This is a genomic window from Filimonas zeae (genome assembly GCF_014641615.1).
In the GTDB taxonomy this organism is placed as follows: Bacteria; Bacteroidota; Bacteroidia; order Chitinophagales; family Chitinophagaceae; genus Filimonas; species Filimonas zeae.
Genome location: NZ_BMIB01000004.1, coordinates 1 through 115,343, shown reverse-complemented (window position 1 = coordinate 115,343; position 115,343 = coordinate 1). Strand labels below are relative to the sequence as shown.

The window sequence follows — 115,343 nt, the reverse complement described above, 5'->3', positions numbered from 1 at the left end:
GGGATTACAGTTCTATAGTATACAAACCTTCTTTTGCAGATAATATAACACTGAAGCCGGATGTGGCTAAACCGGAGGTGTGGGCTATGCACGGCCGTGGTGCGCAGATTACGGAAGACAGTGTGGATATTAACGGAACAAAGCGCCCGGTTACTTTTGAAACCGGCGTGCCAGACCTGGGTGCTTACGAATTTACCCCTGCTACCACACCAGTAGCGCTTACGGCAATACCTGTTGTGCCGGAACCTAATAAGGTGCAGACTTTTATGCTGGGTACTGATACCGTTACCCAGATTACGTGGGGAAGTATAGTACCAACGGCTGTTGAAGGTAAACGCTACTCTGGCGTAAGCCCCGAAGGTTTACAGCCTAACCAGCCGTTTATGTACTTCTATACCAACTTTACTTATACGGGTACAGCACCTAAAGACTTTGGGGTAAAACAGTTTTATGTAAACTCCTGGAGAGGATTGATTCCTAAAGAAAATATGATTAAGCTGGGTAAGTCTAATACTTCATCCGGATGGGATATTTCGTCCAGAAGCCGCCTGGATACAGTAGCTAATTCTATTGCTGATATTGGTATTGGCCTGCTGGCTAAATTTACCGGCCTTACAGATGGTAAAGAAGCGCCAACCAACCCGGTGGTAATTGGTTTCCGCGACAGCAGCAACCGGGGTACCATGTTCTGGGTGCCTTATGCTAATACCCAATCGTTTTATAGTAACAACGATCAGGATATGATGCTTTACCTGGGTGCAGGTGAAAAAGAAGCTCATGTAACCATACGGGTGAATGGAACATCGTGGATGAAGCGTTATACTGTTCCGGCATTTGGTGCCATAACTACAGATGCCATTCCTAAGTCCGGCCTTTTTGATGCAAGGTTGCTGAAAGAAGGATGGAGCGAGAGAGGTATCAGTATTCAGAGCGATGTGCCTGTTGCAGCTTACGCTCATATTTATAATAGATTTATATCAGGAGCCACCATGCTTATGCCGGTGGGTACTTATGGGTATGAATATTATGCGCTTACCGGAAGACAAACCAATAATACTACCGGCCTTAACTACTCTGTTGCAAGTGTGGTAGCTGCGTACGACAGCACGGTGGTAGAAATTACTCCTTCTGTTAAAACGCAGGGTAACCGCCCGGCTGGTGTACCGTTTACGGTGATTTTGATGAAGGGAGAAACTTATCAGTTAATGGGTGCCATAGATAATATTGTAGGGGAAGCTTATGATTTAACCGGTACTAAATTCCGTTCAGTTAAAAATGAAAATGGTAAATGCTGGCCCATTGCCGTATTCTCCGGAAGCAGCCTTACCGGTTTTGATTGTAGCTTAACCGGCAATGGTGGTACAGGCGATAACCTGTTTCAGCAAAACTTCCCTTACCAGGCGTGGGGTAAACGATATCTTACTGCACCGCTTTCGCATCACAACGATGCAAAAACACCGCAGATAAGCTTATATAGAGTTTCTGTAAAAGATCCTGCTGCCGTGGTACTGGTAAATGGTAACCCGCTTACCAATCTGGTAAACAATAGCTATTACGAATTTGCCAGCAATACGGCTGATTATATTACCTCAGACAAACCGGTAATGGTGGCTCAGTTTGAAATATCTGCTATGGTACCACATTGCGGAAACACCGAAGACATAGGTGATCCTGAAATGTTCTTCCTCAGCTCTATTGAGCAGGGGGTTAAAGAAACACAGCTTTACAGAAATACTTCTGCAAGAATTGATGTGCAATATCTGACTATGGTAGTGCCTACCAAAGGGCTTCAGTCGCTGATGATTGATGGCGTACATTCATGGGATTATGATTACCCGCATCCTAACATGCCAGGCTATTCAGTGGTAGTGGTAAGATGGGTGGCTGAGCGCAAGCAGGCATTTGTAAAATGCGATAGCGCTTTCACCGGTGTAACGTATGGTATGGGGCAATTTGAGAGTTATGGCTACAACGCCGGTACCAATGTATTTAACCTGAATACACGGGTGGTTTTAAATAACACGCATACGCAGGGAGGAAACGGTAACGATTACACCTGTGCCGGTACACCGTTTAACCTGAGTCTTTTTACAACGGTTCAGCCTACTGCTATTGATTGGGAACTCAGCAAAGTGCCACATATAACACCTGCCGGGGATGTACATGTGAATAGTCCGAAAGCAGCAGATACGATGGTGATAAATGGAGTTACTTATTACAAATATGTATTAGAGCAGGAAGTGAGTGTTGATACGGTAGGTGAGTTTTATATATCTGCATTTATTACACACCCTGATATTGATGCCTGCGACTCCAGACAGGAAACCCGTTTCCCGGTAACCGTAGTGGGAGCTCCGGTGGTAAATTTTGTAAGTGTTGGTTCGTGCGCGGGCAGTGAAGTACAGTTTGCCGGAAGCGCTGAGCTGGAAAGCGGAGCAGCTGTTACCGGATGGACGTGGGACTTTAATGATGCAGGTGCCGGATCGCACGAAAAAGATACCGTACATACCTATAAGCAGGCAGGCGACTATAACGTGCAACTGAGTGTGGTATATGCCAACGGTTGTATTGGCGATACCGTAAAAGTGGTAAACATTAAAGCACCGTTACCTGCACCGGTGGTTAAAAAAGGCGTGATTACTGCATTTACTGTACAGTTTACCTGGGATGCTGTTGCTGGTGCCACAGGGTATGAAATTAGTATGGATAACGGTGTTACCTGGGTTACACCTTCTACAGGTAACGAGGGGCTTTCTCATACGGTAACCGGCCTGCAGCTGGCACAAACAGTAACTATTAAAGTACGTGTGCTGGGTAGTTGTATGCCTGCAGAGTCTGCACCGCTGTCTGCTACTACCATGGTGCAGGAGGTGTTTATTCCTAACTCTTTCTCACCTGATAACAACGGGCCTGCTGAAAACGAATATTTCAGAATATATGGCAACAGCATTAAGCAACTGCGTCTGCTGATATTCAATCAGTGGGGTGAAAAAGTATTTGAATCGAACAACCAGATGAATGGATGGGATGGCCGCTACAAAGGCAAGCCGCAACCATCGGGCGTATACATTTATGTGGCAGATGTGTTAATGGAAAATGGCACACGTGAAACAAAAAAAGGTACGATTAACCTGATAAGGTAAATGAAGAGTATTGTTTATATAGTATCGCTGATATCAGCAATAAGTGTTTGTATCCCACTTTCAGCACAGGAGCCTACCAATATGGGTACTGACTTCTGGGTGGGGTACGGGCATCATAGTGACTTTGAAACGCCACCTCCGCCTGTTGATCCGGCAGCAAAAAACGAAGATAATCTTGTGCTGTATTTCAGCGCGGAGGGGCAGGCGGCAGATGTAACGGTAACCATTAACAAACTGGGATGGACAAGAACTTACCATGTAGAAGCAAACACAGTAAAGGTATCTGATCCTATGCCTAATGGCAGAGATGCCAGTATGCTGGATTGCCGTTTGTGGCGCGATGCGGGGCTGGGAGGAAGTGAGGGGTTGTTTCCTAAACACGGTATACATATCCATAGTACTGCGCCCATTGTAGCTTATGCACATATTATAGCACCAGGCTCGTCAGGTGCTGCTATGCTAATGCCGGTAGATACCTGGGGGTATAGTTATATGTCCCTGAACTCTAACCAGATGAGTGGCCGTCCGCTGAATTATTCATGGGCCTATGTAATTGCCAGCCACGATAATACCAGGGTTGAAATTATACCCACGGTACCTACACATGGAGGCATGGAGGCAGGCAAACCTTTTTATATCACCTTAAATGAAGGCGAAATTTATCAGGTATTGGCTAAAAAAATAGGTTTGCCCGCTAACGATCGTGCTGAAATGTCGGGCTCCCGCTTTAAGTCTGTTGACAACGGCAGTGGCCAATGTTATCCTATTGCAGTTTTTTCAGGTTCCAGTGCCACTACAGGTAATATGACCTGTGGTAATGGTTTTCTTGAAGCAGATATGCAGCAGGTATTTCCTACCCATGCATGGGGGAAAAGGTATCTTACGGCACCCACCTCCAGAGAAGATAACCCTACTGTAATGGCAGCTAACTCCTATAAAGTACTGGTGGGCGATCCGGCCACCCAGGTTAAGGTGAATGGGAATGTGCTGACTGGCATGAAAACTAATTTTTATTATTTCGAAAGCAAGCTACCTGCACTTATTGAAGCGGATAAGCCTATAATGGTGGCGCAGTTTCTTCCTGGTGGCAGCGGAACCTCTTCATGTAATGGAAGTAATCCCAATTCAGACCCGGATATGATATATTTAAGCCCGGTAGATCAGGGTATTAACCGCATAGGCTTTTACAGAAACAATCAGGCTAAAATACTTACTCACTATCTTACATTGCTGGTGCCTAATAAAGGAACCGGCTTATCTTCATTAAGGATAGACGGAAAGCCACTGGCAGGTTTATCAGCAACAGAATTATATACGTATGTGCATCCACGCATGGCAGACTATACAGTGGTAGTAAGGCGCTGGTCAGGATTTTTTCCTCCACCGGCAGATCCGCCCGGTCAGTGTCTGGTATATTCTGATTCTGCTTTTACAGCGGTTACTTATGGTTTGGGAAATGCAGAAAGTTACGCTTATAACGCAGGAACGCACATTTACAATCTGGATGCCAGAAGTTCTATCCGTAACACGCTAAGTGCTTCTACACAGCCCAACGCCTTTACGTGTGTAAATGCACCGGTGTCTATTTTTGCACTGGTAGCTTACAAACCCACAAAAATTATCTGGAAAACCAGTGCGCTTGCTGCTGCGTTGTCGCCTGCGGCAGATGTAACTGATAATGCACCCGTACCGGACGGAACGGTAGAAATAAACGGAGGTGTTTATTACAAATACTCATTGCCTGGCACGTACCGGTTTAGTGCAGCAGACACTTTTTATCTGCCTGTGGTGCTGGAAAGTCCGGAAGTAGAAAAGTGCGATCATTCAGAGGAACTGAAGCTGCGTATTATAGTAAAAGCCCAACCGCAGGCAGATTACTCTTTCACGCGCAGCTCTGACTGTGCGTTGGATACTGTTTATTTTACAGGAACCGATAAGAGTATAGATGGGTATACGCTACAGGCATGGAACTGGAACTTTCCGGATAGCAAAACAGCTACCGGCAAAGAAGTTAAACAGGTACTTGCCGCAGGGGCAGAGCAGGCGGTAGCGCTTTCTGCTGTAACGGTAGAAGGCTGTGTGGCAGATACTATAAAAAAGATAGTAGTATATGCACCGCCTAAAGCAGATTTTACCGCAAGTCCGGCAGCTATTTGTGAAAAAGGAACTTATACTTACACCGGTACTGCTACGTATGAAGGCACAGGTGGGTTACAATGGATATGGGTAACGGGCAACGGCAACACACAAACTACTACAGTCAATACCACTAAGCCGGAAACATATACAAAAGGCGGGGAGTACAAGGTAAAGCTGGTAGTAAAACGCGGTGCCCTTTGTGCAAGTGATACTATTATTAAAACGATAGTGGTTTACGGAGCTCCTGCTATAGATATTGTATATCCAGAAGGTTGCCTGCCTAAAGATGGGAGGGTAGTGTTTACCAATAATAGCACAGCCTCCAACGGGCAAACCATTACGGCCCATGCATGGGATTTTGGTGATGCCGATGCCACCCTGCCGGATAATCCCAATACGGCTACTGTTGCAAGCCCATCGCATATTTATAAAAAGTACGACAAGTATACCATACGCTATCAAGCAACCAGCTCTAACGGCTGTACGGCTGATACCGTTATTAAGGCAGAGTTCAATCTGGCTCCACTGTTTTCCTACAATAGTCTGGATGCTGTGTGTGCCAATGCGGCTGCGGTTACTATAGCTAAAGCTACTGTTACCAACGGTGTTGCAGGTACAGGCATCTATAAAGGGCCGGGCGCCAGCACAGATGGTATGTTTACACCATCTGTTGCCGGCGCAGGTATACATACTTTGTGGTATGTGTTCAATGCAAAATCGGGCTGTATAGATTCTGTAAAACAAACTATTGAAGTGTACCCCACACCGCAGGCTGCGTTTACTTTTAATAACAACGCCTGCGTGGGCGATGCTACTACTTTTACATCGGGCGCTACTATTACCGGTACGGATGCAATTACAAAATGGAGCTGGAGTTTTGGTGATGCCACGAAAGCGGAAAAAACAACGGCTGCTGCATTTGGGCATACGTATGCAGCGTATGGTAATTACACCGCATCGCTTACTGCAACCAGCAGTCATAACTGTGTAAGCCAGCCGGCTACACAACAGGTAGTAATACAACCTTTACCGGTAGCAGGTTTTCTTACACCGGACACTATATGTATGCCGGGTGGTGCTGCTGTGTTTACGAATAAAAGTACTATCCCTTCTAACGGAACACTTTCCTATAGATGGGATTTTGGCGACGAAACCGGGACTTCAACCGCTGTAAACCCCTCTCATGTGTATGCTGCTGCGGGCAGCTATAACGTGCAGCTTACTGCTGCATCTGATTATGGCTGCCGCAATGCAGTTTCCCAAACGGCAAACCGTTTTTCCGGCCGGCCTGTAGCTGCGTTTACTGTTGCGCCTGCTGAAATTTGTCAGGGAGGCAATGTTACATTTACCGATGCCAGCACTGCTTCAGGCAGCACTGTAGCTGCATGGAGCTGGAACCTGGGCAATGGTAGTACCTCTGTAGCAAAAGCGCCCACTGCTACTTATACCACTGCCGGTAAAGCAACGGCAACACTGGTAGTGAAAAATGCGCAGGGTTGTATTTCATACCCGGCTACCGGTACGGTAACTGTGCACCAGCAGCCTGTTATTGATGCAGGTGTTTCCTTTATGGTAAAAGATGGCGATCAGGTGCAGTTTACTGCCAGCGCTAATTCCGGCAACTATCAGTTTCAATGGCTACCGGTTACAGGGCTAAGTAATGCAACAGTTTTACAGCCGTTACTGAAAGTGAAAGAAGATATGTTGTATACGCTTACTGCTACGGGCGAATTTGGTTGTACGGCAAGCGATACCATGTCAGTAAAACTGCTGAGAGATATAGTGCCCCCGAATGCTTTTACACCCAATGGTGATGGTATACATGATGTATGGGAAATTCCTTATCTGAATGCCTATACCGGTGCGGTAGTAACTGTATACAACCGGTATGGACAAAACGTATACCGCAGCACTGGGTATAGTAAACCATGGGATGGTAAAATGAACGGAAAGGATGTGCCTTCCGGAACGTATTATTATGTAATTAATCTGGGTGCAGGTATAGGAACCCTGACAGGGCCGGTAACCATCATCCGATAATTAATATATTTCAAAAACTACTGTAATGAGAAAAAAGTACAAAGTATGCATGTCGCTGTTACTGGTGCTGGGAGCTTCAAAGCTGCAGGCACAGGTAGATCCGCATTTTTCGCAATACTACATTTACCCATCCTGGTTAAACCCGGCACTTACGGGTGCTTTTGATGGCAGTTATCGTGTTTCGGGCATTTACAGAAGCCAGTGGGGCAATGTAGCTAAACCCTTTGCTACCAGCGGACTTTCAGCAGAGTTTACCACAGACAAAAACATCAATGCCGGTGTAAGTGTGTTAAGGCAAACTGCGGGTGATGGTGGTTATTCGTATACAACAGCCTATGGTAACGTTGCTTATACGGGTGTTAAGTTTGGTAAAGAGGGCTTTCATCGCTTACATCTGGGTTTACAGGCGGGCTTGATACAGCGCCGTTTTGACCGCAACAAAATGACCTTTGGCTCGCAGTGGAACCCTATTACCGGTTTTTCGGGTAATACTGCTTCTGGTGAAACCTTCAGCCGCACTTCTGCAGCAGCTTTTGATGCAGGTGCAGGTGTTATGTACTTTGATGCTACCCCCGGAAAGAAGGCTAACTTCTATGGTGGCTTTTCTGTATCACACCTATCGCAGCCGGATGATAAATTCAGCGCTTCGGGTAAAGAGAAGTTTCCGCTTCGCTACACCGTACACGCGGGTATACGTATTATGATGTCTGATGTATTTTCACTTACCCCCAATGCCCTGTATCTGAAACAGCGTACCTCGGAAGAAAAAATGCTGGGTGCCTACGGCCAGTACAGTGTAAGTGGTGAAACCAGTGTTATGGCAGGCGCCAACTACCGGTTTAAAGATGCCATTTCTCCCTATATTGGTTTTACACACAAGCAATGGGTGCTGGGGGCCAGCTATGATATTAACAACTCTGATCTGAGTAAACTGGCAGGTACTTCTAATAGCTTTGAAATATCCTTATCTGTGGTGGGTATCCGTTCAGCCAAAACGCCACAGGTAGAGTTTGTGTGTCCGCGGCTGTAAGTATTGTTTTCTTTAAACCTTCATCCTTCATCATACCTAACTGTATGAATAAAAAATATATTATTGCAGGCTTGTTCAGCCTCACTGCTACGCTGGGTAACGCACAGTTTGTGTACGATTACCTGAAAGCGGGCGACAACTATTTTGCAAAGGCAGATTATTCTTCTGCTGCTGATTACTATGAGAAATACCTGAATAAAGACAAAGGCGATAAGGCATTGCAAAAAGGCTTCGACCCTTATAAGCCTCAGTTGTCTGCTGCTAAAAAAGATGCCTCGGTAAGCAGCCGTGAAAAAGCACAGTGGCAGCTGGCAGAAAGTTACCGCTTGCTCAATTATCCTGGCAAGGCAGAGGAAGCGTATAAAAAGTTACTGGATAATAATAAAGCAAAATTCCCGCTGGCCACGTTTCATCTGGCACAGCAGTTAAGGGCATTGGGTAAGTATGATGAAGCGGAAGCAGCTTTTACTGCTTTTTTAAGTGCTTATTCCACCCAGGACGAAAACAAAAAAGCAGCTGAGCGGGAAGTGCTGAATCTGCAGTTTATAAAAAAAGAACTGAATAAGCCCGAAGCACAGTATTATACCGTTAAGCAGGCTTCAGGAGTATTAAGCAGTGATGGGGCTAATTATGCACCTGTATGGCTGGATGCCTCTACACTTTTGTTTACCAGTACCAGACCGGAAAGCAATGATGGCCACCATACCAATCGTTTGTACCTGGCAAAGGTGAAAGAAGAAGCTATCAGTATTGCGTCTGTGCCGGAATTGAAAGGCACAGAGCAGGGAGCTGCTGCTGTTACCCCCGATGGTAACACACTGTACATTACCCGCTGGAAAGCAACCGGTGTTAAAAATGCAGCACTGTATACCAGTACCAAACAGGGAGAAACCTGGAGCCAGCCGGTTCTGCTGTCTGCCGCTGTTAATAAAGAAGGTTACAGCGCGCAACAACCTTTTGTTACAAAGGATGGTCGTTACCTGCTGTTTTCCAGCAACCAGCCTGGTGGCGAAGGTGGCTTTGATATCTGGTATGCACCCATAGGGGCAGATGGTAAGCCAGGGCAACCTGTTAATGCCGGTAAACAAATTAATACCGCTGCTGATGAACATGCGCCCTATTATAATGAAGCGGCACATACACTGGTGTTTGCCTCTAATGGCAGAGTAGGCATGGGCGGCTTTGATTTATTTACCAGCAAAGGTGCGCCGGGAAGCTTTGAAACGCCTGAAAACATGGGCTATCCTGTAAACTCTGTTAAAGATGATATTTATTTTACCGCCAAAGCAGTAGATTCCGATTGGATGGGAGAGGCCCTGGTAAGTTCTGACCGGTCTGCCGCCTGCTGCCTGGAGTTGCTTGCTGTAACCAGAAAGCTGCCACCACCGCCGGTAGTAAAAGCACCGGAGCCGGTAAAAGAACCGGTGGTAACACCGCAACCTCCGGTAGCGGAAATTGCAGATTCTGGTGTACTGGAGAATGTGCTGTATGCGTATGACAAAGCAGAACTGCTGGATGGTTCAGAAGCTTCTTTAAACAGACTGGTAGCCATGTTACAGGCGAATACTAATATGGTAATTGAAATAGGTGGCCATACCGACGGTAAGGGCCGTGAGGCGTATAACCAGCGCTTATCACTGGCACGTGCACAAAGTTGCGTTAACTATATTATTGGCAAGGGCATCAGTGCTGACAGAATCATAGCCAAAGGCTATGGTGCCAGCAAGCCGGTAGCGCCTAACACCAACCCCGATGGCAGCGATAATCCGGAAGGCAGACAGCTGAACAGAAGAACAGAATTTAAAATACTGAAACGATAGCCGATCGGTGACATACAAACAATAACGGGACTTCTTGCAGGTCCCGTTGTTGTTTGTAAAAAAGCTGTTTTGCTTTTCTATAAGTTTGGTGGAAGAGTATAAATAACTGTTGTGACCAGCATAAAACTTATTGCGGGGCCAATACATTTTATGAATCTGGTAAACACCTGTTCTGCGGATGCAATACAACTTGTTCCCTCGTAAAACAGCTGTTTATCTGTTGCCAACAACTGTATGCGCTCTTTCTACAGCTATTTTCCTGCCCGCGACACTTGTTTTGCCGTCTCCGGCAACTGCTTGCATTTGTGCAGCAGATTGAATGTCCCACCAGATAGTTATAATCAGATCTGTAGAAACTGTATGAATGCAAACAGGCGTCTCAAAAAGAAATGAGACGCCTGTTTGCTATTCAGTTTTACTATTATTATCCCATGTTATGGAACACTTTGCTCACATCATCATCCTGCTCCAGGCGCTCAATCAGTTTACTGATGTCTTCAGCCTGTGCATCGGTAACAGGAACAGTAGTGGAAGGTATCCATTCCAGTTCCGCGCTGATAGTGGCAATACCTTTGTCTTCCAGTGCTTTTTGCAGGTTACCAAAGTCGGTATAAGCGCTGCGTAATACCAGAATGTTTTCTCCGTTTTCACCGGTGCCTTCACCCAGTTCTTCCAGACCAAAATCAATCAGTTCCAGTTCCAGGTCGTCAGCGCTAACACCAGCGGGGTTCAGCTTAAATACGCCCATTTTTTTAAACTGAAAGCTTACACTGCCGCTGTTACCTAAACTGCCGCCGCCTTTGTTAAAAATGGCTTTTACGTTGGCTACGGTTCTTACGTGGTTGTCGGTAGCGGTTTCTACCAGCAGTGCTACACCGTGAGGAGCATATCCTTCATACAGAATTTCCTCATAGTTTTCCATTTCCTTACCCTGCGCCCTTTTTATAGCCGCTTCTACACGGTCTTTAGGCATGTTTACGCTTTTGGCGTTTTGAAAACAGCGGCGTAAGGCAGGGTTAGTGGTAGGATCAGGGCCGCCGGATTTTACGGCAATGGCAATTTCCTTCCCTATGCGGGTAAATTGTTTGGCCATACGGTCCCAACGGGCAAACATGGTGGCTTTACGAACTTCAAATATGCGACCCATATACTCTTGTAAATTATTTGACTTATAATGCCCAACAGTGTGTTGAGTGTGCGCAAAATTACTATTTAACCGGCAAGCCCGCAAATGAATGCGTAAGTGTACCTTTTTTAAACAAAAAGGGGCTGACCTGTGGCCGCCCCTTTCAAACTATTCTAATATGCAACGGTTTTAATCATTGTCAGTTTTTTCTCCTCTCAGCGTTTTTTGTACTATGCTGTTCTTTTTACTGTAACCGAAGTATACAATAAAACCAAGCGCCAGCCAGCCAATCAAACGCAGCCAGTTGGTCCAGCCCAGGCCAAAAATCATAGCGCCACACACAATAATACCTAAAATAGGAACCAGTGGTACCAGTGGTGTTTTAAACTCACGCTTCAGTTCCGGATTGGTTTTGCGTAATACAATTACCGCGGCACATACCAGCATAAAGGCGAACAGGGTACCAATACTACTCATATCACCCACTACATCACCCGGTACAAACGCAGCAAAAAGTCCTACCAGTATCAGTACAAAAAGGCTGGCTTTGTGTGGTGTTTTGTATTTGGGGTGAATGGCGCTGAAGGTTTTAGGCAGTAAGCCGTCTTTACTCATAGAGTAAAACACGCGCGACTGACCCAGTAACATTACCAGAATTACAGAAGAAAAACCTGCCAGAATAGCAATGGTTACGAGTTGGCCTAACCAGCCATAGCCCTGCATATAAGTGTTGATAGCGTAAGCTACAGAAGCTTCTTTACCGGTAGTTCTGAAATCATCGGTAGAAGCTACGCCGGTAAGTACGTGTGCAAAAAGAATATACAATATGGTACAAACAGCCAGAGAGCCTAATATGCCTATTGGCATATCGCGCTTGGGGTTTTTAGCTTCCTGGGCAGCGGTACTAACCGCATCAAACCCGATAAAGGCAAAAAAGACGACCCCTGCGGCCCCCAGTATACCCATTATGCCACCAAAGTTGTGAGAAATGCCCTGGTGATCGGTATAGGTGCCTGTTGGTGGAATATAAGGTGTGTGATTGGCAGGGTTAATAAACTGCCAGCCAATAATAATTATGAGTACTACAATGGCAACCTTGGTTACTACAATAATGCCGTTTACCAGTGCAGATTCCTGCGTGCCTTTTATCAGCAGCAGCGTTAAGGCAGATACAATAAACAGGGCGGGCAGGTTAATTAAACCATGCACACCATCTATGTTATGTTCAAAGGGCGAGTGGCACCATTCGTACGGTATGGCCTTCCAGTGCAGCACATTTACCAGTAAGTTATTCAGGTATTCGCTCCAGGCAATGCCTACCGTGGCAGCACCTACCGCGTATTCCAGTATCAGATCCCAGCCAATAATCCAGGCAATCAACTCGCCCATAGTGGCGTAGCTATACGTATAAGCACTACCCGCAATAGGTATAGAAGATGATAATTCTGCATAACACAAACCTGCCAGCGCACATCCAATGGCGGCAACCACAAATCCTAACGTAACAGAAGGCCCTGCATTTTGTGCGGCCGCGGCGGCGGTTCTTACAAACAAACCAGCACCAATAATAGCCCCGATACCCAGTGCAACCAGGGAGCCGGCACTAAGGGTACGTTTCAGTCCCTTTTCCGATTCCGCTGCCTGCCCCAATAGCACCTGGAGCGATTTCTTAGCAAATAAACTCATAACAGTGTGTAGATTTTTAGCTGAACGATTTGGAAAAATAAGGCATTATCATTTTTCCCTCCAAAACTTTCTACAGGATGTGGGTATTTTTCCCCCGTTCCAACGGCCGCTGCGTAAGGCTTTTTGCCATTTAATGCTATATTGCGCAACTATAAAGGGCCTGCATGACGAAAAAAAACAGACTTACCGCATTCATTATCATAGCTATGGCGCTGGGTATGGGTGTAGGTTATATTATACACACAAATGTTTCCCCAGCGGGAATTGCGGCGTTCTCAAAAGATATTAAGTTATTAACTACTATATTTTTAAGGCTGGTGCAAATGGTAATTGCACCGCTGGTATTTACCACGCTGGTGGTAGGTATTGCCAAACTGGGCGATTTAAAAACAGTAGGCAGGGTAGGTGGCAAAGCCATGTTATGGTTTATTTCTGCCTCGCTGGTTTCACTGCTATTAGGCCTGCTGCTGGTAAACATTACCCAGCCGGGCAGTTTAATTGAATTGTCTGTTGCTGATACCAGTGCTGCCAGTGATCTGGTAGGTACGGCTAAGAAATTTTCACTGGAAGATTTTGTAAAGCATGTGTTCCCCAAAAGCGTGTTTGAGGCAATGGCTGCCAATGAAATATTACATATAGTTGTATTCGCCATTTTCTTTGGGCTGGCAGCAGCAGCTATGGGTGAGTTTGCCAAACCCGTGGTACATGCTATGGATGTGGCGGCGCACATTATATTAAAAATGGTAGGCTATGTAATGTACTTTGCGCCCATAGGGGTGTTTGGTGCATTGGCAGCAGTGGTGGCTGAGAGAGGGTTTGAAGTGTTTAAGTTTTACGGTGGCTATATGCTGGCTTTTCTGATTGGTATAGCTGCTTTATGGATAGTACTGGTGGGGGTAGGTTTTCTGATACTGGGTAGCAAGCGGATGATAAGCCTGTTTAAGCATATAGGTAATCCTTTGCTTATCGCCTTCAGCACTACCAGCAGCGAAGCAGTGTTCCCCCGCCTTACAGAAGAGCTGGAACGCTTTGGCTGTAAAAATAAAATAGTATCGTTTATTCTGCCGTTGGGCTACTCGTTTAACCTGGATGGCAGTATGATGTATATGACGTTTGCGAGTATTGCCATTGCCCAGGCGTACCATATTCCGTTGGATTTGGGTACGCAGCTTACAATGCTGCTGGTGTTAATGCTTACCAGCAAAGGTATTGCCGGTGTACCGCGGGCCTCACTGGTAGTGGTAACCGCTACCTGCACCATGTTTAATATACCGCCTGAAGGTATAGCGCTGATTTTGCCGATTGACCATTTCTGTGATATGTTCCGCACTGCTACCAACGTACTGGGTAATACCCTGGCAACCACGGTAGTAAGCAAGTGGGAGGGAGAACTGGCCCCGGAACCAAATAGCCTTTAAAAAAAACAAAAATTGTATGGAAAAAGGAATGATTCAGCAGTTTATTGAGTGGATAATTCATAACGGTGGATTGTATGTAATGCTGCTGGTTATTTTTGCGGAAACAGGATTATTGCTCGGCTTTTTTTTGCCGGGCGACAGCTTATTATTTGCGGCAGGTTTGTACATGGAAGAGCTGGCTACTGAGTTTTTTGGCCTGCACTATGTGTTTATTATTCTTATGGTAATTATTGCCTCTGTAATAGGTAATATGGTAGGCTACTGGTTTGGCTACAAAACCGGCCCTATGCTGTTTGAAAGAAAAGACACCTTTCTGTTCAAGAAAAAACACATGTATAAGGCTAAGGATTTTTATGAAAGGTATGGTAAGGGTACTATTTTCCTGGCCAAGTTTCTGCCCATCATACGCACGTTTGCCCCCATTATTGGCGGTGTGGTAAAAATGGACAAAAGCACTTTCTTCCTGTATAATGTTTTAGGCAGTGTATGCTGGGTAACTTCTATGATGCTGGGCGGGCATTTTCTGCAGGGCTGGGTAGCTGATAAATTCGGCTTCAGCTTAAAAGATCATATCGAAGGCATTACGCTGGTAATTGTACTGGTTACCACCCTGCCGGTGTTATTTAAAATTGTATTTGGTAAAAAGTCGCCTGTTGGTACTTCTGCTACCGGACAGGAACAGAACTAAAACATATAACGGTTGCTTGTTTAATTTCACCTTCAGATGTCGAAAAAATACACCCTTTCCAGCCTGGTGGTATGGGTAGCTGCGCTGGGCTACTTTGTAGATATTTTTGATCTGCTACTGTTTGGCATGATACGAACCTCCAGTTTAAAAGATATTGGCATTACTGCCAAAGAAGATATTGAACGCATGGGGCTGATGCTGGATAACTGGCAGATGATAGGTATGCTGGTTGGTGGTATTTTCTGGGGCATACTGGGGGATAAAAAAGGTCGCTTATCAGTACTCTTTGGCTCTATACTTACCTACTCGCTTGCCAATATTGCCAATGGTTTTGTTACCGATGTAAGTGTGTACGCACTGCTGCGTTTTGCCGCGGGCTTTGGCCTGGCGGGTGAATTGGGGGCGGGCGTAACACTGGTAAACGAACTGCTGGATAAAGAAAAGCGCGGCTTAGGTACTGCCTTTGTAGCAGGCACCGGTATACTGGGGGCGGTTGTAGGCGGCTTTGTGGTAAAATGGGTAGGCGACTGGCGCATCTGCTATTTTATAGGTGGCGGTATGGGTGTAGTGTTGCTGTTAATGCGTGTAGGCATTATGGAGTCGGGCATGTTTGAGCACATGAAAAACAGCCACGCGCAAAAGGGTGGTTTCCGGCTCATATTTACCAATAAGCAGCGCTTAATGAAATATCTGGGAGTGGTATTTGTAGCCGTTCCCCTCTGGTATGTGGTGCAGTTGTACGCCAAGTATTCGCCCGAACTGGCAGATTCTATGGGGTTACAGTTTTCGGAAGCGGAAAGAAAAACGGTGCCGGTAAATGCTATTATGCTTACTTACCTGGGCCTTACCTTTGGCGATTTTGCCTGTGGCTTATTATCGCAATACCTGCGTAGCCGTAAAAAAGCTATCTGGATTTTTATGGTTACTTCCATAGCAGGCATTGTAGCCTTTTACCTGCTGGCACCACGTGGACATATATGGTTTTACGGACTTATTTTAATACTGGGCTTTGCTGTAGGCTATTGGGCAGTGTTTATGAGCGTGGCCGCAGAAAGCTTTGGCACCAATATACGCAGCACCGTTACCAATACAGCACCTAACTTTGTGCGGGGTACGGTGGTGGTGATTAACCTGGCCTACGAATTTTTAAAGTACCGGCTGCATTATAGCTCTATGTGGGCCAATATAACGGTGGGCATTGTGGTTTTTGCAGTAGCTATATGGGCGCTCACCCGTTTGGAAGAAACTTTTGGTAAAGATCTGAATTATATAGAAGAATAGATGAAAGTACTGGTTATCCGCTTTTCCTCCATAGGAGACATTGTTTTAACTACACCGGTAATGCGTTGCCTGAAGCAGCAGTTGCCGGACGTTACGGTACATTATCTTACTAAAAAATCGTTCAGGGGGCTGGTGGAAACCAATCCCTATGTAGATAAGGTGCATGTGCTGGGTGATGATTGGGAAGCGATGATTGCAGAACTACAGGCAGAACAGTTTGATCTGGTGGTAGACCTGCATAAAAACCTGCGTACCCTGCGCGTAAAGCGTGCCTTACGTAAAGTAAAAAACGTTTCTTTTCCCAAACTGAATATTGAAAAGTGGCTGTTTACTTCCTTCCTTAAAATAAACAGGTTACCCAAAGAACATATAGTAGACAGATATCTGGCCACTGTAGCGCATCTGGGTGTAAAGAATGATGGCCGTGGCCTGGATTACTTTATACCCAAACAGGATGAAGTAGATGCCGGTGATTTGCCTATGAGCCACCAGGCTGGTTATGTAGGTGTGGTAATTGGCGCTGCCCTGAATACCAAAAAACTACCTGTAGAAAAGCTAAAGGAACTGTGCCGGTTAACAAACCGCCCCATTGTGTTATTGGGTGGCCCGGAAGACAGGGAAGAGGGCGAAGAAATTGCATCTGTTGATCGTGTGAAAATTTACAACGCCTGTGGTAAGTTTAAACTGAATGAAAGCGCCTGCCTGGTAAGAAATGCCCGAATAGTAGTAACCCACGATACCGGGCTTATGCACATAGCAGCAGCCTTTAAAAAGCCGGTTATTTCTATCTGGGGTAACACCGTGCCCGACTTTGGTATGACGCCTTATTACGGCGATGCTAAAGTATCCTCCACCTTATTTGAAGTAGAAGGCCTTTCCTGCCGCCCCTGTAGTAAAATAGGATACAAAAAATGCCCCAGGGGGCATTTTAAATGTATGAATCTGCAGCATATACGGGATATAGCAGCGGCTGCGGAAAAAGGCTCCTGAGTGGCCAGTAAAAGTGCCAGGGAGGGCATTAGCTTCAAGCATTTTAATATACCCACGTTATATAGCAACGACCTGTAAACGATATTTTATTTACTGAACGGTGCCTACTGATTTTATGCGTGCAAACTTCAGCGCCGCCAGATCTTTAGAGGCTACATAACTGACCATGTAAAAGGTATCGCAGTTGGAGTTGAAGTAAACGTTAGCCTCTGGTACCACACTACGTATGCCATGCGAATAGTTGGTAAACCAGGTACTTTTGTTACGGAAATCTACCCGTCCACCGGTGCCTATAATAAAATCGTCAGCAGTAGATACAGTGTAAGTGCTGTCTGCTTTTACGTTAAGCTCAAAGCCATTGCTAACAGCTTCCCATTTGCTTTCGCCTGTAGGCTTCATTTCACCTGCCAGCTTCCATTTGCCCAGATAAGTAGACGGAAGGCCCGTTGCGGGGCACGTAGTCATTTCGTTTTCAGGCGCATTGGCTTCTTTTATACAGGAGGTAGTTAGAATGGCAACAGCAAGCACAAGAAAAGTAAGTGCCTTTTTCATGGATGAATCGTTTGGTAGTATGAAAACCGCCATAGGGTTTTCGTTGCGCGCATGCCCAAAATTGTTGTTGCAGCAACCGGTGCTAAAGAAACCCTACATATTTAATAACAAAGGCTGCGCAGAGGCAGCCTTTGTTATCAGAAATAAGAATATCATTTACAGCGTTTTCAGCACATCATTCATGCTTCTAACCGCATCAGCACTTTTGTTAAACAGTGCCTGCTCTTCTGCATTCAGTTGATAATCCACTATTTTTTCCCAGCCGGTTTTGCCAATAATTACCGGTACGCCCAGGCATATATCTGTTTGGCCATAAGCTCCTTCCAGCGATACGCAGCTGGCTATCAGTTTTTTCTCATCACGTACAATGCTTTGTACTACCGAAGCGGCTGCTGCGCCGGGTGCGTACCACGCAGAAGTGCCTATCAGTTTGGTTAAAGTAGCGCCGCCTACCATGGTGTCTGCTACAATCTGCTGTTGTGCTTCTGCACTTAACAGGCTGGTTACCGGTATACTGTTCCAGGTGGCGTAGCGGATAAGCGGTATCATGGTAGTATCGCCGTGGCCACCAATTACAATAGCGTTAAGGTCGGCAGGGCTGGCCCCGAGGTGTTTGCTTAGCTGGTATTTAAACCGCGCACTGTCTAACGCGCCACCCATGCCTATAATGCGGTTTTTGGGTAATCCTGTAGCCTGAAGGGCCAGATACGTCATGGTATCCATAGGGTTACTTACTACTATAATAATAGCTTCGGGAGAGTATTGTAAAATGTTTTCTGCTACGCCTTTTACTATCCCTGCATTTACGCCTATCAGTTCTTCCCGCGTCATGCCGGGTTTACGGGGTAAACCGGAAGTAATTACCACCACATCAGAGCCGGCGGTTTTTGAATAATCGTTGGTGCTGCCGGTAATGCGGGTATCAAAGCCTAGCAGTGCAGCCGTTTGAGATATATCCTGCGCCTTTCCTTCTGCAATTCCTTCTTTAATATCCAGCAATGCCAGTTCTTCACATAATGCCTTTCTGGCTATATTATCGGCCGTAGTAGCGCCTACGGCACCGGCTCCAACAACTGTTACTTTCATAGTATTACCCGTTTATAGTGTTAAGGTTAATAAATGTATGTATTTATAAAGTTAGGGGGAAACATCTGTTTCCCCCTGTAGTCCTTTGCGTGTTATTGTTTTTTGCGACTGGCTTTTTTATTATCGCCCTGGCGCTTATTAATAGCTTTAGCCAGCTTTTCGGCACCCGCACCGTTACGAAAAATATCTACCAACTGATGTTTGGCATTGTAAACGGCTATAAAAGGCGTTTGGGTAACCTGGTAAAAGCTGGGCAGATAATATTCTGTGTCGCGGCCTAAACGTACGTTATCCAAACCTTCCAGTTGGTATTTATGCGCAAAACCTCCGATATCCTGGGGTGAGTGGTAGCTTACCATTACAAAAAAGGCATTTTTCAGTTCATTCATGTGTTTTACAATGTCTTCCGCCTCCAGCTGGCAATGGCCGCATTCCGGGCTGAAGTACACAATTACCACCGGGCGGCCTGCGGGTATCTTACTATCTGTAAACCAGGTGCTATCACTCTGTAATATCTGAAAAGTAGGCAGGGTGGGGCGTTTCCGGTAGGGGGCGCTGCTGTCGCTCTGCTGTGCCTGAACAAAATTTCCAACGCCTGTCATCAGTAAAAAAGCCAGTATCAGTTTTCGCATCTCAACATATTTTATTCAAATATCGGATATCTGTTTTCTCAGAAAAATGCGTGTTGATGGTTTTTGCCCTGTAATCCCTACTTTTGCCAGGTTTTCCGGCAACGGAAATTAAAAAATTACAAAATCTTTTTATGGCAACTACATCAGATATCAGCCGCGGTATGATATTAAAACTGGACGGCAGTTTATACTCAGTGGTAGAATTCGGTGAAAACAAAACGGCCCGTGCAGCAGCCAAGGTATGGGCTAAATTAAAAGGTGTGGATAACAGCCGCTCTATCGAAAAAACCTGGAACAGTGGTGAAACCATTTTTCCGGTACGTGTAGAGAAAAAAGCGTATCAGTACCTGTATAAAGATGAGTCTGGTTTTAACCTGATGGACAACGAAACTTTTGAGCAGATTATATTGGCCGATGGAATGATTGATGCTCCTCAGTTTCTGAAAGATGGTTCTGAAGTGTTTGTATTTATCAATACTGAAAGCGAACAGCCGATTGGTGCAGAACTGGCCGAGAAAATTGTATTGCAGGTTACTTATTGCGAGCCGGGTTTAAGAGGCGATACCGCTACCCGCGCACTGAAGCCTGCTACCGTTGAAACAGGTGCCACTGTTAACGTGCCACTGTTTGTAAACGAAGGCGAACTAATCCGTATTAACACCAAAACCGGTGAGTACGTAGAAAGAGTAAAAGAGTAATTAGTTACCGGATTGAAATCCCGCGGGGAACGCGGGATTTTGCTTTTGCGGGTATAGGAAAAAAGCTGATTTTAAGTGAAAAATGGCTATTTTGCCTCCCCTTTAGCTAAAAACTGGAATATAACAAAGAACCCCCAAAAAAGAGCATATGGACTTCAAACAGATTCAGGAGCTGATAAAAATCATTAACAAGAGCAATATCGGCGAACTGAGCATAGAGGAAAAAGATTTCAAAATTACTATTAAACAGAAGGAAGACCAGGTACAGACTGTGTACGCTGCGCCATCCGCTCCTGTATATACTGCTGCTGCATTGCCAGCGGTTGCCCCTGCTGCTGTTTTACCGGCTGCCAGCGGTGCTGCTGCTGAAGCAACTGCGCCTAAAGCGGCAGATAACCTGGTTACCATCAAAAGTCCAATGATTGGTACCTTCTACCGCCGTGCTTCTCCTGATAAGCCTTTATTTGTAGAGGTAGGAGACGAAATTGCACCAGGTAAAACTGTGTGCATTATCGAGGCCATGAAACTGTTTAACGAAATTGAAGCTGAAATCAGCGGTAAAGTGGTAAAAGTGCTTGTAGATGATGCAAGCCCGGTTGAATTTGACCAGCCTTTATTCCTTGTAGAACCAGCTTAATAAGTCATATTAAGTCATCGGTTTCCCGGTCATAACTATGAACGGGTTGCCGATGGCTTCTTTTTTTTGACTACTAAAAGAAGTTCTGACTAAACTACTAAAGTAAATGTTTAAAAAAGTTCTCATAGCCAATCGCGGAGAAATTGCATTACGCGTTATCCGTACGTGCCGTGAAATGGGCATCAAAACCGTGGCTGTTTACTCTACTGCCGATAAAGACAGCCTGCACGTGAAGTTTGCAGATGAAGCAGTTTGTATAGGTCGTCCTCAGAGCAGTGAATCCTACCTGAATATCCCTCATATTATGGCTGCTGCAGAAATTACCAATGCAGACGCTATACACCCCGGTTACGGGTTTCTGGCCGAGAATGCCAAGTTTGCCCAGATCTGTGGCGGACATGGTATTAAATTCATAGGCCCCACCCCCGAAATGATTAACAAAATGGGGGACAAGATTACCGCTAAAGAAACCATGATTAAAGCAGGGGTACCTGTAATTCCGGGCAGCGACGGTTTGTTGCAGAGCGTGGATGAAGCAAGGCACCTGGCTAAAAACGTGGTAGGTTACCCGGTAATTCTGAAAGCTACCGCCGGTGGTGGTGGTAAAGGTATGCGTGTGGTTTGGGAAGAATCTGAACTGGAAAAAGCATACAACACTGCCAAAGCAGAAGCAGCAGCAGCGTTTAAGAACGATGGCATTTACATGGAGAAATTCGTGGAAGAGCCCCGTCACATCGAAATTCAGGTTGCGGGCGACAGATATGGCAGAGTATGCCATCTGAGCGAGCGTGACTGTTCTATACAGCGCCGCCACCAGAAACTGGTAGAAGAATCACCTTCTCCTTTCATGACGCCCGAACTGCGCCAGAAAATGGGTGAGGCTGCTATTAAAGCAGCAGCAGCCATTAACTATGAAAGCGTAGGTACCATTGAATTCCTGGTAGATAAGCACCGCAACTTCTACTTCATGGAAATGAACACCCGTATTCAGGTAGAACATTGCGTTACCGAAGAGGTAATCAACTTCGATCTGATTAAAGAGCAACTGAAGATTGCTATGGGTGAGGAAATTTCAGGTAAAAACTATGAGCCTCAGATGCACGCCATTGAGTGCCGTATTAACGCCGAAGACCCGTATAACGATTTCCGTCCTTCACCCGGTAAAATTACCGTATTACACACGCCAGGTGGCCATGGTGTAAGGGTAGACAGCCACGTGTATGCAGGCTATGTAATTCCTCCTTACTACGATTCTATGATTGGTAAGCTGATTACTGTAGCACGCACCCGTGATGAGGCTATCAGCACCATGTACCGCGCATTAAGTGAGTATGTAATTGAAGGCGTAAAAACTACTATTCCTTTTCACCTGCAACTGATGCAGAACGAAGATTTCAGAAACGGTAACTTCAATACCAAGTTCCTGGAAACCTTCCAGATGAAATAGTGGTAACTCCTGTTTATTGAATAAATGATTTTCATACACAAAGGCTGTAACTCTGGTTATAGCCTTTTGTTTTTACGGACATGAAACTATTGTTCTCTAAGATGGCTCAGGGCAACTGGTAGAACGGTATCAATGTCGGAGTTTGGAAGGTAGTAAAACAAAGCGCCTGCATACCTGAATACGCAGACGCTTTGTGAATAGAGGTAGAGATTTTGTGTAGTGTTTAATTCTGGGTTGGTGCTCCGCCACCATTACCACCCTGTCCACCAGGACGGCCACCACCGCCACCGCGGCCACCACGTCCGCCACCAGGGCCCATACGGCCTCTGTTACGCTCCTGAAATGCTTCCAGCTTAGCAGCTTCCTCATCCGTTAACACACCTTTCAGCTTCTTCTTCTGCTCTTCCTGTAATGCTTTCAGTTTTGCTTCTTTAGCGGCCTGATCCAGCGACTGATCCATGAAAATCTCCCTTTGCTTAGGGCGAAACTCATCCTGAACAGCAAGCACCTTCTCAATTTTTTCATCACTTAACTGAACGCTGTCTTTCAGTAACTGCTTTTGTCTTTCCTTCATTCTGGCCATTCTGTCGCCATCCTGAGCGTTGCTCTGAAAAGCGGTAGCAAGTGATAATACCACTGCTACACCGGCAATGAACTTCTTCATATGTTTAGATTTTATAGAGGCGCAGTTTACTTGTTACTGCTGTTTAAAAATACCGATTTTCTTTATCTACCATCTTCTTCGTATATCACATTCGGCGAACCGGTTTTCTTTAGAGGTATAACAAAAAAGCCGTTCCACAGGGTAGTGGAACGGCTTTTTGTATTGTAAAACCGGTTGTTACGTAATTAGCGCAACAGTAACATTTCTCTGTATTTTGGTAAAGTCCAGTCTTCATCACTTACCAGGTGTTCTAATTTGTCTACATGGTAACGGATTTCATCGAAGAACGTAGCTTTTACCTCTGCTTCGTAAGCAATGGCTTTTTCACGTGTATCGGTAAGGTTGTTTACCTTTTTACGTGCTTCTACCATTTCATTTACTTTGGTGTAGATGATATTGATACGATCGGAGATTTCTTTCAGCATAGTCAGCTGGCTGGCATAAGCACTCTCAGGTAAGCCGGTAGCTTTGATAGCGCTGATGTTGTTGGCCAGTGTAGTCTGATAGTTGATAGCCGCAGGCAGGATGTGGTTAATAGCCAGATCACCCATAATACGACCTTCGATCTGTACTTTCTTAATGTAGTTTTCCAGCTCAATCTCATGACGGGCTTCCAGCTCGGTGTGCGTTAAAACGCCGCAAGCTTCGTATAAATGCTTCGCTTTGTCGGTAACCATTGCGTCCAGTGCCAGCGGAGTGGTTTTAACGTTGGCCAGGCCACGTCCTTCCGCTTCTTTAGCCCACTCTTCGCTATAACCATCACCTTCAAACAGTACTTTTTTGCTTTCAACAATGTACTTCTGAATAACGTGCATAATAGCAATTTCCTTCTTGTCGCCTTTCTCAATCAAAGCATCCACATCTTTCTTGAATGTTTTGAGGGTTTGCGCCATGATGGTGTTCAGAACAGTCATCGCATTAGCACAGTTGGCGTTAGAACCTACCGCACGGAACTCAAACTTGTTACCGGTAAACGCGAACGGTGAAGTTCTGTTACGGTCGGTATTGTCCAGCAGCAGTTCAGGAATGCTTCTGTGCAGATCCAGTTTCAGGATAGCTTCGTCTTGCTCGTCGAATTTATCACCTACTCTGGTTTCAATATCGCTCAGTACTTTAGCCAGGTATTGACCGGCAAATACAGAAATGATAGCAGGAGGCGCTTCGTTGGCACCCAGGCGGTGATCGTTACCTGCAGAAGCAATAGAAGCTCTCAACAGATCAGCATAATCATGTACAGCCTTAATGGTGTTCACAAAGAAAGTAAGGAACATCAGGTTGGTCTTAGGCGTTTTACCTGGAGCCAGCAGGTTAACGCCGGTATCGGTAGCTAAAGACCAGTTGTTGTGCTTACCGCTACCGTTGATGCCTGCAAATGGCTTCTCGTGTAACAGTACGCGCAGTCTGTGACGTTTGGCAACGCGGCTCATAATGTCCATTAACAAAACGTTATGGTCCACCGCAATGTTTACTTCTTCAAATATAGGCGCACACTCAAACTGAGCAGGTGCCACCTCGTTGTGACGGGTTCTTAAAGGAATACCCAGTTTGTAAGATTCTTCTTCAAAGTCGCGCATGAAAGCATACACTCTTTCAGGAATAGAACCGAAGTAGTGATCTTCCAGTTGCTGACCTTTGGCAGGAGAGGCACCAAACACCGTACGGCCACACTGAACCAGGTCAGGGCGGGCGTTAGCCAGTGCTTCGTCAATTACAAAGTACTCTTGTTCCCAACCCAGTGTAGGAGTTACTTTGGTAACGTTTTTATCAAAATAGTTACAAACGTCTACAGCTGCTTTGTTAATGGATTCCAGTGCTTTCAGCAAAGGACCTTTGTAATCCAGCAGTTCGCCGGTATAAGAAACGAAAATGGTAGGTACACATAAAGTTTTGCCTAAACCAATTTCCATAATAAATGCAGGAGAAGAAGGGTCCCATGCAGTATAACCACGTGCTTCAAAAGTAGCACGGATACCACCGTTAGGGAAAGAAGAAGCATCAGGCTCCTGCTGAATCAGCGCAGCGCCGTCAAACTCTTCAATTGCAGTTCCGTCACCTTTCAGGGTAAAGAAAGAATCGTGCTTTTCAGCAGTAGTACCTGTTAAAGGTTGAAACCAGTGTGTGTAGTGTGTTACGCCTTTGCTTTGAGCCCAGGCTCTTATGCCATTAGCAATCTGGTTGGCAACAGTACGGTCAATTTTTTTACTTCCTTTAATGCTTGCTTGTAAGCTTTTATAAGCTTCATCGCTTAAATATTCGCGGGCGGTTTTAAGGGTAAAAACGTTCTCGCCAAAGATGGCAGTTACTTTGGTTGTACTGGCTACAGCAACCTCTTTTGCACCGGTGAGGTCATTGATCGCCTGAAATCGTAATGACATAAGTGTTTAAATTTTTTCTGTTGACAAAACAAAGACAATTTGGAACAAATAACAATATCCTTCTGTAAAAATGCGAAAAAAAAGCCGCGTTTATTCAAAAATGTTGATTTTTTTATCCGTATTAACGTTAGTTTCAATCGTTTCTTTAGAAATTATTGAAACATATGAAATATTTTAATGAGAAATTCGAATCTGGATACCGGTAAGCGGTGAACAGGCATACAGCCGCCGGCAGGTTTCTCCATGTATAGTCCATGTTAAGTCCATGTCAGGTCCGTGTCTAACCCGCCGCTCCTTCACAAATGCTACGTAGTTCCTTGCACCCATCTCCCGGGATGATACTGGGTGAATGCATGAATAGCTGTTGATTTTCTAACGCTTTAGCCGGTTATATCCCCAGGTTGCACCCGGCTGGCTGCCCGCTTTTGGCTATTAAAACGTAGGTTTGCGCCTGCAAAACGGGCATATGTTTGAATCACAGGAAATAGCAGCAGGTCAGCAGGTAATTGTTGTAACAGGGGCCGCCGGGTTCATCGGCAGCTGTATGGTACAGTATCTTAACAGCAAAGGGTTTGAAAACCTGATATTGGTAGATGATTTTGGCGAGGAAAAGAAACGCTCCAACTGGGAAGGCAAAACCTTCCTCCGCACAGTGGAGCGCCAGTCGTTCTTCAACTGGCTCGAAACTGCCCGGCCGCAACTACAGTTTGTGTTCCACCTCGGCGCCCGCACCGATACCACCGAGTTTAACTATGCTATTCATGAAGAACTGAATGTGCAGTACTCCATAGATATGTGGAAATACTGCACCCTGCATCAGGTGCCGCTGGTATATGCCTCTTCCGCTGCTACCTATGGCGGAGGCGAACTGGGCTACGATGATTCGCATGAAGTAGTAAATCAATTACAGCCGTTAAACCCCTACGGTGTAAGTAAAAATGAATTTGACAAATGGGCCTTACAGCAAACAGAACAGCCGCCGTTCTGGGCGGGCCTGAAATTCTTTAACGTATACGGCCCCAATGAATATCATAAAGCGCGCATGGCCAGCGTAATCTTCCACTCCTTCAACCAGATTCAGCAGAACGGTGTGGTAAAACTGTTCCGCAGTCACCGCGAAGGCATTAAAGATGGCGAGCAACTGCGCGATTTTGTATATGTAAAAGATGTGGTAAAGGTGATGTACTGGCTGATGGAGCAAAGTGCGCAGCCTGATACAAAGGCCAGCAACGGACTCTACAATCTGGGTACCGGCCAGGCCCGTTCTTTTATAGATCTGGTAAAATCTACCTACGCAGGCTTAGATAAAGAACCGCATATTGAGTTTATAGATATGCCCGAAGATATCCGCGATAAATATCAATACTTCACCGAAGCTAACATGAAGAAGCTGCAGGACGCTGGTTATAACGAACCGTTCTATTCGCTGGAAGCAGGTGTGGATGATTACGTACGCAACTATCTGAAAGCGGGTAAGATTTGGTAAATTTGATCTCTTCGTATAACAACCAAAACCATGAGCAACAAAATAGCCATCATTGGCGGGGGGAACCTGGGAACTGCTATTGCAGAAGGATTAATCAGCAGTGGTTATATACAGCCACAGCATATCATCGTTACCAAAAGAAATACTGCCACGCTGAAGCCGCTGGAAGAAAAAGGCGTGCTGGTGAGCAATAACAATACAGAAGCGGTGCGGTATGCCGATTGGCTTATACTGGCCGTAAAACCTTTTCAGGTAAAAGAAATTCTGGAGCAGTTACAGCCTGATCTGGACCCCAAACGTCATGTACTCATCAGTGTTATCACCGGTATATGGGTAAAAGACATGCAGGAGGTAGTAGGAGAGGAGTTTACGCTGTTCCGCGCTATGCCTAATACCGCTATCGCCATCCGTGAAAGTATTACCTGTATTTCCCGTCACAAAGCTTCTGCTGCGCAGGAGCAGTTTGTAAAGGGCTTGTTTGATCAGCTGGGTAAAACGGTGCTGATTGAAGAAAAGCTGATGGATGCCGCTACGGTACTGGGTGCCTGTGGTACTGCCTACGCCATGCGTTATATCCGCGCCAATATTCAGGGCGGTATTGAAATTGGTTTTGACGCAGCCACAGCCTCGCTGATTGCTGCCCAAACCGTAAAAGGCGCGGCGGAACTGCTGCTGACCAAACATACCCATCCGGAGCAGGAAATAGATAAAGTTACCACACCTAAAGGCTGTACTATTGCCGGGTTAAACGAAATGGAGCATCAGGGTTTCAGCTCTTCTTTAATAAAGGGCGTAGTTACCAGCTACAAAAAAATTGTCAACGATATGTAATTGCGGTACCTCTCCGTTTTTAACACCCCTTTTTTTTCAAACCGGAAAATTAGGTTAACTTTGCATGACCTTCACTAATTACAGGTCATCCAATCTGCTTTTAAGGCATTAGAGAGAGTATAATATAACAACCATTATATATGGCAAAGTACATTTTTGTGACTGGTGGTGTAACCAGTAGTCTGGGTAAGGGTATTATTGCGGCCTCACTGGCCAAACTGTTACAGGCACGTGGGTTTAGCGTAACTATTCAAAAACTGGACCCCTACATTAACGTAGACCCCGGTACATTAAATCCTTACGAACACGGTGAGTGTTATGTAACGGAAGATGGTGCTGAAACGGACCTTGACCTGGGCCACTACGAGCGTTTCCTGAACATTTTCACTACCCAGTCTAACAACGTTACTACCGGCCGTATATATCAGCATGTAATTAACAGAGAGCGTGAAGGTGCTTTTCTGGGTAAAACCGTTCAGGTTATTCCGCATATTACCGATGAAATCAAGCGCAGAATGCTGCTGCTGGGTAAAGATGGTAAATATGATATTGTAATTACCGAGATAGGTGGTACTGTAGGTGATATTGAAAGCTTACCGTTTATTGAAGCGGTACGTCAGTTACAGTGGGAGCTGCCTGAAGAAGATGTAGCCGTAATACACCTTACACTGGTGCCTTACCTGAAAGCAGCAAAAGAGCTGAAAACCAAGCCTACACAGCACAGTGTTAAAATGCTGAGCGAAACAGGTGTACATCCTGATGTAATTGTATGCCGTACAGAAGAGCCGCTGGGCAACGATATTAAACGTAAAATAGCGCTGTTCTGTAACGTTAAACCAGAAGCAGTTATCGAAGCAATGGACGCACCTACTATTTATGAGGTGCCATTGGAAATGCTGCGTGAAAAGCTGGATCTGATTTGTCTGAAGAAATTTCAGCTGACTAACTATAAAGAGCCCGTACTGGACAAATGGAAAGGCTTCCTGGATAAACTGAAATATCCTAAATCCAAAGTAACCATCGGTTTAATTGGTAAGTACATTGAGTTACAGGATGCCTATAAGTCTATCCTCGAAAGCTTTGTACACGCCGGTGCTATGAACGAAACCAAGGTGCAGATTGTAAATGTGCACAGTGAATATATCTCTCAGGAAAACGTAGCTGAAAAGTTACAGGGCCTTGACGGCTTACTGGTAGCCCCCGGTTTTGGTATGCGTGGTATTGATGGTAAAATTGTTGCCATTCAGTATGCACGTGAAAACGGCCTGCCTTTCTTCGGTATCTGTTTAGGTATGCAGATGGCAGTAGTAGAATACGGCCGTAACGTACTGGGACTGGCCACAGCGCACTCTACCGAGATGGATGCTAATACTGTTGACCCGGTAATTAACATGATGGAAGAGCAGAAGCAGATTACCATGATGGGTGGTACCATGCGTTTAGGCGCTTACCCTTGCGATATCAAAGCCGGTACATTGGCAGAGAAAATCTATGGCAGCCTTAGCATCAGCGAGCGTCACCGTCACCGTTACGAGTTCAACAACAAATACCTGGATGCGTATGAAGCCAGCGGTATGAAGGCGAGCGGCCGCAACCCCGAAACCGGTCTGGTGGAAATTATGGAAGTGCCATCACACCCATTCTTTATTGGCGTACAATACCACCCCGAACTGAAGAGCACCGTAGAAAACCCGGCGCCACTGTTCGTAAGCTTTGTAGGAGCAGCCAAGCAATACAACGAGAAAAAGAGCAGCATGAAGAACCCTGTGTTACAGGGCGAAATTATATAAGCAGTACGCCGGTGCAGGCCGGTAACTGTTTTACCACAGCACGAAATACACATTACAGGTGTGTATTTCGTGTTTTTTTATGTCATTCCTGTAAATTGGCGTTTTAATTACTCTTATCAACATGAAACAAGTACGTAAACTAGCTGCTTTGACCTGTCTGCTTTTATCGCTGCAGGCAACCGCACAGCATTGGACTGCCGATGGTAAAGGTTATTACGAAGCGGAAGACAATGGAATTGTGTTGTATACGCTGCCCGCTTTTTCCAGTAAGGTAGTGATAGAAAAAGCAAAGCTTACCCCTGCCGGCAGCACTGCTCCGTTAAAAGTGAGAAACTTCAGTTTTTCAGAAGATGGTAAAAAAGCACTCATCTATACCAATACACAAAGAGTATGGCGCCAGGATACCCGCGGCGATTACTGGGTGCTCGATCTCAATACCGGCAGTTTACGTCAGCTGGGTAAAGGAAAGCCGGTTTCTTCTTTAATGTTTGCCAAATTCTCACCCGATGGTAATAAAGTAGCGTATGTAAGTGAGCATAACGTATATGTGGAAGATGTAAAAAACGGCGCTATCAAAGCTCTTACCACAGACGGTACCGACCGTATGATTAACGGTACGTTCGATTGGGTATATGAAGAAGAGTTTGACTGCCGCGATGGTTTCCGCTGGAGCCCCGATAGCAAACACATTGCTTACTGGCAGATAGATGCCCGCCAGATCAGAAACTATCTGATGCTGAATACCACCGATTCTATTTATTCCTTCAACGTACCGGTAGAATATCCCAAAGTAGGTGAAGCGCCTTCTCCCTGCAAAGTGGGTGTAGTGGATATTACCACAGCTAAAACTACCTGGATGCAGGTGCCCGGCGATAGCCGCCAGCACTACATTCCCCGTATGGAATGGGCTAACAACACTACCGAGCTGATATTGCAGCAACTGAACAGAAAACAGAACGAAAGCAAAATATTCCTGTGTAACAGCACTACCGGTGCCGCCCGTGCTATCTACTCCGAAACGGACAAAGCATGGATAGATATTAAAGCACGCTGGGCAGATGATCCTACCGGCTGGGAATGGCTGAACAATGGTAAAAACTTTTTATGGGTGTCTGAGAAAGACGGCTACCGCCACATTTACCTGGTAAGCCGCGATGGCAAATCAGAGAAACTGGTTACCAGCGGTAAATATGACATCATTACTATACAGGCCATTGACGATAAAACAGGTAACATCTACTTCATGGCTTCTCCTGACAATGCCACCCAAAAGTACCTGTACCGTGTAAATATATCCGGTGGCGAAGCAACGCTGTTATCACCCGCCACACAAAAAGGCACCCATGGTTACGAAGTATCGCCCAGCGGTGCTTATGCCATGCACTCTTTTTCTTCTGCTAACAGCCTGCCTATGCAGGAATGGGTAAGCCTTCCAGCGCACACCGCCCTGCCCGGTACAGAAAAACATGCCAGCCGCCGCCCCGGTACTCCGGTATATCCTGTTGAGTTTTTTCAGGTAACTACCGAAGAAGGTGTAACACTGGATGGCTGGATGGTGAAGCCCGCCAACTTTGATGCGACTAAAAAATACCCCGTACTGTTTAACGTATATACCGAACCAGCCTCCCAAACCGTGAAGGACAGCTATGGTACCGGCAGCACCCGTTTGTACAGTGGTGATATTGCAGCAGATGGTTATATACAGATTAGTCTGGATGGCCGCGGCACCCCTGCACCTAAAGGAGCAGCCTGGCGTAAAGCTATTTATCGCAACATTGGTCAGGTAAACATCCGCGATCAGGCACTGGCAACCAAAAAGATACTTGAGTGGCCATATGTAGATAGCAGCCGCGTGGCTGTATGGGGCTGGAGTGGTGGTGGTTCTACTACGCTGAACCTGCTGTTTCAATACCCCGATATTTATAAAGTAGGTATTTCCATTGCCCCGGTAGCCAACCAGCTTACCTACGACAATATTTATCAGGAACGCTACATGGGTATTCCGCAGGAAAACCGGGAAGACTTTATAAACGGCTCACCCGTTACCCATGCTAAGGACCTCCGCGGCAAACTGCTGCTGATACACGGCACCGGTGATGATAACGTGCACTATCAGAATACTGAAATGCTTATTAATGAACTGGTTAAACACAACAAAGTGTTTCAGTTGATGAGCTACCCCAACAGAACGCACGCTATTTCTGAAGGCGAAGGCACCAGCCAGCACCTGAAAAGCACGTTTACTGAGTTTTTACGCAGAAACTGCCCCGGTGGTGGCCGTTGATAAGGCGTAATAGTTAAATTATACAGCTTTTTACGAACGCCGTCCCAAAAGGGGCGGCGTTCTACGTTGCAAACCCTACCTTTGCCGCTCAATTTTTATAGTCATATATGAAGACGGATAAGAATACGGTCATTGGGTTTGTATTATTGGGTATTCTGTTTTTTGGTTTTTTCTGGTACACGAACAAACAACAGAAGCTGATTGCAGAACAGCAGCAGCGGGAGAAAGATTCTACTGCCCTGGTGGAGAAATCCAAAATCCCTGCTATTGATACTGCGTTAGCCAGAGCACAGGCAGCCGCACAGGATTCTGCCGCAAGAGCAAACAAAGCAGGTACCTTTTTAGGTGCTGCTAACGGTACTGAACAACTGACAGTGGTGGAGAACCAGGTAATGAAAATTACTTTCTCTAATAAAGGTGGTTCCGTTAAGCAGGTACAACTGAAAAATTACGCTTCTTACGATAAAAAGCCCGTGGTATTAAATGGTGGTGCTAACGATGAGTTAACCTACCCCATCAACACAGCGCCCGGACAAATTGCAGATGTAACGGACTTATATTTTACCCCCTCTCAGGTAGTAAAAAATGCAGATGGCAGCCAAACCATCAGCTTTACCCTGGCGGCTAACGGCCAGTCTGTTACCCATGCCTATTTGGTAAAGGCTAACGATTACATGATTGACTGGAACGTGGGGTTTGTGGGTGCAGACAAACTGCTTACCAACAATACCATGGGTATCCGCTGGTATGTTTCTCCTGAAAGACATGAAGGCTCACTGGAATATGAAAGACAACAGAGCAATGTATGTTTTTCTGAGGATAACAGCTTCGACTATATGTCTGCCAAAAACGAAAGAACTTTTGAAAAGCCTGTTCAATGGGTAGGTGCAGTTCAGCAGTTCTTCAACACAACCCTGGTAGCTAAAAACGGCTTTGCCAGTGGTGGTTCTGTTAAGTGGAACCGTAAAACAGATTCCTCTGCCGTGTTGGGTAACGTAGTGGCAACCTTCCAGTACAAAGGTACGCCGGCAGCTAATTTCAATGCGCCTTTCCAACTGTTCTTCGGACCTAACGAATACAAGGTGCTGAAAAATGAAGCGCCTGAAATGGATAAGATTGTGAACCTGGGCCGCGACGTATATTCTTTTGTACGTCCTATTAACAAGTTCATCATCATGCCGGTGTTTAACTTCTTCGCCAGCCTGGTAAGCAATTACGGTTGGGTAATTCTGTTCCTGACGCTGTTTATCCGTCTCGTTACTTCACCTTTAACGTACACCAGCTACCTCAGCGGTGCTAAAATGAAAGTACTGCGTCCTGAGCTGGATGAACTGAAGAAGAAACTGAACGGCGATCAGCAGGCTTTTGCCATGGAGCAGATGAAACTGTTCAGAGAAGCAGGTGTAAACCCAGTAGGTGGTTGTATTCCCGCGCTGTTACAGATTCCGATCTTCTTTGCATTGTATAGCTTCTTTAACTCTAACATCGCACTGCGTGGGCAAGGGTTTTTGTGGAGTGATGACTTATCCGCTTATGACACTATCGTTCATTTCCCTTTCAATATCTGGGGCCTGGGCGATCACCTGAGCTTGTTTACCATTACAGCGGTATTAACCAGCTTCCTTATTTCTATTTACAATATGAGCATGACACCTACGCAGGATAACCCTGCCATGAAGTACATGCCTTACATATTCCCTTTCATCCTGTTCTTCGTGTTTAACAAACTGCCTTCGGCACTGACCTGGTACTACACAGTATCTAACCTCATTACCCTGGCAATGCAGTTTGTAATTCAGCATTACATTATAGACCATGCGAAAATTCTGGCTAAAATGGATGCCAACCGTAAGAAGCCTAAAACACAGAGCAAGTGGCAGGAAAAGTATTCTGCGGTAATGGAGCAGCAGAAAAAAATACAGGATATGAAAAATAAGAACCAGAAGAAATAAATAAAAAGGCCCTTCAGCAATGAAGGGCTTTTTTATGTAGCAAGGGGAGAGGGAGCAGCTAAACTATCGGAGCTGCCCGCATTTGCCAATACCTAATTATGAGTATTTTTGGTGCCATAGGTATGCGCACCCTTTATACTGCCACCATATTACTACTGCTTTTGCTACAGGTGTTTACCCTGCGTGCACAAAACTCTGTTCCGCAATCTAACGCGGTGTTTTATGTATGGGAAGATACCAGCCGTACCTTTCAGCCTGCGGACGTGTTGCTCCAATACTGGCAAGGGGCTTTCCGGCAAATGGATAATCTGTTTCTGAACCCCGGTTTTACCGGTTCCGTATTCTGGATTGCAGTTGCTGCTGATACGCTGAATGAAGAGGAAGTATTACTGGTAAATAACGCTGCCATCAATTATCTGGAATGGTATCGGGTAACACCGAAGGGCAGCATTGATTCCCTCGCGTTTACCGGCGATGGTTACGTGTTTCATCAACGCCCCATATTATATAACTATTCTGCGCTGCCGTTACAACCTCGTGCTCCATTATACCTGCTGAAGATTGATAAGCATTTTGAATCGCTACAGGCACCTTTGCAACTGGTAACCCGCAGCCAGCTGGCAGCCACCATTGCGCAGGAATCGCTGGTGAATGGTTTGTTGTCGGGCGTTGCGCTGCTGATGGTGCTGTTTGGATGTTTTCTTTTTGTAACCACTAAAGATCAGCTGTATATCTGGTACGCCCTGTATGTATTTTGCCTTTCTATGTGGATATGGTCTGACAAAGGGCTGGGCTTTCAGTACCTATGGCCATCATCGTCTTATTTTCCCAGCCGGTCCCGCCCGTTTTTTCTGGGTGCCACCATGTTGGTGTCCATACAGTTTCTGCAATTGTTTATAGGGCAGGGAAAGGATAGCTGGTGTTACCGCCCCATGAAAGTGGTGCAGGTTTGTTGTATACTGATGCTGGTGCTGGTGTTATGGCCATTTGATTATACCCGCGCAGGAGCGTTTATGCTGGTGTTCCTTCGGTTTATCACTTTATTGTCGGTGGTATACTCCGTACTATATTTTGCCAGTCTGATAGAGAAAATACGCAAGGGCAGCAGGCTGGCCAAAGTATATTTTCTGGCTACCATAGTGCTGTTTGCTTTTTCATTTGCTGAGAGCCTTTCCCATTTTGGCCACCCCCTGTTTACACCTTTTCCGGGCCGTTATGGTATGTTTACCGGTGTGGTACTGGAAGCGATGATTATAATGTTTGGTATGGCTGAACGTTTTAACCGTTACCGCAGAGAGCGGGAGGACCTGCTGGCAGAGAAAAGTGAAGAACAAAAACGCCTTACCGATACCATTGTTTCTGTACAGGAGAATGAACGGAAAGCAGTGGCCGATCAGTTGCATGATGAAGTAGGTTCCCTGCTGTCGCTGGCCTCCCTGAATCTGGATGCTGCCCGCGAAAAGCAGGGCTGGGAAAGTATGGCCAAAATGGAGCAGGCCGGTGAAGTATTGCAGATGGTAAGTCACTCCATCCGTAGCATCAGTCACCAGCTATCCCCCCTGGCTATAGAGCAATACGGGTTTCGCCGTGCGGTAGAAAACCTCGTGGGCATGGCCAATCAGTCCGGCAAAATTCAGGTAGAGCTGGTGCTGATAGGGTTTGAACAGAACAGCAATATATCCGTCAACTTCAGAAACACCTTATACCGTTTAGTGCAGGAATTGCTGCAGAACATACTTAAACATGCGAAGGCGGTTCATGTACTGGTGCAACTGATTGAGCACGAAGATAGTATTGGCATTATGGTAGAAGATGATGGTGCCGGCATGAAGCCAGACAGTAACGGTACGTTTTTTTTACGCAGTGTACAGAGTAAAGTGGATTACCTGGAAGGGCAGATGGTAATAGAGTCTGCCGAAGGCCGGGGAACCATGGTGAACATAGAAATACCTTATACCCTTACCAAACCAACAGATAACTATGCCTTACCGCCTGATTATAGCCGATGACCATCAGTTACTGATAGATGGACTCTCCGCTGTATTAAATACCAATACAGAGTGGGAGTTGCTGCCTGCGGTAAACAATGGACGGGAACTGTTGTATGTACTGGAACGCGAACAGGTAGATCTGGTACTACTGGATTTGAACATGCCACAGCTGGATGGCGTAAAGGCCCTTTCTATTATTAAGCGCAACTATCCTAAAATAAAGGTGCTGGTACTTACCAACTACGGCCAGCCACAACTACAGGCCGAAATACGCAAAGCCGGTGCAGAAGGGTATCTGCTAAAAAATTCCCCCGCTGCCTTGCTGCGTGAAGTAATTCAACTGATTTTAGAAGGTGGTATGCATTATTCAGAGGCAGAGGAAACACCTGCGGAAGAAAACACCTGGTTTCTGGACGATTTTATGAAGCGTTACCAGCTTACACGCCGGGAGGTGGAGATTATTAAGATGATAGGTCAGGAGTTAACCAGTAAAGAGATTAGTGATCGTTTATATATAAGTGAATTCACCGTTTCTACCCACCGGAAGAACATTCTGCGCAAGCTAAACCTGAAAAACACAGCCGGAGTGGTGAATTTTGCCCGTGAGAACAGCCTTATCTGAGAAATTATTTTTCTTTCAATAATAATTGGATGTCGTAATAACTTTGCTTACAAGGTGTTGGTATACATGTTGTTGTGTGTTTGTTTGGCACATTTGCGATAATAAAAGTGGTCTAAACATGGTTTGCACTACCCTTTTTCTCCTTCTACATTTGTACTGTGATAATAAGGTAATCACAAGGTTATTCTGAAACGTTTGTTCGCCAGTGGTAACATCAAAAATTAAATTATGAAAGGTTTAAATGTTCGTTCCGCTGTTGCAAAATTCTCTTTTACCGCTTTAGTTATTGCTGTAATGGCAGTTAGCGCTCAGGCCGCTGAGAAAAATGAAAAAAAGGAAACACTGGTTTCTGCTAAACAGGTTTCTGTACAATACGCAGGTTACAACGACAACAGTGTTGTTTTCCGCGTAAAATTCGACAACCCTACTGCACAGAAGTTCAGCCTCATTATCAAAAACGATGCGGGTGATGTACTGTTCCAGGGCCGTTACAACGACTCTACTTTCAACAAGGCCATCCACATTCTGAAAGAAGAGTCAGAAATGAACCCCACTTTTATCATTCGTGTTGGTAATCAGAAGATTGAACAAACTTTCTCTGTAACCAGCAACACCGATGTGGTACAAGACGTGGTGGTTACCAAACAATAATAAGGTTAGGTTAGTATAGTGTTTTTAAGTGCAAAGAAGCTGCAGAATATTCATTCTGCAGCTTCTTTGCTTTAGACAGGTGATAGCGGGATGTGTCATTTTTGCATTGCGCGCCCATATAAGGCAGTTTGTGGCATTGCGGGGCTTATAATAGTTGAAAACCTGTATAAATGCCCTTTTATAGGTAGCTGTAAAGTAGTTTGTATACTACCGGTTCAGTACAGGTTCATACATAAAGCGTTCAAACCGGGCAGCGGTAAATTGTCAACCCGTCAAATTGGCGTTTTTATATTACTGGTACTTTGTTTGAACAAATGAACCAAAAAGTATTTGAATATGCAAAAAGGACAAATTCGTGTTCAGACGGAGAATATTTTCCCGATCATTAAAAAGTTCCTTTACAGCGACCATGAAATTTTTCTGCGTGAATTGGTGAGTAACGCCATTGATGCTACCCAGAAACTGAAAACCCTGTCTTCCATTGGTGAGGCTAAAGGTGATTTAAACGACCTGCGCATTGATGTGGTGTTGAATGTGGAAGAGAAAACCCTGAGCATTATTGATAAAGGGGTAGGTATGACTGCCGAAGAGGTAGACAAATATCTGAACCAACTGGCTTTTTCTGGTGCAGAAGAATTTTTAAGCAAGTACAAAGACGCTAATATTATAGGTCACTTTGGTTTAGGTTTCTACAGTGCCTTTATGGTGAGCGACAAGGTGGAAGTATTTACCAAAAGCTTCCGCGAAGGTGCTACCGGTGTATACTGGAGCTGTGATGGCAGCCCTGAGTTTGAACTGAACGAGATTGAAAAAGAAGAGCGTGGTACACGCATTGTATTACATATTAACGAAGACAGCGCTGAATTTTTAGACGGTTACCGTATCCGCGGTATTCTGGAGAAATTCTGCCGTTTCCTGCCCGTGCCTATTTTCTTCTCCGAAGAAGGAGTAAAAGAAGAGGAAAAGGATAAAGAACTGGAAGAAAAGCCTATCAACAATCCCAATCCAATCTGGGTAAGAAAGCCTTCTGAGTTAACTACAGAGGACTACCAGAATTTTTATAAAGAGCTGTATCCTATGGGCGAAACTCCGCTGTTCTGGATACACCTGAACGTAGATTTTCCGTTCAACCTTACTGGTATTCTGTATTTTCCTAAAATTAAACAGAGCTACGAAATACAGAAGGATAAAATTCAGCTGTACAGCAACCAGGTATTTGTAACCGATGAGGTAAAAGATATTGTACCTGAGTTTCTGATGCTGCTGCATGGTGTAATTGACAGCCCGGATATTCCGCTGAACGTAAGCCGCAGCTACCTGCAGGGCGATCCGAACGTGAAGAAGATTAACGCGCACATTACCAAAAAGGTGGCTGACAAGCTGGACGAAATGTTCCGCAATGAAAGAAACTCTTTTGAAGAGAAGTGGGACAGCCTGGGCCTGTTTGTGAAGTACGGTATGATGACCGACGACAAATTCCTGGACAAAGGCAATAAGTTTCTGTTACTGCAGGATACTGCTGACAAGAAATTTTATACGCTGGAAGAATATAAAACCGCAGTAGAAGCTGTCCAGAAAAACAAAGACGGTAAAACCGTAATTATTTATACTACCGATCCGGTACAGCAGGATGGTTATATTAAAGCTGCACAAGGGAAAGACTATAAGGTAGTTAAACTGGAAACACTGATTGATAATGCTTTTATCAACCAGATGGAAATGAAATGGGACAGCGTGCACTTTGTGCGTGTAGACTCTGATATTGCCGATAACCTGGTAGATGTACAGGAGCACAGCAACAGTGTTCTGTCTGGCGAAGAGGAAGAAAAGCTTAAAGGCTTATTCGGCTTCCAGGTACCTGACCTGACTTTAAAAGTAGAAGTAAAAGGTCTGAGTGCTGACTCCGCGCCGGTAATAGCTACCCGCCCGGAATTCATGCGCCGCATGAAAGACATGGCCGGCATGGGCGGCGGTGGTATGAGCGCCTTTTATGCCAATATGCCGGATGAGGTAACCCTTACTGTAAACGGTAACCACAAAGTATATCAGACTTTATTAAAAGAAGTAGATACACAAAAGCAGGAAAATCAGATCCGTAACCTGGCAGATCTCGCCTTACTTTCTCAGGGATTACTGAAAGGTGCAAGCCTTACAGAATTCATTAACAGAAGTGTGGCTTTGTTGAGCTAGTTCGTATTATGACGATATAAGAAGAAGAGGGTGTATCAAAGTTTGATACACCCTCTTTTCGTTTGACTAGCTAATGGAATCAGTTGTCGGCTGACGCGGTTCTTATTGCCCTTAAGCCTGCTGCTCTGAAAGGCGAAAATCAATCACCTTCATTTGTAGGTATTTCTCCCCATTCCACTCATTCATATCCAGTGTGTATACAATATCAACCGGATGATTCATTTGCAGCAAAGGAAACAGATGCGCCATGTTAAAGCCAATACCCGATAGCGGTACTATTCCTTGTTTAACCACAAATCGTATATGTAAATCCTTTACTATTTTGGAAGCACCGGTGTCTTTTACATAACGGCTTACAAAAACAGGCCGCATATTGGCCGGGCCAAACGGCTCCATTTGTGTAAGGATATTATAGAAAGTAGGAGTGAACTCATGAAAGCTTACTTCTGCATCTATAATAATTTCCGGAACCAATGATGCCTCAGTGATGGTGGCTGCTACTACTTCTTCAAATTTCTGGCTGAAGGCTTCTACCTGGTCGGGTAGTAAGGTCATCCCGGCAGCGGCAAAGTGTCCACCGTAACCCACCAGATGTTCGCGGCAGGCGTGAATGGCCTCGTATAAATTAAAGCCGGTTACGCTACGGGCACTGCCTGCCACAATATCTCCACTTTTAGTAAGCACCACTGTTGGGCGGTAGAACGAATCGATAAGGCGGGAAGCCACAATACCCACTACACCTTTATGCCAGTGTTCCTGAAACAATACGGTGGTTCTGCGTTGCGGGTGCCGTTCATCTGTACGGATCATATGCAGCGCTTCTTCTGTAATAGAAAGGTCTGCTTCTTTCCGGTCGGTGTTATCACTGTGTAGTAACTGTGCTATCTGCAGCGCTTTGGAAAGATCTTCTTCCACAAACAGCTGAACTGCTTTACGGGCGTCGTCCATTCTGCCCGCAGCATTAATGCGTGGTGCAATTACAAATATGAGGTTACCTATATTAACTTCGGAAGTAATGCCTCCGGTTTGTATCAATGCTTTAATACCCGAACATGGTTTGGTGTTAATCTGCTGTAACCCCAGATAGGCCAATGTTCGGTTCTCACCGTTCAGAGGTACAATATCCGCAGCAATAGCAGTAGCTACGAGATCCAGATATATCAAATAAGAGGAGGGGGGGAGATTTCTGCTTTGACTAATAGCCTGCATTAACTTGAAACCAACGCCACATCCACAAAGTTCTTTGTAAGGATAGGGGCAATCTTCCTGTTTGGGATTTAAAATGGCATGCGCAGGTGGCAGTATATTATCTGGCAGATGGTGATCGCACACAATAAAATCAATACCATAATCGAGTGCCTGTTGAATCAGATCTACAGATTTGATTCCACAGTCAAGCGATATAACCAGTGAAAAGTAGTTGTCCCGGGCATATTTAATACCCTCCGGAGAAATACCGTAACCCTCTCTGTAGCGGTGAGGAATATAGAAGTCGATAAGTGGATGGAGTGCTTTTAAAAAGCGGAACATACAGGCTACAGACGTAGTGCCGTCTACATCGTAATCGCCAAAAACCAGTATCCTTTCGTTGTTTTCAATGGCCAGGTTAATGCGGTCAACCGCTTTCTGCATATCCTTCATCAGAAAAGGATTGTGCAAATGGTCCAGTGAAGGTCTGAAAAAGTGTTTCGCCTCGTCAAAAGTAGTATAGCCTCTCTGCACAAGAATGCTGCAAATGGTAGCATTTACGCCCAGCGCCTTTTGAAGGCTCTGGGTTTGCAGGGGAGAGGTAGGTAATATATTCCAGCGTTTTTGCATGAACAGGGATAAGTGAGCTCGTCAAAATGTCATTAATAACAATCCACAGATTAGTATTCCCTGTCGGTGGTGTAGCGTACCAGTTGTTCCAGGGCCTGCCTGACTTCTCCATCGTCAAATTCATGCAGAATGGCCAGCGCCTCATCCCGGAAGGATAGCATTTTTTTAGTAGCATAAGTAATACCGCCTGCGTCATTTACCGCGTCAATCACAAATTTCACTTTGTCTTTCCGGGTGTTTTCGTTCTTCACAATGTAAATCAGCTTTCTTCTCAGTGCTGCATCACAATTGTTAAGTGTGTATATAAGTGGGAGAGTGAGCTTTTTCTCTTTAATATCATTTCCGGTGGGTTTGCCTACATTGGCGCTGCCGTAGTCGAAAAGATCGTCTTTTACCTGAAAAGCCATACCCACCTTTTCGCCGAATTGCTGCATTTTAGCCACAGCAGCCGGGTCGCTAAAAGTGGTACTTGCGCCGGCGGCACAGGCGGAAGACAGGAGGGAGGCGGTTTTACCTTTAATAATATCGTAATAAATGCTTTCTTCCAGGTTCAGGTTGCGGGCTTTTTCTATCTGTAGCAATTCGCCTTCGCTCATTTCCTTTACTGCACGGGAGAGGATCTGTAGTGCCTGAAAATCACCATTATCCAGGGACAGCAGCAGTCCTTTGGATAGTAAATAGTCGCCCACAAGAACCGCTATTTTGTTTTTCCATAGTGCATTGATGGAGAAAAATCCCCTCCTTTCAAGAGAATCGTCAACTACATCGTCATGCACCAGGGTAGCAGTGTGTAATAATTCCACCAGCGAAGCTGCGCGGTAAGTTGCATCAGTAACGGGGCCGCCCAGGCGTGCACTGAGGAATACAAACATCGGACGCATTTGTTTACCCTTACGCTTAACTATATATCCCATAATCCTGTCTAACAAGGCTACACGGCTTTTAACGGCCTCTCTGAAATGCGCCTCAAACAGTTCCAGTTCTGCTGATATTACCCGGCGTGCTGCTTCCATTTTCTAAACTTGACTGCAATATAACCACATAAAATTAAATGTTAAAAGCAACATTGGCACTGCAATTGCTGTCTGATTAACAACTTAGTATGGCAAATTAAGCGTTAAAAATTTGGTTTTGTTGACTCAATAGTTAACTTTGCCGTGCCAAGTTTTATTTAGGGTTCAATGTTTTAAACAAAAATTAAATTATACCTATGGCAAGCAAAAAGTACACAGCGATACTAGGCCTTTTAGGTCTGGTACAGTCGGCCACGTTTGCACAAAAAAATGACGCCAACGCAGATTGGTGGAAAGATTCTTCGAAGGTAGCTACAAAGCGCCTGCCTCAGTACAATGAGTTCGCAAATAACCAGTACCCTTATCCCGCGAAGCCGCGCGATATGTGGGAATTAGGTTTCCATGGCGGTTACTCAACGATTATTAGTGATATCGATTCAAGACCAGGTTTCGGTGGTGGTCTGTCTCTGAGAAAGTCTTTAGGACATATCTTCTCAGTGAGAGCAGATTATACCGGTTCTTTCAGTTATGGTCTGGACTATCGTACACGTATTTCTGATGGTACAGGTCCTTGGGGTGCTGCTGGTACCCGTTATGTAGCTAACTACAAAAATGCTACTCACCAGGGTAACATTGATGTGATTGCATCTCTGAACACTTTAAGTCACTACAGAGGCAATCCTAAAACTAACATCTATACCTTCTTAGGTTATGGGTTAGTGTTAACTGATATTGACGTTGATAACAGCCTGCAAGGTGCTAACCTGAATGGTGTTAACTTCAACACCAAGAGAAAAGACATTAAAGATCAGCTGAAAAGCAAAATGAATGATTATAATGTTAACGCTCCTGCTACAAACGGTAACCGTGAGCCTATCGGTCGTATGGATGATAACAAGCTGATTCGTCATGCTGTTAGCTTCGGTGCCGGTATCGCTTTCAAATTAAGTTCACGCCTGTCTTTAGGCATCGAAGAGAGACTGACTCTGCCTTTCTCTGATGATCTGGACGGTGTAAACGCTGGTAAGTCTAACGACTTCTACAGCTACACTTCTATCCGTGGTGGTCTGGCTCTTGGAAACTCTTCAAAAAGAGTTGCTCCATTATGGTGGATCAACCCCAACAACTTTATCTACAATGAGCTGAACAATCCTAAGCACATGAAGTTACCTCCACCGGTACTGCCTGATGCTGATGGTGATGGTATTACCGATCAGTTCGATCTGGAGCCTAACACTCCTGCTGGTGCACCAGTTGACGCCCGTGGTCGTGCTTTAGATACAGATGGTGACGGTGTTCCTGACTACAAAGACAAGGAATTACTGACCGCTCAAAAATGTTTCCCTGTTAACGCTGATGGCGTAGGTAACTGCCCAGAGCCTGAGTGCTGTAAAGAGCTGCGTGATAAAATGGCAAACTGGACACCTCAAAATGCCTGTGCTATTACTAACCTGCCTAGCGTACAGTTTAAATCAGGTTCAGTAAAAATCAGCAAAGACGCTGAGTCAATTCTGGCTAGCATTGCTGAGAAACTGAACGCTAATCCTACATGTAAAGTTAAAATCATCGGTTACGGTGCTTCTGACAAACGTGCACAGCAATTAAGCTGGGATCGCGTAAATGCAGTTGAGAAATATCTGGTTGAAAAACAAGGTATCTCTGAAAGCCGTCTGATCTTCACTTATGGTCAGGATGGTGATTCTAACACTGTAGACTTCCAGGGTACAACAGAAGAAGGTCCTAACTCAGTACCTGCTCCTCACCCAAACTTAAAAAAGACTAAATAAGTTTGTGATACTTTTTGCCCTATAAAACCCTCCGTTCGCGGAGGGTTTTTTTTGTTTGTTTTTCTTTTTGTACCTTACCTTCAGCCTTTAGCGATTTATCGCTAGTGTCTTTTCTGGCACAGGGCATACACTTTGATCCTTAGATATTTCGGTTTTACATTATGAGAATAACCCAAAAAGGGGATATGCCACCATGTTATAACTGGATATATTTAAGCGCTTAAAACCTATAGCCATGATTAAAGTGATTATTGCCGACGAAAACAGTGGGGATATTGACGGCATAGTTGAAAAACTCACGGGTTTTATACCCGGAGTTGAGATTGTAGTAAACAACCGTACCTCCCCCGAATTAACTGCTCCTAAAAATCAGTCAGAAACTATCATGTTGCAGTCTGCACGTGAGGTTCATTTTATTCCTGTTTCCCAGATTGTAAGAGTAGCCGGTGAAAACAATTACAGCGTATTTACACTGGTGAATAAACAGAAAATTACCGTAGCAAAAACTTTACGGGAATATGAAACACTACTAACTCCGCACCAGTTTTACAGAATTCACAAATCGCATATTATAAACCTTAGGCACCTGTTAAAGGTGAATAAGGGAGATGAGTTTTTTGTACAAATGGCAGATGGAGCTATACTGGAAGTTGCTGCACGCCGTAAGGGCGACTTTCTGAAGTGTATGTATGAGCGTTGTAGTAATTATACGTTGCCTATGTAAAATAGTACGTATTCTAAATAGAATGCTACGTTGCCTAAAGTGCAGAAATCAGCGGAAGAGAGGAGGCTAGCTTTGTTATTCTGAAACAAAAAGGCTAAGCTTATGCGTAAAAATTTACTTCAACACCCCTCTCCATTATTATTTCCGGTTACTGTGCTTTTTGCCGGTGTTTGTTATGGGCAAAGCATTGAGCGCTCCCTGGTAGGATCGGGAGGCAAGCTATCTGTTAAAGGAAATATTGAACTGAATTATTCTGTAGGCGAAATGGCGGTAGCAACCCTGCAGAGTTCAGGAAACGGTACTGCCTTCGTATGTACAGAAGGCTTTCAGCAAAAACAAATTACCGATGTAAAAGAGGTGAATATCAGAACTGCCTGGTATAGTCGTCTTCGGGTGGAAGCCTATCCTAACCCGGTGCGGAATATGTTGACTGTGTATGTGTACGATGACAACTTTGATGAGTATCGTGTGGACTTATACGATGCATCAGAGCGTTTACTGCAGCAGTATACATTAAACAGAAACAAGCTGGAAATTTCTATGCAGCAATACCCTGCCGGCTTTTACTGGCTCAAATTCTTCAACACCAGACGTCAGAAAGACGGTACTTATCAAAACTTCAAGCCTTATAAAATAATCAAGGTTAACTAACCACTCTTTCCTTCATCCTTTAATCTGTTATTTGTGAAAAAAGTAATTTACGCTTTCATAGCATGTCTGTTGCTATGCCTGCAGGCTGTTGTTGCGCAGGTGCCACAGGCCTTTAATTATCAGGGCGTAGCCCGTACTGTTGACGGGAATATTATCGCTCAGAAAAAAATCAGCCTTCGTTTTACAATACATAATATATCAGCCTCTGGCCCAACTGTATACCAGGAAATACATAGTGTTGAAACCAATGCTTTTGGCCATTTTTATGTAATGGTAGGTAAGGGCACAGCATCAGGTTCTGCATTCAATGCGGTTAACTGGGGCAATGGTGAAAAGCATTTACAAACCGAAATTGATATTAATGGCGGTAGCAGCTTTTCTGATATGGGTGCAACACAATTGTTGAGTGTACCTTATGCATTATATGCTGCTTCCGGCACTCCCGGCCCTACAGGACCTAAAGGAGATGCAGGCCCGCAAGGGGCGCCTGGTCCGGTGGGGGCCGTAGGTCCGGTTGGACCAGCAGGCGCTACGGGAGCTAAAGGTGATGCAGGCCCTCAGGGTATACCTGGACCTGTTGGAGCCACAGGGCCTGCAGGAGCAGTGGGACCTGCGGGGCCGATTGGGCCTCAGGGAGTACCAGGTGTACAAGGTTCAGTTGGTCCGGCAGGGCCTGCAGGTGCCATCGGTCCTGTTGGTCCTGTTGGACCTGAGGGGCCGCAAGGGGCAGAAGGACCTGTTGGTGCAGCTGGTCCTCAGGGAGATGCTGGTCCTCAGGGTATACCAGGGGCTGTGGGGGCAAAAGGAGCTACCGGTGCCGCAGGCCCTGCTGGTCCTGTGGGTGCTGCCGGACCTGTTGGTCCTGCTGGCCCCGTTGGTCCGGCGGGTGTGGCTGGTCCTGTTGGCCCTGCCGGTCTTGTAGGTCCCGCTGGTCCCGTAGGGCCTGCCGGGCCTCAGGGGCCTGCTGGTGAAGTAAGCGGTGTGGCAGGTGGAGATCTTTCGGGTAATTTCCCCAATCCTTTAGTTGTCAGGCTTCAGGGAACCCCGGTGATAAATACAGCACCTATAGCTGATCAATACCTGAAATTTGATGGAACATCCTGGGTGCCATCCTCTATAAGTGGTGGCGGCGGCGCGTTAACACTGCCTTTTGTAACCAATGAGAATAACGCTGGTACACTGTTTTCAATAACTAATGCCGGTGACGGAACTTCACTGGAAGGCATTAATAATACTACAACATCCAGTATTGCTGCTGTACGGGGTATTGTAAATTCAACAGCACCCGGCGGTTTTTCTTCTGCTGTGAGAGGTATTAATAACGGTACCGGCGGATTAGGTATTGGTGTATGGGGGTCTCAGGCTGGTTCTGGCTGGGGGGTATATGGTACAACTCCTAACGGACTTGGTGTATATGGTAATGCTACTGCAAATGGTTATGGGGTATATGCCAATAGTAATAGTGGTACAGGATTAAATGCTACATCAGTTAATGGAATAGCTGCCAATATCAGTATCAATAATAATTCAAATAATAATGTTGCCTTAAGTGCCAATACGGTAGGGAATGGCACTGTAGTCAATGTATCAACCACGGGTAATGGTACCGGAGTATTAAGCTCGGCCGGCGCCGGATTTGGTGTACATGGTATAACTTCCCAACAAACATCGGCAGGTGTGGTAGGCGATAACAATGGTGCAGGTGAGGCGATCGTAGGCCGGACTACCAGTGATATAGCAGGCGCGGTCGTGGGCCGTAATGACGGTGGTGGTTATGGGGTACGTGGTTTTGTGGCCACGAGTACTGCAAATACTGGTATTGGTGTTTACGGACAGGTAGGTTTGAACAATAGTACAGGCCGTGCCGGTCGCTTTGAAAATTTCAACTCTGATAATACGGAAGCTAATACACTGGAAGTGCATACCAACGGTAACGGCAATATCCCGGACAACACTTTGGGCAATGCAGCTTCTTTTACAGTCGATAATTCAAATAGCGTGGCGGCAGCTGTACGTGGAGAAGTAAATACCATCTTTGGCAACTTTGGTGCAGCAGCAATCTTCGGTACTTCTTCAGGAACAGGAGGCTTTGCAGGCTTATTTCATGCTTCTAATCCGGCGGGAAACGGTAATGCACTGGTTGCTATTAATGATGGTAATGGTAATGCCATTACTGCCAATTCATCTAAAAATGGCAATGCAGTAGAGGCAAATATTGATGGTGCCGGTACGGCAGTATATGGGTGGGTACCTTCCTTTGCATCAGGCCGTCCTGCGCGTTTTCAGAATTACAATGAAGATAATGAGAGCGATGTGGTATTGGCAAAAACGGTAGGTAATGGTATAGCCGGCAACTTTATAGTGGATAGAGTTACCGGTACTTCTCCCGCTGTAAAAGGAGAGGTAAATTCTCAGTTTGCCAATTTTGGTACAGCAGGTGTATATGGACTTTCATCCGGTACAGGTGGGTATGCCGGATTATTTTATGCTTCCAACGCTGCCGGAAACGGACCCGCATTACTTGCGTTATGTGACGGCAACGGTAATGGTATTACGGCTAATGCAGGTGGCACCGGAGACGGTGTGGAAGCAACCTGTGATGGTAACGGCAATGCCATATTTGGTTGGGTTCCCAACTTTGGTACGGGTAAGGCTGCACGTTTTGCCAACTTCAATACCAGTAATGGTCAACCGGTTATGCATATCACCAATGCAGGTACGGGGAACGGTCTGCTGGTGAATCACACAGGCGCTTCCGGCAGCGTAGCCGTTTTTCAAAGTGCTTCCGGAAATGTAGCCAGAATCAATAAAGCAGGTAGAGGCTTCTTTAACGGAGGTACACAAAACAGCGGCGCAGACGTGGCGGAAGTATTTGACGTAACCGGAAATATTACTGCTTACGAACCGGGTGATGTACTGGTTATAGCTGTATCCGGCGATAGAACTGTAGAAAAATCCGCGGAAGCATATTCTACATTGGTTGCCGGCGTATATGCTACTAAGCCTGGTGTTTTACTTACGGAAGAGGATATCGATGCTGATATTTCCGGCAAAGTGCCAATGGGGGTAATTGGTGTTATTCCTACCAAGGTGTGTAATGAAAACGGTGCGATTAAGCGCGGCGATATGCTTGTAACAGCTTCCCGCGCGGGATATGCGATGAAGGCCGACATAAGTAAAGTGCATACGGGACAGGTGCTTGGTAAGGCACTGGAAAACTTTGATGGAGAAACCGGTAAGATTAAGGTACTGGTAAGCGTAAAATAATTGTATAACAGATAACAGTATCAAATATGAAATATTCTTTGCTATATAAAATATTTATGTGTACACTGGTACTTGCCATTACGATAACTGTAAAGGCACAGCAAAAAGTACCCGATATGACCCGCTATAGTAAAGCGCCCCTTGCTCCTGCGTCCAGCGCGCAGGGAGGATCGGCGAAGATGTCAAAGTCCGGAGTTTCGGGAAGGAGAACTACACTGGAAAGCTTTAATAACGCACCCATTCAGGGTGGTGGAGGTACTAAAGCTGGTTTTGCCAGAAAGGCTGCGAGAGCAGCAACAATTCCGGCAAATATAGAACTGCCGAGCAATGCAAAGCCATCCGCAGGGGCTGCTCAGCAGAAAAGTGCGGCACCAGTTATACCAGACGCTATTCAGGAACAACTGAATATGAAACCAGAGTCTGCTCCCGCTTCAAAGGCGGCTGGTAATAAGCCACCTGCTGCGGCAAAGTCGTAACCCATTTTCATTACTCTTAGACGATGATTATGCAAAGACAATTATATGCGTCTCTAACTGCAGCTTTTTGTATGCTGGCTTTGCTGACGCACGCGCAGGACAGGCCGATGAGTGTTGTTTCTACAGCAGTACCTATGTTGCGGATATCTCCTGATGCAAGAGCAGGTGGTATGGGCGAAGCAGGAATTGCTTTGTCTCCTGATGCCAATGCTGTATTCTGGAACCGGGCTAAACTGCCTTTTACAACAGAGCAATCCGGACTGGCACTTACCTATTCACCCTGGATGAAAAGCGGAGGATCAAACGACGTGTTTCTTGCCTCAGCAGGTGTTTATAGGAAGCTGGGCGACCAGCAGGCGGTAAGTGTGGGTATGCGCTACTTTAAGCTAGGTGAGGTGCAATATGCTGATGAAAACGGTCAGCATCTGCAAATGGCTCATCCCAACGAATATGCTATTGATGCAGGTTACAGCCGTATGTTGGGTAAGCGCATGTCGGTAGGTATAGCATTACGCTATATCAATTCCGGTCTTGCAAACGGTTATGTGGCAGATGGCTATACCTATAAAAACGCCCATGCGGTGGCGGGAGATATTACTGCGTTTTACAGTGGTGTTAATGCAGAAGGAACCGGCTGGGCTGCTGGCTTAACTATCAGCAATCTCGGGTCTAAGGTGTCCTATTCTAACAGTGCAATGGACAAAGATTTTCTGCCGGCCAATCTGGGACTAGGCGCATCTTATACCCTGAAATTGCATGAGGGTGGAAAACTTACCCTTGCAGTGGACGTTAACAAAATGATGGTGCCCACCCCACCAGCTGATAAATCAGATTCGTCTATGGAGGTCTACCGGGATAAATCTGTGTTTTCCAGCTGGTTTAGCTCTTTTGGCGATGCTCCCGGTGGTTTTAGTGAGGAACTAAAAGAATGGCAGATTTCTACAGGTGCAGAATACTGGTACCTGAATATGCTGGCAGTAAGAGGTGGATACAATTACGAAAACCGCTGGAAGGGGGGAAGACGGTATGCTACTATGGGAGTGGGATTTAAATATCAATGGCTGGGCGCTAATTTTTCTTATCTGGTGCCAACCGGAAAAGATGTTGCCAACAATCCTATAAAGCAGTCGCTACGGGTAAGTTTGTTGTTTAATCTACAGAAATAAAGATGCAACTGATTGTATAACAATTGTTTGTTTCAGGATGTTGGGCCAACGCCTTATTCCTTTCCAGGAAAAGGCAGCCCAACACTTTTCTACAATTAACTATTATTTCGGAAATAAACCAGCTCGCTAAAAGACTCTCCGTTCTATATTGCGGGTAAAACCTTAATTTTGCCCACTTTATGAAGAAAGCTGTTTATTTCGCACTTATTTGTATCGCATGTACCTCCTGCGCATCCAGATTCAGCCGGGTGTTAAAGAGCAAGGACAATGAGTACCGGTACAAAATGGCAGAGAACTACTATGCGCAAAAGAAGTACACTTATGCGCAGCAGCTTTTTGATGAGTTGTTTCCTTACTTCAAAGGCACACCCCGCTTTGAGGAAATGTACTACAAGAACGCCTACAGTTACTTCTATCAGAAAGATTATCTCAACGCTGAGAATATTTTCAAGTCATACATCGACAACTTTCCTACCAATCCGCGTGCGGAAGAGTGCGAATACATGAGGGCTTATTGCTATTACAAGCAGTCTCCCAAGGTAGAACTGGATCAAACGCCTACTACTAAAACCATTGGTTTAATGCAGGCATTCATCAATATGCACCCAGGTTCACCAAAAGCCAAGGAAGCAGGACAACTTATTGATCTTTGTCGTGCTAAACTGGAAGAAAAAGACTTTAAAAGCGGCGAGTTGTATTTTAATCTGGGCTATTATAAAGCAGCAGGTATTGTATTTGGGCTGTTGATGGATGATTTTCCGGATTCTGAAAAAAGCGATCAGTATAAGCTGTTGATGATTAAAGCTTACTTTAAATACGCAGAATTAAGTATATTGGACAAGCAGGAGGAGCGTTTTGAAAAGGTGATTTCGGAAACGATGGACTTTAAACAACGTTTTTCTGATAGCAAATATGCCAAAGAGGCAAATGACTATAAAACACTTTCTGAAAACTATATAAAAAATATAAAGCAAAATGAGCAAGCTAAGACGGCAGATCAGCGCTAATATACCCAGTGTGGTTGAAACAAAGAGCCTGGTAGACATCAAGGCTTACACCGGTAATCTGTATGAGTCTATTGCTATTATAGCAAAAAGAGCGAACCAGATTAACATTGCGGTGAGAGAAGAGCTGCACAATAAACTGGAAGAATTTGCCAGCCATACTGACAGCCTGGAAGAGGTGCATGAAAACAAAGAGCAGATTGAAATATCCAGAGCGTACGAAAGAATGCCCAATCCTGCTATTCTGGCTACCCAGGAGTTTATGGAGAATAAGGTATACTATCGCAAGAATGACGACGATCTGTTCAGATAACAGCGCGTACGACATAAAATAAAAATAGAGAAACGACAGTGCTACACTGTCGTTTTTTGTTATTTTGATTAAGCATTGGCACAACATGTTAACTGGGAAAAAAATATTGATTGGTATTACCGGAAGTATAGCTGCCTATAAGGTGATATTACTGGTAAGGCTACTGATGAAAAAGGGTGCTGAAGTACGTATTGTGATGACTTCTTCCGCTGCTGCTTTTGTATCTCCGCTTACTTTATCTACTCTTGCCAAAACAGAAGTGCTTTCTGAACTGGCCGACCAGGCTACCTGGGCCAACCATGTAATGCTGGGGCGCTGGGCAGATGTAATGTTGATTGCTCCCTTAAGTTGCAATACGCTGGCTAAAATGGCGCATGGCCAATGTGATAACCTGTTACTGGCGGTTTATTTATCTGCTACCTGCCCTGTGGTGGTAGCTCCTGCTATGGATGAGGATATGTGGCATCATCCGGCTACCAAAGCCAATCTGGCTACGTTGGCATCCTATGGTAACGCTATTATTCCGGTAGGCAAGGGAGAGTTGGCCAGTGGATTGTTTGGTGATGGCAGAATGGCTGAGCCGGAAGATATTCTGTTGTATCTGGAACATCACTACTTCAGAGGCAAGCAACTGGTGGGAAAGAAGGTTTTGATTACTGCCGGGCCCACCTACGAGCCACTTGATCCTGTGCGGTTTATTGGCAATCATTCTTCCGGTAAAATGGGGTATGCGCTGGCTACTGCTTTTTATAACCAGGGCGCAGATGTGGTGCTGGTGTCAGGCCCTACCGATTTACAGATACATAATTCTGCAATACAGCTAATTCGTGTAAAAACAGCGGCTGAAATGTATCAGGCCTGTATGGGTCATTTTCCAGATACAGATATTGCGGTGCTGGCAGCAGCAGTGGCTGATTACAGCCCGGCTGAGGTGGCGCCGCAGAAAATAAAGAAAACTGAGGAACAGTTTTCTTTGCAACTGGTTAAAACCAGAGATATTTTAAAAACACTGGGTGAAATAAAAAAAGAAAACCAGCTGTTGGTTGGCTTTGCTTTGGAAACAAATGATGAAGCAGCTAATGCGCAAAAAAAGCTGGTTAGTAAAAACGCAGATCTGATTGTACTTAACTCACTGCGTAATACTGCCGCCGGTTTTGGTGTAGATACCAATCAGGTGATTATTTACGATAAAGCAGGGGTTGTGCTGGAGTCGGATGTAAAACTAAAAGAAGAAATTGCTCTTGATATAATACAGGTAATTCATAAAAAGATAGTATGACCAGGCGTAGCTTACACATAGTGTTGATTTTACTGCTGCTGTGGGCTCCGGCTTCTGCGCAGGAATTACAGGCCAAAGTAACCGTAATGTCTCAGCGGGTATATAACAATATTGATAAGAAGATATTTACCACCTTGCAAAATCAGCTCACCAACCTGCTGAATAACCGTAAGTGGACCAACGATACTTATCAGCCGCAGGAAAAGATTGTATGTAATTTTCTGATTACTATCAATGATATGGTAGAGCAGAATGTATTCAAAGCCAGTCTTACTGTACAGGCGGCGCGTCCTGTATATAGTTCTTCGTATCAGACTGCGTTGGTGAACTATCAGGATGCAGATTTTACATTTAAATACCAGGAGTTTCAACCGGTTGAGTTTAACGAAAACCGTATTCAGGGCTCCGATCCGCTGGTGGGTAACCTTACTGCTACATTGGCTTTTTATGTAAATATTATCCTCGGGTTCGATTATGATTCGTTTGCCCCTAAAGCAGGTGCTCCTTATTTTCAGAAGGCACAGAATATAGTAAGTAATGCGCCGGAAAGCCGGAATATAAGTGGTTGGCGTGCGTTTGACGGACTGCGTAACCGCTACTGGCTGGCTGAAAATATGATCAATACCCGCTATAATATTATTCATGATGTTATTTATGCGTATTACCGTAATGGCCTTGACCAATTATTTGAAAAGGAAAACGATGGGCGGAAAAGTGTAATGGAAGCACTTACCAGGTTACAGGCTATGAACCAGGAAAGCCCGAATACAATGATCCTGCAGTTTTTTATGCAGAGTAAAGCGCAGGAAATGATTGGTATTTTTAAAAAGGCACCACCTCAGGAAAAAGGACGTGCGGCTGATATTTTGTCGCAGATAGATATTCCCAATCTTAGTAAGTATAAGCAGGAGTTGAAATGAAATACAGCTGTATAATAGCTCTGGCGTTGATATGGATGGCATGTGGCAGATCAGGATCGGATGTGCTGAAACCTGAAGAAATGAAACTTGTGATGTGGGATATGCTGCGTGCTGATGAAGTGGCTTCTCTGGAAGGTATAAAGGATACTGTGCCTAATAACCTGTTGCGGCATGCGGTAGAAAAATACGGACAGGTGTTTGCTGTACATGGTATTACCCGTGAACAGTTTTATAATAGCTACCGGTATTATCAGGAGCATCCGGAAGAACATAAGGTGCTGATGGATTCGTTACTGGCTTTTGGCAACAGAATAAAGGAGCAGCGGGAAAAGTTAAAGACTGCTAAAATTGATTCACTGCAAAAAGCTACACTCCGTGCAGACTCTCTCGCTGTAAAGAAAGATTCTGCTGTTGTTAAGGATTCTACTCACGTCAGAGATTCAGTTGCTATTAAGGACTCTATTAATAAGGTTAAAGGGGGGATGAAAGTGGTTCCCCGGCTGATAAAAGATACCGGAACAAAATTGCATACGGTTCAGCCACACTTTGATACGTCCGGACGGAGGAAGTTGATGCGCCCTGGATTCCGGCCGGATAAAAAGTTTATGCCTACCAGAACCAACCTGCCTGTGAAGAAACCATTCTGACGATAATATTGCCTGTTATATGAATAAAGTAAAGAATGACGCCGAAGAAGCCCTGTTTGATATATCATCAGGTACTACTTTAATGCTGGGAGGATTTGGCCTATGCGGTATTCCGGAAAACTCCATTGCTGCGCTGGTTAAAAAAGGGGTTACAGGGCTTACCTGTATTTCCAATAATGCCGGTGTAGATGATTTTGGACTGGGACTATTGCTTAAAACCCGGCAGATTAAAAAAATGATCAGCAGCTATGTAGGAGAGAACGCTGAGTTTGAACGCCAGTTGTTATCGGGAGAGCTGGAAGTTGATCTGGTGCCGCAAGGTACATTGGCCACCCGCATACAAATGGCGGGCATGGGAATTCCGGCCTTTTTTACCCCTGCCGGTGTAGGTACCGAAATTGCTGTTGGAAAAGAAGAAAGGACGTTTGAAGGAAAACGTTACCTGATGGAACTGGCATTGCATGCCGATTATTCTATTGTGAAAGCCTGGAAAGGAGATACGATGGGTAATCTGATATTCCGTAAAGCTACCCGCAATTTTTCAACTTCTATGGCCAAAGCCGGAAATATTACCATTGCAGAAGTGGAAGAACTGGTGCAGCCGGGAGAGTTGGAGCCTGATGCCATACATGTGGCCGGTGTATACGTACATCGTATTTTTCAGGGGGCCGGTTATGAAAAGCGTATTGAACGAAAAACGGTTCGTTTATCCTGATTCTTCTTATTTCATCAGACTAATTAAACAGCTTCTATGGCACTTGATAAATTTGGCATAGCAAAACGTATAGCCCTTGAACTGAAAGATGGCATGTACGTTAATCTTGGTATTGGTATTCCTACACTTGTTTCTAATTATATTCCGGAGGGTATTCATGTAATTCTGCAGAGTGAAAATGGTATTCTGGGCACGGGCCCCTATCCCGTGGAAGCAGATGTTGATGCAGATTTGATTAATGCGGGTAAAGAAACCGTTACCCTGTTACCCGGCGGTGCATTTTTCGACAGTGCAGAAAGCTTTGGAATGATACGGGCCGGCAAAATTGACCTTACTGTACTGGGCGCTATGGAAGTAAGTGATAGCGGAGACATAGCCAACTGGAAAATTCCCGGTAAAATGGTGAAAGGGATGGGAGGTGCAATGGATCTGGTTGCCAGCGCCCGTAACATTATAGTTGCCATGCAGCACACTAATCCTAAAGGAGAAAGTAAGCTGCTACCGGCCTGCACCCTGCCCTTAACAGGTGTTGGATGCGTTAAAAAGGTAGTAACAGAACTGGCAGTACTGGATATTACCCCCGAAGGCTTTTTGCTGCGCGAATATGCGCCAGGTGTTACGGTAGATGAAATTAAACAAAAAACAATGGGCCGTCTGTTAATTGCCGATGAAGTAAAACAAATGCCCGTTTAACGGGGAATATATAGCATAGCAACGGGCGCGTTTTATATTTGTATCCTTACTCAACAACTATTTATCTATGACGTCTTCAGCCAGTTTATATGAGCAATATTGTGAGCACATGCGTCGTATAGCCGATGTGCGTTATGCTGCGGCTGTATTGCAGTGGGATCAGGAAACCTATATGCCCGCAAAAGGTGCGGCAGGCCGCGCCCGGCAGCTGGCTACATTAAGCGAAACTGCGCATGAAATGGCTACTGCACCCTCTTTTGAGCAATTGGTAAACGAACTGTCTCAAAGAAGTGATCTGAGTCAGGTGCAACAGAAAAACGTATCGCTTACACTGGAAGATCTGACACGGCAAAAGAAACTTAGTGGTGCTTTTGTACGAAAATTGTCAGAAGCGGTAAGCAAGGCTTTTAACAGCTGGGTAGCAGCACGTAAACAAAATAACTTTTCCGTATTTGAGAGCGATCTGGAGCAACTGGTAGCCTTAAAACGTGAATCGGCAGAATTATACGGATATGAGGGGCATCCTTACAACGCTCTTACGTATGAGTTTGAGCGTTCTGTAACGGTAGAGAAGCTGGACAAAGTATTTGCGTCTGTTATTCCTTCTCTACAGGAAGTGATTGCCAAACAAGGGAAAGAGCCGGAAGTGGATAACGATTTTCTGCGTGAGTTTTACCCAAAGAATATTCAGTGGGAGTGGGGGATGTGGCTGGTGAGGGAGCTGGGTTTTGATCTGGAAGCAGGCCGTCAGGATGTTTCTGTACATCCGTTTACCACCAATTTCAGCGCAAAGGATGTACGGATTACCACACGTATTGACGAGAATGATTTTGCCAATATGACGTGGAGCTGTATTCACGAAACCGGCCATGCTTTATACGAGCAGGGCCTGCCCGATAGTGAGTACGGTTTACCGTCAGGCGAGTTTTCGTCTCTGAGTATTCATGAATCACAAAGCCGTTTGTGGGAGAATTGTGTAGGGCGTAATCTGGCTTTCTGGAAAAACTATCTGCCGGAATTGCAAAGCTATTTTCCGGAGCAACTGCAGCATATTACTATACAGGAGTTTTATAAAGGCATCAATAAAGTGCAGCCTTCCTTTATCCGCACAGAAGCTGATGAGGTTACCTACCATTTTCATGTATACATCCGTTATCAGATTGAGAAAGACCTGATAGGCGGAGCGCTGGCGGTAAAAGATATACCTGCCAGATGGAATGAATTGTACAAGCAGCATCTCGGTGTTGTTGTTCCGGATGATATTCACGGTTGCTTGCAGGATGTACACTGGAGTCATGGAAGTTTTGGTTACTTTCCTACGTACAGCCTGGGAAGTTTTTATGCGGCTCAGTTCTGGGCCCAGGCTCAGAAAGACATTCCTGCTTTGCAAAAGGAGGAACTGAATGAGACGGCATTGGCGCAGTTGCTTGGATGGTTGCGTAAGCATATTCATTCGCATGGCAGACTCAAAGACAGCGAACTGCTTTGTTCATCTGTTACCGGTGAATCGTTGAACGTATCTTATTTTCTGGACTATGTAAAAGGAAAGTTTTAATACAATCTGTAGTGTATCCAGCGCATGTTACAGTAAAAGTGTTTAATCGAAAGGGTGGGTAACTGCGAAAACGTAAACAATTATTTTAAGACAACTAATTGGCAATCAGTACTACTAAAGGTTCAGCTATATAAAGAGTCGAAATTTTAAGGTGGTGATAGGGGGCATTCCTTTACTGGTTGCACAATTTTTGTATTTTTATAGAGGGAGGATACTATAAATCAATGAAGCAAATTTTACACTCCAACTTTTTGAGGGCGTCCCGGTTTGGCAAATCAGCACTATTGCTGGTGTTGCTGATAGCGGCTATATGCGCTTTTTCGCGATCCGATATATGGGAGGCCGGAACAAGTGTTGCCGTAGTTAAATGCTATCCTAACCCGGCAACCTCCTTTATTAACTTTGAATTCGCTACCGAAATTGATAAAACACATACATTATATATCTACAGTTTTGTAGGGCGTAAAATGTATGAACAGCCGGTAACCGGCAAAAAGGTAGTGGTTACTTTAAACAACTACTACAGAGGTATTTATGTTTTTCAATTGCGCGATAAAACCGGCCGTATTATTGAAACCGGTAAGTTTCAGGTAGAGCAATAAGTATTTATTGAATAGAATACCATAAAAAAACGGTTTACTAATTACAAGCAAACCGTTTTTTTATGCGTATCACTTATTTATCACAAACCTCTACAATCAAAAATTTCAGGTAGTTGGTATTTTCCATACCCCAGATAATAGGGTGATCACTGGCCTGTGCCTGAAAAGTAACCTGTCTTATACGTTTGCGTGCATCTTTAGCTGCCATGTCTATTGTTTGCAGAAATAAATCGGGCTGCACCAGATTGGTACAGCTGCTGGTAACCAGGAAGCCTCCATTCTTTACCAGCTTCATGCCCCGCAGGTTTATTTCTTTATAACCGGTTATAGCTTTCTGTATGTTTTCCCGGCTTTTGGTAAATGCAGGTGGGTCCAGCATCACCACGTCATACTGTCTGCCATCTTTGGTCCACTGCTTCAGCACGTCAAATGCGTTTACGGCTTCAAAATGGCAGATATGATCCAGATTGTTCAGTTTGGCATTGCGGTTTGCCTGTGCAACGGCATTTTCGCTTATATCCAGGCCTAATACGCTTTTAGCGCCGTAGTGTGCTGCATGTATTTCAAAGGTGCCTGTGTAAGTAAATGCACCCAGTACATCTGCTCCTTTTACAATATGCTGAATGGCGCGGCGGTTATCCTGCTGATCCAGAAAGTAACCGGTTTTTTGTCCATTCTCAATATCTACATTAAACTTAAGGCCGTTTTCATGAATAACAATTTCCGGAGAAAAGGGGGCTGTTAAAAAGCCTTTTTGTTGCGGCAGGCCTTCCAGTTCTCTTACAGGTACATCATTACGCTCATAAACGCCTTTGGGCTTAAATATTTTTTCCAGTGCTGCTACAATAGCTGGCTTCCATTTGTCAATACCTAATGCCAGTGTTTGTATAACAAAGTAGTCGTTAAACTTATCTATAACCAGCGCAGGCATTTCGTCAGCTTCTCCAAATACCAGGCGGCAGTTTTCGGTATAACCAGTGCGCTGGCGGTATTGCCAGGCCTGTAGTATGCGTTGATAAAAGAACTGTTCGTTTATTTCTTCTTTCTTTCGGGTAAGCAGCCTTACCAGTATCTGTGATTTGGGATTGCTATAACCTCTGCCGCAGTATTTCTGATCGTGATAAAAAACATCCACAATGGCGCCGGGCTCTGGGGAATCGCCTTCAATACGGTCTACTTCATTGGCAAATATCCACGGATGGCCGTTGGCAATGCGCGGGGCAATTTTTTTCTTCAGAATCACTTTTGTCATCGCGCAAAGATAAAAATCTAATATGCGGCAGCCTGCCAATTTTTCCACTTATTTTGCCCTGGCAAAAAATTTGACCCATTGGGCATATATATCAATAAACGTTATGGCAGAGAAAGAAACACTGGAAAACACGCAGGATACTGTTGAAAATGCAGAAACAGGGATAAATACTGACGAAAATGCAGCTGGTTCTACTCATTTGAACGAGCCTGTAGCTGAAAATGAAACGGAAAAGTTAAAGGCGGAAGTTGCCGAGCAGAAAGACAAGTATCTGCGTTTGATGGCCGAGTTTGAGAACTTTAAGCGCAGAACTTCTAAAGAGCGGTTGGAATTAATGCAAACTGCTGGTAAAGAGGTAATTGTGTCTTTGCTGGATGTGCTGGACGATTGTGACAGAGCGGAAAAGCAAATGGCAAAAACAGAAGATGTTAACCAGATTAAAGAAGGCATTCAGCTGGTTTTCAATAAATTAAAAACAACCCTGCAGGCTAAAGGTTTAAAGCCTATGGAAAGCATTCGTGCAGATTTTGATGTAGAACTGCATGAGGCTATTACAGAAGTACCTGTTCCTGACGAAACCCTTAAAGGAAAAGTGATTGACGAAGTTCAGAAAGGTTATTATCTGAATGATAAAATCATCCGTTTTGCTAAAGTGGTGGTTGGTAAATAAAAATGTATGAAAAGAGATTTTTACGAGATACTGGGTGTTAGCAAAACTGCTACTGCTGATGAGATAAAAAAGGCTTACCGTAAAGTGGCCATGCAATTTCACCCAGACCGAAACCCCGGCGATAAAGAAGCGGAAGAAAAATTTAAGGAAGCAGCGGAAGCTTACGAAATATTAAGCGATGCAGATAAACGCGCCAAATACGACCGCTTTGGCCATCAGGCTTTTGGGCCGGGCAGTAATGCAGGTTATGGTGGTGGTGGTATGAATATGAATGACATATTCAGCCAGTTCGGCGACATATTTGGCGATGACCTTTTCGGTAGCTTTTTTGGCGGTGCCGGTGGTGGTCGTGGCAGAGGCAACGGTGGCAGACCCCGTGGCGTAAGAGGTAGTAACCTGCGGGTGAAAATCAAGCTTACCTACGAGGAAATGGCCAATGGCGTTACCAAAAACATCAAGGTAAAAAAATATGTACCCTGCGGCACTTGTAGCGGCAGCGGCGCAAAAGATAAAAACAGCGTTCAAACCTGTACAGGTTGTGGCGGTTCCGGCCAGGTGAAAAGGGTAACCAACACTTTTCTGGGGCAAATGCAAACAGTAACAACCTGTCCTACCTGTAATGGAGAAGGTACTACCATCACTGCCAAGTGTGGCTCTTGTAAGGGTGAAGGCCGCGTATATGGCGAAGAAACAGTGAGTATAGATATTCCAGCCGGCGTTCAGGAAGGCATGCAGTTAAGCATGGGCGGAAAAGGTAACGCCGGTGAGCGCGGCGGGGCTCCTGGTGATCTGCTGATTCTGGTGGAAGAAGAAGCGCATAAGGAGTTACAACGCGATGGCCTGAATGTGGCTTACGAGCTTTATCTTTCTTTCTCTGATGCTATTTTTGGCACTCAGGTAGAAGTTCCTACTATTGACGGCAGAGCGAAAATTAAAATTCCGGCAGGTACCCAAAGCGGTAAAATATTCCGTCTGAAGGGCAAAGGCTTCCCGGAAGTACAAGGCTATCAGAAAGGAGACCAGTTGATTCATGTGAATGTATGGACGCCGCAGCATGTTACGGCAGAAGAGAAAGAAATGCTGGAGAAGCTGAGCAAAAGCCCCAACTTTCAGCCCCAACCAGGTAAAAACGAAAAAAGCTTTTTTGATAAAATAAAAGAGGCCTTTAGCTAAGGGCCTCTTTATTTATTCTTCTTCACTGTTTTTTTTCTTCTTTTTGGAAGGGGAATATATCTTCTTCGCTTTTTCTACCAGAGAAATAAATTCAGCCTGCAGCACTGCAGGCTTTTTTGTGCAGGCTTGTTGAGCCATAGTACGCACATCATCCCAGGTAAAATTTTTGGCAAAACGACTCTGTTTAAGTAGTTCTCCAAACATGGTGAGTGCCGTGGCAAAACGGATATTGCTTTCTGTTTGTTCCAGAGGAACGTAGTTAATGGGAATGCTAAACTGCTGCAGAATACGTTCCTTTTTTTCTGAAGGCAGCTTGTAATGCAGTTTGATAGTGCCATACCTGCCAGCAATCAATGTATCTTTATTAGAAAGCGTCTGGTTGCTGATATGCGGTACAATTTCAAAAACCGCTGTTATGCTATGGCCAGAGCCCACTTCACCGCCTTCCAGTTCACTGGTACTATCTGCTAATGCGTCCATTTTGTTATCAAACCCTATCAGCCGGTACTCCTGCACCATTTTAGGGTTAAAAGAAATATTTACAAAAGCATCGCTGGCAACTGCATACAAGGTTTTGGTAAACTCGGTAATCAGCACTTTTTCCGCCTCGTTCATGTTGTCCAGATAGGCAAAGTTACCATTGCCTCTTTTGGCCAGTAGTTCCAGCTTGCTGTCTTTATAATTACCCATACCCACCCCCAGGCAGGTAAGATAAATGCCAGATTGTTTCTGTTTGGTTATCAGATCTTCCAGTGCTTTTTCTGAGGATTCTCCTACATTAAAATCGCCATCGGTAGCCATAATAACGCGGTTGTTACCTTTGGCATTAAACGATTCTTCTGCCTTTTTATAGGCCAGTTTTATGGCGCCTGCACCCGGAGTGTCTCCATTGGGTATAATCAGGTCAATAGCATCATTAATCTTCTTTTTATCCGCTCCGGAAGTGGGGGCCAGTTTTACACCAATATCTCCTCCGTATACCACAATAGAAATAGTATCAATGGCCCGCAGATTTTCTACCAGTAGTTTAAATGCAGATTGTATTAATGGCAACCGGTTAGGCTTGTCCATAGAACCCGAAACATCAATCAGAAATACCAGGTTACTGGGGGGCAATCCACTTAAATCCAGCTTGGGAGCTTTTAGGTTGATGTATAACAGCTGATTCTCTTTATTCCAGGGGGCACTGGTTAACTGGGTTGCACAGGTAAAGCCTCTGGTTATTTCGTCCTCATCTTCATCTGCTGCAGGCAGTGTAAAGCTGAAGTAGTTGAGCATTTCTTCTATGCGCACTGCATCTGTAGGTACAGGATTACCATTGTTTAAAAAGCGGCGGATATTGCTGTAGGCAGCCCTGTCTACGTGCAATGCAAAACCTGTTTCCGGCGATTGCAGGCTGGAAACAAAATCATTTTCAACAAGGGTGGTATAGCTTTCGCCGTTCTGAGGAAAAATGGTTTGCCGGTTGGTTGATAGGTTTTTGGTTACAGAAGAAAGATGCTGTTGCGCCAGTTTGGCGGTAGAAGCCTGCATCTTCAGGGTAATTTTTTGAAACTGGCTGGTGCGAACCGGCATTTTCAGCGTTTCATACCCCTCGGCAATCAGGGTAAGGGTATCTACCGCCAAACGGCTGGGAATACCAAAGCTGGAAGAAATATAACCGATATATCCACGGGAGAATAAGTAGGTTTTGATATTGGAAACTTCAGCGCCTTTTTCATTGCGTATTTCACCGCGCAGATAATATTGGGATATACCTTCACGTAATAAGCAGCCAAGCAATAATATAACAAGCAACAGTTTCCGCAAATTTCCGCTGTTTAACTGGGTTGATGTTTGTACCCTTAAAACTAGGGTTAATCTGAATACAATTGATATATTTCCCTGATATTTCTTCCTAAACCATCGTAGTCAAGGCCATATCCTACCACAAACTTATTCGGAATGGAAAAACAGCAATAATCTATAGGTACGGGAAATTGCCTGGCTTCAGGCTTATTAAGCAATACAGCAATTTTTAAAGATGCAGGCTGCTGGTTGTGCAACTGAGGTAAAAACTGGTTCAGTGTTTTACCGGTATCAATAATGTCTTCCAGTATTATCACATCACGCCCGGTAATATCTGTATCCAAACCTATGGCAGTAATTACCTGCCCGGTTGACTTGGTGCCTTTATAGGAAGCCAGTTTAATAAAACAAATCTCTGCATCAATAGTCAGGTACTTAAACAGGTCCGATGAAAACATGAAGGAGCCATTGAGAATAGCAATAAACAAGGGACGTTTGCCCGCATAATCTTTGTTCAGCTGTGCTGCCAGCTCCTGTAGCTTTTCATGAATGTCTTTTTCAGACAAGTACGGAGTAAATGTTTTGTCGTGTACCTGAATCAGTGCCATAAATACTTGTTTTGCAATGCGCTTGCTAGCTGGCTTTGGCCGTTTTACCGGCGGGGGCAGTTGCAGCAGCTACGGGAGCATTTCCGCGAAGATAAATTTTATCTCCGGCATGCAAGGTTTTATTGCGTGGTATACGGTTGTATAACAATACATTCTCCAGCCTCACGCCTTCTTTCTGCGCAATCGCCTCAAGGGTTTCACCCTGCTCTGCTACATGAAAGTCTTTAGCACCTTTGCGGGGCTTCTTTTCCAGAAAAATAAGGCTGGCATTCTCCAGTATGTCTACATTGTCTAACTCGTTAAACTCCAGCAACTTTTTATAGGTAATGTTGTGGTTATTGGCCAGTGCAAATAAAGAAACGCCTGCATCTGCATACATTACATTGGTTTCATTTATTTTAAAAGTACCGGTAGGGTAGCTGGGCGGCGCAGCCATGGTTTGTGCTATTTTAACCGACTGGCCGGAAGGCGTAGGTTTATCCGCGGCTTCTACCTCATTGTTAAGTGCGTTTGCTACAGGGGCAGCAGTTTCATTTGCCGGCTGCTGCGGTTTAGCAGTATTAGACGCAAAAAAATCGCCGTTGTTACCTGTTTCTGCCGGTTTGTTCATGGCCAGCAGGGTGTATTGTTGCAGGTTGTTGTCTACAATAATTTTCATCAGCATCTGTGCGTAAGCCGGGTTGGTGGCATAGCCTGCTTTCCGCAATCCTTTTGCCCAGCCTTCGTAATTGGTAGGATCTAACTGAAACAGAAAGGCGTAGTGGGGGCGGTTACGCAAAAAGTCAGAATGATCTGCATAAGACTCCTCAGCAGTATTGTAGCTGCGGAAACATTCGCCTTTAGCGTCATCATCATGATACACTTTGGCGCCTGTCCATTCTGTTTTACACTTAATACCGAAGTGGTTGTTGGAAGATCTCACCAGGTTGCTCTGGCCCGATTCGGTTTCCAGTATGCCCTGTGCCAGGGTTATGGATGCCGGAACGCCTGTGCGTATCATTTCCTTCATAGCTATGTCTTTATACTTGTCAACATAGCTTTTCGATGCTGTGGTTTGTTGGGCCTTAGTCACTTGCAGCAGGCAGAGCGCGCTGGCTGCAATAATCAATTTCTTCATCCGGTAAGGTTTTTATTTCTTTCTGATAAGCATTAGTCCATCGCGAACGGTAAGTAGTACCTGTTCAGTCCGTGTGTCATCCCGCACATGCTTATTAAATTGGTCTATGGCTTTGGCGCTTTTTCCTTTTACAGGCTCTGTAAGCACCTGGCCGTGAAATAATACATTATCGGCAATTATAATGCCTCCGTGCTGTAAACGTGGTAATACCATTTCGTAGTATGCAACATAGTTAACTTTATCTGCATCTATAAAAACGAGGTCCCACTCCAGCGGTAATGCAGGAATGATATCCAGAGCATTACCTATATGCAAAGTTATTATATTATTCATGTTTGCCTTGTGGAAATTTGCCCGGGCAATTGCTGCGTCTTCTTCCCGCACTTCTATGGTGTGCAGGTGCCCGCCAGGTTGCAGTCCTTTTGCCAGGCAAAGTGCACTGTAACCCGTAAAACTGCCTATTTCCAGAATGTGCCGGGGCTTTTGCATAAAGCTCATAAACTCCAGCACCTGGCCCTGAACATGGCCGCTCAGCATATGTGGCTGGGCATGGTGCAGGGTGGTTTCTTCATTTATCTGGTGCAGCACGCTGCTTTCCGGGCTGGTAAAAGCGGCAGCATATGCTTCTATTAACGTAGGAATCAGTTCATTGTTCATGCCGCAGCCGTATTGGAGGTTATTCCGGGTTTAGAAATCATCCGTAATCCCAGAAAGGTGAGTAACCCGTTTATAATCAGCAGTTCTATACCTATCTGATAGCCGTTAAACCAATCTTTGGCGTGTTGTGCCAGCAGGTACGATAAAACAGGTGCTATCAAACAAATGAGGGTAATGGATAGCGAGTTGGGAAGTGCGCGTTTGGTGAAAATACCAAACGCAAACAGGCCCAGTAACGGCCCATAGGTATAACCTGCCAGATCGAGAATAATATCTATAATACTGTTATTGTTCAGAAAATGAAATACCATTACGCACATCAGAAATACAATGGCAAACGTGAGGTGCACGGTTAAACGCAGGCGTTTTTTTCCGCTTTCCTGCAAATCAGTCCGGTGTTGCAAATCCAGCAGGTCTATACAAAAAGAAGAGGTTAAAGCGGTAAGTGCCCCATCTGCACTGGGGAAAAGCGCAGAAATCAGCGCAATGATGAAGATAACTCCTATGGCAGTGGGCAGGTAGTTCAGCGCTACAGAAGGGAACATTTTATCGCCTATTACATTATAGGCATGGCCTGCCCCGTCTGTAAGCATAAACTGCTTCACCATTTTACCATTTACCATTACATCCTGATAGCTGCCACCTATAGAGGCTCCATAGAGGTATAACAATCCGCCCAGCAGCAGAAACAGAAACAATACGCCTACCAGTACAATAGCCATGGTAATCACGTTTTTCTGCGAATCGCCCAGCTTTTTTACGCTGATGTTTTTCTGCATCATTTCCTGGTCCAGTCCCGTCATAGCAATAGTAATAAAAGCACCGCCAATAATCTGTTTCAGAAAAAAGCCTTTGCTGTTTACATCGGTATTAAATACGTTCAGATAGCCTTGTTGTTTCAGCTGGCTCAGTGCTTCGCCGCCGCTGAGGTTCAGGTGGTTCAGTATATACACCACGCATACAATCAGTCCGGTAATCATCAGCGATGTTTGCAGGGTATCGGTATAAACAATGGTTTTTACGCCGCCTTCAAAGGTATACAACAGTATCATCAGCAGTATTACCATGGCGGTTACCACAAAGGGCACCCCCATGCGGTCCAGTATAAAAAACTGCAGAATATTAATAACCAGGTACAAACGGGCAGTGGCGCCTACGGTACGGCTGATGATAAAAAACAAAGCGCCGGTGCGGTAGGCTACCTTACCAAACCTGTTAAGCAGGTAATTGTAAATAGAGGTAAGGTTCATGCGGTAATACAGGGGCAATAGTACAAAGGCAATTACACAGTAACCTATCAGATAGCCAATGGTTACCTGCATATAGGCAAAGCCTTTAAAGTTTCCACCAGCCACATCGCCTACGGCGCCAGGCACACTTACAAAGGTTACTCCGCTTAACGAGGTACCTATCATACCAAACGCCACTAACATCCAGTTACTGTTGCGGTTACCAATAAAGAACGATTCGTTATTGGAGTTGCGGCCCGTGTACCAGGCTACCACCAGCAGCAGTATAAAGTAAGCGACCACGAACGAGAAGAGGAGTACCGGCGACATACAGTTAAACAATGGTAAGTAACAAATATATTGTGTTTATATGGTCTGGTTGCAGTTTTTTGCGGTAATGGAAGAATTGGTGCCCCGTTAGCAGATACGCACGATTATGGTATAGAATGCACCGATAGACACATGCAGATATTTTAAATATTCATAAATTGTCAGCGATATTTTAATTTATGAACGAAAACCACAACCCATCCCTTTCTCAGCGTCGCAAACGTATTCCTTTAAGTGAGGAAAACCGGCCGGTTGCTTTTACTGATAGCCGAAGCATGCGCCTGCACGATCTGGAAGTAAAGTGCAACGCTCTGGAAGAGCGGAACCGGAAATTAACCGAGCGCATAGAGGAATACCACGTGCAAATGCAACAGGCTAACAGTAAAACACTGCAGCTGCAAAAGAAAATTAAAGGGGTGCTGCTACACGTTAAAACCACTGCCAGCCAAACTAACATACCGGGCACTTTACCCAAAAGTGCTGCACAGGAGCAGGAAATTGAACTGTTGCAGTGGAAGTTGAACGTAATTAACAAGTATCTGCATGGTATTTTCCCGGAGATTACCGAAGTGTTGTAATTTGCTGCTGCAAAGTTTCTAAAGTATGGATATCAAAGCAGTGACTGTTTTTTGTGGGTCCCGCACCGGTCTTTCCCCTTTATACGAGCAACACGCCAGAGAATTGGGCACTTTACTGGGCCAGCGTAAAATTACTATGGTGTATGGTGGTGGCAATAAGGGGCTTTTGCAGGTGGTAGCTAATGCTGCCATGCATGCAGGGGGAACGGTAGTAGGCATTATTCCGGAAGTATTGGTAGAATGGCAAAACCAGCACGAAGGTATTTCTGAACTGCGGGTAGTAAAGGATATTCAGGAGCGAAAGAAAATGATGTACGATAGCTGCGATGCCGTAATTGTGTTACCAGGCGGTTTTGGAGTAATGGATGAAATGTTTGAGATGCTTACATTAAACACGCTGAGCACACACCCTAAAAAAATAATCCTGCTGAATACAGCAGGATATTATAATCATATCATCGGTCACGTAAATCACATGCAGCTACAGGGCTTTTTATACGAAGACTGGCGTGGAAGCCTGAAAGTATGCAATACCCCTTTTGAAATTGCTAGCGATTTGGATGGAGGTAAAAGTTAAAACCTGCCCTTATAATAGGGAAGTAGCTTCCATCGTAGTTGCGGTAGGGTGAATTCTGATCTTTATTTACATCGAACAGAATAGCCAGGTAAAAGGCATTTTGCCCTATTACACGCTGGCTATAGCCTACACCGGCCAGTAAGCTGGGTGCTGTGGCACTGAACTTTCTTTCCACGTTGCTGGCTGTTGCTTTTTCAGTAATATTCATCCAGTTGTACTCTGGCTGTAGCTGAATAAAGAAGTTTTTAATGGGGTACAGCCTGGTAAATAAACCAGCACCATAATTAAACGTTCTGTACTGGCTTGCTTCCGCTCCGTTGCTATAGTACGATTTCTGCGTCAGGTAACTGATATTAAACGCCAGCCCCGCATCTATCCATTCCGAAAAACTGTATCCCACTTCGGGGTTTGCACCAAGATTGGTATATCCGCTGCCAAATCCCAGGTTCAGGTTTCCACCAATAAACACACGGTTGGCATCAAACCCGCTTTCGCCGGTAGAAGAGCCACCACTTTCGTAAGAAGGGGGAATACCCTGAGCGTACAGGCCATTGGCCAGCACAAGTGTAAACAGAATCAGAATTAGTTTTTTCATAAATCGAAGATCTTACCTGCGTTTAAAATGTTGTTTGGATCAAATACTCTTTTTATCTCACGCATCAGTTTCAGGTTGGCTTCTCTGAATACGATATCCATATAGCCCTTTTGTATCAAACCAATACCATGTTCGCCACTGATAGTGCCTCCCAGGCTATGTACGATTTTAAACAACTCACTCAGTATGTGCTGCATTTCAGCATTGCCATGGCTGTTAGGAATGCCTTCTTTATGAATACGCACATGCAGGTTGCCATCGCCGGCGTGGCCATAACATACTGCTTTAAAGTCGTACTGTTTACCCAGTTCCTTAACACCACGTATTAATGCGGGTAATTCCGCGCGGGGCACTACGGTATCTTCCTCAATGGTATAACCGCTGCTTTTTACTGCTTCAGCCACCCGGCGGCGCAGCTTCCATAATTCCGCTTTCTGCTGCGCATCATCGGCAAAGAAAACTTCACCCGCTTCATACTGCTGCAGCAATTCAGCAATAGCCTCCATTTCGCTCATCAGTACATCCAGGTTATTGCCATCTACCTCAATAATCAGGTGCGCTGCAATATCGTCGTTTACCGGAACGGCATGGCTGTCTACCATTTTGCTTACAATCTTCAGCGCGTCAATCTCGGCCAGCTCCATAGCGCTGGGTGTAAAGCCCGCTCTGAAAATGGCGCTTACCGCTTCACTCGCTTTTTCCAGCGAGGCAAAAGGAGCCAGCATCAGCAGATCGTATTTAGGCAGGGGTATCAGCTTCAGTACAATTTTAGTAACAATGCCCAGGGTACCCTCACTACCCACTACCAGTTGGGTAAGGTTATAACCCGTGGAATTTTTTAATACATTGGCACCGGTCCAGATAATTTCGCCGGTAGGTAATACCATTTCCAGGTTCAGCACATAATCTTTTACCACACCATATTTAACCGCTTTAGGGCCGCCGCTGTTTTCGGCTATGTTACCGCCAATAAAGCAGGAGCCGCGGCTGCTGGGGTCCGGAGGATAAAATAAACCTCTTTCCTTTACCGAGTCTTGCAACACCTCGGTAATAACACCCGGCTCGGTTGTTACCTGCAGGTTTCTTTCGTCTATCTGAATAATGGTGTTAAAACGTTCCATGGCAATAAGCACACCGCCCAGGTGGGGCAGGGCTCCACCGCTTAAACCGGTTCCACCGCCACGGGGTGTAACGGGTAAACCATCGCGGTTACATATTTTCATAATCTCACTTATCTCTTCTGCTGTGCGGGGTTTTAATACCACTTCCGGCAAAAACAATAAGTGTTCAGTTTCATCATGGCCGTAATGGCGCAGCGTTTCTTCGTCTGCCATTACATACTCTTTTCCTACTATTTTCTGAAAAGCAGTTACGTGTTCGGTGGTTATCTGTCCTTTTTCTACAACGGGTTGCATCCGCATCAAATTTTAGTAAATGTAAACGCTAATCATTACATGATATAACATGAACATTAGTTAGCCGATATCAGGTAATACACACAAGTGGTAAAGTAGTTTCTGATATAGGGTATATCTTTCAGTACCGGTAATTGCTTAATAGCTTCCCGGCCAAACTTCCATTTATATATAGGATTCAGCAGGTAAAATGTTTTATGGCTTATGCTGTATCCTTGCTCTCTGGTTATCCTTTCAAAACGTTCAATAGAAATGCCGGTATCTCTTATTTCCAGTAATGCTGCCACATCTTCGTTTTTAGAGCGTAATATGGCTTTATACATAAAACGGGGCAGCAGATGGTACCAGGGTAATTTGCTCAGCCACTTGTTCTGACACATTTGCTGGTGGCCTCCAAAAGGCATTTGCCATGGAGGAAAGCCAAAGAATATTTTGCCCTGGGGGCGTAGAAAGGTTTTCATCCAGCCAATCAGTTTGGGCTGGTCATGTATATGTTCAATAACGTCTTTCAGTACAATAATATCAAAAGTGCCACCCAGATCACTAACTGCATCTGTTTTATAGATGTCTTTGGTTACAAAACGAATCAGGCCTTTTTCTATATCTTCCTGCAGCCATTTCTCTCCGTTTGCTACCCGTTCAGGAGCCAGTTCCACACCCACACCCGTACAGCCGCGGTTAATAAAGGCTTTTAAAACTCCGCCTTCACCACATCCTATTTCCAGTACGCGCATTCCGCGTTTAACGGCAAACTTTTCTTCAATAAAAGGAATTACGTATTGCTCTGCATTCAATACCTGAATATCAAAGTACCTTTTTCTATCTCCGTGAAACTCAAACATGAACCGGGTTTGTTTTCCGCAAAGTACGTAAAGATGCGGAAGTGTACATCTAAAACTTGACGGTTGGACACTTCAATGCTTTCACCGGATCAAACAGGCCCGTTTTAACCAGCGACAGCTCATACGCGCCTTTTGTCTGGTTGTAAGTACTGAGAGAAGAAGTAGTGGCGTCGTAATTAACCGTTATTTTAAAATCGTTCCACTGGTAACCCACCACCGGTATAAAAGCGTCTTTGTTTCTGTAGTACAAACCGCCTATAAGCTGCGTTTTACCATCCCCGCTCAGGTTGTAGTTGGCATTAACGCCCAGTACGGTTTCACTGGCGTTCGTCATTCTGCTGTAGTAAATATTGGGATTCACAATCCAGAGGTCGTTCAGTTTCAGGGAGGCATTTAAAAAAACGTTGTACCGCATATCCAGCTGCTGCGATTCGGTGCGATCTGCAAAAAAGCTTTCTTTAGGCCTGTTCAGGTGGTTTATACTTACACCAGCATTAAAGTAAGCGTTCTGGCTGGCAAAATAAGCATAGTTCAAACCCAGGTTTAAATCCATATAACCTACTGCACTGTAGGCAAACGGCTCGCCGTTGGGTATGGTAATATCAAAGAATTTGTTATTCCACTGATCGTCAAACGTAAGCTTGGAAAAATCTACTCTTTTGTTCACCCATCCACCACTGAAACCTGCGCTTAACAAACTGGCCAGACCCAGCATCTGGTGGTAGGCTACAGAGCCTTGTATTTTGGTAGAGGTTAAGCTGCCGGCACCGGCTACATCCCGTAAAATAGCACCGCCTACACCCAGCCATCCGTTTTCCAGGCGGTCGTTCAACAGCTGCATATCGCCCCACAAGCTCATGGTTTTGTAGGGGTTATTGGTAATATTTGCCCACTGGTTGCGGTAGTTAATGCCTACGCGCCAGTCTACATCGGGCGCAAACCCGGTATTGGCGGGGTTTACCAGTAACGGGGAATTGAAATACTGAGAAAAATGCAGATCCTGCGCCTGAGTGTGCAGGCTTGCCAGCAGGCAGCCCAGCACTAAAGTAATGCCCCATCCCGGTTGTCTTTTTCCAATTTTCATACATGCCTCCTTTTAAATATTCCGGCACCTTGTGGCTAAGCTCTATTATCTCAATAAGGTAATATCCCCGCGCTTCTGATACCTCTGTCCATCACTGAATTCTATATCAAGAACATAGGCGTATACATCCATAGGTTGCAATGTGCCGTTATAGCGGCCATCCCACACACCGCTTTTGTAACTGGTTGATTGAAATACCTGAACTCCCCAACGGTTAAAAATGCGGAAGTTCATTTTAGCTATACCAAACCCACGTACTCTTACTACGTCGTTAATACCATCTCCGTTAGGTGTAAAAGCACTCGGTACATCTACCAGCGGGGTTATCACTGCTTTTACAGTGGTACAGGTATCGCTTACGCAACCGTATTGGTTGGTGGCTTTTAAACAAATCTGATAAGTACCCGAAGCAGTATAGATATAGCTGATTAATGTATCCCTACGGTTGGTAGCTATACGTTCTCCATCACCAAAATCCCACAGGTAGGAAGTGGCTCCTATACTGGTATTGGTAAAGTTGAACGGCGTGTTTTCCTGTGCCTGTATAGGTGAATACGTAAAGCTGGCAATAGGGTTGGGGCTTACGGTGATGGTATAAGTAAAGCTGTCCACAATATTACAGGTAGATGAGTCGGTAGCTACCATTTTAATGGTATAAGTACCCGGCGTGGTATACAGGTGTGTAGGACTAACATCAGTGGAAGTTGTGCCATCACCAAAATCCCAACGGAATGTTTCGCCGCCCATACTGGTATTGGTAAACTCTGCATTATACGGCACACAGCCACTGGCCGGTGTGGTAAATTGTGCGTCTACGTTAATGGCAATACGAATCTGCTGCGTAATAGAGTCCGGATAGTTACAGTAATTGGTATCTGTTAAGCTGAGCGTTACATTATAGGTGCCCGCGGCGGCATAGGGGTGCGTAAAGGTTTGTGTACCCTTATCGCTGTATACAGTACCGTCACCCATGGTCCAGCGGAACGAAGTGCTGGTAAACGGACGGGTAGCGGTAGAGGTATTGGTAAATTCATAATTCAACTGATCGCAGGGTAACAGCTTTTTATAATCAAAGCCCAGTGTGGCCGGGTTATCTCCTGCTTTAATGCTGGTGTAAGACGTATCTGCTACGTTACACGCAGTAGAGTCAACAGATACCAGCATTACTGAATACGTACCTACGGCGGTGTAGGTATGGGTAACAGTGGGGGCGGTAGTGGTTTGTGGTGTACTGCCATCTCCAAAATGCCAGATGTATTGTTTACCCATGGCCAGGGTATCTGAAAAAGTTACATCCAGTGGTATACATCCGGTATTTCTGGACATGCCGCGTATAGTAGATTTTACGCCGGAACCTACCCCCGCCAGGTTAAAAGCAATTTTAATAGCTGCCATATTACAGCCACGGCCCGATAATGCCCCGTTGGTACGGGAATAGGCACCGGCAGTGGTGAAGAACTGAGCACCTCCGCCACAGTTGGCACATAATGCCTGATAAATAATGCCCTGCTTGTCAAAGCGGCTGGTGCCCCCATCTACATGGTCGCCCAGGCCACCTTTTTGCCCAAACATGGTACCGTATAGTTGTGAAGCGGCATCTTTCTTCAATACAAAAAAGTAAAAATCGGCTCCATCCCTTTCCGCAACGGTATTGGGAAAAAGTGCATCCGGCGTAGTGGTTAAGCCGAATGTACCGCTGTTATCATATCCTTCAGTCTGGTCAATACCGCCGCCCCAGCCAGATACATACACGTTCTCACAACGGTCTACCAGAAAAGCAGTAGGCGAAATGGAAGGTTTGCTGTTGTTAGGCCCAAACACGGTGGAGTATACATAACTGCTGAGGTCGCTGTTGAGTTTGGAAATAAACTGCTTGCCACCTGCCTGCGAAAAAGCGGCATTCATTACCGGCCAGGTACCCGTGGTGGTACCCATTATATAAGGATAAGCAAACCGGTCGAATTGAATACCGAAAAGCAGATCGTGTCCGTTGGTACCAAAGTACGAACTTTTGATAAGGGTGGTGCCGGTATTGTTTACTATGCTTACAAAGCCATCACAATCGCCTCCGTTATAGCTGTTGGAAATAACACTGCCATTGCCAACACCCGGAAAGTTGTTGCTGCCGGTAGCGCCTGCTACATAAATATCATTGGTTACGGGATGTAATGCCAGTACAAAACCTGCATCATCGCCATTACCCCCTAAAAAGGAACTGAAAAGTACATTCAGATCTGGCGCTGTTTTAATAAGCACTGCATCCTGGGTGCCACCACCAAAAGTGGGTTGAAACGCGCCTGCAGAAGTACGGAAGGCAGTAGTGCCTCCTGCGCCGGTTGAGCGGGTTTGTGAGGTGAAATAAATATTATTGGCTGCATCCACAATCACTTCACTTCTTGCATCATCGCCATAGTTCCGCCGGGTAGATAAAGAGCCTGCGGTGGTGGGGTATTTGGGCTGAATATTTACACCGTCGCTGCCGCTACCGCCAAACTTGCGGCTGGATAACATGGCGCTACCGGTGCTGTTGAGCTTCATAATAAAAATGTCGTAACTGCCTCCGGCGCCATAGGTTTCCAGGGTAGTAGGAAAATCGCTGGAAGTGGTACGCCCTGCTATTACCAGGTTACCGGCATTATCTACAATCATACTGTGTGGCTGTTCGTTGCCTTTGGTGCCACCAATATAAGTGCCGTATATTCTGTTACGCCCGCTGGGGTTAAACTTCATAAGGGCAATATCGCACGGGCCACCATTGTCAGACTGGTCGCCACCGCCCCAGGTAGTTTGAAAGGCTCCATTGCTAACCGGGTATTGATTGGCAAACACAATACCGGCACCATACAGGTTGCCTGCACCATCATAAGTTGCAGAAAAGCCCCAGTTATCTGCACTACTACCCGAAAAAGTGGAAAATATCAACGAGGGGTCAATTACCAGGGTTGCATCTGCTGCATGTGCTGCTACTTTAAATCTTACCGTATTATCTTTTACCTGATAGCCGGCTTCTACCTCTGCACGGCCGGTATTGGCCAGCTGATAGGTATAGGGCTTTAATTCGGTTACATTACCTACCGACGTTTGTACCTGTAAACTACCTTTTTGCACACTCACTTTGTCCGCACCGTTAAACTGCAGCACAATGTCATTTACATTACCGCCCGGGTTTACAATAATGTCGTATTTCAGTTTACCATTGTCGGTATAGTAACGTACGTCAATATTGGGGTAAATGTTTTTGTACAAAACAGCCTGGTATATTTTACAGTCGCCCGCCCATTGGCTGGAATCTTTTCCTATAAAATAGTTGTAGTAAGAATCTACTGGTTTATCCGGAACAATCTGCGGGTGTTCAGAAGCGCCTGCAAAAACCACTTCATAGGCATGTGAACGTACGGTGAGTGCATCAGAACCGGTGGAACCGGAGGATGTGCGGGTAGCTACCGGTATTCCTACATGGCTTCCACCACCTGGTTTACCCCCTCCGCCGGGGTTACCGTTACCGGGTGTTTCGTTGTGGCGGTGGCCACTATAATATTCAGCAAGCTTTTGTACATCTTCGGAATTGTTCAGCAGTATCTTATACCCGGTTTCCTGCAAAAAAAACGCTCCGGAACTCAGGCTGCCTTTAAACTTTACTTTGCTGTTCCACTGCCCCTTGTTTTCAACAAACTCAAAATCCTGCGCATGCGCAACTGATTGCAGCAGCATAAGCAGCGCCAGCAAGGGAGATAATCTGGTAAAGGTTTTCAAGCTGAACGATTTTTGTATAAGATATAATATAAATAACGAAAAAAAAGCCTAAAATGTTGTCAGGATATTTTGCTCCAGGAGGTTTTTCCCTCTTTCGCAAGGAGATGACTTTTTAACGGCAAATTATCTGCCGAAGTCATATCCGGGTCCTGTTCCAGCAACAGTTGCGCATATTTTTTTGCCGATTCCAGAATGGCCTTATCGTTTATCAGACTTGCCAGCTTAAAGTTAAGCATGCCGCTTTGTCTGGTACCCTCAATATCGCCGGGGCCACGAAGTTCCAGGTCTTTCTCGGCAATTTTAAAGCCATCGTTGGTCGCGCACATTATCTTGATACGTTCCCGGGCATCTTTGCTTACCCGTTCTCCTGTTAAAAGTATGCAAAAGCTTTTTTCGCTACCTCTGCCCACCCGCCCGCGAAGCTGATGTAATTGGGATAATCCAAATTTTTCCGTGCTTTCTATAACCATTACCGAAGCGTTGGGTACGTTTACACCCACCTCAATTACGGTAGTACTCACCATAATATGGGTATCGCCGGTTACAAAACGTTGCATATTAGCTTCCTTCTGTTCTGGCGGTTGCCGGCCATGTACCATGCTTATGTAATACTTCGGCTCGGGAAAAAAGCTTTTTACCTGCTCGTACCCCTGCATCAGATCTTCATAGCTCAGTTTCTCGCTTTCTTCAATCAGCGGATATATAATGTAGGCTTGTCTGCCTTTGGCTATTTCGGTTCGTATAAAATCCATTACACCTGCCCGCTGCATTTCATTACGGTGTACCGTGGTAATGGGTTGCCTGCCGGGTGGTAATTCGTCCATTACGCTGTAATCCAGATCGCCATAGGCCGTCATAGCCAGTGTACGCGGAATAGGGGTGGCCGTCATCACCAGCACATGGGGCGGTATAGTGGCTTTTTGCCACAGTTTGGCGCGTTGGGCCACACCAAACCGATGCTGCTCATCTACAATGGCCAGCCCCAGGTTTTGAAACTGCACACTTTCTTCAATAACCGCATGGGTGCCTACCACCATTTGTATACTACCATCTGCCAGGCCAGCCAGTACTTTTCTGCGCTCGGCTGCTTTAGTGCTGCCGGTAAGCAGGCGCATGGTAACCGGTAAATCTTTCAGTAAGGCCGTTAAACCCTGATAGTGTTGCTGAGATAGTATTTCGGTAGGCGCCATCAGGCAGCTCTGGTAGCCATTGTCAGCCGCCAGCAGCATGGTTAACAAAGCCACAATGGTTTTGCCGCTTCCTACATCGCCCTGTACCAGGCGGTTCATTTGTTTGCCACGGGCAGTGTCCTGCCTGATCTCTTTCAGCACCCGCTTTTGTGCGCCGGTGAGCTGAAAGGGTAGCACATGATTGTAGAAATGCGTGAAAATATCGCCTACCTTTTCAAACACCACACCCCGGCTGTAACGGTGGCGTTGCAGTTTTATCAGCGCCAGGCGTATCTGTGCTATAAACAGTTCTTCAAATTTCAGCCGTCTTACCGCCGCCTGGTAGTCCTGAGGCGATTTAGGAAAATGTATATCACAATACGCGCGGTAGCGCGAAGGCATTTTCAGCTGCTGCAATAACGGGGCGGGTAGGTTTTCGGGTATATCCCGCTCTGCCACCTGAGGCAACAGCACGCTGGTAAGTGTGCCCAGTTGCCTGCCATTTAAACTTCTGGCTTTCAGCTTTTCGGTAGAAGGGTAAATGGGCTCCAGAAAGTTTTTACCGGCACTTTTTACGCTGGCCAGCAGTTCCATTTCCGGGTGCGTCATTTGCGGGCGACCGTTAAAAAAGCCGCACCGGCCATATATCAGGTAGTCTTTACCCGGCAGCAGGCTTTTTTGTACCCAGGTTATGCCCTGAAACCAGGTTAGTTCCAGTATGCCGCTTTTATCGCGTATGCGGGCTACCAGCCGCTTGCCTCTTTTTTCTCCTATAATAGTACTGTCAACAAGGGTACCCGCCACCTGAATAAATTCTGTTTCGGGGTTAATCTCGTTAATCAGGTTTACCTGTGTTTTATCTATGTGCCGGAGGGGAAAGTGTTCCAGCAAATCGCGGAAGGTGAATATATTCAGTTCTTTCCGCAGCATATCTCCCTTTAAAGGGCCTACACCCTTCAGATATTCAATAGGAGAATCCAGTATGGAGTTTGACGCGCTAATGTATCTTTCGTTATTCGTTACTCAATACTGCAAATATCGGTGATTTACATTTTTATGCCTTCCGCTTTTCGCTTTCGGCCCGCAGCATTTCACCGTACGACATATTATTGCGCAAGGCTTCCACCGTCATAACAATGCGTTTGGTGCGGGTAGCTTCCGTTTTGGCGCTGTCAATCCATTTAATGTAATAGTTGCGGTGCGATGGGGCAAGCTTTTCAAAAGCCTCCTGCGCTTTCGGCTCATCTGCCAGGCATTCCTGCAAATCTTCCGGCATTACTATGGCAAAGGTTTTATCTTCTGCTATTTGCACTTCCAGCATGGCGCCTTTTTTCTTACGAATACCTTTTCGTATTTCAGCGTTTAAAGCCAGTATAAAGTTGCCTCCGCCCATAGGCACCAGGCTTAATCCGGCGTAAGCATACTTATCCAGCCTGCCCTTCACCCGAAAGGCTTTTTTATTGCCGGGTTTCAGTTCCTGTGCCAGATCGGCCGGAATTTCAATATAGGTCCAGCCGGTTTTGTCTCCTTTTTCTTCAAACTGATGTATGGTAGCAGTAAAACGAATCATAACGGCGTAAAAGTTAATGGAAAAATCAGAAATTCAAATAACATTCTATCTTCGCGCCCTATGAGTAAGGAAGTAGTATTAAGCGGTATTCGCCCTACAGGCTTTTTACACCTGGGCAATTATTTTGGCGCTATGCGCAACTATGTTCGCATGCAGGATGAGTATGAATGTTATTTTTTTGTGGCCGACTGGCATAGCCTCACTACACACCCCGATACCAAAGAACTGAAAAACAGTGTACACCGCGTAATTGCAGAAAACATTGCATGCGGCCTGGACCCCGAAAAAGTAGCGTTATATGTGCAGAGCGATGTACGCGAAATTTCTGAGTTGTACCTGTATTTAAATATGCTGGCTTATAAAGGTGAGCTGGAAAAGACCACCACGTTTAAAGATAAAGTGCGCCTGAACCCGGAAAATGTAAACGCAGGTTTATTGACTTATCCGGTATTAATGGCAGCGGATATTCTGGTACATCGCGCGGTAAAAGTTCCGGTAGGTAAAGATCAGGAGCAGCATATTGAAATGGCCCGCAATTTTGCCGAGCGTTTTAACCACCGTTATGGCGATGTGTTTCCTGCACCGCATGCGTTTAACTACGGCACGCAGCTGGTAAAAATTATGAGCCTGGACGGTACCGGGAAAATGAGCAAGAGCGAAAACCAGATGGCTACCCTGTACCTGGCGGATGATGATGACCTGATCAGAAAAAAAATAATGAAAGCCAAAACGGATAGCGGCCCTACGGAGCCCGATTCGCAGAAGCCGGATTATATTGAAAATATGTTTACGCTGATGAAGCTGGTTAGTACAGAAGATGTACTGCAGCACTACGAAGCAGCGTTTAATGGTTGCAGCATCCGTTACGGCGATATGAAAAAGCAACTGGCGGAAGATATGGTGAAGTTTATGTCGCCTATTCGCGAAAAGGCCGCTGCAATGCAGGCGGATAAGGAATACTTGGCGCGTATTATGAAAAACGGTGCTGAAAAGGCAAGGGTAAGTGCGGCAGCTACGCTGGATGCCGTACGCAATGCAGTTGGGGTTAATTACCTGTAACGGCGCGGAATTTGCTAATGCGTGTATGACCTTTTGCAACCACATCTTTTCAACAGTAAATCATTCCCTGAATGGTTAAAACCAACAAACCCAAACACGTGGCAGTTGCCGGCAATATCGGTGCCGGTAAAACTACACTTACCGAAATTCTCAGTAAACACTACCGGTGGATTCCCCAGTTTGAGGATGTGGATCATAATCCGTACCTGATGGACTTTTATGAAGACATGCCCAGGTGGAGTTTTAACCTGCAGATATACTTTTTAAACAGCAGGCTTACACAGTTGCTGGAAATTCATCGTGGTACCGAAACCGTAATTCAGGACAGAACCATTTACGAGGATGCCAATATTTTTGCGCCCAACCTGCACGAAATGGGGTTGATGAGCAAGCGGGATTTCGAGAATTATTACGACTTTTTTCAAACGCTCAAATCCATGGTGCAGCCGCCAGATTTGTTGATTTACCTGAAGGCTTCTGTACCCACCCTGGTAGGGCAGATTCAGAAGCGCGGCAGGGAATACGAAGAAAACATACGGCTGGACTATCTTAAAAAGCTGAACGATTTATACAACAAATGGATTGACAGCTACAATGAAGGCCCGGTGCTGGTAATTGATGTTGATAAAAACAAATTTGTAGAAAAGGAAGAAGACCTGGGCGATATCATCAGTAAAGTAGATGGTATGCTGTTCGGCTTGTTTTAAGCCCTTTAACTACTGTACCAATTTTTTCTGCAGCGCCAGTTTTACCAGCGCTGCAGTATTTTTTACACCCAGCTTCTGCAGCAGCCTGTTGCGATGGTTTTCTACTGTACGCAGGCTAAGAAATAGCTGATCGGCAATCTGCTGATTGGTAAAGCCTTCCACTATTAAATGCAGTACTTCTTTTTCGCGGCGGGTAATAATATTGTCCTGGTTTTGCGAAAGCAGATTCAGTAACTGCTTCTTCAGTTCATCGTAAATAAACTGCTCACCTCTGTTTACCGTTTTAATAGCTTCTACCAGTACACGTGGTTCCGTATCTTTTAATAAATAGCCCAGGCAACCTTGTTGCAACATATCTCTGGCCTGCTCGGGCGAGTCTATATTGGTAAGCGCTATAATGTGTACAAAGGGATATTGTTTGCTGATAATACCGGCCAGCTCTATTCCGTTTTTTCCGGGCATCTGAATATCCAGCAGCAGTACATCCGGCTGGCTTTGTGTTAACCCGGCAAGCAGACTATCGCCACCCGTATAAACACCTGTAACCACAATACCCTGCTCTTCTTCCAGTATTCTACCCACGCCATAGCGTACAATGGCCTGATCATCGGTAATGGCAACTTTAATCATATGCTGTTTGTTAGTTCGGGGGCCGTTTCAAACTCCAGGTAAATGCTGGTGCCCTGATGGGCGCTGCTTTGTATATCAACAGTGCCACCAATGCTTCTTACCCGGTGGTAAATATTGGTAAGCCCAATACCATGGGGCTTTTCCGTATTGCTTTCAGGCATGCCTATGCCATCATCTTCAATGGTTATAGTAAGGCCATTATCTGTATACTCCATCTGCACTACAGCGTGCGCTGCCTGTGCATGTTTCAGTATGTTATGTATCAGCTCCTGAACAACACGGTAAACTCCCAGCTCAAAAATAGTGTTGAATCGTTTCTCCGTGCCATAATGCTGAAAAATAAATTCAGTACTGGCGTTGTGGCCCATTTTGTAACAGAACGAGCGGATGGCTTGCAACAGGCCTTTGTTTTCCAGTACATCGGGCAGCATGTTATGCGCTGTTTTCCGCAACTCAACAGAGGCTTCTTCCAGCAGTTTTAAACCACCGGAAAAATCGCGCTCTTCCCGTATTTCCTGCTTTCTGCCTGCCAGTTCAAAATTAATACGGGCAGCTGCCAGTATGCCGCCAATGCCATCGTGCAGCTCACGCGCCAGTCTTTTACGCTCCTGTTCTTCACCGGAAATAGTAGCGTTCAGGCGGGTAATTTCCATCTGTTGCTGAAAGCCATTTATTTTTTCCTGTTGCAGCCGTTGCTTGTGCAGGCTGTTGCGTTGCCATAAAATAAATATGGCAGCCAGCCCCGCGGCTATTACAGATATAATACCTATCCAGAAGTTCTTTCGGCGTACGTTGTTCTGTGCCTCGGTAAGCGTAAGTTGCTGCACGGCCAGCTCTTTATCTTTCTGGGCAATGCGAAAGCGCATTTCCAGCCGGTTAATCATTTCCAGCTTGTCTTTCTGTACCAGGCTATCGTGTAAGCGTATATGAATTTTATTATGCTCCAGCGCCTTTTTATACTGCCCCAGGTTTTCGTAGCACTCACTCAGCATGCGGTGGGCTTCTACTACATCGGGCCTTCGCAATTTGCCATGCCCGTTTACATCCGATAGGTAATCCTGCAGCAGCGTTATACATTCCGGGTATTTATGCTGCTGAAAAAAGGCGCTGGCACGCATAAAGTCTGCCGCGCCCAGAAAAAAAGCCAGCGATACTTTATAGTCCGGATTGTTACGCAGGTCGCGCACTTTTTCAATATACCCCAACGCTTCAACCGGCCGGTTCTGCATCAGATACGTATCGGCTATATTAAGCAGGGTAGATATACGGCGGGGCAAATTCAGGCCCTTCCGTTTTACCAGGTATTCTTCAAAACAATACCTGGCCGAATCGAACTGCTTAATACTATGGTAGTATAAGCCCTGCAGGAAATGGATATTATATCGGTTATAGTCATTTTCAGGTAACCGCGAAGCAATAGCCACCGCTTTTTGCACATATTGCTGCGAAGTATACTTTATAGATTCGGGTTCGTAGTTTAAATGCCCCCAGAATACAATCAGCTTTATGTAAGTTTTAATTTCAAAAGCCGCGTCCTGTATATGCCCGCTCTCAATTTCATCACTTAGCCGGTAAAAGAAATAAGCAGAAGAGTCATGTTTGCCCTTTTCATCATAGGCTTCTGCCAGTAACAGATCAATAGGGGCTTTCAGGTTAATATTGCGCAGGTCTTGTTTCTCGTACAGTTGTAGTGCCTGGTTGCCGTACAAAATAGCCTTGTCTATATCGCTGCCAAAATACCAGGTACCGGTTTGGGTTAAAGCAGCTATCATACCCGGCACAAACTGTATTTGCCGGCTGTGTTCTAAAGCCTGTGCATACAGGGTAAAGGCGCGGGTGGGGGCGGTATCGGCTATATGCTGCCCTTCCCTTAATAACGTAAATACCACCGAACTATCCCGGGTGTACTGGTTTTGTGCCTTAACGGTAAGGGTACATATACTGCAGAGCCATAAGAATGTTATGGAGAAGATGAAAGAAAACTTCCCGGATGGTCTGCTGCTTGTACTCATTAACAGTAGTAATATATTTAATAACGCAGTATGTATGCTATATGCACAAAAATAGCCCTATTTGAGTGTTTATACCCGGTTGAAAATGAGTATAACTGCTCTGTTTTTTTGATAAGCCGGGGGCTAGATTTGGCAAAGTAAACATTATAGCCAAATCTAATTTACTGCTGTGAATTGCTTGCGAAAATCTTTATAAAATACTGATTCTTAGTTCTGTGTATTTGCTGTAGCTGGTTATCGGGGAGCCGGGCCACAGCAAGTAGCGCTGTTTTTTTAATAGGGTTGATATGGACATAAGCGGCGCGGTGTCTACCGCAGCCGCTTTAACCTTTTATCGGCTGAAAAACGGTTGCGTAAGGCCTATTCTTCCCTCTCAGCGCGTTTTTTAAGCCAGGCGGCCTGCTGGCAGATATCATTTTACAGATGGCTGGTTTCATGGCCCTGCTGGCTGGCTGCATCTATAAGCTTCTAAAAAGCAGCTTCCGGCTTTAAGATGAAACCCCAAAGCTTTAGGGAAGCAGCTTTCAGCTTTAGGGAAACGCCTCTCAGCTTCAGGAGGTAATCTCAGAACTTTAGGATGGAATACGCAAGCTTTAGCATGTAATCCAGGAACTTTCGGGCGGAATTTCACAACTTATAAATGGTATCGCCCAGCTTTAGGAGTAAAATTTACAACCTTCTGGTATGATTTAGAAGTTGTTTGATAACATCAAAAAGTTATGGCATGGTAAACAGAAGTTGCAGGATGATAATTATAAACCCTCTGGGGAGAAAAAGCAGCTTTGCGAAGAAAATTTACAACCCGCCGGTGGCATTTAAAAGTTGTTTATAGCAGGGCGATAACCCTGGCGGGGAAATCAGAAGTTGGCTGATTACATTTAGAAGTTCTCTGTGCAAAATCTCCTGCTGGCTGGTGAGAAAAAGAAGTGACTGCTTTTGCATGTGTAACCTGCTGAAAATGAAAACTCCACCTTGAATGGTGGAGTTTTGTATGTCGAAGCAATCGAAGAGGCCTTTCGTAAATTTTCAGAAGTTTTTGAAAATTTGAGTTGTTAAATGTAGTTAACATATTTCAATCTTCCAAGGGCGAAGCGGCTAAAATTTCAGAAGAAACACGGTCTGCATACTTCGCAAAATTGCTTCTGAATTCCTGCGCCAGCTTGTTTGCAGCTGTATCGTAGGCAGTTACATCAGCCCATGTGCTGCGTGGATTTAATAATTCTGTAGGCACGCCGGGGCATTGTTTCGGTATATCCAAACCAAAAAACGGCATTTTTTCAAACGGCATATTATCCAGGTTGCCATTTAATGCGGCTGTTATCATAGCCCTGGTATGCCGTAAGGGCATGCGCTGGCCGGTGCTATAGCCACCACCCGTCCATCCGGTGTTTACCAGCCATACGGTTACTTCGTTCTCTTTTAATTTCTGCCCCAGCATATCAGCATAAACAGCCGGGTGTAACGGAATAAACGGCGCACCAAAACATGCGCTGAAGGTAGATTTGGGTTCGGTAACACCTGCTTCTGTGCCAGCAACTTTAGCGGTGTAGCCACTTATAAACTGGTACATTGCCTGGGCAGGTGTAAGCCTGCTTATAGGCGGTAATACACCATACGCATCGCAGGTTAAAAAGAAAATATGCGATGGTATATTGCCTATACTGGGTTCTACCGCGCCAGGTATATAATGCAGGGGATAGCTTACGCGGGTATTTTCTGTAATAGAAAGATTACAGAAGTCTACCTGCTCTGTACCTGGATAAAAAACAATGTTTTCCAGCAGCGCGCCGGGTTTGATGGCGTGAAAAATATCTGGTTCCTTTTCTTCATCCAGTCCTATACATTTTGCATAACAGCCGCCTTCAAAATTAAAAATGTGGTTGTGGTTCCAGCCATGCTCATCATCACCTATCAGTTTGCGGGCAGGGTCGGCACTCAGTGTGGTTTTACCGGTACCACTCAAGCCAAAGAATAAGGCAATATCTCCCTGTTTACCCTTGTTGGCGCTACAGTGCATACTCAGCGTATTTTTAAATCTGGGCAGTAAAAAGTTAAGTACGGTAAATACGCCTTTCTTTATTTCTCCTGTATAACCGGTGCCACCAATTAAAATAACCTGGTGGGTAAAAGAAATCACCGCAAAGTTGTGCTGGCGTGTGCCATGTATTTTGGGGTTGGCTTTAAAACCGGGCGCATGAAATATCTGCCACTGCGGTTTAAAAAATTCCAGATCGTCTTCTGCCGGGCGTAAAAACATATTGGATGCAAACAAATTGGCCGAAGCGGTTTCGGTTATTATACGCAGGTTAAGCCGGAAGGCAGGAGTGGCGCAGGCATAGCTGTCTCTTACCCATAATTCGCTACGCTGGTTCAGATACGCAATTACATCGTTCTGTAGCTGTAAAAACCCGGATTCTTCTATAGGCTGGTTAAAATCGTTCCAGTTTACTGCCTCGCTGGTAATATTATCTTTTACTATAAACTTGTCTTTGGGGCTGCGACCGGTAAATTCTCCGGTATTAATGCATAAAGCGCCGGTATCGTTTAATACACCTTCCTGTCTTTGCAGGGCATCCTGGGTAAGTTCACTGGCGGTAAGCTGATAATGGATAGCGGGGGCATCTATCCCTTCTTCCTGCAGGAAGGATATTGGCGCGGATAAAATAGAAATCGAAGACATGGCAATTTGTATGTTTAGACTAACAAAGTAAACGAAAAGCTTACGGTTGTTTGTTTTTGAAGGGTGCCCGAAATTCGATAATATTCAACCGGTCGCGCTTTTGGTTGCGATTATGTTATTTTATACCCCCGTAAGTGAGATGAATTAGAAAATATTCAAACCGGCCTTGCCGAATTTGAAAAACTTAAGGTTTAGGTACCTTCTGCTGTTTAGGCTTGTTGCCAAAGATTTTTTCAAAGTCACGGGTGTAGCTGATACTCACACCTTGGCGGTTACGACGGCCAATGCCTACGGCGTTACCAGAGCCTACATCCATACTGCTTTTGTTAAACACTACTGCGCGCAGTTTGCGGTCGCGGGATAGTACAATTTCTACCCGTATATCCGGAAGCCACTGAAAATTACCGGATTGTGCCGCCTGGGTGGCAGATAAATTAAAATCCAGATCGCTACCGAATGTTACTATCAGCTTTCCATCCAGCAGGCTTTTATTTACTTTAAGGGTAATATTCTGCCGGTCCAGCTTGCTGTTGCCGGTTTCCGTGTTACCAAACAGGCTGGCGCTGCTGTAATAACTGGTACCTACATCAAAATTCAGGCTTTTATCGCCGGTAATCTTATACAGAAAGTTAGAAACCAGCTTGTTTAACTCTGCAGTTACCACAGCCGAAATGGTGTTTAAGCCAATAGCACCTGCATTGGCACCTGTACGGGCTTCACCATAGGGTGCAAAAGAGCCAAATACTATCAGGTAGGTTACCTGCTTCAGCATTTCATTGGGCTCGTTTTCAATCCTGTTCAGCAGTAGTTGCAGGTCATTGTCATTTTTAACAACGCTGTTAGGGGGGAAGTCTATTTTAAAGCCGATATCCGGGCGGCTCAGTTTACCTCTCAGTTCAGCTATTACAAACACCTCACCACGGTAGCCCATCAGCGAGCCTTTGTTGGTACTTAGGTTTAAAGCCTGGTTGCTCAGTAACTCATTCAGGGTAACGCGTTCTGCTATATACTGGGCGTCTATATTTAATATGGCATTGTAAGGGTCGCCGTTCCACTCAATAAAGCTGCCTGCGTTAGGTAACAGTATAAATGGTTTGCGTATAAACGACTGAAAGTTGAAATTGTATAAACCGCTTTCCACGTTATAACGGCCCTTCATGCTCAGGGCGCCTGTGGCAGGTACATTTATTTGCAGGCGTCCATTACCGGTAGCGGTAATAACATCACCGGTTAGCTCGTCCAGTATTACATCTATCGTAGCCTGGTTGTTGGCGGTAAGGTCCAGATCAATGCTTAGTTTGGTAGAGCTGTTGCTGCTTATCTGCTGTACCTCCGTACCATATCTTTTAAACACAATAAAATCAGCATCGGCGGTTTCTTTACTTACCGAGCTGGGAATGAAAATATGTGTAGTATCATTTACCTCACCCGTTATAGCCATACGCATGTTATCCATAGGCCCTTTCAGGCTAAGGGTAGCCTTACCTATGGCTCTGCCATAAAACTGCTGGTTGTCTTTTGCCCTGGTATCCAGTAGCAACAGCTTAACCGTGCTCATGTCAAAATCAAACCGCATGTTATTAAAACCGCGTTCATATAGTTTGCCGCGTACTATACCGCGGTTATTACGTATATCCCGTACACCAAACTGGCCAAAGTTAATGCCGTCTTCTTCAAAGCGGATAAAGGCGCTGTCTATGTAATAATACACCTGTGTATAATCCACCTTCAGCCCACCTTTACGCAGGGTTACACTGCCCAGTAGCTGTGGCGAATTGGGGTTGCCGCTTATGCGCAGTTTGCCGCTGGCTACACCGGTTATGTTACTGAACAAACCTTCCAGCAGTTGATTTAATATGGTAACCTTAGCCTCCTGTAAATCTGTTTCAATTTCCATGGGCGCACCGGAGGAGTCTTTGGTATTATAGGTACCACTGGCAGACAGCTTGTAAGTGGCATTGTCTGATTTAACCGAGAAGTCTGCCATACCTGTAGTGCTGTTAAAACCACCTTTCAGTAATACCACACCTACAGAGTCATCATTTAAACGAAACTGATCGGCCTTAATATCACCTTCCAGTTTAAACCTGCCAAAAAAGTCGTGCATGTGTATGCTGCCATTGGCGATACCTTCCAGGCGGGGCTGCTTGGTAAACAGGGGCGTAAAGTCACCCAGGTTTACATCTTTCAGCTTTAATACCAGCGTGCTGTTATTGGTGCCTTCCACCTCTTCTGTTTCCACCGTCATTTCCTGAAAGCCCTGGGTAAAGCGCACGTTTCTGGCTGAAGCAAAATTCTGCCTTATAACCAGTTCACCTTCTTTCTCCAGTATCCAGTTTTTATCGTTCACTACAAACGAAGAAGGTTGAAAGTTAATACGCACCCCATCTTCCAGTGTATACACATCTGCATTCAGTTCTGCATTGTTGAGTGTACTATTGGCGCTGGTTTTAATAGCAATGGCGGAATGGTCTTTTTCAGATTGAATGTTGAGCGTGGTATTGGGGAAGAAAAGGCTATCACCTATAAATACTTTACCCACTTCACCCGTAAGCTTCAGTTTAATAGAATCACCACGGCCCTGTATACGCGCATTCTCCAGTTTATAGTTGTCGTACTTTATAAACGGAATATCGGTTCGCAGGTAAAATACACCTGAATCCTGCGTGTTAATACCTCCTATTAACAAGGCGTTGTTCAACCCCGATAATTTGGGGTCTAAAACCCGGGTATAACTTTCAAAATCGCGTGTTTGTAACGAAACCAGGAAACGCTGGTTTTTAGGCGTAACCTCGGGCGCCTTAAAGTAAGAAGGGAAATATTTATTCAGAAACAGCTGAAAGCTGTTGGGTAAATCCATCAGTTTATACTGGCCGCGTACCCGTACATCAAATTCATTACTGCTAACGGTTAACACCCTTCTGTTGGCGGTATCGTAGTTAGCAGTTACCAGCAGCGAGTCAAAACTTAACCGGGTACTGTCGTGTACCAGACTGGCGTTTAATAGTTTGGCCGATCCCATAAAGGCATCAATATCCAGACCATAAAAGTCAAGGTCAAACAGGCCGGTAAGCCGGAAATCCTGGTTAGCAAAATGGAGGGCTTTCAGGTTCGATTTGGCAAGATCGCCCAGTACGTTTACATGCGGTACAGAATCATTCAGGTCAATCTGAATCTGACTGGTAAAGTCAAAATTGGGGTCGTTGGCTTTAAACTCTCCGTTGAAATGTTTTTTCTGAATATCGCCGTTAAACAACAGATCGCTGTAAGCATAATTATTAAACTCAAACTGGCTGAACGAGCCGTCCAGCGTGGTTTTCAGTTTATCCAGATCAAAGCTGGTACCTGCTACTTTACCATTAAAACTAACCCTGCCAATCAACGGCTCATCAATAAAACGGCCCAGGTTAAACTGTTGGGTAACCAAGGTGCCGGTGTAAGCAGGCTCGCCCTTTATGGGCAGCTTCAGCGTGGTATTGGTATAAAACCCTCCCAGGCTGGTACTTACATTACCGGTGGTGGTAAAGTGGTGAATGGTGCCGGTGTAGTCGCCTTTAAACAACACATTGCCCAGCGCTTTCAGGTTGGGTGAGGTTACTTCCCGCAAGGGCGGCAGCCAGAAGCTGGCATTGGCATAGTTGGTCTGCACCGTTCCTTTGGTAAGCGTAATGTTGGTATTGTCTATATCCGGCAATCCCTTCATGGCAAAATCGCCCGACAGATAAGTGGCATCACCACCACGTATAAAAAGGTCTTTTACATTAAAGTTGGCTACTGAACCGTTAAACCGGCCGCTCATGGTTACCTGTTTATGCCAGGTACGTAGTTCGGGGGCAAAATAAGCAATATCATCAGAGTGTACTTCCGAACCGTTAAAGCGTGCATCCATTACCACACTGTCAATATACTCTCCCATGTCATCGTTAAAATCACGATACTTCATTGCATAGTAATTATGCACGCGCGATTTATTGGTACGCAGGTCCAGTTTGGCAAACTCCATAATCTGCGGCGTAAAGCGAAACTGTGCTTTCAGCTGTTTTACATCCAGGCCCGATCTTTCTTTTGCGGCAATATTGATATTGGCGCGCATAGTATCTTTAATAAAGGTGTAACCGGTAATAAGCGTGTTAATATCGGAGAACACAATATTAGACCCATCAAACCAACCTGGGTCTGAATTGGGCTTTTGCTTGCCTATAGAAAAAAAGCCGTTGGTAATTTTTATACGCCCTGCCTGCACCAGTATGTCCCCGGCATTAAAATACATGCCTGTATCTGGTACGGCAACGCCTGTTTTTTTAGGTGGCCGCAGGCCATCAAAATCCTGTATGGTAAAATAAGGCTTGTCTACCGTTATATCATTTACCTGGTAAGTGCCACGGGCAAAGTCAATCTTATCTGCATCCAGCAGCAGGGTACCCAGTTTTACCTGCATACGCTCGCCCACCCACAGGTCGTTACTAATGTAGTTTACATTCTTCAGGTCTACCTTTTTCAGGTTCAGCGCAAGGCCTCCCCCTTTTTTCTTTTTACTGGTGGTATCAGATGAGGCAAAATGATCGGCAATAAACTGGTAGTTCCATACACTGTCTTTCCGGTTGGTGTAAATAACGGCGTCTTCCAGCCCCACATATTTTAAATCTGCGCGGCTTTTCCAGAAAAACCAGTCAGTAATACGTACTTTCAGTTTACCGGCATACAGCAGTGTATCTTTATGCAGGTCTCTTACCAGTGTACCCTCCAGGTTCATTTTGTTAAAAAAGGTGAGGCTCACATGGTCAATACGTACTTCTGTTTTCAGGTCTTTAGAAAGGCGGGCGGTTACCTTGCGAACAATGATGTTCTGCACCGTTTCTGTTTGTAACAGCAACCAGGCCAGCAACACAAATGCCACAAGCGATAACAGAATACGACCGGTTATTTTAAGGAATTTCTTCAGAAGCTACCTGATTTGAGTGGTAAAAATAATGATAAGCGGGGAGATAGGAGAGGTGTGATGGTGGTTAGCAATGATAAAATTGATAAAAGGTTTTATAAATGAAATATACAATAGGCCAAAAGGTAACGTTTCTGGTGCTGGTTTTGTTCGTATACATGCGCAGCCAGGCGCAAACAACCAGTACCCGCAACAACTATGTACTGGTTATTCACGGTGGTGCCGGTACCATTTTAAAAGAGCAGATGACCCCACAGAAAGAGGCTGCTTATAAAAAGGGCCTCAACGAGGCACTGGAAGCAGGCAATAAAATACTGAAACAGGGCGGCAATGCACTGGATGCCGTGGAAGCGGCAGTAAAGGTAATGGAAGACAATCCGCTGTTTAACGCCGGTAAAGGCGCTGTTTTTACCAACGAAGGTAAAAATGAAATGGATGCGGCTATTATGGATGGCAGCACCCGCAAGGCCGGATCGGTGGCAGGCATTACTACGGTTAAAAACCCCGTTACTGCGGCACGCGCAGTAATGGATAAAAGCGAGCATGTAATGATGGCGGGTAAGGGTGCCGAAAAGTTTGCGGCCGCTAATGGGTGCACTATTGTAGACCCTGCTTATTTTTTTACAGAAGATAGATGGAAGGGATTGCTGAAAGCCCGGCAGCTGGATTCGGTTAAAAGCCGGCTGGACCATGATAGTGCTAACACGCTGCTGAAACAACCCGGCAACCGCGATTATAAATATGGTACCGTAGGTGCCGTGGCGCTGGATACCAAAGGCAACCTGGCGGCTGCTACCAGCACAGGCGGTATGACCAATAAAAAATACGGCCGCATTGGCGATGCACCGGTTATAGGTGCGGGAACGTATGCCAGTAACGCCACCTGCGCCATCAGCTGTACCGGCTGGGGTGAGTATTTTATACGGCTGGTAATGGCCAAAAGTGTAAGCGACCGGATGGAACTGGCCAATGAAACCTTACAGCAGGCTACGGGTGAAATGATTTATAAACAACTGCCCGCTATGGGCGGTGATGGTGGATTAATAGCAGTAGACAATAAAGGCAATATTGCCATGCCCTTTAATACCAAAGGCATGTACCGCGGGTATATTAAAGCCAACGGAGAAACAGCGGTGGAAATTTACGGTGATAAATAATCAGGAACCTGAAAGCTGATGCAGGGTAGTAGCCAGCTGCTGCAAATCCTGCTCTGTATGAAGCGCGTTAATTACAACGCGCTTTATTTTTTTACTCTCTGGTGTAGGGTAGGCAAAGGATGATATAATTATATGCCGCTCCAGCAGCAGCTGCTCACTTACTGTATCTGGTAATACAAACACAGGCAGCTGCGGGTGGTGCAGTATACCGGGTATAGAGGCTGTCATTTGTGCAAACAGCTGCATGTTATGCAGCAATTGTTTGCGCTGCTGCTGATAAAGCGGTTGGCCTTGTATAAAAGCATATACATAAGCAGGCGAAAGGGAGGTGGCGGCAGTATACTCCGGAAGGCTTCTTAATTGACTGGCTTGCTCCTGGCTGCAACTAATGGCGCCCCCCACCAGGTTAAAGGCTTTGGACAAACTATAGGTAATAATATAAGCAGGCCCATGCGGCAATGTGCCTGTTACACCACTGCCATCAATGCCCGTAATACCTATACCATGCGAATCATCAATAAGTGCTGTAACGGAATCCAGCCCTTTCAGAAAACTGAAATCCCGTATACCGGGTTGGAATATATTCACTGCATCTGCTACAAAAGCGGTAGGGGCTTTTCCTGCTGCTGTGTGCACAGCAACCTGCCAGCTGCTTTCATCTGGTAGAGGGGAAACACCTTTATAAACAGCCGGGTGGGTACCTGGTGCAGCCAGCACCGCAGGCGAAAGCAAAGTGTTGGCCAGCGTACCGGCGCTAAAACCTGAGGCCATACACACCGTAGCCTGCTGGTTTGTTATGCTGCTGAGCAACTGCTCCATTGCTTCAAATAAAGAAAGCCGGGTATTGGATATACGGGAAGAAGGGAAAGACAGTCCGTATTTTTCGATGCCCTCTTTTACCAGATCAGTAAACGCAGGTACATGGTTCATGCCCAGATAGGCATAGCCTGAAAAGAAGAGATAGTCCCGGCCGTTCATACGCAATGTGCGGCCAGGCTTATCATCGGTATGTATAGGAAAAGTGTCCTGCATACTTATTTCATTCCCATACTTTCATTAAAAGCGTTGCTTTCGCCTTTGGCTATGCTCAGGCTTTGCCATTGCTCATCTTTCAGCATGCGGGCAATGGTAATAATCTGCCCTACATGGTAAGGGTAATGTGCCAGCTGGCGCAGAATGGCATCGTAAGCTGTAAGCGGTTCTGTGCGTATGTATATGGTTTTGTCCAGGTCTTCCGGTTGCAGGCTTTCCAGTGTTTCCAGCAGGCACTTCCAGCCTGCCTCCCAGAACGATAACAGGTCTGCGCGGCTTAGCTGCATAGCTGTAAACTCATTATCCCGCCTGCGCCAATGCTTTTCGCCATCCTCTGTTAAAAAGTTAGTCCAGCGGCTCATCATATTGCCATACATATGTTGTATAATAATGGCTATGCTGTTGCTGGCGGGTGAAGGGCAGAAAAACAAATCCTTTTCCTCCAGTTGCACCAGGGTTTTATCGCCCAGCTCTTTATAATTTCTGAATCGCTTAATTACATCTTTCAAAAAAGTAGCTTCCATAACAAATCCGTTTAACGGGTCATGTATTTAAAAACCGGCAATGCTGTCGTCCCCACGGCTATCGGCAGCGGCGGTAATCTGTTTGCCGTTGGTGCAAATTACTTCAGTTCTGCCTATTGCCGCCCGCTCTGTTACCGTATATCCCATTTTTTCCAGCTGCTGCTTTACTATGGGCGAAAAGCTTTTTTCTACATACACTTCATCCGGCAGCCACTGGTGGTGAAATTTGGGTTTGTTTACCGCGTCTGCTGCACTCATTCTAAAGTCTATCATATTTACCAGTGTCTGAAATACAGAAGTAGGTATAGTGGTGCCGCCTGGCGTACCTGCTATAATATAAGGTTTGTTATGGCGGGTTACCAGTACGGGGCACATACTGCTAAGCATGCGTTTGCCGGGTTGTATGGCATTGGCTTCGCCACCTACTGCCCCGTACTTATTAGGCACGCCGGGTTTAATACTAAAGTCGTCCATCTCATTGTTCAATAAAAAGCCGGCGCCTGCTACTACTGTTTTGCTGCCGTAACTGCCGTTAAGGGTGGTGGTAACGCTTACCATATTGCCTTCTGCATCGTAAATGCTTATATGGGTGGTTTCTTCGCTTTCTGTAAAACGGCTTTCGGTGATAGCACTGCTGCGTGTGGCTTTGCCGGGCGTAAAGCTGCTCATGCGTTGTTGCAGGTAGGTACTGCTGGTAAGTGCCTGTACCGGCACTTTGTAAAAATCAGGATCGCCCATGTGTGCGGCCCGGTCGGCAAAGGCCCTGCGTTCCGCTTCTATCATCAGCTGCACGGCCTGGGCCGATTGAAAGCCATATTGTGCCAACGGATACTGTTCAATCATTTTCATTACCTGCCATAATATAATGCCGCCGCTGCTAGGTGGGGGGAAGCCGATAACATGATGGCCTTTGTAATCAAATTCCAGTGGGGTGCGTTCTTTAACGGTATAATGGCGTAAATCTTCCAGGGTAATAATGCCATTGCCCTTTTGCATTTCAGCTACCAATAGGGCCGCAGTTTCTCCTTCATAAAAACCAGGCGCGCCCTGCTGCTGTATGCGGCGCAGGGTAGCGGCCAGTTCTTTTTGTACCAGTGTGTCGCCTGCTTTCCAGGCAGTAGCTTTTACAAACACAGGTGGAACGCTGTTGTATTGGATAAAATCATTTTTATGGCTGTTGAGGGCGGCAGCTTCTTTTGCGGTAATTACAAAGCCCTGCTCTGCCAGATCTATAGCTGGTTGTATAAGGCGGGCAACAGGTAGCCGGGCATGCTGTGCCGTGGCAAACAAACCCGCAACAGTACCGGGTATACCGGCAGCCATACGGCCGTTTTGCGATAGCTGGGTTTGTGCATTGCCGGCGGTATTCAGGTACATATTGCGGTGGGCCGCTGCCGGTGCCGCCTCCCGGTAATCCAGCCCCACCAGTTTACCATCGGTTTTGCGGGCTATTAAAAAGCCGCCACCCCCCAGGTTACCGGCTCCGGGGTATACTACTGCCAGTACCAGCTGCGTGGCAATGGCAGCATCAAAAGCATTACCCCCCTGCCGCATAACATACACTCCGGCTTCACTGGCCAGCGGGTGGCCACTGGCTACTGCTGCTTTGTTAAACTGCCCGTTTTTGGTAATGGTATAATGATAAGGATTAAACGGCGCTTTGGAGGTTTGGGCCCGCACGTCAGCAGCCCATAACGTAAGGAATATACCGCCCAGAAAGTAACTGATACTATTCATAATGTACCATTTTAATGGCTGAATACTAAGCTTGCCACCCTAAAGTTGGGCAAACATTGCTTTATAAATATATAAATCTCCGGTACACCGGTAATTATTCCGGTATACCGCGAAATAGTGCGCGCTTTTCTTCATACATTATTACATTCGTAGCATGAGAAAATACATCTTTTGGCTGGCTTTTATGGCTGTGGCAGTTTCAGCGGCTGCACAGCAGGTTCCCTCTCCGGAACAGTTTTTAGGCTACCCATTGGGCAGCCGTTTTACCCCACACTACCAGGTGGTTAATTATTGTAAGGCAGTAGCTGCTGCCCGGCCCGATATGGTTAAAACCGAAAAATATGGCGAAACCTACGAGCACCGCGAGTTAATGGTGGCGTATGTAGGGTTACCTGCACAGTTGCAGCAACTGGAAGAAATACGGTTGAACAACCTGCGCATGGCCGGCCGGTTGAAAGATAAAGCGGCAGATACCACCGGGCTGCCGGCAGTGGTATGGCTCAGCTATAACGTACATGGTAACGAGCCTTCCTCTTCCGAAGCGGCCATGCAAACCTTGTATGCATTGGTAAATCCCGATAACAAACAAACCAAACAATGGCTGGAGCATACGCTGGTGGTTATTGACCCCTGCTTAAACCCCGATGGCCGCGACCGCTATGTAAACTGGTTCAACAGCATGGTGGGTAAAAGATACAATGCCAACCCCGAAGCCAGAGAGCATGATGAACCATGGCCAGGTGGCAGAAGCAACCACTATAACTTTGATCTTAACCGCGATTGGGCATGGCAAACACAGCAGGAATCGCAATACCGTGTAACACTGTATAACAGATGGTTGCCCCAGGTGCATGTAGATTTTCACGAGCAGGGTTATAACGATCCCTATTATTTTGCACCTGCCGCAGAGCCTTTTCATGAAGCAATTACACCATGGCAGCGCGATTTTCAGGTGCTGATTGGCCGTAACAATGCCAGCTACTTTGACCGCGAAGGCTGGTTGTACTTTACACATGAGCGCTTCGATCTGTTTTATCCTTCCTACGGGGATACTTATCCTATGTATAATGGTTCTATTGGTATGACGTTCGAGCAGGGGGGCCATAGCCGTGGCGGCCTGGCGGTAGTAAAGCGGGACGGGGATACGCTCACCCTTACAGATAGGGTGGCGCACCATTACACCACCGGTTTATCTACCATAGAAGTATCAGCCGGTCAGCATAAAAAACTGTTGTCTGAGTTTAAAAGGTTTTTCGATAACGGTAATGCCGGTAAAAACGCGGTATACAAAACTTATGTGCTTACCGCCAATACGCCCGGACAACTGGCAGGTGTAAAAAAGTTACTGCAGTTACATGGCATTCAGTATGGCGTATTAAACAACAAAACCTTCCGTGGCTGGAATTACTTTACCGGTAAAGATGAAAGCTTTAAAGATGAAGGGGTACACCTGGCCATCAGCGCTTACCAGCCGCAGGGTAATATGCTGAAAGTGTTGTTTGAACCGGTGAGTGCGTTAAGTGATTCTGTTACTTACGATATTACTGCCTGGTCTATTCCTTACGTATACAACGTAAAAGGCTATGCGGTAAAAGAACGCCTGGCGGTTGAAAACACTCCGCCTGCCACAGACACCGCTTTTAAACCGGTTAACTCTGCCTATGGCCTGCTTATTCCTTATAACTCACTTACGGGTGCTAAAGTACTGGCATCGCTGCTGAGCAATAAGGTAAAAGTGCGTTTCAGCCGTTTACCTTTTTCCTTCAAAGGGCGTGAATATGCAAGGGGGACGCTGATTGTACTGAAGGGCGGCAATATTCCGGAATGGAATACGGTAACCAACAATGTATGCCGCCGCTTTAACCTGCAACCGGAAGCAGTAGAAACAGGCTTTGTAGATAAAGGGGCTGATTTTGGCTCATCTGATATTGGTTTTATTCATGCACCCAAAGTAGCGGTACTTACCGGTGAGCAAACCTCTTCTCTGGGCGCCGGCGAAGTATGGGGCTTCTTTGATCAGGTACTGGATTATCCGGTAACCCTGTTGAATGCAGCAGACCTGGCCGATATTAACCTGAAGCATATAGATGTACTGATTTTGCCTGATGGTTACTACCGCGCACTGAACGATAAAGAGGTGAACAATAAACTGAAAACCTTTGTACGCGAAGGTGGAAAAATAATAGCCATGGAAGGGGCCGTTTCTAAACTGGCCGATGGCGAATGGGGCATTAAGAGCAAAGAAGAGGAGGAGAAGGAAGGCGATAAAAAAGATGACTATGCCAACCTACGGAAATTCAGCAACCGGGAAAGAGACTGGATGCCCAATGCTATACCAGGTGCTATTTTTAAAGTAGAAATGGATGATACCCATCCGCTGGCTTATGGCTATGGCAGCGATTATTATACGCTGAAACAAGACCCTACCGTATACAACTTTCTGAAAGATGGCTGGAACGTAGGCGTGTTAAAGAAGGAAAGCTATGTATCGGGGTTTGTGGGTAGCAAACTGAAGCCTAAAATAAAAGATGGGCTGGTGTTTGGTGTTCAGGATATGGGGCGTGGCTCAGTTGTATACCTGGCAGATGATCCGCTGTTTCGTCATTTCTGGGAAGGTGGTAAACTGCTGTTCAGCAATGCCGTGTTTCTGGTAGGGCAATAGTAGCAAGCCGCACTATACATGGTCCATAGTGAAAAGGTGATTTACTTTTTCGCTATGGACTTTTTTAATTGGTGCTACAAAGATTATAGAAATACTGTGCCGATTTTACGTATTCGCTAAACGTAAGCGGCTTAATAATATAGGAGTGAGCTCCCAGCCGTATACACTCATCTTTCTCAATGTTATTGAGCGAGGTGGAGTAAATGATAATAGGGATATGCTTAAAACGCTCGTCTTTTTTGGCCAGGCGTAGGGTTTGGGTACCATTCATACGTGGCATATTCAAATCCAGTATAATCAGTTGGGGTAATGCATTTTCCACGTAACATTGTTCCAGATGCCGTAGGGCGTTCTCCCCATTGTCAACAAAGTGAACAACATTCGTAATTCCAATTTGCTCAAACGCATCTGATAATATCAGCTGATCCTCTTTATCATCGTCTGCTAGCAGTATTTTAATGGCTGATGACATTGCGCTACTGTTTTTTGTTTTGTGTTTCAGGTAACGAAACTATAAAGTCGGCGCCTTTACCCGGCTCACTCACAGCGTCTATTACTCCGTTATGCAAATCAACAATTTTTTTGCAAATAGCAAGACCAAAACCCGTGCCTTCATATTCATCTTTTCCGTGCAAACGTTGAAAAAGGGTAAACATTTTGGGCAAATACCGGGTATCAAAGCCAATTCCATTGTCTTTAAAATGCAGGTGTACCATGCCTGTGTTGTCTGTTTCCGGATAAATATGTAGCTGTAGCGGTTCCTGCTCTTTGCTGTATTTCAGGGCATTGGAAACAATATTCTGAAATACCTGTGTCAGCTGGCTAAAATCTCCTTCAATAACAGGAAGGACATCTACGGTTACTTTCGCTTGCTTTTCTTTAATTGTCAGTTCCAGATCCTGTAGGGCAATGCCTGCTGCTTTTTGTAAAGATACCTGTTCAAAAGAAGTGACTTCCTTGCGTATTTTAGAATAGGAGAGCAGGTCGTTAATCAGATTACGCATACGGTGCGATGCCTGTAGCATGTTTTCCAGGTAAATGCTACCCTTGTTATCGGTAAGGTGTGCGTATTGTTTGCTGAAATAATCACTGTAAAAAATCATCTTCCGCACCGGCTCCTGTAAATCATGACTGGCTATATAAGCAAACTGCTCCAGATCGTTATTGCTGCGGTTCAGTTGGTGAATTTTCTGAGTCAGCTCCAGTTCATTTTCTTTTAAACGTTGCTGGGTGGCTTTCAGCTCCGTATTATCGCGCGAAGCCTGCTCAAACTCTTTCTGAGCGTGTATGTCTACTATGTATCCGATAAAATAATCATCGGGCCGGTGTACCTCCTGCAAAGGCGCTACAAACACCTGGTGCCATATATAGCTGCCGCTGTGTGCTTCGCGTATGCGGCATTGCAGTTTAAGGTTACCTGCCTGTGTGGTTACAATATCACCCAGCAGCGAGTAAAAAGAGGAGTAGTCTTCCGGATGTAGCACTTGTTTCCAGTTAGCAGTGTTAATCTGGTCAGGCGTAAATCCTGTATAGGTATGCATCCAGTTATTGGCGTATACAATACTGCCTTTCCTGTTAAGGGTAAATATTATTAACGGCAGGGCATTGGTAAGTACCCGGTATTGGTTTTCGCTGGCTTTCAGCCGGTCGGCCAGTTCCTGTAACTGCTCGTTTTTGCGTTTAATTTCATCGTAGGGAGAAATGGGGGCGTCATAATTAAACTGCTCCTGCCATTCTGTTATCTTCTGGTCCAGCTGGCGAACCACTGTGGGTAAGTGATAATACATTTCAATGCACGAAGCTTCCGGAGTGCCGGTATACTGAAAACGGTTTACCAGTTTACGGGCGTTTTGCAGCGCTGGTGCCTGCAGGCTTAAATTGGTACGACTGTCGTAAATATAAGCGGCTACTGATTTCTGAGGCGTGGCGGTATAAATACCCAAAACCAGATAGCCATTAATACCATTATCAATAACATCCCTCGCAACCTCTGATACAGCTGTGGCAAAAGTGGTTTGTGCTGAAAGAGACAGACCTGCCAGCTCAGCCAGCTTCATAGAGCGGCGGTGGGAGAGAATCAGATCCATTTCGTTTTGTAAGGATACCTTAGCTATCTCTTTCATGTCATGTCAGGTTTATTTTGCCCACCACCACAGACATGTCGTCTGTTTGCCGTGCATAATCTTTATACAAAGCTGCGGCCAGAATAGAAGCATCGTGTTTATAGATAGCCGGATTCCTGTAAAGCTCCAGGCGCGACTTTAATCCGTCTGAATAAAGTAATATCTGCTGACCAGGCACCCAGGCAATTTCCTGATCGTTAATGGTAGAAGGTATGTTCATTCCTATAATACCATTATAGGATAAATTGTTTTTAAACTGGTCGGTACTGCTTCCTATACGGCAGGATATATTGCCTACACCGCATACCAGCCAGCTGCGGCTGGTAAAATTGAACGTAGCCACCGTGCCTACCAAGCCGCGTGTTTTTCTTACAGCCTGGTGTATATAACGGATTACTTCTGCCGGGCTGCTTTCAGTACATTCCTGAAAGGCGTTTACGGCAGCAGTAGCCACTTTGGCAGCTTCGGGGCCATGCCCCAGACCATCACCCAGTAATATAGATACGCTATGCGGGGTGTACTTACAGCACATAGCATCGCCACAAAAGGTTTCGCCAGGTTTAGGTACAACAATAGATCGTACTTCGGCCAGCATACGTTTGTGTGGGGCAGGAGGTTTGTTAAAGATACGTGATAGTACCACGGTACCCCACCCCTTTACAGTATATACCTGAAAAACATCCGACAGTCTTTTAATAGCGCCAAGGCCCTGGCCCAATGTGTTACCGGTAGAAACACCATCTTCCAGCATACGGCTTACATCCGACATGCCGGGCCCTTTATCTATACTTATTAATTCAATTCCGGAATAGTTATGTTCTGATACGGATTTAACCAGCAATTGCCCTTCTTTGCCATATTTCAATAGATTGGAGGCCAGTTCAGCTACCACAATATCTATCTCAGCTACTTTTGTTGCAGTAAAATCAACTTGTAGGGCCAGTGAATGGATGTCTTTTTTTATCAGGGCTAAATAACTACGGTCTGTTACATCAAATGCGATATGGTGGGGTTTAGCCATTTTTCCATTTTATAATCGTTATCACAGTTCCTGTGCCCGGTGTACTTTTAATATCAAACTCGCTTACCAGCCTTTTGGTTCCGGGTAAACCCAGCCCCAGGCTTTTACCGGTGGAGTATCCATCTTTCATAGCCATGGCAATATCAGGAATTCCCGGACCTGTATCTTTAAAGGTTAGCCTAACACCATTTTCACGGCCTTTGCTAACCGTTTCAACCAGTACGTTTCCACCGCCTGCGTAACGCAGCATGTTACGCGCCAGTTCACTGGCAGCGGTAATAAGCTTGGTCTGATTTACCAGACCCATGCCTGTTTTAGTAGCGCATTCTTTAATGCGGTTGCGTAAAAAAATGGTATCCTGCTCTTTTTTTACCTCAACGGCTTCCTTGTTAAGCGGAATAATCATCGTCGTCAGAGGTGTCTTCGGTAGGGAGAATGATTTTCGTTTGCAACAGTTCCATGCCTTTCTCCACATTCAGTGCCGTGTGCACACCTTTCAGTTCCAGTCCCAGCTCAATCAGCGTAATAGCAACCGCAGGTTGCATACCCACCACCACTGTTTCTGCATCCAAAATTTTACACATACTGGCAATATTGCCGATAATTCTCCCCATAAATGAATCCACAATACTCTGGGCAGAAATATCAATCAATACACCTTTAGCATTGGTTTTACTTACCATCTGAACAAGGTCTGCTTCCAGCGACATGGCCAGCCTGTCATACAGGTCAGTTTGTATGGTCACCAGTAAAAAATGACCCATCCGGAGAATAGGAATTTTATCCATAGGATTATTAAGCCTGTTATTTTTCTCTTATAGTTTTCTTTACATCCAGCTGTAACATACCGAAAGCGTACCGAAGCGCGCTGGCCAGGGAGGCCTTTGTAACAATATTAGATAAATCAATACCCAGGTGTACCACGGTTTGGGCTATTTCAGGGCGTATGCCGCTTATAATACACTCTGCACCCATCAAGCGGGTGGCGCTTACTGTTTTAATGAGGTGTTGTGCTACCAGTGAATCTACAGCAGGTACACCGGAAATATCCAGAATAGCAATGCTGCTGCCGGTATCTACAATTTGTTGTAACAGGTTTTCCATTACCACCTGTGTGCGGGAGCTATCCAGCGTACCAATAATAGGCAGCGCCAGTATATTATCCCACAACTGAATTACCGGGGTAGATATTTCTGTTATTTCATCTGTCTGGCGCAGAATTACTTCTTCACGCCCTTTAATAAAGGTTTCAAAAGTGGTAACGCCAAAGCTGTCAACCAGCTTGCTGATGGTAAGCACAGCGGTTACCAGTTGCGCAGGATCATCTTTCAGTTCCTGTTGAACCACTGTTAAAAGGGCATCTTTCAGGCTAAAAATGTACAAGCCGGTTTCACGGGGCGTAAAACCTTGTTTGGCCCGGCTGATGGAAATACCGGAAAGTACTTCCACCACCGGTTCAAAATCAGCAGATTCTACCTCTGCAATATTCCTCTCATTTAAATTCTGTAATAATACATCCAGTAATTCTTCCGACTGCGCCCGCAACTCCTCATTCGTTAGCAGATCTTCCCGTAAACTAACATCGGCCAGTTGGTTCTTCATCCACAGTTCCAGTATGTCGTTTCTCTTTTTTCTAAGCGTTTTTGCCAGATCGGGCGATTGGTTGGACATTGTAGTTGTATTGAATTTAAATGTATTGTTTATTTATTGGATAAGATGTTATGGCCCAGTTTGTCCCTTTTTGTCTGCAAGTATTTCTCATTATAGGGGTTGGGGCTTACCTCAATGGGTACAACGTCAACAATTTCAATGCCATAGCCGTGCAGGCCGGCACGCTTGCGCGGATTATTGCTCATCAGCTTCAGGCGGGTGGCATTCAGGTGACATAAAATCTGTGCACCTACACCATAATCCCGTAAATCCATATCAAAGCCCAGGTGCTGGTTGGCTTCTACGGTATCCATGCCACCTTCCTGCAGTTTATAGGCTTTCAGTTTGTTCATCAGCCCTATACCACGCCCTTCCTGGTTCATATATAATATAATACCCTTGCCTTCAGCCTCTACCATTTTCATGGCTTTATGCAGTTGTTCGCCACAATCGCAACGGAAACTGCCCAGTATATCGCCGGTAAAACAGCTACTGTGTACCCGGGTTAATACCGGCTCATCTTTTTCCCACTCGCCCTTAATTAAGGCCAGATGTTCGTTCTGCGTGTTCTTTTCTTTAAAAGCCACCAGCTTAAAGAAGCCGTATTGAGTAGGCATATCCACACGTACTACTTCTTCAATCAGCGAATCCTCCTTCAGGCGGTACTCAATCAGGTCTTTAATAGATACTATTTTCAGATCGAATTTTTTGGCAATCTCTTTCAGTTCCGGTAAACGTGCCATGGTGCCATCTTCATTCATAATTTCCACCAGTACGCCGGCAGGCTCAAAACCAGCCAGGCGGGCCAGGTCTACCGTAGCCTCAGTGTGTCCGCTGCGGCGTAATACGCCACCGCTACGGGCGCGTAAGGGGAATATATGACCAGGGCGACCCAGATCTTTCGGGGTAGTAGACGGATCAATAAGGGCCTGTACCGTTTTAGCACGGTCGTGGGCGCTGATACCGGTGGTACATCCATGCCCCAGCAAATCAATACTTACGGTAAAAGGAGTGGCATGTAAAGCCGTATTATTGTTCACCATCAATTCCAGTTGCAGTTCTTCTGCCCTTTCCTCTGTGATGGGGGTGCAAATAAGGCCTCTGCCTTCTTTGCTCATAAAATTGATAATTTCAGGAGTCACGTTGCGGGCGGCGGTAACAAAGTCACCTTCATTTTCACGGTCTTCATCGTCCACTACAATAACCAGCTTACCATTTTTCAAGTCTTCTATTGCACTTTCGATACTATCCAGCATAATCTGCGATTAAGACACAAAAATACGCTTTTGCCACCGTTGTTGTTGTTACGCTATACGGAAGGAAAGTGCTGCATTTTGATTAAAATATAATTAAAGTGGGGAAATGTTATAACATCCATAATAAACTGTTAACATAATGTTGAAATCTGCAACATAATATTGTTTTTCTTTGCATCCGTAAACACACATCAAAGTAAAAAGCTTAACATGAGGAAATTTGCGTTACTAGCAGCTCTGCTATTCGTGCCTTTCTGTATGATTATGGCACAGGTAACAACCAGTACCCTGGGCGGTACGGTTAAAGCTCCGACAGGAGCAGCGCTCGACGGAGCAGTTATTGTGGCCAAACACGAACCCACAGGAAGCGTTTATCAGACAATCAGTAAGGGAGGAGGAAAGTACACTATCGGTGATATGACCCCAGGTGGTCCATACACTATCACCGTAAGTTTTGTAAATCTGGAAACAGTTACACGGAAAGACGTATTTCTGGTTCTGGGTGAAGCCCCAAAGATCGACATTGACATGCAGGACAAGTCAAACGAACTGGCGGGTGTAGTGGTAACAGGCCGTGCTGTACAAGGCAAAAACGGCGTGGGTACCAGCCTGGGCAAAGAAAGACTGGCTGTTCTTCCTACTGTAGGCCGTAACATTACCGACTACTTAAGAGCAACTCCACAGGTAAAGTATACTTCTAACGAAGGTGCTATATCTATTGCCGGTCAAAACAACCGTTACAATGCCTTCTATATTGATGGTGCTATTAATAACGACGTATTTGGTCTGGCAGCATCTGGCACCAATGGTGGTCAGGCTAATATCGCTCCTATCTCTCTTGATGCGATTGATCAGATTCAGGTAATGATTTCTCCTTATGATGCCTCTCTGGGTAACTTTACCGGTGGTGGTATTAACGTGGTTACCAAGTCAGGTACCAACACATTCGGAGGTTCTATATACCACGTGTTCAGAAACCAGTCTCTGGCAGGTAAAACACCAACCGGTAATAAGTCTAATGCCATTAAAATACCTGATTTCAGCAACAAAACCACTGGTTTTACATTAGGTGGTCCGATTATTAAAAACAAGTTGTTTTATTTTATCAGCGGCGAAATGCAGCGTGATGAAAGACCACAACCTTTTGATACTTCATTCTATACAGGTAATACCAAAGGTGCTGCATTACAGGCGCTTGCTGATACCCTGCTGAGAAGATATAATTACAACGGCGGTGGTTTTATTAATAACCCCGAAAAAGTAAAGGCAAACAGGATTACTGCAAAAATTGACTGGAACATCAGCAACAAAAACAAACTGTCTTTAAGCTACCGTTATAATGACGGAGAGCGTAACAACGTTTCTTCATCCAGCTCAAGAACCATTAACTTTTACAACAACGGTTATAAGTTTCCATCTACCAGCCACTCCGCTTCTGCTGAATTAAGAACCAGCCTTAATCATGGAGCAAGCAACAGATTGCTGATTACTTATACAAATGTAAAAGACAACCGCGATCCGCTGGGTAACCCTTTTCCAAGAGTAACCCTTACAGATGGTGCCGGTTCTATTATATTTGGTACAGACAACAGTTCTACTGTTAACCTGTTAACGCAGAAAAACTATACCTTATTCGATGCTTATAAGTTCAGCACCGGTAAGCACTCTTTCTCTGTAGGTACAGATAACGAAATGAGCGATGTATATAATGCCTTTATTCAGAATACTTTTGGTAACTATACTTATGGTTCTGTAAATGCATTTTTAACAGGAGCAAATCCTACCCGTTACCAGGTTGGTTATCCGTTGGTAGATAACAAAACTGACGAAACAACAAGCGCGGCTGCCAAGTTTAAAACTTTGCGTCTGGCCCTGTTTTTCAACGATGAATTCAGACCTACTGATAACCTGACGTTGAACTTTGGTGTGCGAGCTGATTATTTCAACTTCTTAACCAAACCAGGTACAGATGATTATACTAATAATACTGCTATCCCAGTATTTGAGCAGTATTATGATTTAAAAGGAGCGCGTTCCGGTTTAAAACCAACTGTTCCTGTATCTGTTTCTCCAAGATTTGGTTTTACCTATAAAATACCTGCAGCAGGTATCACTCTTCGTGGTGGAACAGGTATGTTCACCGGTCGTATTCCTCTGGTATGGCCCGGCGGTATCTACAACAACAACGGCTTCTACCAGGCTGGTCTTTCTGTAAACAACCCAAGTATTGCGTTTCGTCCTAATCCATACGGACAATACAGAGCAGCTGATTTGGGTGCTACACTTACAAAAGGTAACCTGAACCTGATTTCTTCTAAGTTCAGACTGCCTAAAGTATTCCGTACCTCATTAGCTATTGACAAGCAGGTGGGTGATGGCTGGACCCTTTCTCTGGAAGGTAGCTACACTAAAAACGTAAACGAAGTTTATTATACCAACATTAACCTGGCTCCGGCTATAGGTACTTCTAAAGGCCCCGGCTCACGTAATGTGTATCTGGCTGACAATGCCTGGTTACCTGTAGATGGTACAACCAGCCCTTATGGTTCTGCTATTCTGCTGTCTAACTATGACGGTGCTAAAAAAGGAAGTTCTTATAACGTAACCTTTACTGTTGACAAACGCTTTAGAAACGGCTGGTCGTTTAACGCCAACTATAACTATGGCAGAGCAACCGTGATTCATGAGCCTACCAGTTCTACCAACACTTCTCAGTGGCAGTTTATGGAAACTGTTAACGGTAGAAATAGCATCAGCTCTACTTCCTATTCTGATTTTGATATGGGCCACAGGTTCTTTGCATACGGTGGCAAAACCTTTAACTATGCAGGTGGCAGATTAGCAACTACAGTATCTCTGGTGTACAACGGACAGTCTGGTAACCGCTTCAGCTATGTATATGGTGGTAACGCAGGTATGGTAAGAGATGCTGCTCCATCAAGCAGTGTTACCAGCGACCTGGTTTACATTCCAACACAAGGCGAAGTTGCTTCAATGACCTTCCTGTCTAACACAGTAGGTACTTCACCTAACACAGTTACTTACACTCCTGACCAGCAAAAGCAGGCTTTCAATAAATTTATCGAAAGCAACCCTTACCTGAAAGCACACAGAGGTCAGTTTGCTGAAAGAAACGGTGATAGAATGCCATTCCAGCACGTAGTAGATCTGAGAATTGCACAGGATTTCAACCTCGTAATCTCCGGACATAAGTATAAGTTCCAGGTGATTTATGATATGAATAACTTCACCAACTTCCTGAACAGAAAGTGGGGCAGAACTTATTTCCTGAGCAACGATCAGTTCAGATTGTTAGACTTTGCAGGTTATGTTAGCAATGCAGATCTTACTCCTCAGTATAGATTTACACCTACTATTGCACAACCACAGTCTGAAGCTAACGTAAGCACCAGCACTGCACCGAGCTTTACTGCCCGTTGGATGAGCCAGTTTACTTTACGTTTCATTTTCTAATCAATAGTTGTTTAGTAACTTATAAAAGGGAGTCTCACTGCGAGGCTCCCTTTTCTTCTTCCAATAACTTATAAATTCTCTGTTGCATACACCGTATTTACCATGAAATTTGCATTTGACTTTCTATATTTACCCCGTCTTTTTTCATACAACTCCCTTTTTATGGTTATAAAACGCTGGTTTTTAATGCTGTTACTTCTTCCTTTCGCTGCATCCGCCCAAATGGGATATGGAGGCAGGGGCGGAATGGGAGGAGGTATGGGTGGAATGGGCGGTGGTTCACAGCCCGATTCTAAATCTTATACAAATATCTGCCGTGTATCGGGCAAAGTGTTAGACAGTACGGGCAGTCCGCTGAAGGAGGTTACCATTATTCTTCAGCAGCTGGATCATGAGCCTAACCCAATGGCCCAGCCTGACGACAAACCGGAAGACCCTTATTTTAAAGAAGTTACTACTAAAAAGAACGGTAAGTTTACGTTTAGTTCTCTGCCATTTTACCATGAATATAAGGTTACTATCATGGCCGATGGGTATAAGCGCTGGGAGCAGGATGTGCGTTTTATTCCTAAAAAGAATGAGAAAAAGATTCCTTTTGAGCAAATGAAGCCCGATAGCATTCCGGTACAGGAGCCACCAAGAAGCAAGCCTTCTCCCGAAAAAGACCTGGGAGACATAAAACTGATTCCTTTGACAGCCAGATAGTGTAATTACATATATACTTTATAAAAGTGCTTCCCTCACCGGAGGCATTTTTTTTTGAATAGTACCAAAGCATGGCATAAGCGGCTTTGCAAACGAATGGCAGGCTTATTGATATTGCTCTAGCTTTAAGAATATAACACTGATAACCAATGAATAATTCTACCCTGCCTCTTACCGTAAAGCGGTCTATTGAAATGCTGGGCCTTTTTTTAGTAGGCGCGCTCGTACTAATGGCCAGCGATGTAATAATGCCGCTGATCCTGTCTTTTTTTCTGTCGTTGGTATTATTGCCGGTATGCCGTTTTCTGGTAAAATATAAAGTACCACGAGTGCTGGCTATAGTGTTGTCTATTCTTTTGCTGGTAATAATAGTGGCGTTTTTTGCCTGGCTGTTTTTTATGCAGATCAACAAACTGATTGTAGACTTTCCCACCATCCGGGACAATCTTACCCAGCACGTAAACAATCTGAGCGCATGGATTGACAAGAAGGGGCATTTTTCCACCCAGGAGCAAACCAAAATAATTAACGAACAGAGTAACAAGTTGCTCAACTACGCCGGTGGGGTACTCGGTGGCGTTGCTACATCAGCTACTTCCGTGTTACTGTTCTTCGGCTTAATTCCCATTTATATATTCTTTCTGATGTACTACAAAAACCTGCTGCTGAATTTTGTATTCCTCTGGTTTAAGCAGTGCCATCACGAAAAGGTGCAGGATGTAATGCACGAAACGGAAGCCATTATCAAGAGTTATATAGGCGGGCTGATTATTCAGATTACTTACATGACGCTTCTTATGGGCATTGCGCTTACCATCTTTGGCATTCCGCACGCTATTCTCATTGCCATCATATTCGCTTTTTTAAATCTGATACCCTATATCGGTGCACTTATAGGTAATCTTATCGGGGTATTGCTTACCATTTCTTCTTCGCAGGAACTGGGGCCTGTGTTTACGGTGCTGATTGTAATTGCGGTGGTGCAGTTTTTAGATAATAATATACTGATGCCGAGGATAGTAGGCTCCAAAGTAAAAATAAATGCCCTCGCCAGTATTGTGGCGGTGTTTGTGGGGGGGAAGCTGGCAGGTATTTCAGGTATGTTTTTATCGCTGCCTATTCTGGCCATCTTCAAAATTATATTCGACAGAACGGAAATGTTCCGTCAATGGGGTGTTTTGTTCGGCGAGGAACAACCGCCTGCCAGTCCGTTACAAACCCCTGCTGCTGAAATAGCAGAAGAAACACCACGGCCCGCAGAAGGGGAAAACCGATGAGCTTTTACGGGAGAGAATAACGCTTACCTTCGTTCCATCAATAGCATGGTGAAATGAATAAACTGATCTCTGGCTTATTAGGAACGATACTCACAACAGGAATTATCCAACACGCCCAGGCCCAGGCACCCGTAGTTACCAACAGTACGGACATTTACCGTAAGATAAAGAAGTTAAACGTACTGGGTACAGTGCTGTACTTTGCAGCGCATCCGGACGATGAAAATACACGGTTGATTGCCTGGCTGGCAAAAGAAAAACAATACCGTACCGGTTATCTGAGTTTAACAAGAGGAGATGGCGGTCAAAACCTCATCGGCAACGAGCAGGGATTTGAACTGGGGCTTATCCGTACACAGGAATTACTGGCTGCCCGCCGCGTAGATGGTGCAGAACAGATGTTCAGCAGCGCGTACGACTTTGGATTTTCTAAAAGCGCTACGGAAGCATTGAGCATCTGGAACCACGATAAAGTGCTGAGTGATGCGGTATGGATTATACGCTATTACAAACCTGACGTAATTATCACCCGCTTTCCCGGCGATGAAAGAGCCGGACACGGACACCATACTGCTTCTGCTTTGCTGGCAAATGAAGCATTTACCGCAGCGGCAGATAGCACGCGTTTTCCGGAACAACTGAAAAACGGGCTTACCACCTGGCAGGTGCAACGTATTTTATGGAATACGTTCAGCTTTGGTAACATGAACACCACTAGCGAAGACCAGTTTAAAATAGATGTAGGTGTGTACAACCCACTACTGGGGCAGGGGTATGGTGAAATTGCCAGCGAAAGCCGTAGCCAGCACAAAAGCCAGGGTTTTGGCGTTGCCAGGCAACGTGGCCAATCATGGGAGTATTTTATTACTACCGGTGGTAAGGCCCCGAAGAAAGATTTGATGGATGATGTAGTTACCAACTGGTCTCGGGTAGCAGGCGGCAAAGCCATACAGGCAGAAGTGGATAAACTGATTGCCGGTTATAACTTTGCGCAGCCTGATAATTCTCTTATTGCGCTGGTATCCTTACATAAAAGCATCAGCCGTTTACCGGAATCTACACCTTACCGCACACAGAAGCTGAAAGAAGTAGAAGAGATTATAGTAGCCTGCAGTGGCTTTTTTGCGGAAGCTGTATCGGGTACAGCCTATGCGGTAAAAGGACAGCCGGTTAAAATAAACCTCATGGCCAACTCACGTAATACTAAAGCGGTATATCTTAAATCGGTAAGTATTAATAACGCGCTGGATACCGTTGTTAATACATTACTATCTACCAACCTCAACTGGGCGTTACCTTACATGTTACAGGTATCAGATACTCAGGAAGAATCGCAACCTTACTGGTTGCAGAAGCCGATGAACTCCGGAAGCTTTGAATTACCTGAACAGCATTTTCTGGCGCAGCCGGAAAACAATGCCGCTTATACAGCCCGCTTTGTAATACAGGTAAAAGAGCTGGAGCTGACTGTTGAAAAACCGGTGATGTATAAGTTTACCGACCCGGTAAAGGGTGAAATATATGAGCCGATGGTGGTTATTAATCCGCTGATTGTAGCGGTATCACCTGCTACCACTTTATTGAATGTGCAGCCTGGTAATGAGCGTACTGCGCACCCTTCTGTACAGGTTGATTTCAAAAGCTATTTTACTGCTGCCAATGTTCCGGTAAAACTGCACCTGCAGCAAAACGGTCAGCATATTTATACCAGAGACACTACTATCAATTTTGCATCAGGCAACACCTATACCAGCCACATAAACCTGGAAGGTATTGTTAAAAATGGAGATGCGGCACCGTTAACCGTAGCAGTTGACGTAACATTGAACGGCAAAACATATCAGTTTACAAACTATCTGAAGCATATTGCCTACGACCATATTCCCGATATTAATTATGGTTACCGGAGTATGACGAAGGTGATACCGGATGAAATAAAAACGGTGGGTAAAAAGATAGGGTATATTACTGGTGCAGGAGATAAAGTGCCACCGGCGCTGGAGCAGATGGGATATGAGGTAACACCGCTGGGTGAAAATGATATTACGCCGGCCAGCCTGAAACGTTTTGACGCAGTACTTACAGGTATAAGGGCTTACAATGTAAACCCCTGGCTGGAGCAGAAGTATGGCGTGCTGATGCAGTACATTCAGGAAGGCGGCAACCTGGTAGTGCAGTACAATACCAATTCCGGTATAGGGCCTATTAAATCTAAAATGGCACCCTATCCGTTACAGGTTACCAACAAACGTGTAACGGACGAGCAGGCGGCGGTAAATGTATTGTTGCCACAGCATCCGGCATTGAATTATCCTAATAAAATTACCAGTGCCGATTTTGAAGGATGGATACAGGAGCGTAGTATTTACCAGGCAGAGCAGCTGGATAGTCATTATGAAACCCCATTGTCGATGGCTGATAAAAGTGAAGCCGCTTCCAATGGAAGTCTGGTAATTGCTCCTTATGGTAAAGGAAACTTTGTATATACAGGATTAGTGTTTTTTCGCGAACTGCCTGCCGGGGTGCCGGGTGCCTTCCGGTTAATGGCCAACCTCATTGCATTGCCTAAGCATTCGCTGTAAATATTTTGTGCAATGAGTAGTAAACACGCGAAAGACAGGAGAAGGGTAAGCATAGGCTTATTGATAGTAATAGGCGTAGTGATAGGATTGATTATAAAAAATGTACGGGCAGGTCTGCTGCTGGGGTTGGTAATAGGCTTACTGGCGGGCAGCCTGGCCGGAGGCAGAAAATAAATTGTATGAGTAACATACCTGTGTTTAAAACATGGCGGGCATGGTATGCTGTGGTATTTGTTGTATTGGTACTGCTGATATCGGCATTTGTATGGCTCACTAATTATTTTTCATGAGCACGGTAGATTGGATTATACTAACGATTACGCTTGCGGGTATTATTTTATACGGGCTGTATAAAAGCCAGACCGAAAAAAATCTGGAAGGCTATTTTCTTTCCAGCCGCAGTATGCCGTGGTACATGGTACTGTTGAGTATCATGGGTACCCAGGCCAGCGCCATTACATTTTTATCCGCACCCGGTCAGGCGTTTACCGATGGAATGCGCTTTGTACAGTATTACTTTGGCCTGCCACTGGCCATGATTATATTGTGTATCACTTTTGTACCTGCTTTCAGCAAGCTGAGGGTGTTTACAGCTTACGAGTATCTGGAACAGCGGTTCAATGCGCGCACCAGGTTGTTTACTTCTGCACTCTTTCTCTTATCCAGAGGTTTATCTACAGGTATCAGCATTTATGCACCTGCCATTATTCTCAGCTCGCTCATGGGCTGGAATATATACTGGACTAACATATTCATGGGGGGCGTATTAATCATCTACACGGTTAGTGGTGGGGCAAAGGCAGTGGCTTATACGCAGCAGTTACAAATGCTGGTAATATTTGCAGGTATGTTCATTGCTGCATATATGTTGGTGCATTACCTGCCGGAAGGTGTAGGATTTATTGATGCGCTTAAAGTAGGAGGGGCGGCAGGTAAAATGAATATTATTACCACGGGCATTAGTAAAGAGGGCGGATTTGACTGGAAAGATAAATACAATATCATCAGCGGTGTAGTAGGAGGTTTCTTTCTGGCGCTATCTTATTTTGGTACCGATCAGAGTCAGGTAGGTAGATACCTCACTGCTAAAAATACTACCGAAAGCCGTTTGGGACTGCTTATTAACGGCCTGGTAAAAGTACCTATGCAGTTTTTTATATTGCTAATAGGCGTATTGCTGTTTGCATTTTATCAGTTTAACCCGCAGCCCGTATTTTTCAATAATGCTGTCTCTCATAAAGTGTATACTGCTCCTTACGGAGATTCTTTGTCTGCTACAGAAACGGAGTATCATCAATTAACCACTTCTCATAAATCGTTAACAGCCGCCTGGCTGCAGGCTGATAAACAGGGTAACACCGCTAAGGCGGTTGAATACAGGCAACAGTTGCGGCAGGTGTTGCAACAGGAAGAAGCCGTAAAACAGCAATACAAATACTATCTCCGTAAAGCAGATAGTTCCGCTGATCTCAACGATACCAATTATATCTTTCTCCGGTTTGTGGTAGACTACCTGCCTAAAGGGCTGGTAGGGTTGTTGATAGCTGTTATTTTTCTGGCCGCCTGGGGCTCCATTGCAGCAGCGTTAAACTCACTGGCTTCCTGTACTATGATTGATTTCTGGTGCAGAGGTACCCGACAGGATATTTGCAACTGTGGAGATGATGAAAAACTGAAACAGTATAAAGCCTCCAAATGGATTACCATGGCATGGGGCGTTTTCTCTATAGCAGTTGCAGGCTTTGCCAGCAAAATGGGAAGCCTTATTGAAGCAGTAAATGTTTTGGGGTCATTATTCTACGGTGTTATACTAGGCATTTTTCTGGTGGCTTTTTATATAAAAAAGGTGCAGGGGAATGCTATTTTTATAGGTGCGCTGGTAGCGCAAGCCGCAGTAATACTGTTGTTTATACTGGATAGGTATGGGATAACAGGTATTGGCTTTTTATGGTTTAATGTAATAGGAGCATTGTTAGTAGTAGGTATTTCTTTACTGTGTCAGCTGTTCAGCCATCCATCCGCAAACTGATATGGCATGGTTTTTTAAAGCTTATCTCTACAATTTAATCTTGTTAAACTATGAAAAAGCAGTTCCTCCACGTGAGCAGAAAAATGACATGGGCAGTGGCCCTTATGGGTATTTCCAGTTTCGGTTTTATTTCCTGTAGCAGTGATGATGATCCGGTAGTGCAACCTGATTCTCAGGTAAAAGTGATTCATGCAGTACCTACTGGTGGATCAGTAGACTTTTATCTGAATGGTACTAAACAAAACTCTTCCGCAGTGGCTTATGGTGAGCAAACAGGTTATATTGCTACTTCTAATGGCGATAAAACTGCCGAGTTTAAAACCTCAGTAGATAACAACACTATTCTGAGTGCACCAGTGTCATTTGATGGTGGTAACTACACACTGTTTGCTACGGGCCAGGCTGGTAACAATTCACTTACCACGTTACTGGTAGAAGACAATCTGCAAACGCCTGGCAATGGTAAAGTGCGTGTTCGCTTTGTACATGTGGCCCCTGATGCACCAACCGTAAACGTAGTAGCTAACGATAGTACATGGGCAACCGGCCGTACTTATAAGTCTGCTACTGATTTTGTTGAAGTAAATGCAGGCAGCTATGTATTTAAACTGAACAGAAGCGACAATGGTACCACTGCTTATACCAGCCAATCTATTGCGCTTACCTCAGGTAAAAACTATACCCTGGTAGCTCGTGGTTTAACAAGTGGTGCTGGTGCTGTAGTGGCTCCATTAACCCTGCAGGCTTACGAATACTAGTAGGAAGAACTTACTACCAATCCGAACAGGCTGCATCAGGCTATAATCTGATGCAGCCCGTTTTGTTTCAACACTTGTCGCAAGCTATTTCTTACCCGCAACATGCGTTATATCGTAATGTTGCGCTGTCGATGCAGGTATTTTTATTTTTTAAAGTTGTGCCTGAGAAAGAAGTACCGTTGTGCTGAAAGAACGGGCGTTACTGCCGCTGAAAATTGCAGTTGAGCCGGGAAAAAAAGCTGTTACTGTCAGGAAGAATTGCGTTTGTGCTAAGAAAAAGGCAACACAGTCACAGAAAATTGCAGATATGCTGAGATAAATGTTGTTACTGCCCCAAAGGATTTCAGTTGTGCTGAAAAAGTGGTTAAAGCTGTCGGGAATAATTATAGATGTGCTAAGAAAAAAGTCGTTACTGTTATAAAGAATTACATTCTGCTAAGAAAAAGGAGAGAATTGACCAGAGATATTACAGTTGTGTTACGGAAAAAGTGAGAAGTGCCAGAAAGAAATCCGGTTGTGCTGAAGGGCTGGACAGAGCTGTCCGTTTAAATTGCAGATGAGCTGAGATAAACTTTAGTAGCGTCCGGAAAAAAATCAAATGTGTTGAGAAGAATATCACATGTGCCCGGATATTTTGCAGTTGCGCTAAGAAAAATGACAAAGCTGCTATAAATAATTGCAGTTGCGCTGAAAAAAATCAACTACCTCTTTAAATCGCTGCTGTTAAAATAAAACGAATGGCTTTAATGTCAAACGAAGCCGCTGTTACATTGGAAATATTGGGAGAAGCGCGAATGCCGGCTGTATTTCACCGTATTTTTTAACAAGCTGCCACTCAAATAGTAGTTCTTTGGAGAATTATATTTGGTGCGGAACAAAATCCTCTTATCTTTGCCGCCCGTTCAACGAAAGCGGAAGCTCTTTAATGGTTACAGGCAGAATAAAAAAGGTTCAGAATTTTGAAAATAAATTTGGAACTGAAACTTTAAAACTGCTACCTTTGCAACCCGCTTTAAAAGCGGAACAGTTCTTAAAAAGTATTG

The 115,343-nt window shown here is 45.1% G+C and carries 87 protein-coding genes (1 of these 87 running past the window's edge); 51 read left to right on the top strand and 36 right to left on the bottom strand.

The window, feature by feature from the left end:
• The 4 genes in view from IEY13_RS19210 to IEY13_RS19195 are tightly spaced (at most 44 nt apart) and all read left to right on the top strand, a layout consistent with a single transcriptional unit that may run on beyond the window.
• Positions 1 to 3,143, top strand: partial view of a DUF8696 domain-containing protein gene (locus tag IEY13_RS19210; RefSeq protein ID WP_188955233.1) — the end only. 6,301 nt of this gene lie to the left of the window's left edge; only the last 3,143 of its 9,444 coding nucleotides appear in the window; its start codon lies beyond the left edge, outside the window; it ends in the stop codon at positions 3,141 to 3,143.
• On the top strand, positions 3,144 to 7,322 hold the full coding sequence (locus IEY13_RS19205; protein ID WP_188955231.1) for a gliding motility-associated C-terminal domain-containing protein: 4,179 nt from the start codon (positions 3,144 to 3,146) through the stop codon (positions 7,320 to 7,322).
• Between the two features lie 25 nt (positions 7,323 to 7,347).
• Positions 7,348 to 8,352: a PorP/SprF family type IX secretion system membrane protein gene (locus tag IEY13_RS19200; RefSeq protein WP_188955229.1), complete on the top strand. Its 1,005-nt coding sequence runs from the start codon at positions 7,348 to 7,350 to the stop codon at positions 8,350 to 8,352.
• 44 nt (positions 8,353 to 8,396) lie between these two features.
• On the top strand, positions 8,397 to 10,172 hold the full coding sequence (locus tag IEY13_RS19195; protein ID WP_188955227.1) for an OmpA family protein: 1,776 nt from the start codon (positions 8,397 to 8,399) through the stop codon (positions 10,170 to 10,172).
• Positions 10,173 to 10,596: 424 nt separating this feature from the next.
• On the opposite strand, the gene IEY13_RS19190 is transcribed toward IEY13_RS19195, so the two are convergent.
• Together IEY13_RS19190 and IEY13_RS19185 are read right to left on the bottom strand one after the other, a co-directional pair.
• Positions 10,597 to 11,319 (bottom strand): YebC/PmpR family DNA-binding transcriptional regulator, encoded by a 723-nt coding sequence (locus IEY13_RS19190; RefSeq protein ID WP_188955225.1) that lies wholly within the window; start codon positions 11,317 to 11,319, stop codon positions 10,597 to 10,599.
• 168 nt (positions 11,320 to 11,487) lie between these two features.
• Positions 11,488 to 12,984 carry an amino acid permease gene (locus IEY13_RS19185; RefSeq protein ID WP_188955223.1) on the bottom strand — a complete coding sequence of 499 codons (1,497 nt, stop codon included), beginning with the start codon at positions 12,982 to 12,984 and terminating at the stop codon, positions 11,488 to 11,490.
• 164 nt (positions 12,985 to 13,148) lie between these two features.
• Between IEY13_RS19185 and IEY13_RS19180 the strand changes: the two genes are divergently transcribed.
• The 4 genes from IEY13_RS19180 to IEY13_RS19165 are packed head-to-tail and all read left to right on the top strand — an operon-like array spanning position 13,149 to position 17,361.
• Positions 13,149 to 14,402: a dicarboxylate/amino acid:cation symporter gene (locus tag IEY13_RS19180; protein ID WP_188955220.1), complete on the top strand. Its 1,254-nt coding sequence runs from the start codon at positions 13,149 to 13,151 to the stop codon at positions 14,400 to 14,402.
• Between the two features lie 16 nt (positions 14,403 to 14,418).
• The gene (locus tag IEY13_RS19175) at positions 14,419 to 15,090 is read left to right on the top strand and encodes a DedA family protein (RefSeq protein ID WP_188955219.1); all 672 of its coding nucleotides are present in this window, start codon (positions 14,419 to 14,421) and stop codon (positions 15,088 to 15,090) included.
• 36 nt (positions 15,091 to 15,126) lie between these two features.
• Complete coding sequence (locus IEY13_RS19170) at positions 15,127 to 16,371, top strand: MFS transporter (protein ID WP_188955217.1); 1,245 nt, start codon at positions 15,127 to 15,129, stop codon at positions 16,369 to 16,371.
• The gene (locus tag IEY13_RS19165) at positions 16,372 to 17,361 is read left to right on the top strand and encodes a glycosyltransferase family 9 protein (RefSeq protein WP_188955215.1); all 990 of its coding nucleotides are present in this window, start codon (positions 16,372 to 16,374) and stop codon (positions 17,359 to 17,361) included.
• 90 nt (positions 17,362 to 17,451) lie between these two features.
• Here the strand turns inward: IEY13_RS19165 and IEY13_RS19160 are convergent, their stop codons facing one another.
• The 3 genes from IEY13_RS19160 to IEY13_RS19150 form a co-directional block, all read right to left on the bottom strand.
• Entirely contained in the window at positions 17,452 to 17,913 is a 462-nt protein-coding gene (locus IEY13_RS19160) for a hypothetical protein (protein WP_188955213.1), read from the bottom strand.
• Between the two features lie 156 nt (positions 17,914 to 18,069).
• A complete protein-coding gene (gene mdh, locus IEY13_RS19155; protein ID WP_188955211.1) occupies positions 18,070 to 18,999 on the bottom strand; it encodes a malate dehydrogenase in 930 nt (309 codons plus the stop codon).
• A 92-nt stretch (positions 19,000 to 19,091) separates the two neighbouring features.
• Positions 19,092 to 19,631, bottom strand: a complete 540-nt coding sequence (locus IEY13_RS19150; protein ID WP_188955209.1) for a TlpA family protein disulfide reductase — start codon at positions 19,629 to 19,631, stop codon at positions 19,092 to 19,094.
• A gap of 131 nt (positions 19,632 to 19,762) precedes the next feature.
• On the opposite strand from IEY13_RS19150, the gene efp reads away from it, so the two are divergent.
• The 3 genes from efp (at position 19,763) to accC (ending at position 22,413) form a co-directional block, all read left to right on the top strand.
• Positions 19,763 to 20,329: an elongation factor P gene (gene efp / locus IEY13_RS19145; protein WP_188955207.1), complete on the top strand. Its 567-nt coding sequence runs from the start codon at positions 19,763 to 19,765 to the stop codon at positions 20,327 to 20,329.
• Between the two features lie 148 nt (positions 20,330 to 20,477).
• Positions 20,478 to 20,966 (top strand): acetyl-CoA carboxylase biotin carboxyl carrier protein, encoded by a 489-nt coding sequence (gene accB / locus IEY13_RS19140; RefSeq protein ID WP_188955205.1) that lies wholly within the window; start codon positions 20,478 to 20,480, stop codon positions 20,964 to 20,966.
• A gap of 106 nt (positions 20,967 to 21,072) precedes the next feature.
• A complete protein-coding gene (gene accC, locus IEY13_RS19135) occupies positions 21,073 to 22,413 on the top strand; it encodes an acetyl-CoA carboxylase biotin carboxylase subunit (protein ID WP_188955203.1) in 1,341 nt (446 codons plus the stop codon).
• A gap of 223 nt (positions 22,414 to 22,636) precedes the next feature.
• Here accC and IEY13_RS19130 read toward each other — a convergent pair whose 3' ends face one another.
• Together IEY13_RS19130 and IEY13_RS19125 are read right to left on the bottom strand one after the other, a co-directional pair.
• On the bottom strand, positions 22,637 to 23,077 hold the full coding sequence (locus tag IEY13_RS19130; RefSeq protein ID WP_188955201.1) for an EMC3/TMCO1 family protein: 441 nt from the start codon (positions 23,075 to 23,077) through the stop codon (positions 22,637 to 22,639).
• 185 nt (positions 23,078 to 23,262) lie between these two features.
• Positions 23,263 to 25,452: a glutamine synthetase III family protein gene (locus tag IEY13_RS19125; RefSeq protein WP_188955199.1), complete on the bottom strand. Its 2,190-nt coding sequence runs from the start codon at positions 25,450 to 25,452 to the stop codon at positions 23,263 to 23,265.
• A gap of 466 nt (positions 25,453 to 25,918) precedes the next feature.
• On the opposite strand from IEY13_RS19125, the gene rfaD reads away from it, so the two are divergent.
• From rfaD to htpG, 9 genes are all read left to right on the top strand, one after another.
• Positions 25,919 to 26,938, top strand: a complete 1,020-nt coding sequence (gene rfaD, locus IEY13_RS19120) for an ADP-glyceromanno-heptose 6-epimerase (RefSeq protein WP_188955197.1) — start codon at positions 25,919 to 25,921, stop codon at positions 26,936 to 26,938.
• Positions 26,939 to 26,968: 30 nt separating this feature from the next.
• Entirely contained in the window at positions 26,969 to 27,769 is an 801-nt protein-coding gene (proC, locus tag IEY13_RS19115) for a pyrroline-5-carboxylate reductase (RefSeq protein WP_188955196.1), read from the top strand.
• Positions 27,770 to 27,909: 140 nt separating this feature from the next.
• A complete protein-coding gene (gene pyrG, locus IEY13_RS19110) occupies positions 27,910 to 29,559 on the top strand; it encodes a CTP synthase (RefSeq protein ID WP_188955194.1) in 1,650 nt (549 codons plus the stop codon).
• A gap of 121 nt (positions 29,560 to 29,680) precedes the next feature.
• Positions 29,681 to 31,843 carry a S9 family peptidase gene (locus IEY13_RS19105; RefSeq protein ID WP_188955192.1) on the top strand — a complete coding sequence of 721 codons (2,163 nt, stop codon included), beginning with the start codon at positions 29,681 to 29,683 and terminating at the stop codon, positions 31,841 to 31,843.
• Positions 31,844 to 31,950: 107 nt separating this feature from the next.
• A complete protein-coding gene (yidC, locus tag IEY13_RS19100; protein WP_188955190.1) occupies positions 31,951 to 33,795 on the top strand; it encodes a membrane protein insertase YidC in 1,845 nt (614 codons plus the stop codon).
• Between the two features lie 98 nt (positions 33,796 to 33,893).
• Entirely contained in the window at positions 33,894 to 35,804 is a 1,911-nt protein-coding gene (locus IEY13_RS19095; RefSeq protein WP_188955188.1) for a sensor histidine kinase, read from the top strand.
• On the top strand, positions 35,776 to 36,408 hold the full coding sequence (locus IEY13_RS19090; protein WP_188955186.1) for a response regulator: 633 nt from the start codon (positions 35,776 to 35,778) through the stop codon (positions 36,406 to 36,408). Before IEY13_RS19095 ends, IEY13_RS19090 begins: the two co-directional genes overlap by 29 nt.
• Before the next feature lie 228 nt (positions 36,409 to 36,636).
• Positions 36,637 to 37,059, top strand: a complete 423-nt coding sequence (locus tag IEY13_RS19085; RefSeq protein WP_188955184.1) for a hypothetical protein — start codon at positions 36,637 to 36,639, stop codon at positions 37,057 to 37,059.
• Positions 37,060 to 37,395: 336 nt separating this feature from the next.
• Complete coding sequence (htpG, locus tag IEY13_RS19080; RefSeq protein WP_188955182.1) at positions 37,396 to 39,249, top strand: molecular chaperone HtpG; 1,854 nt, start codon at positions 37,396 to 37,398, stop codon at positions 39,247 to 39,249.
• A 111-nt stretch (positions 39,250 to 39,360) separates the two neighbouring features.
• Here htpG and recJ read toward each other — a convergent pair whose 3' ends face one another.
• Both recJ and IEY13_RS19070 read right to left on the bottom strand, forming a co-directional pair.
• Complete coding sequence (recJ, locus tag IEY13_RS19075) at positions 39,361 to 41,067, bottom strand: single-stranded-DNA-specific exonuclease RecJ (protein ID WP_188955180.1); 1,707 nt, start codon at positions 41,065 to 41,067, stop codon at positions 39,361 to 39,363.
• Positions 41,068 to 41,117: 50 nt separating this feature from the next.
• Positions 41,118 to 42,080 carry a polyprenyl synthetase family protein gene (locus IEY13_RS19070; protein WP_188955178.1) on the bottom strand — a complete coding sequence of 321 codons (963 nt, stop codon included), beginning with the start codon at positions 42,078 to 42,080 and terminating at the stop codon, positions 41,118 to 41,120.
• Between the two features lie 197 nt (positions 42,081 to 42,277).
• On the opposite strand from IEY13_RS19070, the gene IEY13_RS19065 reads away from it, so the two are divergent.
• From IEY13_RS19065 to IEY13_RS18995, 15 genes are all read left to right on the top strand, one after another.
• Positions 42,278 to 43,867: an OmpA family protein gene (locus IEY13_RS19065; RefSeq protein ID WP_188955176.1), complete on the top strand. Its 1,590-nt coding sequence runs from the start codon at positions 42,278 to 42,280 to the stop codon at positions 43,865 to 43,867.
• Positions 43,868 to 44,102: 235 nt separating this feature from the next.
• Entirely contained in the window at positions 44,103 to 44,591 is a 489-nt protein-coding gene (locus IEY13_RS19060; protein WP_188955174.1) for a LytR/AlgR family response regulator transcription factor, read from the top strand.
• A gap of 102 nt (positions 44,592 to 44,693) precedes the next feature.
• Positions 44,694 to 45,242 (top strand): T9SS type A sorting domain-containing protein, encoded by a 549-nt coding sequence (locus IEY13_RS19055; RefSeq protein WP_188955172.1) that lies wholly within the window; start codon positions 44,694 to 44,696, stop codon positions 45,240 to 45,242.
• A 33-nt stretch (positions 45,243 to 45,275) separates the two neighbouring features.
• Entirely contained in the window at positions 45,276 to 48,509 is a 3,234-nt protein-coding gene (locus tag IEY13_RS19050; protein ID WP_188955170.1) for a collagen-like protein, read from the top strand.
• A 26-nt stretch (positions 48,510 to 48,535) separates the two neighbouring features.
• Positions 48,536 to 48,985, top strand: coding sequence for a hypothetical protein (locus IEY13_RS19045; RefSeq protein WP_188955168.1), 450 nt, complete (start codon positions 48,536 to 48,538; stop codon positions 48,983 to 48,985).
• Positions 48,986 to 49,014: 29 nt separating this feature from the next.
• On the top strand, positions 49,015 to 50,151 hold the full coding sequence (porV, locus tag IEY13_RS19040; protein WP_188955166.1) for a type IX secretion system outer membrane channel protein PorV: 1,137 nt from the start codon (positions 49,015 to 49,017) through the stop codon (positions 50,149 to 50,151).
• Between the two features lie 179 nt (positions 50,152 to 50,330).
• Positions 50,331 to 51,158 (top strand): outer membrane protein assembly factor BamD, encoded by an 828-nt coding sequence (locus IEY13_RS19035; RefSeq protein ID WP_188955164.1) that lies wholly within the window; start codon positions 50,331 to 50,333, stop codon positions 51,156 to 51,158.
• Positions 51,127 to 51,468, top strand: coding sequence for a DNA-directed RNA polymerase subunit omega (locus tag IEY13_RS19030; RefSeq protein ID WP_116734875.1), 342 nt, complete (start codon positions 51,127 to 51,129; stop codon positions 51,466 to 51,468). Before IEY13_RS19035 ends, IEY13_RS19030 begins: the two co-directional genes overlap by 32 nt.
• 85 nt (positions 51,469 to 51,553) lie before the next feature.
• Positions 51,554 to 52,747 carry a bifunctional phosphopantothenoylcysteine decarboxylase/phosphopantothenate--cysteine ligase CoaBC gene (gene coaBC / locus IEY13_RS19025; protein WP_188955162.1) on the top strand — a complete coding sequence of 398 codons (1,194 nt, stop codon included), beginning with the start codon at positions 51,554 to 51,556 and terminating at the stop codon, positions 52,745 to 52,747.
• Entirely contained in the window at positions 52,744 to 53,667 is a 924-nt protein-coding gene (porD, locus tag IEY13_RS19020; protein WP_188955160.1) for a type IX secretion system protein PorD, read from the top strand. Before coaBC ends, porD begins: the two co-directional genes overlap by 4 nt.
• A complete protein-coding gene (locus tag IEY13_RS19015; RefSeq protein WP_308421173.1) occupies positions 53,664 to 54,314 on the top strand; it encodes a DUF4296 domain-containing protein in 651 nt (216 codons plus the stop codon). Before porD ends, IEY13_RS19015 begins: the two co-directional genes overlap by 4 nt.
• Positions 54,315 to 54,333: 19 nt before the next feature.
• Positions 54,334 to 55,029: a CoA transferase subunit A gene (locus tag IEY13_RS19010; RefSeq protein WP_188955153.1), complete on the top strand. Its 696-nt coding sequence runs from the start codon at positions 54,334 to 54,336 to the stop codon at positions 55,027 to 55,029.
• A gap of 36 nt (positions 55,030 to 55,065) precedes the next feature.
• Positions 55,066 to 55,722 carry a 3-oxoacid CoA-transferase subunit B gene (locus IEY13_RS19005; RefSeq protein WP_188955152.1) on the top strand — a complete coding sequence of 219 codons (657 nt, stop codon included), beginning with the start codon at positions 55,066 to 55,068 and terminating at the stop codon, positions 55,720 to 55,722.
• Positions 55,723 to 55,789: 67 nt separating this feature from the next.
• Entirely contained in the window at positions 55,790 to 57,277 is a 1,488-nt protein-coding gene (locus IEY13_RS19000; protein WP_188955150.1) for a carboxypeptidase M32, read from the top strand.
• Positions 57,278 to 57,501: 224 nt separating this feature from the next.
• On the top strand, positions 57,502 to 57,879 hold the full coding sequence (locus IEY13_RS18995; RefSeq protein ID WP_188955148.1) for a T9SS type A sorting domain-containing protein: 378 nt from the start codon (positions 57,502 to 57,504) through the stop codon (positions 57,877 to 57,879).
• A 73-nt stretch (positions 57,880 to 57,952) separates the two neighbouring features.
• Here the strand turns inward: IEY13_RS18995 and IEY13_RS18990 are convergent, their stop codons facing one another.
• Positions 57,953 to 59,131: a class I SAM-dependent rRNA methyltransferase gene (locus IEY13_RS18990; protein WP_188955146.1), complete on the bottom strand. Its 1,179-nt coding sequence runs from the start codon at positions 59,129 to 59,131 to the stop codon at positions 57,953 to 57,955.
• Positions 59,132 to 59,234: 103 nt separating this feature from the next.
• Here IEY13_RS18990 and IEY13_RS18985 point away from each other — a divergent pair, with 103 nt between their 5' ends.
• Positions 59,235 to 59,801, top strand: coding sequence for a nucleotide exchange factor GrpE (locus IEY13_RS18985; protein ID WP_188955144.1), 567 nt, complete (start codon positions 59,235 to 59,237; stop codon positions 59,799 to 59,801).
• Positions 59,802 to 59,807: 6 nt separating this feature from the next.
• A complete protein-coding gene (gene dnaJ / locus IEY13_RS18980) occupies positions 59,808 to 60,974 on the top strand; it encodes a molecular chaperone DnaJ (RefSeq protein WP_188955142.1) in 1,167 nt (388 codons plus the stop codon).
• A gap of 12 nt (positions 60,975 to 60,986) precedes the next feature.
• On the opposite strand, the gene IEY13_RS18975 is transcribed toward dnaJ, so the two are convergent.
• Genes IEY13_RS18975 through IEY13_RS18955 form a run of 5 tightly spaced genes read right to left on the bottom strand, consistent with a single transcriptional unit; the run spans position 60,987 to position 66,703 of the window.
• Positions 60,987 to 62,783 (bottom strand): vWA domain-containing protein, encoded by a 1,797-nt coding sequence (locus tag IEY13_RS18975; protein ID WP_188955140.1) that lies wholly within the window; start codon positions 62,781 to 62,783, stop codon positions 60,987 to 60,989.
• Between the two features lie 47 nt (positions 62,784 to 62,830).
• Positions 62,831 to 63,370: a hypoxanthine phosphoribosyltransferase gene (gene hpt, locus IEY13_RS18970; protein ID WP_188955138.1), complete on the bottom strand. Its 540-nt coding sequence runs from the start codon at positions 63,368 to 63,370 to the stop codon at positions 62,831 to 62,833.
• A gap of 25 nt (positions 63,371 to 63,395) precedes the next feature.
• Positions 63,396 to 64,487, bottom strand: a complete 1,092-nt coding sequence (locus IEY13_RS18965; RefSeq protein WP_188955136.1) for a glucosaminidase domain-containing protein — start codon at positions 64,485 to 64,487, stop codon at positions 63,396 to 63,398.
• A 12-nt stretch (positions 64,488 to 64,499) separates the two neighbouring features.
• Entirely contained in the window at positions 64,500 to 65,144 is a 645-nt protein-coding gene (locus tag IEY13_RS18960) for an O-methyltransferase (protein ID WP_188955134.1), read from the bottom strand.
• The gene (locus tag IEY13_RS18955) at positions 65,141 to 66,703 is read right to left on the bottom strand and encodes a sodium:solute symporter (protein WP_188955132.1); all 1,563 of its coding nucleotides are present in this window, start codon (positions 66,701 to 66,703) and stop codon (positions 65,141 to 65,143) included. The genes IEY13_RS18960 and IEY13_RS18955 overlap by 4 nt, the downstream gene beginning before the upstream one ends.
• A gap of 179 nt (positions 66,704 to 66,882) precedes the next feature.
• On the opposite strand from IEY13_RS18955, the gene IEY13_RS18950 reads away from it, so the two are divergent.
• Together IEY13_RS18950 and IEY13_RS18945 are read left to right on the top strand one after the other, a co-directional pair.
• The gene (locus IEY13_RS18950; RefSeq protein ID WP_188955130.1) at positions 66,883 to 67,281 is read left to right on the top strand and encodes a hypothetical protein; all 399 of its coding nucleotides are present in this window, start codon (positions 66,883 to 66,885) and stop codon (positions 67,279 to 67,281) included.
• Positions 67,282 to 67,306: 25 nt separating this feature from the next.
• The gene (locus tag IEY13_RS18945; RefSeq protein WP_188955128.1) at positions 67,307 to 67,858 is read left to right on the top strand and encodes an LOG family protein; all 552 of its coding nucleotides are present in this window, start codon (positions 67,307 to 67,309) and stop codon (positions 67,856 to 67,858) included.
• Here IEY13_RS18945 and IEY13_RS18940 read toward each other — a convergent pair.
• The 7 genes from IEY13_RS18940 to IEY13_RS18910 all read right to left on the bottom strand — a co-directional run bounded on the left by IEY13_RS18940 (position 67,830) and on the right by IEY13_RS18910 (position 78,286).
• On the bottom strand, positions 67,830 to 68,453 hold the full coding sequence (locus tag IEY13_RS18940) for a hypothetical protein (protein ID WP_188955126.1): 624 nt from the start codon (positions 68,451 to 68,453) through the stop codon (positions 67,830 to 67,832). The genes IEY13_RS18945 and IEY13_RS18940 overlap by 29 nt on opposite strands.
• Entirely contained in the window at positions 68,450 to 69,868 is a 1,419-nt protein-coding gene (locus tag IEY13_RS18935) for an FAD-binding oxidoreductase (RefSeq protein ID WP_188955124.1), read from the bottom strand. Before IEY13_RS18935 ends, IEY13_RS18940 begins: the two co-directional genes overlap by 4 nt.
• Positions 69,869 to 69,924: 56 nt before the next feature.
• A complete protein-coding gene (locus IEY13_RS18930; RefSeq protein ID WP_188955122.1) occupies positions 69,925 to 70,710 on the bottom strand; it encodes a class I SAM-dependent methyltransferase in 786 nt (261 codons plus the stop codon).
• A gap of 49 nt (positions 70,711 to 70,759) precedes the next feature.
• Entirely contained in the window at positions 70,760 to 71,794 is a 1,035-nt protein-coding gene (locus IEY13_RS18925; protein ID WP_188955120.1) for a PorP/SprF family type IX secretion system membrane protein, read from the bottom strand.
• Between the two features lie 45 nt (positions 71,795 to 71,839).
• Positions 71,840 to 75,547: a DUF7948 domain-containing protein gene (locus IEY13_RS18920; protein ID WP_229687917.1), complete on the bottom strand. Its 3,708-nt coding sequence runs from the start codon at positions 75,545 to 75,547 to the stop codon at positions 71,840 to 71,842.
• 59 nt (positions 75,548 to 75,606) lie between these two features.
• On the bottom strand, positions 75,607 to 77,700 hold the full coding sequence (recG, locus tag IEY13_RS18915; RefSeq protein WP_262891986.1) for an ATP-dependent DNA helicase RecG: 2,094 nt from the start codon (positions 77,698 to 77,700) through the stop codon (positions 75,607 to 75,609).
• Positions 77,701 to 77,770: 70 nt separating this feature from the next.
• Positions 77,771 to 78,286: a YdeI/OmpD-associated family protein gene (locus IEY13_RS18910; protein ID WP_188955117.1), complete on the bottom strand. Its 516-nt coding sequence runs from the start codon at positions 78,284 to 78,286 to the stop codon at positions 77,771 to 77,773.
• A gap of 60 nt (positions 78,287 to 78,346) precedes the next feature.
• Here IEY13_RS18910 and trpS point away from each other — a divergent pair, with 60 nt between their 5' ends.
• Together trpS and IEY13_RS18900 are read left to right on the top strand one after the other, a co-directional pair.
• Complete coding sequence (gene trpS, locus IEY13_RS18905) at positions 78,347 to 79,345, top strand: tryptophan--tRNA ligase (protein ID WP_188955115.1); 999 nt, start codon at positions 78,347 to 78,349, stop codon at positions 79,343 to 79,345.
• A 71-nt stretch (positions 79,346 to 79,416) separates the two neighbouring features.
• Positions 79,417 to 80,052, top strand: a complete 636-nt coding sequence (locus tag IEY13_RS18900; RefSeq protein ID WP_188955113.1) for a deoxynucleoside kinase — start codon at positions 79,417 to 79,419, stop codon at positions 80,050 to 80,052.
• A gap of 9 nt (positions 80,053 to 80,061) precedes the next feature.
• On the opposite strand, the gene IEY13_RS18895 is transcribed toward IEY13_RS18900, so the two are convergent.
• From IEY13_RS18895 to IEY13_RS18880, 4 genes are all read right to left on the bottom strand, one after another.
• Positions 80,062 to 80,682: a response regulator transcription factor gene (locus IEY13_RS18895; protein WP_188955111.1), complete on the bottom strand. Its 621-nt coding sequence runs from the start codon at positions 80,680 to 80,682 to the stop codon at positions 80,062 to 80,064.
• Positions 80,679 to 82,694 (bottom strand): tetratricopeptide repeat-containing sensor histidine kinase, encoded by a 2,016-nt coding sequence (locus IEY13_RS18890; RefSeq protein ID WP_188955108.1) that lies wholly within the window; start codon positions 82,692 to 82,694, stop codon positions 80,679 to 80,681. The genes IEY13_RS18895 and IEY13_RS18890 overlap by 4 nt, the downstream gene beginning before the upstream one ends.
• Positions 82,695 to 83,766: 1,072 nt before the next feature.
• A complete protein-coding gene (gene pckA, locus IEY13_RS18885) occupies positions 83,767 to 85,374 on the bottom strand; it encodes a phosphoenolpyruvate carboxykinase (ATP) (RefSeq protein WP_188955106.1) in 1,608 nt (535 codons plus the stop codon).
• Between the two features lie 184 nt (positions 85,375 to 85,558).
• The gene (locus IEY13_RS18880) at positions 85,559 to 90,271 is read right to left on the bottom strand and encodes a translocation/assembly module TamB domain-containing protein (RefSeq protein WP_188955104.1); all 4,713 of its coding nucleotides are present in this window, start codon (positions 90,269 to 90,271) and stop codon (positions 85,559 to 85,561) included.
• 143 nt (positions 90,272 to 90,414) lie between these two features.
• On the opposite strand from IEY13_RS18880, the gene IEY13_RS18875 reads away from it, so the two are divergent.
• Complete coding sequence (locus IEY13_RS18875; RefSeq protein ID WP_188955099.1) at positions 90,415 to 91,470, top strand: isoaspartyl peptidase/L-asparaginase family protein; 1,056 nt, start codon at positions 90,415 to 90,417, stop codon at positions 91,468 to 91,470.
• Here IEY13_RS18875 and IEY13_RS18870 read toward each other — a convergent pair whose 3' ends face one another.
• From IEY13_RS18870 to ggt, 3 genes are read right to left on the bottom strand one after another with little or no spacing between them, the layout of a single operon-like run.
• Positions 91,471 to 92,502, bottom strand: coding sequence for an aminotransferase class I/II-fold pyridoxal phosphate-dependent enzyme (locus IEY13_RS18870; protein WP_188955097.1), 1,032 nt, complete (start codon positions 92,500 to 92,502; stop codon positions 91,471 to 91,473).
• Between the two features lie 2 nt (positions 92,503 to 92,504).
• Positions 92,505 to 93,026, bottom strand: a complete 522-nt coding sequence (locus IEY13_RS18865) for a DUF1572 family protein (protein ID WP_188955096.1) — start codon at positions 93,024 to 93,026, stop codon at positions 92,505 to 92,507.
• A 27-nt stretch (positions 93,027 to 93,053) separates the two neighbouring features.
• Positions 93,054 to 94,763, bottom strand: coding sequence for a gamma-glutamyltransferase (gene ggt, locus IEY13_RS18860; protein ID WP_188955094.1), 1,710 nt, complete (start codon positions 94,761 to 94,763; stop codon positions 93,054 to 93,056).
• Between the two features lie 154 nt (positions 94,764 to 94,917).
• Here ggt and IEY13_RS18855 point away from each other — a divergent pair, with 154 nt between their 5' ends.
• Complete coding sequence (locus IEY13_RS18855) at positions 94,918 to 97,425, top strand: M14 family metallopeptidase (RefSeq protein ID WP_188955092.1); 2,508 nt, start codon at positions 94,918 to 94,920, stop codon at positions 97,423 to 97,425.
• 64 nt (positions 97,426 to 97,489) lie between these two features.
• Here the strand turns inward: IEY13_RS18855 and IEY13_RS18850 are convergent, their stop codons facing one another.
• The 7 genes from IEY13_RS18850 to IEY13_RS18820 are packed head-to-tail and all read right to left on the bottom strand — an operon-like array spanning position 97,490 to position 103,475.
• Positions 97,490 to 97,897, bottom strand: a complete 408-nt coding sequence (locus tag IEY13_RS18850; RefSeq protein WP_188955090.1) for a response regulator — start codon at positions 97,895 to 97,897, stop codon at positions 97,490 to 97,492.
• A gap of 4 nt (positions 97,898 to 97,901) precedes the next feature.
• Complete coding sequence (locus tag IEY13_RS18845; RefSeq protein WP_188955088.1) at positions 97,902 to 99,548, bottom strand: ATP-binding protein; 1,647 nt, start codon at positions 99,546 to 99,548, stop codon at positions 97,902 to 97,904.
• A 1-nt stretch (position 99,549) separates the two neighbouring features.
• Positions 99,550 to 100,569: an ATP-binding SpoIIE family protein phosphatase gene (locus IEY13_RS18840; RefSeq protein ID WP_188955086.1), complete on the bottom strand. Its 1,020-nt coding sequence runs from the start codon at positions 100,567 to 100,569 to the stop codon at positions 99,550 to 99,552.
• Positions 100,562 to 100,975, bottom strand: coding sequence for an anti-sigma regulatory factor (locus tag IEY13_RS18835; protein ID WP_188955084.1), 414 nt, complete (start codon positions 100,973 to 100,975; stop codon positions 100,562 to 100,564). Before IEY13_RS18835 ends, IEY13_RS18840 begins: the two co-directional genes overlap by 8 nt.
• The gene (locus tag IEY13_RS18830) at positions 100,959 to 101,357 is read right to left on the bottom strand and encodes an STAS domain-containing protein (protein WP_188955082.1); all 399 of its coding nucleotides are present in this window, start codon (positions 101,355 to 101,357) and stop codon (positions 100,959 to 100,961) included. Before IEY13_RS18830 ends, IEY13_RS18835 begins: the two co-directional genes overlap by 17 nt.
• Positions 101,358 to 101,373: 16 nt before the next feature.
• Positions 101,374 to 102,240: an STAS domain-containing protein gene (locus tag IEY13_RS18825; protein ID WP_188955080.1), complete on the bottom strand. Its 867-nt coding sequence runs from the start codon at positions 102,238 to 102,240 to the stop codon at positions 101,374 to 101,376.
• 29 nt (positions 102,241 to 102,269) lie between these two features.
• The gene (locus IEY13_RS18820) at positions 102,270 to 103,475 is read right to left on the bottom strand and encodes a bifunctional 3,4-dihydroxy-2-butanone-4-phosphate synthase/GTP cyclohydrolase II (protein WP_188955078.1); all 1,206 of its coding nucleotides are present in this window, start codon (positions 103,473 to 103,475) and stop codon (positions 102,270 to 102,272) included.
• Between the two features lie 210 nt (positions 103,476 to 103,685).
• Between IEY13_RS18820 and IEY13_RS18815 the strand changes: the two genes are divergently transcribed.
• The 8 genes from IEY13_RS18815 to IEY13_RS30195 form a co-directional block, all read left to right on the top strand.
• Complete coding sequence (locus IEY13_RS18815) at positions 103,686 to 106,949, top strand: TonB-dependent receptor (protein ID WP_188955075.1); 3,264 nt, start codon at positions 103,686 to 103,688, stop codon at positions 106,947 to 106,949.
• A gap of 186 nt (positions 106,950 to 107,135) precedes the next feature.
• A complete protein-coding gene (locus tag IEY13_RS18810) occupies positions 107,136 to 107,654 on the top strand; it encodes a carboxypeptidase-like regulatory domain-containing protein (RefSeq protein WP_188955074.1) in 519 nt (172 codons plus the stop codon).
• A 149-nt stretch (positions 107,655 to 107,803) separates the two neighbouring features.
• Entirely contained in the window at positions 107,804 to 108,931 is a 1,128-nt protein-coding gene (locus IEY13_RS18805) for an AI-2E family transporter (protein ID WP_188955072.1), read from the top strand.
• 53 nt (positions 108,932 to 108,984) lie between these two features.
• The gene (locus IEY13_RS18800; protein WP_188955070.1) at positions 108,985 to 111,513 is read left to right on the top strand and encodes a PIG-L family deacetylase; all 2,529 of its coding nucleotides are present in this window, start codon (positions 108,985 to 108,987) and stop codon (positions 111,511 to 111,513) included.
• Between the two features lie 12 nt (positions 111,514 to 111,525).
• A complete protein-coding gene (locus tag IEY13_RS18795; RefSeq protein WP_188955068.1) occupies positions 111,526 to 111,687 on the top strand; it encodes a hypothetical protein in 162 nt (53 codons plus the stop codon).
• 112 nt (positions 111,688 to 111,799) lie between these two features.
• Positions 111,800 to 113,542 (top strand): sodium:solute symporter family protein, encoded by a 1,743-nt coding sequence (locus IEY13_RS18790; protein ID WP_188955066.1) that lies wholly within the window; start codon positions 111,800 to 111,802, stop codon positions 113,540 to 113,542.
• A 50-nt stretch (positions 113,543 to 113,592) separates the two neighbouring features.
• Positions 113,593 to 114,300: a DUF4397 domain-containing protein gene (locus IEY13_RS18785; RefSeq protein WP_188955063.1), complete on the top strand. Its 708-nt coding sequence runs from the start codon at positions 113,593 to 113,595 to the stop codon at positions 114,298 to 114,300.
• Positions 114,301 to 115,150: 850 nt separating this feature from the next.
• The coding region (locus IEY13_RS30195) for a hypothetical protein (protein ID WP_229687916.1) at positions 115,151 to 115,343 on the top strand (193 nt) is incomplete at its 3' end.

What these genes read in the sequence shown, in the direction of transcription:
- hpt (WP_188955138.1), bottom strand. Translation starts at nt 63,370, where the DNA reads ATGGCACTGATTCAGGTACACGACAAAACATTTACTCCGTACTTGTCT.
- IEY13_RS18800 (WP_188955070.1), top strand. Translation starts at nt 108,985, where the DNA reads ATGAATAAACTGATCTCTGGCTTATTAGGAACGATACTCACAACAGGA.
- IEY13_RS18895 (WP_188955111.1), bottom strand. Translation starts at nt 80,682, where the DNA reads ATGATTAAAGTTGCCATTACCGATGATCAGGCCATTGTACGCTATGGC.
- IEY13_RS19005 (WP_188955152.1), top strand. Translation starts at nt 55,066, where the DNA reads ATGGCACTTGATAAATTTGGCATAGCAAAACGTATAGCCCTTGAACTG.
- IEY13_RS18830 (WP_188955082.1), bottom strand. Translation starts at nt 101,357, where the DNA reads ATGGATAAAATTCCTATTCTCCGGATGGGTCATTTTTTACTGGTGACC.
- IEY13_RS18930 (WP_188955122.1), bottom strand. Translation starts at nt 70,710, where the DNA reads ATGTTTGAGTTTCACGGAGATAGAAAAAGGTACTTTGATATTCAGGTA.
- pyrG (WP_188955194.1), top strand. Translation starts at nt 27,910, where the DNA reads ATGGCAAAGTACATTTTTGTGACTGGTGGTGTAACCAGTAGTCTGGGT.
- IEY13_RS19105 (WP_188955192.1), top strand. Translation starts at nt 29,681, where the DNA reads ATGAAACAAGTACGTAAACTAGCTGCTTTGACCTGTCTGCTTTTATCG.
- IEY13_RS19015 (WP_308421173.1), top strand. Translation starts at nt 53,664, where the DNA reads ATGAAATACAGCTGTATAATAGCTCTGGCGTTGATATGGATGGCATGT.
- IEY13_RS18850 (WP_188955090.1), bottom strand. Translation starts at nt 97,897, where the DNA reads ATGTCATCAGCCATTAAAATACTGCTAGCAGACGATGATAAAGAGGAT.
- accB (WP_188955205.1), top strand. Translation starts at nt 20,478, where the DNA reads ATGGACTTCAAACAGATTCAGGAGCTGATAAAAATCATTAACAAGAGC.
- IEY13_RS18810 (WP_188955074.1), top strand. Translation starts at nt 107,136, where the DNA reads ATGCTGTTACTTCTTCCTTTCGCTGCATCCGCCCAAATGGGATATGGA.
- IEY13_RS19175 (WP_188955219.1), top strand. Translation starts at nt 14,419, where the DNA reads ATGGAAAAAGGAATGATTCAGCAGTTTATTGAGTGGATAATTCATAAC.
- IEY13_RS19190 (WP_188955225.1), bottom strand. Translation starts at nt 11,319, where the DNA reads ATGGGTCGCATATTTGAAGTTCGTAAAGCCACCATGTTTGCCCGTTGG.
- IEY13_RS18825 (WP_188955080.1), bottom strand. Translation starts at nt 102,240, where the DNA reads ATGTCCAACCAATCGCCCGATCTGGCAAAAACGCTTAGAAAAAAGAGA.
- IEY13_RS18820 (WP_188955078.1), bottom strand. Translation starts at nt 103,475, where the DNA reads ATGCTGGATAGTATCGAAAGTGCAATAGAAGACTTGAAAAATGGTAAG.
- IEY13_RS18865 (WP_188955096.1), bottom strand. Translation starts at nt 93,026, where the DNA reads ATGGAAGCTACTTTTTTGAAAGATGTAATTAAGCGATTCAGAAATTAT.
- IEY13_RS19065 (WP_188955176.1), top strand. Translation starts at nt 42,278, where the DNA reads ATGGCAAGCAAAAAGTACACAGCGATACTAGGCCTTTTAGGTCTGGTA.
- htpG (WP_188955182.1), top strand. Translation starts at nt 37,396, where the DNA reads ATGCAAAAAGGACAAATTCGTGTTCAGACGGAGAATATTTTCCCGATC.
- recJ (WP_188955180.1), bottom strand. Translation starts at nt 41,067, where the DNA reads ATGCAAAAACGCTGGAATATATTACCTACCTCTCCCCTGCAAACCCAG.
- IEY13_RS18815 (WP_188955075.1), top strand. Translation starts at nt 103,686, where the DNA reads ATGAGGAAATTTGCGTTACTAGCAGCTCTGCTATTCGTGCCTTTCTGT.
- IEY13_RS18940 (WP_188955126.1), bottom strand. Translation starts at nt 68,453, where the DNA reads ATGAAAAAACTAATTCTGATTCTGTTTACACTTGTGCTGGCCAATGGC.
- trpS (WP_188955115.1), top strand. Translation starts at nt 78,347, where the DNA reads ATGAGTAAGGAAGTAGTATTAAGCGGTATTCGCCCTACAGGCTTTTTA.
- IEY13_RS18840 (WP_188955086.1), bottom strand. Translation starts at nt 100,569, where the DNA reads ATGGCTAAACCCCACCATATCGCATTTGATGTAACAGACCGTAGTTAT.
- IEY13_RS19205 (WP_188955231.1), top strand. Translation starts at nt 3,144, where the DNA reads ATGAAGAGTATTGTTTATATAGTATCGCTGATATCAGCAATAAGTGTT.
- coaBC (WP_188955162.1), top strand. Translation starts at nt 51,554, where the DNA reads ATGTTAACTGGGAAAAAAATATTGATTGGTATTACCGGAAGTATAGCT.
- IEY13_RS18900 (WP_188955113.1), top strand. Translation starts at nt 79,417, where the DNA reads ATGGTTAAAACCAACAAACCCAAACACGTGGCAGTTGCCGGCAATATC.
- porD (WP_188955160.1), top strand. Translation starts at nt 52,744, where the DNA reads ATGACCAGGCGTAGCTTACACATAGTGTTGATTTTACTGCTGCTGTGG.
- IEY13_RS19125 (WP_188955199.1), bottom strand. Translation starts at nt 25,452, where the DNA reads ATGTCATTACGATTTCAGGCGATCAATGACCTCACCGGTGCAAAAGAG.
- IEY13_RS18870 (WP_188955097.1), bottom strand. Translation starts at nt 92,502, where the DNA reads ATGCAGGACACTTTTCCTATACATACCGATGATAAGCCTGGCCGCACA.
- IEY13_RS18795 (WP_188955068.1), top strand. Translation starts at nt 111,526, where the DNA reads ATGAGTAGTAAACACGCGAAAGACAGGAGAAGGGTAAGCATAGGCTTA.
- IEY13_RS18955 (WP_188955132.1), bottom strand. Translation starts at nt 66,703, where the DNA reads ATGTCGCCGGTACTCCTCTTCTCGTTCGTGGTCGCTTACTTTATACTG.
- IEY13_RS18950 (WP_188955130.1), top strand. Translation starts at nt 66,883, where the DNA reads ATGAACGAAAACCACAACCCATCCCTTTCTCAGCGTCGCAAACGTATT.
- porV (WP_188955166.1), top strand. Translation starts at nt 49,015, where the DNA reads ATGCAAAGACAATTATATGCGTCTCTAACTGCAGCTTTTTGTATGCTG.
- IEY13_RS19170 (WP_188955217.1), top strand. Translation starts at nt 15,127, where the DNA reads ATGTCGAAAAAATACACCCTTTCCAGCCTGGTGGTATGGGTAGCTGCG.
- IEY13_RS19035 (WP_188955164.1), top strand. Translation starts at nt 50,331, where the DNA reads ATGAAGAAAGCTGTTTATTTCGCACTTATTTGTATCGCATGTACCTCC.
- proC (WP_188955196.1), top strand. Translation starts at nt 26,969, where the DNA reads ATGAGCAACAAAATAGCCATCATTGGCGGGGGGAACCTGGGAACTGCT.
- IEY13_RS19200 (WP_188955229.1), top strand. Translation starts at nt 7,348, where the DNA reads ATGAGAAAAAAGTACAAAGTATGCATGTCGCTGTTACTGGTGCTGGGA.
- IEY13_RS18945 (WP_188955128.1), top strand. Translation starts at nt 67,307, where the DNA reads ATGGATATCAAAGCAGTGACTGTTTTTTGTGGGTCCCGCACCGGTCTT.
- IEY13_RS19180 (WP_188955220.1), top strand. Translation starts at nt 13,149, where the DNA reads ATGACGAAAAAAAACAGACTTACCGCATTCATTATCATAGCTATGGCG.
- dnaJ (WP_188955142.1), top strand. Translation starts at nt 59,808, where the DNA reads ATGAAAAGAGATTTTTACGAGATACTGGGTGTTAGCAAAACTGCTACT.
- IEY13_RS18890 (WP_188955108.1), bottom strand. Translation starts at nt 82,694, where the DNA reads ATGAGTACAAGCAGCAGACCATCCGGGAAGTTTTCTTTCATCTTCTCC.
- IEY13_RS18785 (WP_188955063.1), top strand. Translation starts at nt 113,593, where the DNA reads ATGAAAAAGCAGTTCCTCCACGTGAGCAGAAAAATGACATGGGCAGTG.
- IEY13_RS18790 (WP_188955066.1), top strand. Translation starts at nt 111,800, where the DNA reads ATGAGCACGGTAGATTGGATTATACTAACGATTACGCTTGCGGGTATT.
- yidC (WP_188955190.1), top strand. Translation starts at nt 31,951, where the DNA reads ATGAAGACGGATAAGAATACGGTCATTGGGTTTGTATTATTGGGTATT.
- IEY13_RS19095 (WP_188955188.1), top strand. Translation starts at nt 33,894, where the DNA reads ATGAGTATTTTTGGTGCCATAGGTATGCGCACCCTTTATACTGCCACC.
- IEY13_RS18845 (WP_188955088.1), bottom strand. Translation starts at nt 99,548, where the DNA reads ATGAAAGAGATAGCTAAGGTATCCTTACAAAACGAAATGGATCTGATT.
- IEY13_RS18995 (WP_188955148.1), top strand. Translation starts at nt 57,502, where the DNA reads ATGAAGCAAATTTTACACTCCAACTTTTTGAGGGCGTCCCGGTTTGGC.
- IEY13_RS19085 (WP_188955184.1), top strand. Translation starts at nt 36,637, where the DNA reads ATGAAAGGTTTAAATGTTCGTTCCGCTGTTGCAAAATTCTCTTTTACC.
- IEY13_RS18855 (WP_188955092.1), top strand. Translation starts at nt 94,918, where the DNA reads ATGAGAAAATACATCTTTTGGCTGGCTTTTATGGCTGTGGCAGTTTCA.
- IEY13_RS18925 (WP_188955120.1), bottom strand. Translation starts at nt 71,794, where the DNA reads ATGAAAATTGGAAAAAGACAACCGGGATGGGGCATTACTTTAGTGCTG.
- mdh (WP_188955211.1), bottom strand. Translation starts at nt 18,999, where the DNA reads ATGAAAGTAACAGTTGTTGGAGCCGGTGCCGTAGGCGCTACTACGGCC.
- IEY13_RS18935 (WP_188955124.1), bottom strand. Translation starts at nt 69,868, where the DNA reads ATGCAACCCGTTGTAGAAAAAGGACAGATAACCACCGAACACGTAACT.
- IEY13_RS18990 (WP_188955146.1), bottom strand. Translation starts at nt 59,131, where the DNA reads ATGACAAAAGTGATTCTGAAGAAAAAAATTGCCCCGCGCATTGCCAAC.
- IEY13_RS19150 (WP_188955209.1), bottom strand. Translation starts at nt 19,631, where the DNA reads ATGCGAAAACTGATACTGGCTTTTTTACTGATGACAGGCGTTGGAAAT.
- IEY13_RS19165 (WP_188955215.1), top strand. Translation starts at nt 16,372, where the DNA reads ATGAAAGTACTGGTTATCCGCTTTTCCTCCATAGGAGACATTGTTTTA.
- IEY13_RS19045 (WP_188955168.1), top strand. Translation starts at nt 48,536, where the DNA reads ATGAAATATTCTTTGCTATATAAAATATTTATGTGTACACTGGTACTT.
- IEY13_RS19160 (WP_188955213.1), bottom strand. Translation starts at nt 17,913, where the DNA reads ATGAAAAAGGCACTTACTTTTCTTGTGCTTGCTGTTGCCATTCTAACT.
- IEY13_RS19090 (WP_188955186.1), top strand. Translation starts at nt 35,776, where the DNA reads ATGCCTTACCGCCTGATTATAGCCGATGACCATCAGTTACTGATAGAT.
- IEY13_RS19000 (WP_188955150.1), top strand. Translation starts at nt 55,790, where the DNA reads ATGACGTCTTCAGCCAGTTTATATGAGCAATATTGTGAGCACATGCGT.
- IEY13_RS18965 (WP_188955136.1), bottom strand. Translation starts at nt 64,487, where the DNA reads ATGAAGAAATTGATTATTGCAGCCAGCGCGCTCTGCCTGCTGCAAGTG.
- IEY13_RS18985 (WP_188955144.1), top strand. Translation starts at nt 59,235, where the DNA reads ATGGCAGAGAAAGAAACACTGGAAAACACGCAGGATACTGTTGAAAAT.
- IEY13_RS18875 (WP_188955099.1), top strand. Translation starts at nt 90,415, where the DNA reads ATGAAATATACAATAGGCCAAAAGGTAACGTTTCTGGTGCTGGTTTTG.
- IEY13_RS19060 (WP_188955174.1), top strand. Translation starts at nt 44,103, where the DNA reads ATGATTAAAGTGATTATTGCCGACGAAAACAGTGGGGATATTGACGGC.
- IEY13_RS19010 (WP_188955153.1), top strand. Translation starts at nt 54,334, where the DNA reads ATGAATAAAGTAAAGAATGACGCCGAAGAAGCCCTGTTTGATATATCA.
- IEY13_RS19185 (WP_188955223.1), bottom strand. Translation starts at nt 12,984, where the DNA reads ATGAGTTTATTTGCTAAGAAATCGCTCCAGGTGCTATTGGGGCAGGCA.
- IEY13_RS19055 (WP_188955172.1), top strand. Translation starts at nt 44,694, where the DNA reads ATGCGTAAAAATTTACTTCAACACCCCTCTCCATTATTATTTCCGGTT.
- IEY13_RS19130 (WP_188955201.1), bottom strand. Translation starts at nt 23,077, where the DNA reads ATGAAGAAGTTCATTGCCGGTGTAGCAGTGGTATTATCACTTGCTACC.
- IEY13_RS18910 (WP_188955117.1), bottom strand. Translation starts at nt 78,286, where the DNA reads ATGATTCGTTTTACTGCTACCATACATCAGTTTGAAGAAAAAGGAGAC.
- IEY13_RS19030 (WP_116734875.1), top strand. Translation starts at nt 51,127, where the DNA reads ATGAGCAAGCTAAGACGGCAGATCAGCGCTAATATACCCAGTGTGGTT.
- pckA (WP_188955106.1), bottom strand. Translation starts at nt 85,374, where the DNA reads ATGTCTTCGATTTCTATTTTATCCGCGCCAATATCCTTCCTGCAGGAA.
- ggt (WP_188955094.1), bottom strand. Translation starts at nt 94,763, where the DNA reads ATGAATAGTATCAGTTACTTTCTGGGCGGTATATTCCTTACGTTATGG.
- rfaD (WP_188955197.1), top strand. Translation starts at nt 25,919, where the DNA reads ATGTTTGAATCACAGGAAATAGCAGCAGGTCAGCAGGTAATTGTTGTA.
- accC (WP_188955203.1), top strand. Translation starts at nt 21,073, where the DNA reads ATGTTTAAAAAAGTTCTCATAGCCAATCGCGGAGAAATTGCATTACGC.
- IEY13_RS18805 (WP_188955072.1), top strand. Translation starts at nt 107,804, where the DNA reads ATGAATAATTCTACCCTGCCTCTTACCGTAAAGCGGTCTATTGAAATG.
- efp (WP_188955207.1), top strand. Translation starts at nt 19,763, where the DNA reads ATGGCAACTACATCAGATATCAGCCGCGGTATGATATTAAAACTGGAC.
- IEY13_RS19195 (WP_188955227.1), top strand. Translation starts at nt 8,397, where the DNA reads ATGAATAAAAAATATATTATTGCAGGCTTGTTCAGCCTCACTGCTACG.
- IEY13_RS18835 (WP_188955084.1), bottom strand. Translation starts at nt 100,975, where the DNA reads ATGATTATTCCGCTTAACAAGGAAGCCGTTGAGGTAAAAAAAGAGCAG.
- IEY13_RS19070 (WP_188955178.1), bottom strand. Translation starts at nt 42,080, where the DNA reads ATGGAAGCAGCACGCCGGGTAATATCAGCAGAACTGGAACTGTTTGAG.
- IEY13_RS18960 (WP_188955134.1), bottom strand. Translation starts at nt 65,144, where the DNA reads ATGAACAATGAACTGATTCCTACGTTAATAGAAGCATATGCTGCCGCT.